Origin of the sequence: Hymenobacter qilianensis (assembly GCF_014489555.1) — a bacterium.
Classification (GTDB): Bacteria; Bacteroidota; Bacteroidia; order Cytophagales; family Hymenobacteraceae; genus Hymenobacter; species Hymenobacter qilianensis.
Map to the genome: position 1 here is coordinate 2294041 of NZ_CP060784.1, position 115343 is coordinate 2409383.

Consider the following 115343-nt stretch of genomic DNA (forward strand, 5'->3'; position numbering starts at 1 on the left):
GCAACGCCACCCAATACGCGCTCCAGCTTCTCACGCTCGCGCGACATCATCAGACGCTCGCGCTTTGCCATTGCAGCATAAGCGGTGTTCTCTTTTACCATCTTGTCGATGGTGGTCATCTTCTTCAGCGACTTGCGGACCGTAGCGAAGTTGGTGAGCATGCCCCCCAACCACCGATCAGTTACGAAAGGCATTTTGAGGCGCTTAGCCTCTTCCGTTACAATTTCCTGAGCCTGCTTTTTAGTAGCAACGAACATTACCTTCCGACCGCTCTTGGCGATGTTACGGATAGCGTTGGTAGCCTGATCCAGCGAAGCGAGGGTCTTGTTCAGGTCAATAATATGGATGCCGTTCTTCTCCATGAAGATGTACGGCGCCATTTTTGGATCCCACTTGCGCGTAAGGTGACCAAAGTGGGCACCCGCGTCGAGCAGGTCTTTATATGTGGTGGACTGAGCCATGATGAATTTCCTCTGGTTTTAGCGTTTCGAGAACTGGAACGAGCGGCGGGCCTTGCGCTTACCGAACTTCTTACGCTCCACCATGCGGGGGTCGCGTGTCATGAAGCCTTCTTTCTTAAGAGCCGGCCGTGATTCGGCGTCCTCGCCTACCAGCGCTTTCGAGATGGCTAAGCGAATGGCTTCAGCTTGAGCCGAAATGCCGCCACCGCGCACATTTACTTTCACGTCGTACTGCCCGAGTTTCTCGAGCGTAGCGAAGGGCTGGTTCACGATGTTTTCCAGGAGTTCGTTGCCAAAATAGGCCTTCATTTCCCGGTCATTGATAGTGATATTCCCTTGCCCGGCCTGCATGTAAATGCGGGCCACCGAGGTTTTTCTTCTACCAGAGGTGTTGGAGATTTCCATTAAAGAAAAGTTAGAAAAAAATACGAAAGCCGTCGTGGCTTACAGTTTGTTCAAAGTGGCCTCCACGGGCTGCTGGGCAGCATGGGGGTGCTCAGCGCCTTCATACACGAACAGGCTGCGGAATTGCTCGCGGCCCAAACGGTTGTGAGGCAACATGCCGCGTACGGCGTGCTCAATCACACGAGTCGATGACTTTTCCATCACCTCACGCATGGTTTTGCGCTTTTGACCACCTGGGTAACCCGAGTGCGAGATGTAGATTTTTTCAGTCATTTTCTTGCCCGTCACACGCAGCTTGTCAGCGTTGATGACGATAACCGAGTCGCCGCAATCAGAGTTGGGCGTAAACGAGGGCTTGTGCTTGCCGCGCAGGATGTTGGCAATCTGGCTGGCAACGCGACCCAGCGGGGCCACGCTGGCGTCAACGACAACCCAGCCCTTGTTGGCGTTGGCTTTGTTGACGGATTGCGTCTTGAAGCTCAGATGATCCATTGGGAAGAAGGTAAGCGGTTGGAAATGAGAATAGAACGGACCAGGGTCCGGGAAAAACGGACACAAAGTTACCGCCTTTCGACTTAAATGCAAGGGTGACTATGATATTTGTGCCTGAGCAGCACGTACTTTCAAAGAAAATAGTGACTTGTGGGGGCAATTTGACAAGCACTACTGACGAGTGATCATTGAGTGAACGGCTTACGCGATTTGCTAACCATATCAGCACCTCGCGCATTCTAAGCGGGTATTTAGTTTACTGAAGCTGACGCATATTTTCCACTAATACCCGGAAATCCTTTGGGTATGGTGCTTCCACGGTCACTTCTTCACCATTGAGACGAGCGAATGTGAGTTTAGCTGCGTGCAAGGCAAAACGCTTGATAAATGGCTGCTCTTCTTCGCCAGCCTTCATGTTAAATTTCTTTTTCAACGAAGACAAAAAGAACTCTTCACCCCCGTACAGCGTGTCGTTTACAATGGGTGCCTGCAGGTACATCAGGTGCAAGCGAATCTGGTGCATACGGCCAGTGATGGGCACGCACTGCACCAGCGTATGCTTAGCAAACGTTTCGAGCGTGGTGAAGTAAGTTTCAGCCGCTTTGCCTTTGTAAGCTAGTCGGGCCTTGCCTTTCGTAGTTGTCTCAATGCTGCGGTCCACCAGCTTATTATCAAAGTGATGGACGCCCCAGGCCACAGCGTGATAATTCTTTTTTACCTCTCGGTTTTCAAACTGCATGGAGAGGTGACGGTAGGCCTCCGGGTTCTTGGCCAAAGCCAAGGCACCAGACGTTTCCTTGTCAAGGCGGTGGCAGGCCTGCATATCGGAGTGATACTGGCGGGCCATGCGCAGAATGTTGGGCGCACCACCCACGCGCTCATCGAGTGTAGCTAGGAAAGGAGGTTTGTTTATGACGATGTAGTCGTCGTCTTCAAACAGGATAAGGTCTTGAAAATCGGGTTGCTTCATAACGGGCCGCAAAGGTACGAAGCAATACACGCTTTACCGCCTATGCGATAGATGACCTAATGGACTAAGTCTGGGGCGCTTCCGTGGTCTTTGTCGGCTTACGCGGCTTCGCAAGCTTAAACTCCAGCGAGGTGCCTTGCCCAGCCTCACTATGCACTCGGATAGTTGATTTGTGCGCTTCTACAATATGTTTGCTGATGGCCAGGCCCAAACCCGAGCCGCCAGAATCGCGGGAACGGCTTTTGTCGATGCGATAGAAGCGCTCAAAAATGCGATTTTGGTGCTGCTTTGGGATTCCCTCGCCATCGTCGCGAACGGAAATACGGACGGCTTTGGTGGTTTCTGCCAGCATAACGGTTACGTGGCCGGCCTCACGACCATATTTTATGGCATTATCAATCAGATTGACGAGCACTTGACGAATGCGGTTGCGGTCGGCTAGCACCAAAATGCCCCCCACCGATTCATTTGACAGTAGCAATTCGAGTTTAACCTGGCGCTGGGTGGCTCTAGACTCCAGCTGCTCGAATATCTCCCGGACAAGCTCGGCCAAATCGAATACCTGCCGCCGCATCCGAACGACTCCTTTTTCCAGTTGAGATATGGTTACCAGGTCCTGTACTAACGCATCGAGAGTATCAAGACTTGTAGCGGCTTTGCGGAGGAACTTCTGGCGCAGAAACTCATCGTCCATATCGCCATCCAGAACGGTGTGGAGGAAGCCCTGAGCGGCAAAAATGGGCGTTTTCAACTCGTGTGATACGTCGGCCAGAAACTCGCGGCGGAGTGTTTGCAGGCGTTTTAGCTCGTCTATTTCCCGCTGTTTGCGCTCCGCCATTTGCAGAATCTCTTCCCGCATACGCTTTAGTGGCTCGGGCCGAAACAGGAATTTATTCGATAGGCGCCGGAATTCCTTGCGCTTGACGTTTTCCAGGCCCGCGTAGATGTTGTTGATTTCGCGAAATATTAACGCCTCAAATGCCAGATAAACCAGTAGAAAACAAGCCGCCACCGTGATACCCGCCGCTAGAAAGGCCTGCTGAAACGGCAGCGTCGGCACCGTCCAGGCAAACGTGACGAGCACCGCTGCCACGAGCAAGGCAATCAGAATGGCAATGGAGCGGGAAGAGAAATCCATGAGCTGAAGCGAGGTGTAGTACGGGGCTAAGACTAGCTACCGCAAGCCCAAATATAAAGCCGGCCCTGTAGCAGGGCCGGCTTTTTACCGGTGCAGATAAATCAAGTTCTGACTCCGCAAATCATTCATCGATATTAAACTTATACCCCACACCCTTAATAGTTTGGATGTGATGGTCGCCGACTTTTTCGCGCACTTTGCGCACATGCACATCCACGGTGCGAGCGAGTACGAATACATCATTACCCCAGATATTCTGCAGCAATTCTTCGCGGCCAAATACCTTATGAGGCGAAGCAGCCAGGAAAGCCAATAGCTCGAACTCCTTCTTGGGTAAGGATATTTTGCGCCCCTCCTGATAGACAGCAAAGCCCGTCCGATCGATGCGCAAACCGTTGATTTCGATGGTGTCCAGCACCACTTGCGGGTCTTTGTCGCGACGTACGAAGGCGGCCAGGCGGCCCATTAGGGCACGCGGCTTGATGGGCTTGGCAATAAAGTCGTCGGCGCCGGCTTCGAAAGCAGCTACTTCTGAGAACTCTTCGGCGCGAGCCGTCAGGAAAATGATGTACGTATCCTTGAACTTGGGCAAAGCCCGTAGCTGCCGACAGGTATCAATGCCGTCGAGATGGGGCATCATCACGTCGAGCAAAACGATGTCGGGCTCGAACTGGGGGCAATTTCCAGGGCTTTGCGGCCGTCGGGGGCGGTAGCTACGTCGTAGCCTTCCTTGCGCAGGTTGTACTCCAGTAGTTCTACAATGTCCGGATCATCATCGACTACCAGAATCTTGTAGGCATTGGGGAGGCGGTTGGTTGCACAGGACTGAGGGTTGAATCAGAAGATACTATCGACTGCAAAATTACCGGTTGTCGAGGTTAACCTAATGTTACCTTATTATGAACTACGGTGGTGGGTGGTTTTCTCAAGGATTGGCGCCAGCGCGAGCCACCACATTCAAGCGGTGCTTTAGGCCTTGATATTTATACATATCCACCTTCACGGCGCCTACAAACATCTCAGCCTGAATGAGTACCGGAATCTTGTTGCGGTCATCGGAAAGGTAAACAGAAACCCCATCCTCTCCGCGAAAAAGCTTATTGGGGGCATTTTGGGTACTAATCGAATAGCGCGAATGATGCCTGCCTTGGTTTCCACGGTCTCGCGGCCTTTGTACACCACGTCCATGTTGTACACCTCATTGCTGAAAAAACCCTGCACCCGAATCACTTCGCCCACCCGCCGCTTGTCGTAGTCGAGGGTACGCAGGAAGTAGAAACCACTCACCAGATCCTGCACATTCTCAGGTATTTTGTAAGTGCCGCGCTTCACAGGGTCCTTTTCCTTCTTGCGCGACTCTACGCTGGCCATATTTTTATAATGGTCGAAGTCAACGGTTTCACGCTTGCGGTAGGTGTTCTCCTCAATGTTGCGGTAAAACCGTTGGGGCAAGATGCTGGTAGTATCGATGAAGGTGCGCCACGTGTCGCGAACGCGCAGGAAGAAGTCAAAAGAGCCTAGAGTTTTGCCTGTTACGGTAGCCTGGTAGCAAGGACGGTCGTTGATGCGCTGCAAAGAACTAGAAATCTCAATGGTCGCTTCAGCTGCGTTTATCAGGCCGTAATGCACTTTGTAGTGCATTTTCTCGCCCTTTATAAAGCTGGTGTTCCTAACTGTGCGCGACCCATCAGCCGGCTGCCAGGCGAACAGCGCCAGCAAAGGCAGCAAAAGCGGAATAAGCAGATACCAGCGGCGATTCATGAAGGGCAAACCAAAAAGTGATTCAGCTGACATTAAGTCAAATGAAATGCCAGCAAATATATCCCTAACCCTGCGAACGACCGGCAAGACAGGACTAAGCGAAACGTCAACGCTTAAAAACGAGTTGCACGCCGGCACGGATTGCAGGTAGCACTCAACGGCTCAAGAACGCAGCTTATTGCTGAATAAAAAAGCCCCCAGAAATCATCTGGGGGCTTTTCTGAATTACAAAAACTCAGAAAGACTAATCGTCGTCTTCGTCAATTGATTCATCGGTAGGAATGGCGGCCAGTGCAACAGCGGGCTCACCTTTCACCATTGCCCGAATCTTAGCTTCGATCTCATCCGCAAGCTCAGGGTTGTCGTGCAGAATGGTTTTTACACCCTCACGGCCTTGACCTAAACGGTCGCCGTTGTAGCTGAACCAAGAGCCCGACTTTGCGATGATGTTCATATCAACGCCCAAGTCGAGAATCTCGCCGACTTTGGAAATACCCTCGCCGTAAATAATATCGAACTCAACTACTTTGAACGGCGGCGCTACTTTGTTTTTCACCACCTTCACTTTTGTGCGGTTGCCGGTTACGTTGTCCTTGTCTTCCTTGATCTGGCCAATACGGCGAATATCAAGACGCACAGATGCGTAGAACTTCAGTGCGTTACCACCGGTGGTTGTTTCGGGCGAACCGAACATAACACCGATCTTTTCGCGAAGCTGGTTGATGAAAATGCAGCAGCAACCGGTTTTGTTGATAGTACCGGTGAGCTTCCGTAGGGCTTGGCTCATCAAGCGGGCGTGCAAGCCTACTTTCGAGTCACCCATGTCGCCTTCCAGTTCGCCTTTCGGCACCAGTGCAGCTACGGAGTCAATAACGATGATATCGATGGCACCGCTGGAAATCAACTGGTCAGCAATTTCAAGGGCTTGCTCACCGTTGTCGGGCTGCGAAATCAGTAGGTTTTCGGTGTCAATGCCGAGCTTCTCGGCGTAGCTACGGTCGAAGGCGTGCTCGGCGTCGATGAAGGCCGCCATGCCGCCGCGCTTCTGGGCTTCGGCAATGCAGTGCAGGGTAAGTGTGGTTTTACCGCTCGACTCAGGACCGTAAATCTCTACGACCCGGCCCCGGGGCAAGCCACCGATGCCGAGGGCAATATCAAGCCCGAGCGAGCCGGTGCTGATAGCAGGAATATCAACGACTTTGTTGTCGCTCAATTTCATGACAGTGCCTTTGCCGTAGTTCTTGTCGAGCTTGTCCAGCGTAAGCTGAAGAGCTTTCATTTTCTCGGCGTTGGCGTTGACAACTTTGTCAGTGGATGCAGCCATTAGAATGGGGTTGGGGTATAAATGCTTAGGTTTGGTGAAATTAGGCTTTTTAGGCCGTTTTTACAAGTCGAAATGCCGCTTCCTAGGTGTTAGTTGAGGCTGTTCTAGGTCGGCTGTGGGTAACATAGACAAGCTATATTTTGTGCCCACAATGCTAAAAATATTTGCTGATTCTGGGAAAAATAAATAATGCTAAAATTTTTGTCAAAGGTAGTCATTGATACCCAGATCAAACCGGTCTTTTGGCGGGCAGCCGGCCTGTTTTTTAGTTTGTTGCTAACCAGCTTTCCGGCCGCCGCCCAGCTCGATAATCACGCCTTTCAGTACTCATTGCCTATCAAGCCAGAGTATGAAGGCCAGCTTCGGGTGGCTGTGCAGGGGTTCTTGTTCACAAAGGATAACGAGTATTTCAACAAAATAGACGAGGGCCGCACCTATTACGGTACGCAGCTGGCGCCGCGGCTTGTGTATTTTCCCAGTGCCAACATTCGGCTGGAGGCTGGTATCTTTTTGTATAAAGACTATGGCACGTCGCGCCTGCGGCAGGTGCGGCCGGTGTTTACGGCCAAGTACCAAAAAGGCCCCCACAGCTTTCTGTTCGGCAATATTGAAGGGCACTTGCAGCACGACTACATCGAGCCGCTGTTTGATTTTGAGCGCGTGATGACTAACCGGTTGGAAGAAGGTATGCAGTACAAGCTGCAAACCGACCGGGTGAAGCTCGACGCTTGGGTTGACTGGCAGCGGCAGCAGTACCGATTCAGTAACTTTCAGGAGCAGGTAGCCGGCGGCCTTACCTCCGAAGTCACGGCGTATCAGGACTCAGCAGGGTGGCGGTTAGGCGTGGTGCCGCTGCAGTTTCTGGCAATGCACCGTGGGGGCAAATTGACACGATTGCGACGCCTTTACAAACCTTGTTCAACTTCGCTACCGGCCTGCGCGTGCGACGTAAGCTGTCCGCGACTGGCTTTGTGCATGCGGTACATTTCGATGGCTACGTTACGCGTTATACCGACTACTCTTTCACGGAAGTATTGCCCTATAATAAGGGCAACGGCTTGTATTTAAACGCCGGCGTAAATACACGTCTCTCCAACATTATGCTCAGCTATTGGTCGGGGAATGGCTTTGTCTCGCCTCAAGGCGGACGGCTGTACCAATCCATTTCCAGCACCGTCAACAACGCCGACTTTACCCAACGCCGCCGCGAATTGCTCATTCTGCGCATGTTCAGCGATTTTCACCTGCCCGGCAACGTCCTGCTGACAACTCGCTTCGAGCCTTTCTATGACTTCAATCGCCGGCAGATAGAGTTTTCCTTCGGAACGTATCTTAACTTCAATCAGGAGTTTTTTCTGACCATGCTACGGCGAGCAGACTAATTTAAGCGCAAGCTTTTCTTTGCCTGAAAGAAGCGTGTCAGGGCCGATTTAGCGCGAAATGGAGAATGTCGGACTCCTTCTCTAATTTCCGGGGAGACCACAAACGCGGTTGTGGTGGCACTAGCTGAAAGCCATTCGCGACCGCGACCGCACAGCTGCGCGGGTTATCGACTCGGCAACGGATAACCAGACGATCGGCGTTGATAATAGGGCTAAAGCCGAGCTGTACGGCCGCTGTTAGCGCCTCACGAGCGTAACCATACCCTTCGGCTTCTGAGGCGAGGTAGTAGCCGATTTCGGCCGTAACAGTTCGGGCCCAGGTAGGCTTCAGGCTAATGTCGCCCAAATATTGCCCCCCAGCCGTGCGCCAGATGCCTAGCACGAACATCCGCTTGGTGTGCCAATCCAAATCGAAAGACTCTAAGATGCGGCCAGCATCGGCAGAAGTTTGAACGGCGGCCAAGCGGGCCGGAAAGGCTTCCTGAAGCCTAGCACGGTCCTTTCCGAGAACCGCGAAAAATGCCGCCTCGTCGGAAGGCACGTAGGGCCGCAGCGTGAGTCGGGGGTGAGCAAAGGCAAGCGGGCCGGAAAAGGAGGAAGGTCGGCGGGGTGCATAATTTGGCGCAAGCAACAAGCTGTCCTACGCGCAAAGCCTACTCCGGGATGAAAGAAGCAGGGCAATAGTAACTCTGGGGGGCAAATGCCGTTTGTTTTAAACGGTTATCAATCAGTAAGAAGGAGTTTTCCTTTATCAAGTACCTATTCTCAACCTAACACTAACTGCTATGAAAAGAAGACTGGAAGGCAAAGTTGCCATTGTAACAGGCGGCGGCACCGGTATCGGCGAAGCTATCAGCAAACGATTTGCCCAGGAAGGCGCGGCCGTAGTGGTCGTGGGCCTCGACACGGACCCCGTGCGCGAAGTGGTAGACGAAATTCAAGCCCACGGCGGCCGCGCTATCGGCTTCCTAGGCGATATTTCCTGGCAGGAAGCCGCTGAAGAATGCGTGAAGCTGGCGATACATGACTTCGGCAAGCTGGATATTCTGATCAATAATGCCGGCGTATTTCCCGCCACCTCTACCATTGATAAGTACCCGATTGAGGCGTTTGAGTACATGATCAAGCATAATGTGTACTCCAACTTTATGATGACGCGGGCGGCCATTCCATATTTGCAGAAAACGCGCGGCAATATCGTATCGGCCGGCTCCGAAGCGGGGCATATGGGTATTCCGCAGAACTCGCCGTATGGCGGCACCAAAGGTTTTGTGCACGCTTTTCAGCGCGGCGTAGCCGTAGAGCAGGCTAAGTTTGGGGTGCGGTCCAATATCGTTGGTCCGGGCCCCATCGACACGGCCTGGACACACAAGGAAACCGGCCCGATGACTGCCAAAATGGAAAAGCAGACGGTGCAGGGCGTACCAATGGGCCGCCGCGGCACTCCGGAAGAAGTAGCCAACGTCTACTTGTTCCTAGCTTCCGATGAAGCCAGCTACGTGACCGGCGCAACGTATTTCGTGGATGGCGGCGTAACGCTTTCCAAAGGTCCGCACGGCGACGAAGTACCCAGCAAGCTCCGGCAAGAACCCACCAACGGCCTCGACCTTCAGCACGAACGCGACGGCCATACCAAGGTGAAATCGGAGTATAAAGCCACAATGAGCTAGTTCTCATTTGATACCCATGAAAAAGCCCCCAAAGACGATTCTGGGGGCTTTTTGTTCGTGCAAAATCAGCTTATGGGTGTTTATACTGCAAAGGGCTGCCGAGTGCCTGCTGAATGCGCATTACGTTTACCTGCCGGGCCGCCTCGTTGAAAAACTCCAAACGGCGAATCAGCATTTCCTTCACCAGCATACGTCCTTCCGGTGTGCGCATTACGGCTTTTTTGTCATCCAGAATACGCTGCATTATGGCTTCCGTTTCGGCTTCACGCTGTACGTACTGCTCGCGAAACTCAGCCAAGCGAGCCAGACCATCGGTGGTGAGGCGGAACTGAGCGCCGCCCTGATTCAGCACTTCACAGAGGACATACACTTCCAGCGGCAGGGAAGTAGCCAACGTGGTGGTGCGCAAATCGAGGCCCGCCTGCAAGGCATCCAGAATGATAGCAATGTTGCGCTCGAATTGCTGGTAATAACCGGAAGCTTCCATTTTTTCAATTAACAGTTAACACTTATCATTTAACAGCCTGTCGGCGCATCATTACACATTTTAGCCAGCCCTCGCTGATAGCCGACTGTCAAATGACTTAAAGGAGTTCTTTTACAATCTGCTCCACCGAAATTCCTTCGGCTTCAGCTTTGAAATTGCGCACCAGGCGATGACGCAAAATAGGCAGCGCCACAGCTTTCACGTCCTCAATGTCGGGCGAGTACTTGCCGTTGAGTAAGGCGTTGCATTTGGCCCCCACAATCAGGTGTTGCGAAGCCCGCGGCCCGGCACCCCATTCCAATAGCTGGGTAGCCCGCGCTGCCCCCGATCCGTGTTTGGACGGGTTTTATGCACCAGATTAACAGCATATTCTACTACATTGTCGGCCACGGGTACGCGGCGCACCAAATGCTGAAACGCCTGGATATCATCACCGTGCAGTATTTTGCTTACGGTGGGACGATGATCCGAAGTCGTGTTCTTCACGATTTGCAGCTCCGCATCATAGCTCGGATATCCGAGCTGAATATTGAACATGAAGCGGTCGAGCTGGGCTTCGGGTAGGGGATAGGTACCTTCCTGCTCAATCGGGTTTTGAGTAGCCAGCACGAAGAAAGGCCGCTCCAACGGATAGCGCTGCCCTGCCACGGTTACCGAGTATTCCTGCATGCTTTCCAGCAAGGCCGCCTGCGTCTTAGGTGGCGTCCGGTTAATCTCGTCAGCCAGCACGATGTTGGCAAACACGGGTCCTTTCACAAAGTGAAAATCGCGCTGCTGATTCATCGTTTCCGAGCCCACAATGTCGGACGGCATCAGGTCAGGAGTGAACTGAATGCGGTTGAACGACAAGTCGAGCGAGTCGGCAATCGTCTGGATAAGCAGCGTTTTGGCCAAGCCTGGCACTCCTACCAACAAACAATGACCCTGCGAAAATACGGCTGTAAGCACAAGGCGAACCACCTCATCTTGCCCAATGATAATTTTACCGATTTCCTGCCGCAAGGCCTGGTAAGACTGAGCTAACGCGTCGGCAGCTTCTTTATCGGAAGAGAAGTTTCGCATGTAAGGGGAGGAGCTAGAAGCCAAGAGCTAGGAGTGAGAAGCTGAAACACACTGTTAGGTGTTCCTCTCCTCTCACTCCTAGCTCCTAAAAGTTAATTAACCGCATTAAGCAGCTTACAGTCAGCGTACTGCGGATCTACTTCGATATAGACGTCGCCACGATTCTTCTTAAACCACTCATCCAGCGCCTTGTTTTTCTTCTCGTTGAGAGCAGCGGCGGCTATTTTCTGGTAGTCGTCCTGTAGGTTAGCTTGGTGGGGCGGGTTATTCGATTTCAGCCACAGAATACGCATCGCGTCCTTGCCGTCGTCGGTGCGGTAAGGCATAGGAGGCGTAATGCTACCCACTTTCATGGTATCGATCGTGAAGAAAATGGCCGGATCGATTTTATCCAGCGGCAAGTAATTGCTCCGGTCTTGGGGGTTCTGAATCAGGCCGCCGTTGCCGCTGGTGTTTTTGTCGTCGGAGAAATCCTTGGCCGCTTTAGCAAACGTGATGCTGTCGGCCAAGATGCGCTTGCGAACCTTATTGAGCTGCACAGCGGCTTCACTTACGTCGGAGGTGCCGGTAGCGGGCTTGAGCAGAATGTGGCGGGTGCTGAAGGTTTCACCTTTGCGCTCGATGAGCTGGATAAGGTGAAAGCCAAACTGCGACTCGACGATGGGCGAGAGTTGGCCCGGCTCCAAGCGTAAAGCGGCCGCCTCGTACTCGGGCACTAGCTCGCGGCGCTTAAAAAAGCCTAAGTAGCCGCCCTGAGCCGCCGAGCCCGGGTCTTGGGAAAACTCCTTCGCCAGCTTCTCAAAGTCTTCGCCCGCTATAACACGTGCCCGGATCTCGTTCAGCTTCGCTTGCGTTTCCTGCTTGGCCTTCTGATTTACTTGAGCAAACTTAATAATCTGGCCAACTTCCACTTCGGTGGAATAGTAAGGCAGGCTATCCTTCGGAATGCGGTTGAAAAACTGCTTTACCTCCCGAGGCGTCACGGTTACTTTGCCGGCAATCTCTTCCTGCATTTTCTGCTGAACGAGCTGCTCCTTCACCTGCGGCCGTAAATCATCCTTGAGCTGCTTGATGGGCTTCTTGTAGTACTCTTCCAGCTTCTGCTCCGAGCCAATCTGCTGCACGAAGTAGGCCATGCGCCGGTCAAGCTCACCTCTTACCTGGTCGTCTTCCACCACTACGGAGTCAACCTCGGCTTTTGCCAGCATGAGCTTATTCAGCACAATGCTCTCCAGAATCTGGCACTTCACATCGGGAGGCAAGGGTTTGCCCTCCGCCCGCGCCAGCTCCTGCTGATAGATGTTTTCTAGGTCGGAACGCAACACAATCTGGTTGTCCAACTTCACGATAATGGCGTCTACGGTTTGGCGCCCTACTGGCCGGGCCAAGCCCAGCTGGGCGAAACCAGTGCTTACCGCACCTACTAGCAGGCCACCGCTCAACAGCGTCACACGAGCCGCCGTACGAAATAATTGAGTCATGTAATTCAGAGAATAAGAAGCTGGACAGCAAAGAATATCCAGCCCACCGGCTACCGAAACGCGAAAAGCCGCCGGTAAATTTCAACATAAATCCCTTCTCCGGCAAAAAGCTGGGTTTGAGGCCGCAAAAGAGCGTTTCGGGGTAAAGAGACTGTGTTGCCGGCTAACGTTGCGTGACTCACTAACTTTTAGCAAGCGGTAGCCAGAGCCGTGCCTTGCCAATAGCACGAATAAAAAAGCCCCCAGAAAACAGCAGCCTTTGCTGGGCTCTCTGGGGGCTTTTTCGGGCAGCTTCGCCAGCTTATTTAGTTATTAGCTTGTCTACTTCCGCCTGATTGACCTGTACCGGATACTGCGTACGAAGCTGCCCCAGCCATTGCTTTTCCAGAAAGTTCTGGTAGTCGGAGGTAGCCTGGCCACGCGTTTCAGACAAGGTTTTAGGCCCGGCAGGCAGTGCTTTCTCGATGATAATGGCATAAAAGCGACCATCTTTCTGCACGGAGTAAGTACCCGGACCACGGTCCATTACTTCATCTACCACTTTGCTGTCGCCCTTCTGGAAGCTCTGCTCTACTATCTGCACAGCCAGCGGGTTACTGGCATTCAGGCTCTCTTCCAATACAGCAGTGCTCGTGCTGGTCAGAGCGAGCAGCGCCGTAGCGGCAGCGACAGGCTTTGTAGCCGTCTTTGTACTGATACGGCTGGCCGGTGCACCTTTACCCGTCAGGTAAGCCACCACAGCCGCAGCTCGGCGCTGAGCCAAAGCCACCGGTTCACCGCGTTTTACGCGGCCAGTTACGGTAAGGCTTAGGGTCGTGTCTGACGCCAGACTGGCTGCCAAGCGGTCAAGATTGGTTTGGCTGGGGGGCAAAATTGTGGATTGGCTTGCGCGGAAAGCTACTGGGGCCGGAGTATTACGGGTAACCTCGAAGCGGCCAGTTGCCAGTTGCTTTTGAGCCTGAGTCAGCAAAGCCGGTGAGGCTGCGTTGATCATCGTGGCCTGCACGCGCGGGCCCCACTGATAATTAGCTTGATTGGCCGTGAAAAACTGCTGCAGGCCCACCGTATCCGTTAGCGCCTTCGACCACACTTTCTCGTCCATCAGCTGGAAAAGCAGAATACCGTCGCGATACTCCTTTACCAGCATGCGGTAGTCCTCATACTTGGTATCGAGGTTGGCCTTTTCAAATTCCGTCAGACTCTGATCTACATATTGGTCATACAGCTGCTGCATCACAAAACGAGGATCAGCCCCGGCACGCGGCCGCTGACTCTGCTGCACGTAAGCTAAAAAGTCTTTGATCGGATACGCTTTGCCTTTTACGGTAAACAGCGGAGCGTCGGCGCTTACGGTGGTCTCGCCTTTTTTGCGCTTGCCGCTCGGGAATTTGCTTAAAAACGTTTCTGACTTAAAACGGCCGTTTACCAGCGCTGTATCGGCCTGCGCCAGTATGGCATCACGCACGGGGGGCATTTCTGCGAACTGATTTTCCTGCCGAATGCGCTTTAAAAAGGCCGCCCGGTTTAGCTCCGAGCGCGAGTCTTTGGCTACTTTGCTTTTGAGCGTAGGAGCCATGGCCTCAAACGTGGGCACCGGCTGCTTTTCAATAAGCTTGATAATGTGCCAGCCATACGGCGTCTGAACCGGAGCCGAAATGTCGCCGGGCTTTTGCAGCTTAAACGCTACTTCCTCGAAGCTCGGAATCATGCGTCCGGTACCGAAAGCGGGCAGCTCGCCACCATTGGCCGCCGAGCCAGCATCTTCCGAAAACTGCGTTACCAGCTTGTCCCAGTCTTCACGACGACGCAAGCGGGAGTACAGCTCATCCACCTTCTTCTTAGCCGTTACCGAGTCAGCCTTGGGCATGCCGGGCGTGGCCCGAATCATGAGGTGAGCCACTTTAATCTCGCCTTGTGCTGGCCGTACGTCATTCACTTTGATTACGTGGTAGCCAAAGCGCGTCCGGACCGGCGCCGATACTTCGCCCGCCTTCGTTTTATACGCCACGTTCTCAAATGGATACACCATCTGCATAGCTGTAAAGTAGCCAAGCTGTCCGCCATTATCGCGCGCCGAAGGGTCTTCCGATGCCTGACGAGCTACTTGGTTGAAGTCTTCACCGCTGGTAACGCGCTGGAGCAATGCCAGCGCCTTCTGGTAGGCGGCCAAGGTATCCTGAGGAGCCGCATCGGGAGCCACGCGCACCAGAATATGGGAAGCGCTGATTTCCTTGCTTAGCCGGTCGTAAGCCTCCTGCACGAGCTGGTCGGTTACGCTTTTCTCCGTCAGGTAAGGCTGGGCCAGCTGCTGCTTGTAGCCGTCCAGCTCCCGCTGAAAAGCCTGCGTGGTATCGAGGCCGCGCTGCTCAGCTTCCAGTACCTTGAGCTTGAAGTTGGTGTACAGATCCAGGTATTCCGTCACGTTGGCACGGGTGCCGTAATCAGGAGCCGTGGCGTTGTTTTTCCGGTATACGTAAGCAAATTCCGAGGCTGGTACTATCTGCTTTCCCAGCGTAACCACCGCCGGTTGCTTAGCGGCGGACGTCGTGGACTTGGTAGACTGGCATCCGATGGCCAGTAGTGCGCTAGCACCGAGGCTAGCGTACAAAATGCGTTTGGGCATAAAGAAAAAAAGATGCGACACGAACAATAACTCTATCATGACCCTGAGGGCCGAGTCGTTGCCAGATGCAATTTTACGGATTTTTTTTGGCCTAACTTCAGCTCGCTATCAAACTGAGCGTGTACAAAAAAGCCCCCAGCGGCTGGGGGGCTTTTTGAAAATCAGAACGTTGGGCTACACCACTTTCTTGTAGAGTCGGCAAACGTTATGGTTGCCTGAGGAAGAAAACTCCACGCGGTCCATAATGCGGTTGACAAGTGCCATGCCTACGCCGCCTTTCTTCCCAAGACGGATATGCTCCAGCAAATCGGGCTCCCGAAAGGTTGATGGCAAATATGATTCCTTGCTGTCATCCTCTATCTCAATGCCAAACATATGGTCTTCCATGGCCAGCTTGAGTTGCAGATACTGCGATTCGTTCTCCGCATTGGCATGAATGATCAGATTGGCCACAACTTCATCAACGGCCAACACAATCTGATTGATATGCAATTCGGATAAGTGGTACACAGACAGATAGGCGCTCACGAAGTCGCGTACTGTCTTCAGGTTAGCCCGGCTACAACTTATGCGAATTACGTTCTTCATCCCCTCCTTACGCTGTCAAGCTATATAGCAGTAGCCTCCGACTCGGAAGGCACGATGGTCATCAGCGTATCTAACCCCAGAATCTCAAATACGTTGTGCACTTTTTCCTGCATGTTGAAAAATACCAATTTCACATTGGCATCTTGGAAGCGCTGTAAGTGGGAAATGAACACGCCAAGGCCAGCAGATGAAATGTAGTTCAGGCGCTGGCAATCAATTAATACTTTCTGATAGTTCAGGATTTCGGGCTTGGTCAATTCTGTATCAAGAATCACAGAAGAGCTAGCATCTAGCTCGCCATCGAGGCTGAGCGTGAGCGTATGAGCGGTGGTTTGTTGCGTGATTTTCATAGGACCCATCTACGTCAGACGGTTGGTTCTGGTTGGGACGCCCGGAACTTGATAACAAGCAAGGTCTGGTCGTCGTGCATTGGTTGACCACGGCTGAATTCCGCCAAATCTTCCAGAATCATATTCTTAATTTCATCGGCCTCAAGGTAATACGTACGCTCCAGCATCTGTTGCAGTCGATCCTCGCCGTATTCCTCCTTATTTGCCCCCGCGCTTCCACAATGCCATCCGTGTAGATTACCATTACGTCGCCGGGGTTGTAATCGTAGAATTGGTTCTTAATATGTTTTTCGTAGGCGTCGTGGCGAATGATGCCCAAGCCTAAGCCCGTAGTACGGAAATACGATACTTCCTCCTTGATGGAATGGTAATACAGCGTGTGACAATGACCGGCCCGTGCAAAAACGAAGCCACGGTTCTCATAATCTATTATATATAGCGATGCTGTAATAAAAGACGACTTTTCGAGACAGTGAACCAGCGCTTTGTTGGCCATAGCCATGAACTTGCTGGGCACCGGAAACTTCTCGCGCTCATTGCGGGCCAATGGGTTTTCCTGCATCAGAGCATGGAAAATACCTTTCATTTGCGCCATATGAAAAGCCGCCGTAATGCCCTTCCCCGACACATCACCAATCAGAATGGCGAGGCGCTGACCCGGTAGGTGCAGGAAGTCGTAAAAATCGCCCCCCACTTCCTTGGCAGCCATCGCATGTGAACTGATTTCAAACCAGTTATCAATAGGGAGGTCTTTCGGAATCAAGCTTTCCTGTACGGTAGAAGCAATCTTGAGCTCCTCCTGAACACGCTCATTCTGAATAGAAGCTGCTACCAACTGAAGGTTCTCGATGCTAAGAATCGTCTGGCTGGTGAACGTTTGCAGAATGCCCAGATTCTCACGATCAAAGCCCTGAGGCTGGTTTTTCAGCATGTACAAAGCCCCATACTGACGCTTCGTGGAGCGCAAAGGCATAACGATAAGCGACCCAAAAGGCAGACCCAAGCTGCGAAAGCCGCTACTATTCGGCAGGTCATTATTGAGATACTCAATGTGCCCCAGGTTATAATCAGCCAGCAGCCCCCGAATGGCAGTACACTGCTCCTCCGTAATGTGGTAGCGCTGGCCTTTGTACGCTTCGTCGCTTACTTCTATATCCAGCCAGGCCGCGTCAGCTTCCACGGTTTGCACGGTAGCATCAAAGAGCATGCTGTATACGTCTTCCTCCGTTTGGCCACGCTGAATAAGCTGCGTGAGTCGCTGCAGACTTAAAATCTCTTCCCGCTTCTGCTCAAAGACACCCGCTGTGGGCAAATTAAAAAATGTAACAAACAGCCCCATCACGGCATAGAAAGCCGCGAAAAATACTGTAAGCAGTAAAAAAGCATGCTGAGGCTCTGGGGCTATCAGCTTAGGGTCGTACTGAATCCGTACGAAGTAGGCCACAAAAATGGTCATGCACAGTAGGATGGCCAGTTGCATGAACACCACCTCCCACTTCTGCCGTCGGTTCAGATAGGCCACCCATTTCTGGTTGCCGCTCAGATACACGCCAAAGATGGCTAACCCACCAATAACCAGTAGCATTAGGTAGGTAGGTAACTCCCAGCCTAAAAGGCGAAGTAGCAGCGTACCACCTAATAATATCTCAAAAAGCTCCCACTCGCGGCGCAGCCGGCCCGAAGATCTGAACAGTACCAATGACCGCCACGTGTAGGTGGTGCTGGCTAGGAAGAGAATAAACAGCCCTGAGTTGATGGTATAAATAACCGCGAAAAAGGTGCGGTCACTACTGGGCAGCTGATACTGTACGAAGCGCTCTAGTAGGTGTAAGGCTACGCAAATACTGGCCAGGATGCCTGGTCCGAGCACCAATCGGCGAAACAAGCCGACAAAATCGGTGCCTCGTAGTGGGTCGGGCTGGAAGCGGTAGTATATAAATACCCCGGCAGCAAAAACAGCTTGGGCAACCAGGGTCACCCAATCAGGTAAGGCAGATAGAGAAGCCGTTTCCGGCGGGCTAGCGCGAAGAAGCGTACTAACCAGCAGCACGACCCAGCTAAGCAGCGTAAGGGGTAATAGCGTGGCTGTTAGCCTCTGGCTAGAGGGCATAGAGAGCAATTAAATACAAATTACGCGTAATAAGAAACAACCGGAGCAAACTGAAAGATTGAGCAAGATAAAGCCTTATAAATTAAATAGACCTTGATGTATTTCGCTCATTCACGAGACACATTCAGGATAAGGCAGTTTCGAATTGGGGCCACCTAAAGTAATCTAAATCTGGATGAGTTGATTATAGTCTGTAGAGGGCACATTATGCAATCTTCATGTCTACGTACTTATGGCAGTTTTTCGAGTACAAATACAGGGCCTGAGTTAATTGCTGCACGCTTTCGACAAAACAAAAAAGTAAGCTGAGTAGCCATAAGAATGCCACCAGCTAATAGGCCAGTGGCATAGTATAATTCAATCCAAACGTATGTGTTAGCGGCTGCTGTAGTTAGGCGACTCACTAGTAATCTGTACGTCGTGGGGGTGGCTTTCACGTAAGCCCGCGCCTGTGATGCGCACCATACGGGCCTCTTGCAATACGGATATGGTAGCAGCCCCACAGTAGCCCATGCCGGCTCGCAAGCCACCTGCAAGTTGATACAGAACCTCGCTTACGCCGCCCTTAAATGGTACACGGCCTACGATGCCCTCCGGCACGAGTTTCTTTACATCATCCTCCGAAGACTGGAAATAACGATCCTTGGATCCATCTTCCATGGCCTCAACTGAGCCCATCCCCCGATAGGTTTTGAACTTACGACCCTCATAAATAGTGACCTCGCCAGGGGCTTCTTCAGTACCCGCCAGCATGGAGCCAATCATGACGGAGGAAGCGCCACCGGCAAGCGCTTTGACCGCGTCGCCCGAGAACTTGACGCCGCCATCTGCAATAATCGGAACCCCAGTGCCTTCAAGGCCGCGGGCCGCTTCCAATACGGCGGAAAGCTGAGGAACTCCAATACCCGCAATGATGCGGGTAGTGCAGATAGAGCCAGGCCCAACACCTACTTTCACAGCATCGGCGCCCGCGTCCGCTAGGGCTCGGGCACCTTCAGCGGTGGCTATGTTGCCGGCAATTACTTCCAGCTCGGGATACTGTTGCTTGATGCTGCGAACGGCATCCAGTACACCTTTTGAGTGACCATGTGCTGTGTCTACACTCACTACATCTACGCCGGCTTGCACCAGGGCCGCTACCCGGTCAAGCAAATCCGGGGTTACGCCCACGGCGGCACCTACGCGCAAGCGACCGTATACGTCCTTACACGCTCGTGGTGTGCGCCGACGCTTGCGAATGTCTTTGTACGTGATGAGGCCCGTGAGGCGGCCCTGCTCGTCCACAACCGGTAGTTTTTCAACTTTGAACTCCTGAAGTAGGTCCTCAGCCTGCGCCATGTCGGTGCCGGTGGCGGCGGTGATGAGGTTGTCGCGGGTCATTACCTCCGCCACCGAGCGCTCCATATCCTTTTCAAAGCGTAGGTCGCGGTTGGTCAGGATGCCCTTCAGGTGACGTTCTTCGTCTACGATGGGGATGCCGCCGATTTTGTGCTGGCGCATAAGCTGCTTGGCGTCGCCGAGGGTAGCGGTTTCAGACAGCGTAAACGGGTCCAGAATCATTCCGCTTTCCGAGCGCTTTACCCGGCGCACCTGCTCGGCCTGAGCCTTGATGCTCATGTTCTTATGAATGATTCCGATGCCGCCCTCCTGAGCCATCGTGATGGCCAGCTCGTATTCGGTTACAGTATCCATTGCTGCCGACACGAAGGGCAGGTTCAGCCGGATATTGCGGGTAAGCTGGGAACTGGTGTCGGCGTCGCGGGGCAATACCTCCGAATAGGCAGGTAGCAGCAGTACGTCGTCGTAGGTAAGGGCCTCGAAGGCAATTTTGGCAGATTGGTCAGCCATGGCAACAAGAAGATTAGGTGACTCTTATTGCCGGGTAAAGCTACGACTAAAAGTTGGGTTACGTCGCTGAGATTGAGAATCTTCTCATTATTAAATAGTAAACAGACCTGCCGGAATGGCTTCCTGCACGCAAGCTGCACGCGTATTTATCACCGCTATACAGGTGAAGAAATAAGAACGGGAAGGCTGAAATTTAATCTGTGCAAGCAGAGAAGAAGGTTTACTTCAAGCCATTTTGCCGGCGAGTGCCCCGCATAGGCTCCGCTTCCAATGGATCGTCCGGCCAGTAATGTTTCGGATAACGGCCCCGCATATCCTTACGCACCTCGAAGTAGCCTGCCGCCCAGAAAGAGCGCAGATCCCGGGTGACCTGCACGGGTCGGTGGCCGGGTGAAAGCAAGTGCATCGTAAGCGGAATTTGCCCCCAGCCACTCGCGGCGTATCCAAAAGCCCAAAAACCTCCTGTAAGCGCACCGCCAGCGCGGGCGCGGCGGAGTCAGCGTAGTTGATGCGAATGCGCGAGCCGGTAGGAACCACAACATGGGAAGGAGCCAAACGATCCAGCTCCTGACGCTGAGACCAGCCGCCGGGCAACCAGCTCAGCAGGGCTTCACTTAAATCCAGCCGGTTTACCTCAGCAATAGAGCGCACACCTGTAAGAAAAGGTCCGAGCCACTCTGATAAATGTAGTATGAGAGCCGCATCTGACATATCAGACCACTCAGCTGGATTTAAATGGTGCAGAAAAGCCAGCCGCTCACGCAGATGCTGCGCCTCATCAGTCCAGGGCAAGCGTGCAATTCCCTGGCGTCGCAGCCCATGCAGTAAAGCTTCTTCTACGGTGGCCGGATCAGGTTGGGAAAGCGGCTGATCAGAAAGCGTAAGCGCCCCCAAACGACGCAGGCGGCGGGCAGCCACTCGCTCGGCAGCCTCATCCCAGCGTACTTCTTCCGTGTTGGTTATGAGTTCCGGGAAATGCTGTTCGAGCTCGGCGCGGTCTAGAGGAGCGGCCAGGACAGCACGCGGCGCGTTAGCATTCCCATCTAGGTGAGCCACGGCAAAAAAAACGGCTTCCTGACTAAAATGCTCGGCAGGCAATAAGGCGCGCTGGCCCGTTACGAGCCGGACGCGCTCGGGCGTTTCGCGTTGGGCTAGACGGTCGGGGTAGGCAAGGGCTGCCAGCAGGCCGGCCGTATCAGGTTCAATAGTAGAATGGGGAACATCAGCCCGATTTTGGAGCACGGCCGCTGCCTCACGTACTCTGTGCAGGGCTCCGCTATCGGGCACCAGGCCGGGCAGGGGTGCCCGACCCGTCATCAGGGCTTCAAGACGCAGGCGCAAATCGGGTGGGGCGGGCGTGCTGTCGGCTGGTCGGAGCAGGTCGCGTTCCGTAAGTAAAGCGGCTAGTGCGCAGGCCGTGGAGCCATGTCCCGCTTCTTTGCCTCGGAGCACCAGATGACCCAAGCGAGGCACCAATCCCAAGCCAGCTAAAGCGCGGCCATGCGGCGTTGGAGGTCCGGGGGCAAAATAGCGCCCAGCCTGACCAGCAAGTCGCGGGCCTGCGCTAGCGCCGGAGCAGGCGGCGCATCAAGCCAGCGCAAAGCGGCCGGATCGTAGGTTCCCCACAGGGCCAGCTCGAGGGCAAGGCTGCTCAGGTCGGCGGTAAGTATTTCGGGGGCAAATGTGCCGGCCGGTCAGCATGCTCGGCTTCGGTCCAAAGACGCACACAGGTTCCTGGTCCTAAGCGGCCAGCCCGTCCGCGGCGTTGGTCGGCAGCGGCCTGACTCACGGGCACCGTTTGGAGGGTGCTTAAGCCCGTGCGCGGCTCGAAGTGCGGCACGCGTGCATACCCCCCATCAATTACCACTCGCACTCCTTCAATGGTCAGGCTGGTCTCGGCAATGCTGGTGGCCAGCACGATTTTGCGCCGCCCTGCCGGCGCAGGTCGAAGAGCCGCATCCTGCTGCTCAGCGGGCAACTCACCATGCAGCACATGCACATCAACCGTAGGCAACAGCGTGCCGGCCAGGCGCTCCGCCACGCGGCGCTGATCAGCCAGGCCAGGCAGAAACACCAGCACGTCGCCCAATTCATGTTGAGCCAGCGCCTCCCGAATAGCAGTCGGTACCAAGGCGGTCAGCCGCTCGGTGGGGCGGTTTCCGGCCGCCGCTACCCGACTGGGGGCAAATAATGCGTGCTGACCGGATGTTGCAGACCTGCGCTACGTACCACTGGCGCTTCCAACCAAGTGCCCAACCGCTCCGCTTCCAGCGTGGCACTCATGATAAGGATTCGCAGGTCGGGGCGCAAAACTGCTTGGGCATCTAGGGCCAGGGCCAAGCCCAAATCGGCTTGTACGCTCCGCTCATGAAACTCATCAAACAGCACGGCCGCTACGCCTTCCAGCGCCGGGTCATCTTGTAGCATGCGCGTCAGAATAACCTCCGTAGCTACTTCAATGCGGGTTTTGGCCGAAATCCGGCTTTCCAACCGCACCCGATAACCCACCGTTTGTCCTACTGGTTCACCCAGAAGCTGAGCCATGCGCGCGGCGGCCGCCCGCGCTGCTAGTCGCCGCGGTTCGAGCACAATGATGCGACCGGTAGGTGGCATCCAAGGCGCATTTAGCAAAGCCAGCGGAACCAATGTCGTTTTGCCCGCCCCAGGCGGCGCCTGCAATACGGCGCAGTTTGTTGAGCCAAGCGTAGCAAGTAGCTCGGGTAAGGCCGCGCGAATAGGCAGATCAGGCAGTTGCAAATGGATGGGCTGCTTAGTAAGAATGGGAAAGTGAATAACGGCAGGCGGTCCGCTCCCCTCCTTGGTAAGGCGGGAGTTGACCGGCTTTCACCGCATCTAATATATCGCCACTGTCGGGTCGACCTGTACGCTCCAAGCGTGAATGCCGCCGCGTAGGTTTAGCAGGTTATTCAGGCCATGACGATGCTGCAAATAACCCAGTGCCTGCGCCGAGCGCACCCCATGATGGCAGATCAGCACCACCGGCCGGTCGGTGGCCAGCTCTTCTACGTGCTGCGGAATATCGCCCAAAGGCAACAGCAAACTGCCTTCTATATGGCAGTATTCATACTCCTCCGGCTCGCGCACGTCCACGAGTTGCAGCAATTCGCCACGCTCCAGACGGCGTGCAGGTCTTGGGGAGTGAGGTCGGGGAGCATGACGTAGGGAAAGGGTTGGGCTGCCGGAAGACGGTTGGGGGGCAAAAATAAGGGAAGCCTTGCTACCTTCGGCCTTTCCCATGGTCTAAACAACAGTGCGTGGCCTTATCTGATTTGTGGTCTGGCTTGATGGCCAGCAGCCCCGTGGAGTTGGCTGGGGTGATAACGGGTATAGCTTGCGTATGGCTGGCCGCCCGCAATTCCATCTGGAACTTCCCCACCGCGCTGGTTAGCTGTGCCCTCTACGTTATCGTGTTTTGGGAAGCACGCCTGTACTCCGATATGGCCTTGCAGGGCGTATTCATTGCCCTGGCATTTTATGGCTGGTACCAATGGCTGTATGGGGGTCCGCAAGCCCAGGAGCTGCCCATAACGCGGGCCACCGCGCTCCAATGGACGTGGTTGAGTGCCGTAGCAGTGGCCTATGCCGTGGGAGTAGGCTACGCCTTGAGCGCGTACACCGATGCCGCCATTCCGTACTGGGATAGCTCTACCACGGCCATCAGCCTGGTAGCCCAAGTGCTGCTAACGCGCAAAAAGATCGAAAACTGGATACTCTGGCTGGTGGTCGATGTCGCTTATATTGGCCTGTACTGGCACCGGGAGCTTTATCTCACGGCGGGGCTGTATGCCGTGTACCTGGTGTTGGCTACCTATGGCTACCTGGAGTGGCGTCGGCTGCTGCGAGCCAACCTTCAGCCCCAAGCTGCCTGATGCTGCGCGTCGCTATTACCGGCCCCGAGTCAACGGGCAAATCCACGCTGAGCCGCCAGCTAGCCGAGCATTACGGCACCACCTGGGCCCCCGAATACGCCCGCCACTATCTGGAAGAGCATGGTTCGGGCTACACGCTGCACGATTTGGAGCAAATAGCCCGCGGCCAACTGGCGGCTGAAGCTACGGCCGCAGCCGCAGCGCACGAAGTCGTATTTTTTGATACTGATCTGTTGGTGATTAAAGTATGGGCCGAAGACGCGTTTGGACAGTGCCCAGCCTGGATTCAGCGCCACCTGGAGCAGCAGCGCTACGACTTGGTTTTGCTGCCCGGCATCGACTTGCCCTGGGAATTTGACCCCCTACGCGAGCACCCACACCGGCGTCATTATTTTTATGATTTATACCTGGCTGAGCTGCGGGCTTTGGGCGCTACCTATGTCGAAATAAGCGGGCCGGGTAGCCAACGGTTTGAGCAAGCGCGTAAGGCAGTAGATCTCCTGAAAAAACAAGCTCCCTCTACATGATTTTTTCTCTCGAAAACGACCAGTGCCGCGTAACCGTGAACTCTCACGGCGCCGAATTAAGCAGCTTTATTCGCAAAGATCTCAGCAACTTAGAGTACATATGGCAAGCCGACCCAGCCGTGTGGGTGCGCCATGCGCCCGTGCTCTTTCCCATCGTGGGCCGCTTGCCGCTGGATACGTACCTGCACGAAGGCAAGGAGTACAAGTTACCCCAGCACGGATTTGCCCGCGACCAGCAGTTTGCTTTGCTTAGCCAAACCGGCGAGGAGCTGATTTTCAGCCTAAAGGCAGATGAAAACACGCGCGCACTTTACCCCTTCGATTTTGAGCTGATCATTCGCTACCAGTTGCGGGGCAATAGGCTGATAGTAGGTTGGCAAGTGCATAACCGGGCTGCGGAGCAGGAATTGCTGTTTAGTATTGGGGCGCATCCGGCGTTCCGGTGCCCGTTGCTGCCCGACGAGCAGTTTGAGGACTATTATTTTGAGTTTGATCATGCCGTCAGCTTTGAGCGCCACCTGCTGGCCGGTGGTCTGCTCACGGGCCAGACCGAACCCGTGCTCAACGAACAAACCGAGCTGCCGCTGACCTACGAGCTGTTTGCCGACGATGCGCTGGTGTTGAAAAAGTTCGACTTCACTCACCTCACCTTACGGAGCCGTACATCCGAGCGTGCCGTGCGCCTGCGCTTCGATGGGTTTCCGTATTTAGGTCTCTGGACCAAAGGCCCCGGTGCGCCTTTCGTATGCGTAGAGCCCTGGCAGGGCGTGGCCAGCACGGCCGGCGGCCCGCAGGAGCTAGCCGATAAAGAAGGCATCCTGAATTTGCCCCCCAGCCAGACATTTACCACCGAATACAGCATTACAGTGGAATAACAGAACTGCTGGTCGGCTTACACGAAAAAGCCCCCATGGCCTGCTCCGGGTTGCTGCGTCAGCCACGATGACAGCAGGGGAGCGGGCCGCAGGGGCTTTTATTGCTTAGCTGCCGCTACGAGAGGAGCGGCGCAGTAGGACGACTCGGGGAAGTAGGCCGACGATTGTAGTCGGGTTCCCAGTCATTGATGGGGCGCGTGATGCCGGGGGCAAATCCAGGTCGGGTAGGCCGTCGTCGAGTGGCTCACCGCCCTCATCATCGTTATCGGTGGAGGGTGGCCGCTGGTAACGACGCCGGGGCACGACCATGAAATAGGCGAGAATGGCAAGAACCACGAGCGTATAAACAAGGCTGATCATGGTGGGTAATGACTGGGGTTCAACGCAGTAAGAAGACCATAGGCTCCGATGATAAACTAACGGGGCCAGGGGTGGAGTTGTTTTCGAACGCCACAATTTTCCTGGCCGGTTAGAGCCTTCCCTAAGTTACACAGTTTTTAACTGAAAGTAAAGGCCTTAGCTACATCGGTAGGAACTATAAATCACTGGTTGTAACTTTGCAACGAAGTTTAGGGTGCCCTACCAACTTAACCGGTCATTTTGCCGGCAGCGGGGCTGAGATCATACCCATTGAACCTGATCCGGGTAATGCCGGCGAAGGGAACAAACGGTCCGCGAACGTAAAAGCCGCTCCTCCGACCCCTGGAAGGCGGTTCGTTCCACTTTTCCATCTTTCACTTTTGAAAAAGTACGTATTGACCGGCGCGGCGCTTCTGGCGCTAGCCGGCGCGGCATGGGCACAAGGCCCCGTGTCTGGTAGGGTAGGGTCGTTTTTGCCGCTTAACGCAGAAGTCACGTCCTTACCAGGAGCCACTATCTATCTGGACGGCCAAGCAGTAGGGCAGACAGATGACACGGGAGGATTTATTCTGCCGGCCGTATCACCAGGTAGCCATAAGCTACGCATTACCTCCATTGGACATACGCCTTTGGAAACCAAAATCACTGGTCAAATCGCCCCGCAAACGCTGGACTTCACGTTGGAGGGAGAGTCAGTGGTTACCGGCGAAGCGCTGGTAACGGCTTCTCGGGCCAGCGACCGGACCGCCACCGCTTACTCCAACCTCAGCCGCGAAGACCTCGACAAGCGCAACTTCGCTCAGGATCTGCCTTACCTGCTCGACCAAACGCCTTCCGTCGTCGTGACCTCCGACGCCGGCGCGGGCGTGGGCTATACCGATATCCGGATTCGGGGCACGAGCAACACGGGCATTAACATGACCATTAACGGCGTGCCGCTGAACGATCCGGAGTCGCGGGGGCATTTTTGGTGAACCTGCCCGATCTGGCTTCGTCGGTGAGCAGCTTGCAGGTGCAACGCGGGGTGGGCACCAGCCAGAACGGGGGCGCAGCTTTTGGAGCCAGCATCAACATCTCGACGCTTGATGTACGCCGCGAAGCCTACGCCGAAACCCAGAACGCCTACGGTTCTTTTAACACTTGGAAAAACAACGTGCAGTTTGGCACCGGGCTGCTTGGGGGGCATTTTACCGTTGATGGCCGCCTTTCGCGCATTGCCACCGATGGCTACATGAACCGCGCCGAGTCAGATCTGAAGTCGTATTATCTGGCTGCTGGCTACCAAGCCAAGAATACGCTGGTGAAGTTTATCACCTTTTCGGGCCGCGAGAAAACCTATCAAGCCTGGAACGGCGTGCCCGAGCCCGCTCTGACCGGCAACCGCGACCTGCTGCAAACCTACGTGGACAACGGCGAGCTTTCGACCACTGATGCTGAGCGCGTGCTGCAAGAAGGTCGCCGCTACAGCTACTACACCTACGACAACCAGACCGACAATTACCAGCAAAACCACTACCAGCTCCACCTCTCGCAGGGCCTGGGTCAGGACTGGAACATTGGGGCGGCTTTGCACCTCACGCGCGGCTTTGGCTACTACGAAAGCTTCCGCGCCAACCGGCGGTTCTCGGCTTACGGCCTTCCCAACGTAGTGCTGGGCAACCAGACCATTTCCCGCACCGACCTCGTGGACCAAAAGTGGCTGGATAACTACTTCTACGGCGGCACTTTCGCCCTGAACTATCAGCCCAAAAATAACGACAAGTTTGAGGCAACGCTCGGCGGGGCCGTCAACCGCTTTGATAACGACCACTACGGCGAAATTATCTGGGCCCGCTACGCTTCTACCAGCAACATTCGTCAGCGCTACTATGCCAATGAGGCCGCCAAATCGGACTACAATACCTACGCTCGCGCCACCTGGCAGGTGCTGCCCCGGCTGGGTGTGTACGGCGACTTGCAGCTCCGCCACATTGATTATAGCATTGATGGAGTGGAGGACGACCAGAACGACGTCACTACCCGCGCCAACTACACATTTTTCAACCCCAAAGCTGGCGCTACTTTCTCCCTGGCCGAAGGGCAGCAACTCTACGCCAGCTTCGCTGTGGGCCAGCGCGAGCCCGTGCGTGCCGACTTCACCGACCGCCCCGCCGGCGACCAAAGCGCGAAACCCGAACGCCTCGAAGACTTTGAAGCCGGCTACCGCCTGAACCTATCGGACCTGAACCTGCTGACGCCGCGCACGGCGTTGCGCCTGGAGGCCAACTACTTCTACATGAACTACCGCAACCAGCTTGTTGCCACCGGCCAGCTGAATGATGTAGGCACCGCCCTGCGCACCAACGTAGCCCGCAGCTACCGCACCGGCCTGGAACTGACCGGCTTTGTGTCGGCCGACGATAAAATCAGTCTGAGTAGCACGCTCACGCTCAGCCGCAACCGCATTCTGGACTACCGCGACGTTTCTTACGACGAGGAGTTTAACCCCGTAGTTGCCGCCGAAGGCCGCACGACCACCATTTCCTATTCGCCGTCGGCCGTGTCGGCGCACACGCTGGAGGGGCAGCCGCTGAAAGGCATGCGCCTGGCGCTGCTCTACAAAACAGTGAGCCGCCAGTATCTCGACAACTCCGCCAGCGAAGCCCGCAGCATTCAGCCTTACCAAGTGCTCGATTTTCGGGTGCGCTACGCACTTGGCCCCACGTTTATGAAGGAAATAGAGCTGGCTTTGCTGGTCAACAACGTGTTCAATCGCGAGTACGCGGCCAACGGCTACACCTACGGCTACCTCGGCGCCAGCGGGCAGCAGGAAACTTTCAACTGGTATTACCCCCAAGCTACACGCAACTTCCTCGTTTCTGTGGGGCTGAAGCTGTAAGAGAAAATACGACCTGTTAATCGCAATGAAAAAGCCCCAGAGGTATTCTGGGGGCTTTTTATTCAATAAAAGTGGCGTGTTTAGAGCGTGTATGGAATTTTATAAAATCGCCGTTTCCATCATGCTGAGTTGGTCGAAGCAGGCGAGATGCTTCGACCAACTCAGCATGACAACTCCTAGATACGCTCTACGGTTTGCGCACGCGAACCAATTGATAACGTAGGCGGCCGCGGCTAAATAGGTCGGTTGTATCCGTTTCGCTTGGGGAAACACCTACCGTGTGATGTATGGTATACAACCGTAACGTGTCGCGGCCGAAGGAAGCACCAAACGAGCTTTGTCGTTTGGAATATGTGTCAAAAATTAATTCGTCTCCCGGATTTGGACCGGTGAAATCCATCTGAACAGTATACTGGCTGAAAGGCAAACCTTTCACTTTACCATCAGACAGAAAATATGCGTTAACGGGTTGGCCGAGAGAATCGGTGCCTTGATATTGACCTGTTATCAACAATTGATTGATTGCCCTCTCAACACCACCTTGTAGGTCGGTTTTGACACTGGATTTTAGCGCTCGGTAATAGGGTATCTTGTCAACTATTCGATTCGTTTTGGCATTACGCTGAATAAAAAACAAGGTAGTATCAGCAGCAGAAATCTCATAAGATAACTCAACAACTGTTTCCTTCTCATCTCCAAGTTGTGGTCTGAGTGATAAAGTTTTGTCGTTCTGACCGGGACGAAGAAGTAAAATCCTGCTTCCTCCTTCGTGCAAGCCGTAAGTAACACCAATCTCAACGCTGTCCACTCGAGATGAAAAGGACTCTATGTGGATAGATGAGGGCCCGGATGGAATATAATCAAAAGCTTCGGCTGGTGAGCGAGTTTGCTCCACCAACCTCCGATACTGGGAACTCAACCAATAGCCACTAATTATTGGGCTGATTGGTAGGGCAGCAGGCCTTACTGAATTTACTGTATAGTCTGTGGTTACGCTGGCAGTAGGAGGCTCCAGCGTAACAGTATCTGGTTGTTGCTGGCAAGCGAATACGCTAGTGACTAGCAGGAGTAGGAGGCTTTTCTTAAGTAGCATTGCCTAGGTGAATTGAATGCAGCTAACATTTAATTCACCTAGTAAGCAAATACCATAGCAATTGCTTACAATGTCTTTTATTCTACAGTACCGTTAGTTCTTGCTGCTTGACGTTGAAATTTGTCCAATTTGAAAATCTGCCACTCAAATAATCAGACGCACGCCGCCAAGCTCCGAGACGTGGTAAGGAAACTGGTCGCCGGGCGAGCCGATGAACATAAAGTTTTTAGGAATCTGCCACTCCTGCGAGAGCTTGTCAATCAGCTCCGGACCAAACTTGCCTTCCAAGGTTACAAAATCCACTTCAATCTGATCATAAGCCCGATCCAGCACATGAATATCGGTGAGCAAATCCTGCGGATACGTTTCGCCGGGCCTCAGCAGCGTCACGATTTTTAGCTTGGTGGTGAACTCATTTTCCACCACGTAAGCCATCACCTTGTTGAGGTTGGATACGTTGTCGCCCTTCGTGAAAAAGACGAATTCCTGCTGGTGCAGCTCCCGCAGCATCTGCCGCAGCTTGAGGCGCAGCAGGCGTGAAAAGCGCGGCGACTGTTCGGCAAACGAATTAGCGGCTGCCAATATCAGATTCAGGATGCCAATGCGGTTCAGCATCACATAAATCAGCACCATGGCCGGCAGGAAATATTGTAGGAACACAATCAGGTAGTCGGGGTGAATCTTGATGTTGCCGTACAAAGCCACCAGAATGCTGACGAGCGCCAGCGTGACGGTAAAAATACCCGCGTATACAGGCCGTGGCAGCTTGGGCCGCTTGCGCTTGAGCAGAAAGTTGCCCAGCGCGAAAAACGCCATCACCGACAAAAACGAAATGGTGTATACGCCCGACAGCGGCCCCAACTGTCCGTTGGTAATCAGCAGCACCGATACGCACAGCAGAAAGAAGGTGATGAGAATGATATAGTTGCTCTTGGCCTTGTTTTCCTTCAGGAAGAATTGGGGCAGAATACGGTCCAGGGTCATGCGCTTCATCAGGCCGCTTACCCCCACAAAAGATGTGAGCACGGCACCACTGAGTACGGCCACCGCATCCACCGAAATCAGTGTACCCAGCCAGGTGCCGCCAGTAGTATTGCCCAGGTGCGATAGAAGTGTTTCGGTATGCTCACCCACCTCGCCCATCGGTAGCGCAGCTACGGCCAGAAAGGCAATAGCCGGGTTGAAGAAGCTCACTACGAGCCACATATTGCGCAGGGTTTTGCCAAATACGCCCCGAGCCTGCTCTTCCACAAAGTTGGCGGAGCTTTCAAAGCCCGAAATGCCCAGCATAGCCGCGCTAAAGCCAAAAAACAACGCATTCGTGATACTGCCGCCTTTCAGCGGTAAGCTAAAATTGGCGGTGAGTATATCAGTGCCATGAGTTGTTAAGTACCAAATGGCACTACCTACCAGCAAGGTGAGCGAGATAAGATGCACCAGAAAAATGGCCACCGCCACTTTCGCCGACTCCGAGATGCCCAGAATGGTGAGCAACAGAAATAGCCCCAGCAGTCCCAGCGTAGCCCAAATAATAGGCAGGCTGTGCCACAGTGTATGTAAGTAGTGCATGGCTTCGCTGGCCGAAATAACCGCCGTAGCCATATAGGATAGAATAGTAAGACAGGCCGCCAAGGCCGCGTTGCGCTTACTGGTCGTGTTCAGGAGCACGTTATAGGCGCCGCCATTCAGCGGGAGGGCACCCACCACTTCGCCGTATATCTTCCGAAAAAGGAACAGCACGGCGCCCACCATGAGTAGCGCAATCCAGGCGTATTGCCCGGCGTAGGCAATGGCCAAAGCGGATACGTACAGGCACGAAGAGGAAATATCATTGCCGCAAATGGCAGTGGCTTCCAGTTCATTGAGCTTCTTCTCGTGACTCATAAAACAAGTAAAGGTAGGCTACTGAAACACCAAGGCTTGATTAAGCTACTTAACAAGGAATCACTGATGGAGGGCTTGTTGGCGTCGGTTGGGCTGAATGTAAAGATTGAAGCGGGAATCACTCTACGAGTAAAATGAATAAACGGACGGTGCGGTAAAAAAGCCCCCCACACGCCCATCTCAGAACTAGCGTGCGCCTATTGCAGTAGTTTCTTGATGTCTTCCATTCTGCCGAAAAGCACAAGCGTATCACCGGCTTCAAAAACGGTATCGGGGGTTACTACGCCAATAGCCACTGGCTTGCGCTGGGGCGGCCAAATAAGTTGGTGTCATCCTTCAATCGAATGATAGTCAGTACATTAATATTGTATTTCTGGCGAAAGTTGGTCTCCTGTATCGTTTTGCCCACGTAATGCGTGGGCACTGTCGCCTGAATGATATTGTAATCTTCGGTAAGCTCTAGGGAGTCCAGAATGCCCTTCACGTCGAGACTTTTAGCGAGGCGCTCGGCCGATTCCATTTCGGGCCGGATAATCTTGTCAACTCCAATGGCCTCCAGTACTGTTTGGTGCAGGGGTGAAATAGCCCGGCCAATAAGCCGTTTCACTCGGAGCTGCTTGAAGTTGGCCACGGCCATCACCGACGCCCCAAAATCTTCTCCTATGCCTACCAGCACTACATCGGTATCGTTGATGGGCAGTGTAGAAAGGGCTTGCTGATCTTTAGCGTCGAGGCAAACGGTATGCGTAATGCGGTCTTTGTATTGATTAACCTTGGCAATATCGTTATCAACGGAAATAACCTCGTGGCCCATTTCCGTAAGCCTAATTGATAGCGACGAGCCAAAGTAGCCCAATCCGACAATGATGAATTTCATGTGCGTTTGCTCAGCAGTATGTTAGGTAATAATAATGTTCTCGGAAGGGTAGCGGTAGTTCAGATTGTTGACCTTGCTCAATACACCAGCAATCAAAGTGAACGTACCTACGCGTCCTAAAAACATAGTAACAATGATGACTAGCTTGCTGCCAGTAGTCAGCTCAGGCGTCAGGTTTAGGCTCAGCCCAACGGTGCTATAGGCAGAGAAAGCTTCAAAAGCCACTTTTAAGAGGGGTATGGTGGGATTGAAATACGCAATAAGGAGCGTAGCCAGACCAATAACCAAAAACGACAGCATCATGACGGCAAAAGCCTGCTGCACAGATTTGCTCGGCACCTGACGACCAAACAGCTCCAACCGCTCCTTGCCACGTGCAATACTGGAAATGTTCAGGAAGGCTAGCGCGAAGGTAGTGGTCTTGATGCCGCCGCCCGTTGAACCCGGCGAGGCCCCCACCCACATGAGCAGCAGATAAATCAGCACCAGTGGCACGCTCAGCTGAGACATATCAACGGTATTGAAACCAGCGGTGCGGGGCGTAACACCCCCAAACAAGGCTGCTACGAATTTGCCAAAACCGCTGTGTTCGCTCAGGGTATTGTTGTACTCTATAACATAGAACAGAAAAGTGCCCCCCACAAGCAAGATGGCTGAAGTGAGCAGTACTAGCTTAGTATTCACGTTGATGATGCGCGGGATATACACGTAGCGCTCCCGATGATATACTTGCTGCCAGCGGTTTCTGATTCTTTTCTGGAGATAACTGTAGAGGTTAAAAATGATAGGAAAGCCGAGCCCGCCGATAACAATCAGCGCAATTACTACTAATTGCAGGCTATAGTTGAAGCGGAAATTGATGTCATATAAACCGGCTGACAGGGTCGAGAACCCGGCGTTGCAGAAGGCGGAGATGGAATGAAAGATGGCAAAGCCGATGCGGTCGTGTAGCTGCGGTATTTCTGCTGGCCCGATGGATGCATAAATGAAGCACGCACCCAGAAATTCCACCAGAAATGTAATCCAGACAATGTTGCCGATGGTGCGCATTGTGTTGCCAATGCTATCCTCATTGATAAGACCCTGCATAAAAAGCTGGTTCTGAAATGACGATGAGCTTTGGAAAAATAAAGTCAGAAAGCTGGTGAAAGTCATGATACCCAGCCCCCCGAGCTGAATCAGGACGATGATAACTACTTTGCCAAAGGTGGTAAAGTAAGTGGCCGTATCAACGGTAATCAGACCCGTGACGCACACGGCGCTGGCAGCAGTAAAAAGGGCATCGAGCGAGCTAATGCCATTTACAGTGGCTCGGGGCAGCAACAATAAACCAGTGCCCAGCAAAATCAACAGAATAAAGCTGGCTATAAACAAGAGGGCTGGGTTGTAGCGCAGCTGATAAAAAGTAAGAGAGCGGCGGGAGAGTTCGATCAGGAACACATACAACAGCACAATCAAAATCAGAAAATCCTCTTCTAGATATCGACCCAGCCGGGTGCCTGTCAGCACAAAGTGCTCGGGAAAGAAGGTCAAAAATGCCCCATACGCCGCAAGCGAAATTAAAATACACTCCACTATCACCCATCCCCTTGGTACGCCCGACCGGTTGAGTAGAATCAGGCGCAGACTTAGAACCAGTACAAGGCCGAGCGTATACACGCCATAGAAAGTGTTGAGCGTAGCATCGGCGGCGGCTGTATGAGCAAATCCTAGGTCATACAGAAATATGAGCAACCCACCCAGGCTCAGGTAAAATAGCACCGAATCAGCCTTGCCAATCAGCTTTGAGCGGTGCTTTTCTAGCTGGCCATCAAGGCGTTTGCTTATTTTAACACGGTACATCTTAGTTCAACTAAAGGCTTAAGCAAACTGCCGCCCTGCAAAGAGGCTAGTGTAGGTTATAGAGCGGTAAGCCCAGCTGCTCGGGCTTACAAGCTACTTCGCAATGGATATGCGCTACGTAGTTTGGTGACGGAAAGATGAGGAATGAATTCTAGATTAGCCTGAACTCGTTCAGCTATGGGCTGTTTGGAAAGTAGATGGTGTTCTGAATGGGAAGGCCGGCCCGTCTCGAAATTTTTATCTTTGAGCTTCCCACCCCATTTATACTTCTGTTATGTCATCTCAAGCCGACGTTCTCTCGCCCCAGTCCAAAGCACATACCGCCCAGAAAGGCAGCACCAACGCCGCTGGCTTCACCGATTATTTCGACCTCGACGGCCTACTCACTGAGGAGCACAAGCTTATTCGTCAGAGCATTCGCGACTTCGTGAAGCGTGAGATTTCGCCCAGCATCGAGAAGTGGGCACAGCAGGCGCATTTTCCATCCGAAATCGTGCGCAAGTTTGGCGAAGTAGGTGCTTTTGGCCCCACTATTCCGGCCGAGTACGGTGGCGGCGGCCTCGACTACATCAGCTATGGCCTGATTATGCAGGAAATTGAGCGCGGCGACTCCGGCATGCGCTCTACGGCCTCGGTGCAGGGCTCCTTGGTCATGTTCCCCATTTATCAGTACGGCTCGGAAGAGCAGCGCCGCAAGTTTCTGCCCAAGCTGGCCTCGGGCGAATGGCTGGGCTGCTTCGGCCTTACGGAGCCCGACCACGGCTCTAACCCCGGCGGCATGGTCACGAAGCTGGAGGACAAAGGCGACTACTATGTGTTGAATGGCGCCAAGCTCTGGATTTCGAACTCGCCTGAGTGCCAGGTAGCCGTAGTGTGGGCTAAAAACGAAGAAGGCCGCATCAAGGGCGTTATCGTAGAGCGCGGCATGGAAGGCTTCACCACCCCCGAAATTCACAACAAATGGAGCCTGCGTGCCAGCACCACCGGCGAGCTGGTGTTCGACAACGTGCGCATTCCTAAGGAAAACATTCTGCCCAACGTGGAAGGCCTAAAAGGCCCCCTGAGCTGCCTCGATTCAGCTCGCTTCGGTATTGCCTGGGGGCAATTGGCGCCGCCATCGACTGCTACGAATCGGCCCTGAAATACTCCCTGGAGCGCGAGCAGTTCGGTAAGCCGATTGCCGCTTTCCAGTTGCAGCAGCGCAAGCTGGCCGAAATGATTACCGAAATCACCAAAGCGCAGCTGATGGCTTGGCGCTTAGGTGTTTTGAAAAATGAAGGCAAAGCCACCAGCGCCCAAATCAGCATGGCCAAGCGCAACTCCGTGGATATGGCTCTGCACATTGCCCGCGAAGCCCGCCAGATTCACGGCGGCATGGGCATCACCGGCGAATACCCCATTATGCGCCACATGATGAACCTGGAATCGGTGATTACCTATGAGGGTACGCACGATATTCACCTGCTCATCACGGGCGCGGATATCACAGGTATTCAGGCGTTTAAATAATATCTAATTGTTTAAAAGAAGGGCCAGCTTATGTATATAAGCTGGCCTTTTTGCTTGGAGCGTTTTGCTAATATGGCTTGCCATTATTACTACGTTCTTCCGTAAACCTATATTCGCTCATCTTTTACTCCTTATTTTCCGTGTGTACCGCCATGGCCGCTGACTCCGCTTTGCCTTTAGTAATCCTCGAATGCCTGATTGCTGGCACCTCACATCGCGAGGGTCTGAAAGCCTACGAGCCGAACCTGCAACTGGGCCAAGAGCTAACGGTCACGCGTGAAGCCGACAGCGCCTATGATGACTGGGCCGTGCGTGTATATACCGCTGGCCCTGAGCCGATGTGGCTGGGCTACCTGCCGGAAGGGCGCAACGAAACCGTGGCGCGCCTGCTTGATGCTGGGTTTGAGTTAGGGGGCCGCCTTACGCACAAAGCCTGGGAAGACGACTGGCTATACCTGGAAATGGAAGTACTGCTTTTGAAAAAGTAAGTAGCTATAAACAAAAAAGCCCCCAGCGCGTGCTGGGGGCTTTTTTGTAGCCGTTGTTAGCGCAGTTCCTCAAAGGCATACTGGGCGTTGCTCCAAAACTCATCCAGGGCTATCAAACGAGGCTTGAAAAAGGAAATCAGCTGGGGCCAGTCGTCGCGACTGAACAGGTTGACGGGCTGCAGCTCCCGATAAATACGGCTTATGGACTGGCCGTTAGTGTCCTGCGCTGCAAGCTCCCAGGTCCAAGCTTCGCCCAGCGTTTCCTCCAGCATCGGTTTCAGTTGCTCAAACTGCTCGAAAAACAGCTGGCGGATTTCCGCGTCGGCGTGCGTAAGCTCTATGCCAATGCTGGCGCGGCGGTTGTCGGCGTGCAGGCGGAAATACAGGTTTTTGTAGCCGGATTTGTAGTTGATCCAGTTGGTCGGCGTGCCTTCGGCCGAGGGTACAGGGGCCATATATTGACCAAATGTGGTCCAGAAGGCTTGGCGTAATTGCGTAACTTCAGCTTTGCTATACATTGTTTACTTGTCACTGTGTGCGGGCTTATTCGCACGTGGTACGCAACAGGATTCGGCGCGGCCGCGCCCGCTGGTAGCAATTGAAAGGACAAAGTGCACCTTTGTTCTACATGAAGCTGGGCAGTAGGCAAGGCGCCAGGGCAAAATTTGGGGAACTTTACCGTAAAATTGCCCCCAGCTTCGTCATTTACCGCAAATCTATGCACGTTCCCATCTTCTCGGATGTAATCATCATTTTGCTGCTCTCGGTGGGCGTAATTTTGCTGGTGAGCAAGCTGCGGCTGCCTTCTATTGTGGGTTTTCTGGTTACGGGCATCGTGGCAGGGCCGTCGGCGCTGGGGCTGGTGAAGGCCCAGGGCGACGTGGACATGCTGGCCGAGCTGGGCGTGATTCTGCTCATGTTCACCATCGGCCTGGAGTTCTCGCTCTCCAGCCTCTCGCGGCTCAAGCGGGCCGTATTTCTGGGAGGCAGCTTGCAGGTCGGCCTTACCATTGGCGCTACTTACCTGCTGGCAGTGGCATTTGGGTATTCGACGCCCGAAGCCGTATTTCTAGGCTTTCTGCTGGCTTTGAGCAGCACCGCCATCGTGCTCAAACTTCTGCAAGACTGGCTCGAGATGGAGTCGCTGCACGGGCAGGTAATACTGGCCATCCTCATCTTTCAGGACTTGATTGTGGTGCCCATGATGCTGCTCACGCCCATGCTGGCGGGCAAGGGTGCCGGCAATCCTTGGGCCGATCTGGGCTTGCTGGCATTCAAAATCAGTGGGGTGCTGGCGCTAGTGTGGTTTGGGGCACGCTACCTTATGCCGCGCCTGCTGTTCGTGGTGGCCCAAACGCGCAGCCGCGAGCTGTTCCTGCTCACCACCATCGGCACCTGCCTGGGCGTGGCGTGGCTGACGTCTACGGTAGGGCTTTCGCTGGCGCTGGGGGCCTTTTTGGCGGGTCTGATCATCTCCGAATCGGAGTATAGCTACGAGGCCGTCAGCAATATTCTGCCCTTCCGCGAAATTTTCGCCAGCTTCTTTTTCGTGTCTATCGGCATGCTGCTCGACGTTCGGTTTTTCTTGGAAAATCCGCTTACCATCGTGCTCATTACCCTGGCCGTTATGGCCGTCAAGCTCCTGCTCACGGTAGGCGCGGCCCTGGCCCTGCGGCTGCCCATGCGCTCCGTGCTGCTGATCGGGTTAGCCTTGTGCCAGGTAGGCGAGTTTGCCTTTATCCTGTCCAAAGTGGGGCTGGAGGCGGGCCTGATGCAGCAGCGCGAGTACCAGTATTTCCTGGCCGTTTCTATTCTGACCATGAGTCTGACGCCGCTGGTGATGCTAGGCGCCGAGCCTTTTGCCACGTTTCTGCTGCGCCTGCGGATTTTCCAGTCGCTCGACCAAGGACTGCGCATGCAAACCGACCAATTGCCCCCCGACCAGGAGCAGAAGCTCAGCGACCATCTGGTGGTGATGGGCTACGGCTTCAACGGTCGCAACCTGGTGAAAGCCGCCAAATATGCCAAGGTGCCCTACGTAATTATCGAGACGAACCCCATCACGGTGCGCCAAGAGCGGGAAAAAGGTGAGCCTATTCTGTACGGCGACGCCTCGCAGGAACACGTGCTGGAGCAGGCCCACGTAGAGCATGCACGCGTGATGGTAGTCGCTATATCGGACCCGGCCAGCAGCCGCCGCATCGTGGTAGCCCTGCGCAAGATGAACCCCAACTCTTGCATTTTTGTGCGCACCCGTTACATCCACGAGATGGAGGAGCTGTATCGCCTCGGTGCCACCGAAGTGATACCGGAGGAGCTGGAAGCGTCCATCGAAATTTTCTCGCGGGTGCTGGCCAAGTACCTGGTGCCTATGCCTGAAATCGACAAGCTGATTGGCGAGCTGCGCGCCGGGCGCTACGACATGCTGCGCCGCCGCTCCCTCACCGACGGCGAATGGTCGTCGATGCACATTTCCCTGGCTGATGCCGAAATGTCGACTTTCCGCGTTTCCTCCGAAGGAGAGCTGGTAGGCAAAACCTTGTCGGAAACTGAAGTGCGGCAGCGGTTTGGGATTAGCTTGCTCGCCATTCGTCGTGGGGGGCAAATGCTGTATGAGATGACCGGTGATACGGTGATCAAGCCCGATGATACACTCTATATCTTCGGCCCGCCGGAGCGCGTGCAGGAGTTTGCCCGCAGTGCCGATTAGAACGGTGATAACTAAAAAGGCGATTATGCAGCCATCATGTGCCTTTGTCACAATCGAAACAGAACGTCATGCAGAGGCGGAGCCGAAGCATCTCGCATGTTTAGTGAGACTACTAACCTCACATCAGCACGCGAGATGCTTCGGCTCCGCCTCTGCATGACGTTCTTCGATATAGAGGTCAATCTTATTTGCTAAAGTATTTAGTCAACATACGGTATACTAAATATTTTTACTAAAACGGGAAGCATTTTGCCCCCCAAAGCGTTATCTTCACTCAACGCCAAACTTAGTATTACGCCATGCGCGAAGCTTTTCTCACTGGTGGCAACGACCACATGGACCCCTCCGAGAAGGAGATTGACAAGGCGCTGCGGCCGCTCAGCTTCTCTGACTTCACGGGTCAGGATAAAATCGTCGAGAACCTGAAAATATTCGTGGCGGCTGCTCGTCGGCGCGGCGAGGCCCTCGACCACGTTCTGCTGCACGGACCTCCTGGTCTGGGCAAAACCACTTTGTCGCACATCATTGCGGCCGAGCTGGAAGCGGGTATCAAGATGACCAGCGGCCCGGTGCTTGACAAGCCTTCCGACCTGGCCGGCCTGCTGACCAACCTGGAGCCCAACGACGTACTCTTCATCGATGAGATACACCGCCTGAATCCGGTAGTGGAAGAGTACCTGTACTCGGCCATGGAGGATTACCGCATCGACATCATGCTCGATTCAGGTCCGAATGCGCGCTCCGTGCAGATTTCGTTGTCGCCATTTACGCTCATCGGGGCTACTACGCGCTCCGGCTTGCTGACCTCACCGCTCCGGGCGCGTTTTGGTATCAATGCCCGCCTGGAGTATTACGATTCGGCTTTGCTAACCAGCATTGTGAAGCGCTCAGCCGAGATTCTGAATACGCCTATTCACGACGATGCAGCTTTCGAAATTGCCCGCCGCTCGCGTGGTACGCCGCGTATTGCCAACAACCTGCTGCGCCGTACCCGCGACTTTGCCCAGATAAAAGGCACCGGCACCATCACCGTGGACATCGCCCAGTTTGCCCTCAACGCTCTCGACGTAGACCAGAACGGCCTCGACGAAATGGACGTGCGCATCCTGACCACCATCATCGACAAGTTTAAAGGTGGCCCGGTGGGCTTGAGCACTATCGCTACGGCCTGCTCCGAGGAGTCGGAAACTATTGAGGAAGTGTACGAGCCCTTCCTGATTCAGGAAGGCTACATCAAGCGCACCTCCCGAGGCCGCGAAGCTACAGAAGCTGCTTACCGGCACTTGGGTAAGCTCATGCCGCAGCATCTGCGCGGCAACTCGCCCGGCGACTTGTTTGGAGAGCCTGTTTAATTGCGTTTTCGCTGTAAGCAGTAAAGAAAGAGCTGAGAAGCATCTTGAGATGCTTTTCGGCTCTTTTGCTTGCAAGATATTTGTCGCTGGTGCCTGCAAGCTTGGATAGTAGCGTAAAGCAGGCTTATTTGATATGCTACCCGCTATTCACGTAGCCTGCCAGTAGCGGGTATCTAAATGTTGGTGGCAATTATAACAGACATACTGCAATGATAATAAGACAAGTAATAATTTTAGTTATGACAATCTCTATTTTGACGAGTTGCAGACGCGGCTACAAGATTGAAGACGACAAAGTTTATTATGAATCTTGGAATGAAGGAAGTGGTCAAAACAAGCGAATAATTGAACAAGCAGACGCAAAGACTTTTAAAGAATTAACTTTTGACTGCGATTGCGGCTTTAAGTTTGGTAAAGACAAAAATCATCTGTTTATAGACGGAGAACTTATAAAAAATATTGACCCAAACACTTTTAAGTTTATTGGAAATTATATTTTCCGTGACAAAGACTCAGCATATTTTTTTGGTTTTTATAATAACTTAAATGATTGTGTAATTAAGGGTGTTAATCCAAGCAAAATAAAATTGATTAAATATCCTTGGGCAAAAGCGGATAATTTTTTAATCCATGGAGGAGATATTGTAAGTATTGACGATATAAATGAATTTGCTCCTATTGACGATGATTGGGGAAAGACAAAAAAATACATTATTAATAACAATCAAATTTTATACGGAGCAGATGTAGAAACTTTTAAAATCACAAGTGCTTTTCAAGGTAAAGACAAAAAAATTAATTACGAGTTCGGTATTATTAATGAAGACGATTTTAAAAAGATAAGTTTTAAAACCTTTGATTTTGTCAATAAAGATTTCTGTCGAACCGAACCGATTGTGTTTGTTGATGTTTACGACAGTTTAGTTTCATATATAGAAGATAAGAATGAACCTATCGAGATTGTTGAAAAGCTTAAACAAATGGGTTTTATATTGAATAATACGATGTATCTAGATTGGGGTGGAGAATCAAAAATGATCAGGGCTTCTATGATAAGTAGTAAATGTAATTGTATCGTTGAAAAACTTTACCGTTACGATTATGGAAAACCTTCTGAAACAAAAAACATATTTAAAGTGACAGAAAGAATTTACTGTGAACCGAGAGAGAAATAGAATAGGAATAACTGCCACCAACAAGGGTTTTGCAATAGTGGGGCGAAACTGCAAAGTTCAACGGTAGTTCTTTGAGTCAATTGTTGTACAAAATTGAAGATTTGTGTTTCGATTACCCCACCATCGCAAAGCCCCGAGACGTTAGAAGTGTATGTAATGATAGGTACACAATTTCCTTCGCTATAATCAGCCGCTACTGCCTAACTATTGGAACGCTCCGCTACCGGCGGGGCGTTTCGTTTTTTCAGCCAACCTTTGCCTGATGCTTGTCTCCGACCTTATCCGCTCCGAACGAACTGCCTTTATTAAGCGTCGGGCGGCGGAGCTGGGCTTTATGTATTGCGGCATCTCGAAGGCGGAGTTCTTGGAGGAAGAAGCGCCCCGCCTCGAAAACTGGCTCAACCGCCAGATGCACGGGCAGATGGGCTACATGGCCAACCATTTCGACAAGCGCCTCGACCCGCGCCTGCTCGTAGACGGTGCCAAGTCGGTGATTTCGCTGCTGCTGAATTACTACCCCGCCGAGGAAGACCAATTGCCCCCCGACACACTGCAAATCAGCAAGTACGCCTACGGCCGTGATTATCACTTCGTCATCAAGGACAAGCTCAAAACCTTGCTGGCCGATATTCAGCAGGAGATAGGCGAAGTAGGCGGCCGCGTGTTTGTCGATTCGGCGCCGGTGATGGATAAGGTGTGGGCCAAGAAAAGCGGCCTGGGTTGGGTAGGCAAAAACTCCAACCTCATCACGCCCGGCGTGGGCAGCTTCTACTTCATCGCCGAGCTGATCATCGACCTTGAATTGGAGCCAGACGGTCCCATCAAAGACTACTGCGGCACCTGCCGTAAGTGCATGGACGCCTGTCCCACCGATGCCATTTCCGACCCATACGTGGTGGATGGCAGCAAATGCATCAGCTACTTCACCATCGAGCTAAAGGACCAGATTCCGACGGAGGTGGGGGGCAAATTGGGCAACTGGGTATTCGGCTGCGACATCTGCCAGGACGTGTGCCCCTGGAACCGCTTCGCTAAGCCGCATCAGGAGCCGCAGTTTCGGGCTCACCCCCAGCTTAAGGAAATGAATACCAAGGACTGGCAGGAGATTACCCACGAGCTGTTCACGGAGTTGTTTCGGCAGTCGGCGGTGAAGCGCACGGGCTACGCCGGCCTGACGCGCACGATTCAGTTTGTCACGGAGCCCCAAGCCGATTTTCTATACACGGAAAAAGCCCCCCGCGAGGATGCCTGAGTGGCTGCTCGCGGGGGCTTTTTTGGGTACTCTTTACTCTGCTTTAGGCAGCTTGGGCAAAAACGCGGTTGAGTATGCGCTGATAGATGCTCGCGAACTGCTCGTAGCACCAAGTTTTTAATTGCATTAACTCCTCTGGCATAAGCATGCGCAAGGCCTTCCGCAGCTCTTTCTCAAATAGGATTTTGTCGAAGCTTACTTTAAGCAGAATGGTTTTCGCATATTCCAACATCGCAATGAATAGTAATAAAGGTGGGTGGTAAAGGGTAGGACAAGAGGGGTTAGAGGTATACGAAAGCCATATGAAAAGGCTTACTCCGGGGGGCAAAAGGGTTACTATATTTTTAAACAGTCCAACGCCAGTAAAGTATAGTACCAAAGATAAGATGTACCCTAATCGGGTTGCAAGCTCATGGACAAAAAAAGAGCGACGTAAGTCGCTCTTTTGAAGTAGATTAAGTATAAGAATGGGGTTTATCAGTAACTCTCTCGCTAGTACGTGAAAATACTTACCAGTGAGGTAGCCGTGCTGGCTGGGATGGGCTCGTCGAAGGCTTCGGCCACTTTTGCCACTGCTACCACTGTATTTAAAGGGGCCTGATCGAAGGGCACCTGCCGGAGACCCGCCACAAACTGGTTAACCAAACCCTCGCCCGCATATACGGCGTCGGTTTTGCCGGCTACCGCGATGCTGGTATCGGTGGGGCTCACCCAACTCTTCACATTTGCCCCCCGCGCCCGCCGCATACTACGAATATGAGCCGCGTGCCGAGCCTCCACGGAGTGAATACGCAGAGCTGCTTCCAGCAAGGAGTTATCCGTTTGCAGAAAACCAACCTGCCCTTTGTAGGCTCGTACGCCGGCATCTTCCAGGGTCTGGGCTACTTGCAGAAACGTATCGAAATTGGTAAACACATCTGCAAACAGGGCGGGCTGAGCGCCATTCTTGCTGCCTGTAAAGTCGAAGCGGGGCTTGGTGGGCAGTGTGCCACCCGAGGCCTGAATAACGCGCTCCAGGAACCGCACATGCTGCTGCTCGTGGCGATAGATGGTTTCGATAGCGGGGCGTGTGCCGGCCGGAAAAAAGCTGGCAGGTACGCTGGGCGCCCCAGCCACCAACCCCAGGGCGCGGGCGTAAAACTCGCTCTCCAGGTATTCCAGCACAAGCGCGAGGTTCAGGGAGTCGAGGATAGTGCGGATGTCGCGGGCCTGGGCTGGCATAATGGCCGTGCCTAAGGCCACCGGCAACGCCGCCAGCGCCGCCTTCCGGCCTAGCTTGCTCAGGGGGGCAAAAGCGGCCTGCCGCGAGCTCAGGCGGTCGTATAGGGTAGGATCAACTTCGGCCAGATCGGCGAGGAGTTTGAGAATATTCATAACGCGGGAGTAACCGAAGACGCTTAGCCGGGCAGGCTGGCCGCCGAGACAGTAATGTTGAGAAAAGTATTTACCACGGCTATTACCTGAGCAGGCGACTTAGCCGCATCGAGCCCATCAAGCGCGCTGCCATCATTGGCAACTACATCGGCCGCAGCGAAGGAGTTAGGCAGAGCCAAATCACGGACCAGGGCAGCGTGGCGCGCTTCTACTGACGCTATTTTGCCCGCGATGCCCAAGTATACCGGATCGGTGAAAAGCTTGCCGGCGCCGTTATAAGCAGCTACCCCCAGGTCCTCCAGGGTTTGGGCGGCGGCAAATACACCGGCGCGCGTGGTGAGCGTAAGCGAGCCGAAGTTAAATACAGCCGTACCGATGGCGCTCGTGCCCAGCGCAAACTTGAAGAACTCGCGGTGAATAACCTCGTGGTCGCGCATATCGGTGAAGTAGGCCAACTCAGCGGCCGGCATATCGGCGGGGGGCGTGGCTACTACTTTATCGTAGAAAGCGGCCTCCAATTGCTCCAGCAGATAAGCATAGTTGAGCAGGCCGGTGTCGCCGGTGCCGAGAGTAAATGCCTGTTCGGGCGAAACCTCCGGGTTTTCGTCATCCTTGTCGCAGCCCGCCAATACCAAAGCTGATGATGCAGCCGTAGCGCCGGCTACTCTGAAAAAAGTACGTCTGCGCACCGGTCGCGCCGAAAACAGGCGAGAGAAAGAAGTAGATTTCGTATCCATAAAAGCGAAAGAATCAATCTAAAAAAGCCCCCAGAAGCCAAAGCGGGCACAGCACAAGCAAAGATAGCCCGATAAGCCAACTCCGGTTAGGGGTAGGAGCCGGCAAAGCGATAAAGTGTTGCATGGTGGAGCTAAAAAACAAAAAAGGACGACCCGTAGGCCGTCCTTTTTCAGGAAATAACTGTGAGAGCAGCGACTAGATGAACGTGCTGCCAGTGATTACGAACGTACGAGCGATGTCCGATACAACTGGTACAGGTAGCGCCTCATCGAAGGCTTCGGAGAAAGCAGCCGCTGGGAAGTTTAAGGAGGCTAACGCCGTTTGTAGATTCACTCCACCTTGGGTCACATTTTCTTCACCGGGGAAGGTGATAACAGCAGGCGTATAAGCTGGCGCAGCGCCCATAGCGTATACTGGGGCCGTTTGTGCTGGGGCTGGTCCGCCGCCGTCGTTGCCGGAAACCCAGCTCTTTGGCGAAGCGCTACGGTCGGTGCCGGCAGCTGCGGTTTGCGAAGCGGCGTTGTTCATAGCACCGGCACGTCGCATCGTGCGGATACGCGAAGCATGACGAGCTTCTACCGAGTGAATATTCAGGGCAGCGGTTAGCACGTCTTTGTTGCTGGCCAAGTAAGGAGCACCACCTTTATAGGCACGTACGCCTGTATCCTCTAGCGCTTGAGCTACGGCTAGGAAGGTGGCAGGAGCAGTAAATACCGTGGCAAACGGACCACCGGCTGCACCTTTGCCACCCGTAAAGTCGAAGGTATTGGCGGCTGGGGCAGCAATGGCGTTGGTGCCGAGGGCCGTGCGCAGGAAGGCTACGTGCGCGGTTTCGTCGTTACGAATTTTCTCCAGGGCCGCCAGGTTGGTGGCGCTGAAGCCAGCACGCAGGGCAGTTTGTGCAGCGGTAGCCGTAGCGCCCATTGCGCCGAGGCCTTGGTTGTAAAAGGCGGCCTCCAGATATTCCAGCTTCAAAGCGAAGTTGAGAACATCATTTACGCCGGGCGCCATGCTGGTTTGAGCATATGCCTTGTTCAGAACAGCACCGAACGCCATTGGAACGGCGGCGGCAGCCAGAGTTTTGCCCATGCCGCTCATGTGCTTGAAAATGCTGCGGCGGGAGTCAAGACGATCGTACACCTCAGGGTCTACTTTCTCGATTTCAGAAATTATTTGGAAGATGTTCATAACTACAAGTCAATGATTGAGTGGGGATGAAGACTACAAGCAACCTGCTTTAAACAAGGCCGGAAACATTCAGCTTAGAGCCTTCAGCCAAGAAGGTATTGGCTGCCGCTACAACCTCTGTTGGGGTTTTAGATATCTCTAAACCGCTGGAGTTAATCACATCGGTTCCAACGAAATTGCCTTCCATCAGCAAGTCACGGATGATGGCAGCGTGACGGGCTTCTACCGAAACGATTTTGCCAGCTAGCAGCAAATAGAGAGGGCCGTTGCCAGTAGTAGAGATAAATCGGCCGGCACCATTGTAAGCCGATACGCCTAAGTCTTCGAATGCCTTGGCGGCACCCAATACACTAGCCCGATCATTAAAGTTGATAGCGCTGAAGTTTGGAGTGAGGTCCTTAATAATAGCCGTTGGCGCTGCGCCGGTAATAGCGGCCTTAAAGAACTCGCGGTGAATAACTTCGTGATAATAGAGGTCGTCCAGAATTTGACGCTCTGCGCTGCTAGCATTCAGGCCAGTATAGTAAGAGCCCGTCCGCAGCTGCGTATAGAATGCCGCTTCTAGTTGCTCTAAGGCATAGGCATAGTTCAACACGCCAACATCACCTGAACCTACATTGACGGTGGTAGCACCGGGAGTAGGAGCTGGAGGCGTTGGATCGGCGAATACATCATCGTCGTCGCAACCCGATAGAAGTAAAGCCGTGGCGCCAGCCGTAGCACCGGCATACATGAAGAATGAGCGACGCTTGATGGGCACGTATAGCGGCTTATCAAAGCCAGTGTCGTCTCCGCCTGCTTTGGTGATTTTGGACATGAGAAAAAAATTAGGGTGAAAAGTGAGGAAAAGTTTGGGCAATGGCTTTCCAGCACGCCTGTGCAGGCGTTTTTTTGTAATAATCTTAGAAAAGGAGATTATTTAAACACCACTTACGGCTCAGTTCACAGATCGGATTGCGTTAGGTGGTTTTATTTTGTGTAAGTTTTTGTCATAAATGTTAAACAAAACAGCGGTTCAGTTGCAAAACATGGGGCTGCTGGCACTAAACCCACTTTCTGCGTAGCTTTGATAGGTTGTCTTGTGATGCTATGCTCAGTCGTTGGTTTGCTCTTTGGGGGGCTTTTTTTCTGGTTTTGCTGGTCGGAGAGGGCGTTCAGGCGCAAGCTCCTGACCCGAAGGCGCGCATCATTCTGGGCAAAGCAGAATTCCCAATCAATGAATACTACACCATCAGCTTTAGCCTGAGCGGCGCGCCGTTGGAGCGCTATTCAGCCTTCCCCGATCTGGAAGGATTTAAAAAGAGTGGCAAATCGAGCACCACTACCACCCGTATTGTGAATGGGCAAAGCTCGTCGGAGCTGACCATCACGCAACGCTACGCCGCTTATGATGAGGGCGAGTTTGTGGTGAAGCCTTTTACCATGACCGTCAATGGCCTGACGGTGCGCTCAGTGGGCGCCACCCTGACCGTAAAACCCCAGCCAGCCACCGCCTCGGCCCCCGGCACATCCGCTACGCCGGTCCCAGCGCCCGCCCAGGAGGCACCGGGCATCGGCCTGCTGGATCAGTTGTTTGGCAAGCCTAAGCCCCAGGAATATGTGGAGCCCAAGGACAACGCTTTTCTGGCTTTGGTACCCGACAAAACGACCATTTTTACGGGGGAAGGCGTGCATGTTGGCCTGTACTTCTACCTGACGCCCGCCGACCAGGGGCTGCTGGCCTTTCACAACTTTGCCGGTCAGCTCCCCGATATTCTGCGCCAGCTGCGGCAGCCTACAGCTTGGGAAGAGTCGTTCAACGAGCAGGAGATTTATCCCGAAACAGTAGTAGCGGGGGGCAAAACCTACTTGCGCTACCGCTTGTATGAGGCAGAATTTTATCCGCTCAATGCTCAGCCTTTAGTGTTTCCGGAGGTGGCTTTGCAAATGATAAAGTACCGCATAGCCAAAAAGCCCGAAGCGGGCCTCGACAACCGGCTGGCAGGCTACAAAACCTACCGCACCACGGCCCGCACTATTCCGGTGCGGGTGCTGCCGCCTCATCCGCTCCGCGACCAGGTGCCGGTGGGCAATTATCAGCTGCGGGAAGCTATCGACCGCACTGCTTTCCGCACGGGGCAGCCATTTACTTACTCCTTTATCGTGGAAGGGAGGGCAACCTAACCACACTAAATGCCCCCCAGGCGTCGCAACCCGGGCCCGGGCTGGAAATTTACGGGCCCGATGTGCAGCAGGAGCTAAAGCGCCAAAGTGGGAGGGTAGGCGGCAGCAAGCTGTTTCGCTACCGCCTCGTGCCAACCAAGCCGGGTCCAGTGCCGCTTGATAGCTTGTTTTCGCTTATTGTTTTCAATCCGACTACAGCCCGCTACGATACGCTGCGGCCCGAAATTGCCCCCCAGGTGCAGGGACAGAAGCAAGCCGGAGCCGCCTTCCACGCCCGCCCCGACGATCCTTTCTATGAGCAGGTGCTGACTTCCGCCGATAATACCTTGCAGCCGGTGGATGCGTATGCCGCCGTGCGCCGCTACGCCAATATCATTCTGGGGCACTGATTATTCTGGCGGGAATAGGCTGGTGGCGCGGTCGCCGAGTGGAGCCTTAATGCCTTATGAAAGTGAATCGGCGGCGCAGGCTTAAGCAGGTAAGCTGGACTAAACTTGCCTCGCGTCTGACCAGCCCGGGCGCTGCTTTGTTAGTAGCTTTGAGGCCACTTTCGGTTCAGCTTTTGAGGTCAGGCTTCTAACTCCTAGCGTATTTCACATGAGTAACTCTTTCGGTAAGCTATTTCGAATCACCACATTCGGGGAGTCGCACGGGTTGGTATTGGCGTAATAATAGATGGCTGCCCGGCTGGTTTGGCCGTTACCGCCGATACAATTCAGACGGCGCTGGACCGGCGGCGGCCTGGCCAATCAGACCTGACTACACCCCGCAGCGAGGCCGATAAGGTCGAAATTCTATCCGGGTTGTTTGAAGGCAAAACGACGGGCACGCCCATTAGCTTGCTTATCCGCAACCAGGACCAGGCCAGCCACGACTACGCCCACGTAGAGCACGCCTACCGCCCTTCGCACGCCGATTATACCTACGATATGAAGTATGGTCGCCGCGACTATCGGGGTGGAGGCCGCAGCTCGGCCCGCGAAACGGCGGCCCGCGTGGCAGCCGGTGCCGTGGCCGCTCAGCTTTTAGCTCACTATGGCATTGTGGCGCAAAGCTACGTGTCGCAGGTGGGGGCCGTAGCCGTGCCTGTAGGGTATGAGCAGCTCAATCTGAATCTGATAGAAAGCAACGCCGTGCGCTGCCCCGACCCGGAGACGGCCGAGCGAATGATGAGCCTCATCCGCCAGACCCGCGATCGGCAGGATACCGTGGGCGGACTGGTAACGGGCGTGGTACGCGGGGTGCCTGCTGGCTTGGGTGAGCCCGTATTTGATAAGCTACACGCTGAGTTGGGCAAGGCCATGCTCAGCATCAATGCCGTGAAGGGCTTCGAATACGGCTCCGGATTTGAGGGTACGCTGCTATTCGGCTCAGAGCATAACGACGCCTTTTATACCGATGAAGCTGGCGCCGTGCGCACCCGTACTAACCACTCGGGAGGCATTCAGGGGGGATTTCGAATGGGCAGGATATTTATTTTCGGGTGGCCTTCAAGCCCGTAGCGACCATTTTGCAGCCCCAAACGACCATCAATGACCAAGGCGAGGAAATTACGCTGGCCGGTAAAGGCCGCCACGACCCGTGCGTGCTGCCCCGCGCCGTGCCCATCGTGGATGCCATGACCAACTTGGTGCTGGCGGATATGCTGCTGCGCAGCCGGGCTAACAAGGTATAGCGTAGGAACAGTGACGCGCGACGTAAAACGCGGTGGCCCCGGCATTCCCTGCCGTTTTGGTATCTTTGCAACATCCAGCGGGCGTCGGTGGTTTTAGCTCTAACAGGCTAGCAATTCACCGTTAACCTGCGTAATTTCTCTTCGTATTCTCGCTTTTAAGCCCTTCAACCTTATGGCTGAACTAACTGCCCCGGCCGCTCCGGTTTCTATATACGCCGAAGCCAGCCCCAATCCCGAATCCATGAAATTCGTGCTCAACACCCAGTTCCTCAGCGAAGGGTGAGCGTGGATTATCCTAACCTGGAAGCTGCGGCGAACTCCCCGTTGGCGCAGGAGCTGTTCAACTTCGACTACGTGGGTCGTGTGTTCATTGCGGCCAACTTTGTTACGATCACCAAGACCACTGATCATCAGTGGGCACACCTCATTCCGGAGCTTCGCAGCTTCTTGAAGTCGTATGTAGAGGCGGGTGGTCCTATCTTCCTCGTTGATCCGGCGGCCGAGCAGAAGGCCGCGCAGGAAGAGGCCGCCAACGGCAGCCACTCCGAGCAGGATCAGCAAACGAGCCAGAAGATTATTGACTTGCTCGAAAATTACGTGCGCCCAGCTGTGGAGCAGGATGGAGGCAATATCACCTTCAAAAGCTACCAAGATGGCATCGTGACCGTGAACCTACAGGGTTCGTGCTCCGGTTGCCCATCGGCTACTGTGACGCTCAAGTCGGGTATCGAAAACCTGCTGAAGCGTATGGTACCCGAGGTAAAAGAAGTAGTAGCCGAAGGCATTACGATCTAACAAACCGTTCAAGTTTACCAACATAAAAAAGCCCCCAGAATATTTCTGGGGGCTTTTTTATGTTGGTAAACTAAGCCTAGCGCGTAGCTGTCGAGGTTGAGAGCTTCGACGCGTCAGTGTCAGGGGTATCGGTAGCCAGCGGATCATGATGACGGCGCTCCTTGCTGCCATAGGTATCCAACACAAGTGGAGTAGCAATAAACAGCGTCGAATAGGCACCCACAATTACACCTACAATCATGGAGTAAGAGAAGGAGCGCAGGGTTTCACCACCAAAAATGAACAACACGATTACTACCATCAATACGGTAGCGGCAGTGATAATGGTGCGGGAGAAGGTGCTGTTCAAAGCCGGATTCGCTACCTGAGCAAACGTCAGCTTGGGGTTCTCCGCCAAGTATTCTCGAATACGGTCGTAAATAACTACAGTATCGTTGATTGAGAAACCTAGAATAGTAAGCACCGAGGCCACGAACACTTGGTCCATTTCGTAGGTGACACCGAACAAACGAGCAATCGGGAAAGCCACGATTACGATCAGTACGTCGTGCAACAGAGCAACAACGGCCGCCATAGAGTACTGCCACTTCTCGAAGCGGAACAGCACGTACACGAATATGCCAATAACAGATAGCAACAGGCTAACGACCGATGACTGCTTAATGTCGTCGGCTACCGTAGCGCCTACTTTCGAACTGCTCTTGATAACTGGGTTAGCTGATGCGTACTGGCGCAGACCTGTTTTTACAGCTTGTTCTACTTTCTGGTCAGCTTCCGTGCTCTCGTCGTTGGCCAAATAGCTGGTAGTGATGCGCAGGCGATTGGGAGCACCAAAGGTTTTCACTTCGGTGCCTGCGCCCTCTAGCTCATCAGCAAGCCCAGCCCGTACATCGGAGGCAACCATGTCTTTGTTGAAATCGACGGTGTAGCTGCGGCCGCCACGGAAATCAACTCCTAAGTTTGGTCCACCCTGAATAGCCATCAGCACAAAGCCAAATACGATAACAGCCGTGGAGGCCACGTAGGCAATCTTACGCTTGCCCACAATGTCAAAGTTGAAGGCCTTATTCAGGTTGAGCGAAAGAGGTCCCCTAAAAGATAAGTTGGATGTTTCCTTCCCTTTGATCATCCAATCGATGATGAGATGAGAAAGGAAAACAGCTGTCAGGAATGAGGTAAGTACACCAATACCGAGCGTAATAGCGAAGCTTTGTACCGGACCCGTGCCGAAGAAACCCAGAATAAGGGCAATAAGCAGCGTGGTAATGTTGGAGTCGAAGATAGCTGAGAAAGCAAGGCTATAACCTTTATTAACCGCATCCTGAATACTCAGGCCTGCCTGTAACTCCTCTCGTATCCGCTCGAATATCAGTACGTTGGCGTCAACGGCCATACCAAACGTCAGTACCAAACCGGCAATACCAGGCAGGGTAAGTGCAGTGCCAAACTGAGCCAGTACACCCAATACCAGGAAGATGTTGAAGATGAGGGCCAAGTTAGCTACCATACCAGCTCTACCATAATAAAGGCCCATGAAGACGATGATGATGACCAAGCCAGCCAATGACGAGTACAAGCCTTGAGCAATAGCTTCTTTACCTAGCGATGGACCAACAACGGCCTCTTCTACAATGCGCGTAGGAGCAGGCAGTTTACCAGCCTTCAGTACATTGGATAAGTCTTGGGCTTCTTCAATCGTGAAATTGCCGGAGATGCTAGAATTGCCCCCCGAGATTTCAGCCTGAACCACCGGAGCCGAATACACATTGTCATCGAGCACGATGGCCACCTGACGGCCTACATTGGCGGCCGTTAGTTTCTGCCACCGGCGGGCGCCAGTGGGGTTCATTTGCATCGATACCTCAGGGCGACCACCCTGGTCGTAATCCTGGCGGGCGTCGCTTACTACTTCGCCACCCAGGGGCGCTACGGCATCAGTCGTTTTGCGAATAGCGTAGAGCTGCAAATATTCCTGCTTGTCTACTACGGTGGGCTTCACATCCCACAAAAACTTCAGGTTGGGGGGCAAAACTGCTTTGGCTTCCGCGCTGGCCAACAGGTCATTTACACGGGCTGTGTCACGTACATTGGAGCCTAGTGCGCCTGGCATCGTGAACAAGCGGGCCAACAGGCTGCTTTGCTGTAGGTTGGTGGTGTCGGTAGTGGCAGCGGCTTTTTTCTTGGCAAGCTGGCTGGCCAGCGAGGTAGAGTCGCCAGTGGCGGCGGTAGCAGCAGTGTCGGTAGTGGCGGCAGCAGTGGCAGCAGGCTTGTTAGTAGCATCTTTCGCTACCAGCACTTCATTCAGCTGATTGAGGTAGGGGGCAAATTCATCGTTGCGCCACACTTCCCAGAACTCCAGCTTGGCCTGGCCTTGCAGCAGTTTACGCACACGCTCAGGGTTATCAACGCCGGGCAATTCAATCTGAATGCGGCCCGTGCCTTTCACCCGCTGAATGTTGGGCTGATTTACACCAAACTTGTCAACGCGGGTGCGCAGGATGTTGAAAGAGCGGTCGATAGCTTCTTCTACTTCCCGGTCGATAGCACCAATAATCTGGGGATTCGTGGAGTTGATGTCAATGCCACGGCTCTTGTTGGTGGTGTTTGCGAAAATGCGAGCCAGTTTGCCATCAGGCGCAATCGAACGATATGCCTGAGCAAACAACGACGTGAATGGCGTGCCCGAGTTAGTCTTTTGCAACTCCTGAGCCTGAGCCAACGCTTTGGTGAAGGCTGGATCTTTAGAGTTGCCGGACATGGCCCGTACAATCTCAACCGGCGATACTTCCAGCGTTACGTGCATGCCGCCTTTCAAGTCAAGGCCAAGGCCCAACTCGCTCTGGCGCACATCCTTATAAGTGTAGTCTACACCCAGTACATTAATGACTGGCGCGCGCCATACCGAGTCGAGGTAGCGCTGACGCTTCAGCTGGTTTACCTGCCCGTTGCGAGTGGCATAGGTTTCGGCCTGCTGCTGCACCCGGCGAGACACCATGGTGAACGACAGGAAGTAAATGCACAACACCGATACAATAAGGGTGAGGGCGATAATAAGTCCTTTATTACGCATACTAATAAGTTGATTTGTTACTGTGCTATTGTGCTGAGTACTCTAACTGCTGTTTCTCTACTGAAGCGGATTGGCGAAAGCGATAAGCACCCGGCACTAGCGGCGCATCAGCTTTTTATTCAGTAGAAAGCAGCGACACAGCTAGGGCGCCTGTGGCGAGAGCGCGGCCAGAAGCAGGCGGGCGCGGAAAAAATCCGGCAAAGCACCGGGCTGGGGGGCAAATTTCAAGGTCTTCGCCAGCAGGCGAGGCCAGGTAAGCGGCACGGACGCCGGAAACCAGGCGTCGGCGGCGGGAGCCAGCCAAACGGCCACGCTGCTCGTCGCTTCCAGAGTTACTTTCTGCTTTACTACGGCTGCCTTCGGGCCGCACCAATACGCGCCATTTGCCCCCCAGGTACCTGCAGCGTAGTCACCGTCCGATGGTTTAGCCCCAACACAAACAGCAGCGTAGCCGCGAGCAGCACGAAACGGAAATGAGCTAAAAAAGTGAGACGAGCAGAGACCATTAGCAAACTAAACGCTACAAATATAGCCATTTGGGCTGCGCTGCCCAAAGTCACTACATTCAGAAGGACTATTTTAATCGCTAAATGCAACTGCTGCTACCTCTAAGTGAGTCAAAGCACGCCTTCATAAACACTGCTTTATGGCCGCTACAAACAGAAAGAGCGCAGCTAGCTAGCCGCGCTCTTTCTGTGTATTGACCTATGAAAAAGACTACTCCTGATGGGCTGCCGCTACTTTGGTGCGCAAAAACGACACGAGTACTTCAAGGCCTTTGTCGAAATGCCGATTGTTGGGAATCACGATGTCGGCGTCCTGCTTGAAGGGCTTGATATATTTCTCGTACGTAGGCGCTACGTGGTTGGTGTAGCGGTACAGCACATCTTCTAGATCGTAACCTCGCTCATCCCGGTCGCGCACAATGCGGCGCTGCAATTTCACGTGCTCACGGGCATCGATGTACACCTTCAGGTCGAGCAGGCGAGCGACTTCCTCGAAGTAAAAAACAAAAATGCCCTCCACCACGACAATCGGGGAAGGGCGAAACACCAGCTCTTTGGGCTGAACATTCGGGTTGTTGAACGTGTACTCCGGGCGCCGAACCTCCAGTCCCTGACTGATACGCAATACATCGGCTGCGTAAGCCGCCGAGTCAATGGAGGAAGGCAAGTCGAAGTTAGTGACGCCGTTGGGGTCAACCAGCTGGCTTTCACGCGGGTGGTAATAGTTGTCCTGAGATATCAGGCAGATATCATCTTCAGGAAAAGAAGCGAGCAAACGGCGCAGAAACGTGGTTTTGCCAGAGGCGCTGCCACCCGTAATACCGACGATGAAAGGATGTTGCATGGGGTGGGAAAGCGGCCCGTACCAGCAGGGCCAACCGTGCAAAATTAAGCAAAATGACGCCAGCGTTACGTCTTTTTGAAAAAACGTGGTTGAGTCGGGCTAGCGGTGTCTCTGTAATAAAATTGTTGAAAGGCCCCGTAAGTATCAGCTAGCGAGCAGAGAAACTCACGCTGGGGGCATTTTTCGCTGAAAATAGCAAGCCTGATTTAGCTCTCTCTTTCGGCCAGAAACGTTATCAACTGCCCCACTGCCCGACCCCGATGGCTCAGACTATTCTTCTGCTCGGGTGTCATTTCAGCAAACGTCTGGTGGTGACCAGTAGGCTCAAAGATGGGGTCGTAGCCGAAGCCAGCTTGTCCGCGTGCTTCTTCCACAATGCGGCCCTCCACTACGCCGTTGAACTCCTGCCACTCTCCATTGGGCAGCACCAGCGCAATGACGGTGCGGAACTGGGCACTACGGTCTGCCGTGGGGGGCAAATCTTGAAGCAGTTTGGCCATGTTGTCGGCAGCGTTGCGCTGGGGGCCAGCATAGCGGGCTGAGTATACACCGGGCGCGCCACCCAACGCATTTACCTCCAGGCCGGTGTCGTCGGCGAAGCAAGAGGTTTGGTAGTGCTGCCACACGTACTCAGCTTTTTGCCGGGCATTGCCCGAGAGCGTATCCTGGGTTTCGGGCAGCTCTTCGTGGCAGCCAATATCCTGCAAACTCACCAGCTCAATCGTCGAAGGCAGTAAGGCCCTGACTTCGGTAAGCTTGTGCTCGTTATTGGTGGCAAAACAGATACGCATATAATTGAATGAAAGTGTGTGTCAAGAACCTGAACAGAGCCGGTAGTGGAAACAAGAATGATTATCGAAACATCATCCTGATACTGCGCCAGGCCTGCTCCAGCTCTTCAGAAACAGAATTCCAGAACTGAAGCAAGCCGGTCTGAGTGTTTTTTTGATTCTGATCACCGGATAACTTGTTGGCTTCCGCACGCAAAGCGCTGGAGTCGGTTGCGCTGGGCAAATAGAGCTTGCGCCCATGATTAGGTGCTGCTTTTTCGGCGGGAAACTGATACGCCAGTGCCCCTGGGGCAAAGGGCAAGGGCTGAGTCATAGCCGCTGCATATTGAGCATTAGAATAAACCGGACTAGCTGGTGGCAAAGTGGAAAAGCGCAGCTGCAAAGCAAGCGTAACCAAGAGCAAACCAGATGAATACACCATAAATGTATACTGAAAACGCAATAAGGATAGTGCTCAAAACTAATCAAAAACCGCTAGTATGCTCACGGTAAGGCGTAAGGCGTAGGAAAAGCCCCCCACAAGTTTTTAATTTCAAACGGAACGCGTACTTTTGCAATCCCTTCCGCAAAATCGGCAGGCATAGAAGGTTTTAACGGTATTTCCGACCATGAAAAAAGACATCCATCCCGAGTACCGCGAAGTCGTGTTTCAGGACACTTCCAGCGACTTCAAATTTATCACTCGCTCCACGATGAACTCTACCGAGACCATCACAATGGAGGATGGTAAGACTTATCCAGTTGTAAAAGTGGAAGTTAGCAGCGCTTCGCACCCTTTCTACACTGGCAAAAACGTATTTATTGACACTGCTGGCCGCGTGGAGAAGTTCCGCACCCGCTACCAGAAGAAGTAGTCATTCGGTTATCAGTTCTGCGTTGCCAATGGTGGCGACTTCAAGAACCAAGTAGTAAAACTCCCACTGGCATGTCTGGTGGGAGTTTTTATTTGTGCCAACTTGCCGACGAATACATCTGGGATCCAAATTGCCCCCAGTCCTGACAACCGATCAGTGACACCTGTCATCAAAAAGCTATGCACGTCCTACTCTTCGACGATCCTGCTATTCGGCCGCGCCTGTTGCCCTTCACATTCACCCGGCCCGTAGCTGCCCTGCGTTGCGGCATCCTGACTATCGCCGAAAAGTGGCAGCATCGGCTAAGCCAGGAGGTTTTTTACCTGACCGAAGCCTACCTGCAAGCCAAGTTTCCGGTTGGGGCGGTAAGCGGCCCAGCCTTGGTAATTAATGGTGCCGTGCTGCCCGATGACTTATTGGCGCGACAGGTGCAAAATTTGCCCCCCGGACAAGCTCTCGTCGATGGCGATTTGCTGGTGGCTGCTCATCTGCCCGACGCCAGCAAAGTAGCTGAGCTGATTCAGGATGGCTTAGCCAGCACCACCGAAGTAGCCGAGCCCGTCACGTTAATTAGTGAGTTGTGGCACCTGTTTCTGCGCAATGGCGCCGAGATTCGGCAGGATTTCGACTTGCTTACTCGTGGCCGAAAGTCAGAGCCCATTGGTGATGCGCATACCATCGTGTACGGGGCCGAAAACATCTTTATTGAGCCCGGAGTGAAGATTCGGGCGGCCATTCTGAACGCGGAAGATGGTCCGATTTATCTGGGCAAAAACTCCCAAGTCCACGAAGGTGCTATCATAAAAGGCCCCCTGGCTTTGTGCGAAGGCTCCCACATCAACCCAGGCGCCAAAATGCGCGGCGACAACACCGTGGGGCCATACTGCAAAGTGGGCGGCGAAGTGGGCAATTCTATCTTTTTCGGCTACGCCAACAAAGGCCACGACGGCTACCTGGGCAACTCCGTGATAGGAGAGTGGTGCAACCTTGGCGCCGACACCAATACTTCCAACCTCAAGAACAACTACGCGCCGGTTAAAATCTGGAGCCACGCAGCGGGCCGTTTCGTGAATACGGGCCAGCAGTTCTGCGGCCTCATGATGGGCGACCACAGCAAGTGCGGCATCAACACGATGTTTAATACCGGTACGGTGGTAGGCGTGGGGGCCAATATTTTCGGGGCAGGGTTTCCGCGCACGTTTATCCCGAGCTTCAGTTGGGGTGGCTCAGCCGGCTTCGAAACGTTTAAGCTGCCCAAAGTAGCCGAAGTGGCCGAGCGCGTGATGGCTCGGCGCCAACTGGAATATGACACCACGGAGCAGGCAATAATGCAGCATGTATTTGAGGCAACGGCCAAGGATAGAGTGTGGGAGAAGGCTGGTGGAATACAGCCATCAGTTATAGAATAACTAAACCAAGCGACTACGTTCATGCGCTTCGCTGAAATTCCGGATCAAACCAAAGTCAAGCAGGTGCTGGTGCAGTCGGTGCAGCGGCAGCATGTGGCGCACGCGCAGCTTTTTCGGGGCGCTGAGGGCTCAGCCGCTTTGGGACTGGCGCTGGCCTATGCTACATTTCTGAACTGTGAGGGCCGTACCCCCGCCGATGCGGATTCTTGCGGGAAGTGCCCGGCTTGTCAGAAGATGGATAAGCTGATTCATCCCGATTTGAATTTCATAGTGCCCGTCACGAGCACCAAGCAAGTGCCGAAGGATGCGGTCAGCAGTAAGTTTGCCGCCGACTGGCGCACCTTCGTGCTGGATAATCCTTACCAGGGACTCAATGACTGGATGCAGCACATTGGGGCTGAGAACAAGCAGGGCAGTATTTCCAAGGAGGAAAGCCTGCAGCTACTAAAGCTGGTATCACTGAAATCGTTTGAGGGGCGCTTCAAAATCGTGATAATCTGGCTGCCTGAGCTGATGCATCCGGCTGCCTCCAACGCCGTGCTGAAACTGCTGGAAGAGCCGCCGGCCGCCACTATTTTTCTGCTGGTAAGCCACGCGCCCGAACAGCTCCTGCCCACCATTATCAGCCGCGTGCAGCCCGTAGTGGTGCGCCCATTCACCGAAGATGAGCTGACGGCTTATCTGCACGATGAACAGCACATACTTGAGGCCAAAGCCCGCCAGCTCGCCCAGATAGCCGATGGCAACCTCGGGGCCGCCCTTGCCGCTCGCACCGCCCCCGACAACGACTACTTCGCCTTTTTCACCGAGTGGATGCGCCTGTGTTTCCAGGACAACTTTGCCAAAGTGCTGGAAAAAAGCGACGAGTTTCAAAAAATGGGCCGCGAAAATCAGAAGGAGTTTTTACATTACGCCCTCGGATTACTGCGCAAAGTGTTGCTTTACGGCCTCGACGCACAGCTAATCCCGCATCTGCCCGCCGCTGAGCAGCAGTTCGTAACGCGCTTCAGCCGCTTTGTGCATCCCGGCAATGCTGAGTCCATTACCACTGAGCTGAACGATGCTCACTACCACGTGGAGCGCAACGCCAATCCGCGCATGGTGTTCGTGGACACCTCTTTGCGGATAGCTGAATTGCTAAAAATGCCTGTTTAAGCCCTGTAAACGCGCAAAATACAGTTTGCTAATTAGCTATAGCTGCTGCTAAACCAGCTATAGTCATGGCGTTGGTGAAGGCATTTGTAGCTTTGCATATCCTCACGGATGGGGGTTGGTAAAAGCAATCCGAGGATAGCTATGCTGATCTTACCAATGTCTGACGGATTCAAAAATGCCCCCAGAAAGCTTTAATGAGTTGTATTTAATATAAATAGTTAGTTGAAAACTACGCTCTTCGATCGTCCCATCCGCATTGGTACCCGTGGTAGCCGATTGGCGCTGTGGCAGGCTAACCACGTAGCGGCCTGCCTGGAGCGGGAGTTATTTCAAACCGAAATCGTCATTATCACCACCAAAGGCGACGTGGTGCTCGATCGCTCCCTCGATAAAATCGGGGCGAAAGGCGTGTTCACGGAAGAGCTGGAGGAAAGTCTGCGCAATGGCACTATTGATATCGCGGTACATAGCGCCAAGGACGTGCAAAGCACCATTCCGGATGATCTGGAACTGCTGGCCTTCATGGAGCGGGAAAAGGTGAACGACGTAATCGTCAGCTTTGACCCCGGCTTCTCTCTACAGCAGCCAAACATTGTACTGGGTACCAGCAGCACACGGCGCCGATCCATGCTTAAGCGCTATTACCCTGACATCATCACCGCGGAGGCGCGCGGTAACCTGCAAACCCGTTTGCGCAAGCTGGAAGAAGGCCAATATGATGCGCTGGTGCTGGCGTTTGCCGGCGTGCACCGCATGGAGTACGACCACCTGATTACGCACGTGCTGCCCGAAACCCAGTTTGTGCCGGCGGCCGGCCAGGGAAGCGTTGCAATTGAGTGCGCCAAGAACCTGGATTTAGGACGTAAAGTGGCTATCCAAGGTATTCTGGACCACGCGGACACGCACGCTTGCCTACGCGCCGAGCGAGCGTTTCTGCGCACCATGGAGGGCGGCTGCAGCATTCCATCCTTTGCCCTGGCTACCTACACCGATGAAGGCCTGCTTCAGCTCCACGGTGGCCTCATTAGCCTCGATGGGCAGCAGTACGTAGAGGAAATCAGCGCCATCACCGACGTAGATCAAGCGGAGACTATGGGCGTCAGCTTGGCCGAAACGGTGCTTAGCCGTGGTGGCAAGCAAATTCTGGCTGAGATTCGCAGTCATCGGGAGTCGGAGTCAAGTACGTTTTAAGCTGATTCAGCCTGAAATGCGAATTCGGCATTTGATAAACCATTCTAATTTCAACCAATTACGACTACAGTTTTTAGTGTCATGAATAGTAATTTCCGCGTTTGGACGTTGATTTCGGCTTTTTTATTTCTTCTTTCCCCTGTTATTCAGGCTGAAAAAGTCCCCCGCAAAAGCAAAAAAGACCAGGTAGTCACGATCAATACCAATCTGGGTGAAATAAAGCTGATTCTCTTCGATCAGACTCCTCAGCATAAAGCCAACTTTTTAAAGTTGGCTGAAAGCGGCTTCTATGACGGCACAACCTTTCACCGTGTTATCCGGGACTTTATGATTCAGGGGGCGACCCCAATACCAAAGACACCGATCCTAACAATGACGGTGCTGGTCAGCCTGATGCTGCTCCTATTCCGGCCGAAATTCGGCCTGAGCTACCGCATAAGTTCGGGGCGGTAGCTGCCGCTCGTCAGGGCGACTACATAAACCCTACCCGCGCCAGCAGCGCCTCGCAGTTTTATATTGTTCAGAATCATCAGGGTACCAAGCATTTGGATGGTGCTTATACAGTATTCGGGCAGGTAATTAGTGGGTTGGATATAATCGACAAAATTGCCGCCCAGCCGACCGGCCCCCGCGACCGGCCCACCACCGATGTGAAGATGACAGTGAAGGTGGATAAGCTGAAAAAGAAGAAAATCACGCAGCTCTACGGGTACCAATACTAAGATTTCCCCCGCTATAAAATCCATTCGTGTATGCGTATTCTACTCACCGGTTCTAATGGGTTATTAGGCCAGAAACTGGTTGAATTGCTTCGGCAGCAACAGGGCGTCGAAATCATTGCCACTTCGCGTGGTGCCAACAAGCTGGCAGATCATTATCCCGACCTCCGCTTCGTGCCACTGGATGTAACCAACCGTGCTCAGGTACAGCAGGTGCTAAGCACCGAAAAACCTACGCACGTTATTCACACGGCTGCGATGACCAATGTGGACGAGTGTGAGTTGAACCGGGAGTCGTGCTGGCTTCAGAATGTGACGGCCGTAGAGCACCTCGTGGAGGCCTGTGAGCAGCATCAGGTTCACCTTACCCATGTGAGCACTGACTTTATATTCAGCGGCGAAAAAGGTCCCCTGACAGAGGAAGAAGCACCCGGCCCCATCAATTTTTATGGAGAAAGCAAGCTGGCCGCCGAACGGGCGGTGCAAGCCAGTCATGGCTCTTGGGCCATTGTGCGTACGGTGCTTGTCTATGGCATCGTGCATGACTATGGCCGCACCAACATCGTGCTCTGGGTGCGCGATTCGCTACGCGCCGGGAAAGAGATTAAAGTTGTCGACGACCAGTTCCGCACGCCTACTTTAGCCGAAGACTTGGCGCAGGGTTGTTGGCTGGTGGCACAGCATAATGCGACGGGCATCTACAATATCAGTAGCAGCGAACTGCTGACGCCCTACCAGATGGCCTTGCAGGTGGCCGATTATTTTGCACTCGATAAGTCGCTGATTGTAAAAGCCGATGGCCGTACGTTTACGCAGCCGGCCAAGCGTCCTCCGCGCACGGGCTTCATCATTACCAAAGCCCAACGCGACCTAGGCTACAAGCCACACACCTTTCAGGAAGGAATAGCCTTGCTGGCCCGCCAAACGGGAGAGGCATAAACGCAAAAAACCCGCGGGCAGAACCTGCGGGTTTTTTAACACACCTATTGCAACAACCTTTATTGTTTCGGCAGCGCCGCGAGCAAATGCCGCGTGCCGAAACCATTTATTTTAATTTACCAATTGCCATCCGTTGCTGAGGCGACCATGCCTACAAGCAAATTGCCAACTATAACTGCCCGTCCACTGCGTAAAGCAGATTGTGCCACAGCATAGGGAACCAAGTCTCCATCAATAGTTTCAAAATCAGACATCTGCGGGGCCGATTGCCGCGCCATTTCTATCAATAAGTAACGCAAAGCGTACCCCTGACGACGTTTCAAAAGTAAAGAGGGCATAAAATCTTAGATCAGGCAAGCGGAGTAAAAACCGGTAGCGCTTCCAGGCGCTATCCGATCTTCGTTACAATAGTACGACCGCAACAGGCCTCGATGAAAGGAACACAAACCTGCTTTTGTGACTTGAACTATTTGAATATTTTTTACTTATTCTTCTTTATGCTATCGCTGATAATTGCTTGGTTGTAGCGATATCTGGCCTTTTATGAGGTTTTAATGAATTTGAGACTTTACAATTGGAGAATGATGCTACCAAGCCCCTTTTTGCTATATATCTTCCAGAAAGGAATAATTAGTCGCTTTTTGTGACATATGAAAAAATATATATTATGCAGAAATTCTGTTAGTAGTGAGTTGGCGAAGCGCTAATGTGGTTCCGGCTAGTACAAAGGCAGGAAAAATAACCAGCCACCAAGCGGTCGGGTCAAGACGTGCGGCGGCTAAGGTGCGGCCCCAACTAGGCATTTCGGATGGCAGACCCACCCCGAGAAAGGAAAGTGTGGTTTCTAAACCAATGAGGGCGCTAAGGCTGAGAGGAAAGGCTGTGCGCACCGTTCGCCAAGCGTTTGGCAATGCATGGCGCCACAAAATTTGCCCCCCAGACAAGCCAATAGCCCTAGCTGATTCGATGTAGGGCAGAGCACGCACCCTCAAAAGCTCTGCCCGAACCAAGTGAGCTGGTTCGGGCCAATAGGTAAAGGTCAAGAGCAAAAACAGGCCTGTCAAGGAAGAATCCAGCACGGCAGCTAACGCCAGAATAAGCACCAAACGAGGCACGGAAGCCAGCAACGATGCTGCCCCTAGTACCAGACGATCAGTCGGTAAAGGCCAAGAGCGCTGTAGCATAGGTATGCGCATCAGCGGCTTGCTCATGACGGTTGCTGCCGTTAAGACCAAAAGAAAGGGCCACCAAAGCTGAGTGAAACCAGAGGCTAATCCTACTGATCCCAGAAGCAGCAAACCCGTTATCAGCCAGTATATAATGGGAATACGAAGCCCGGAATTACCCCAGAAACCGGCTGCGCTGCCCAGAAAAGTGCCTAAAACAGTTGCAGCAAAGGCTGCCGGCAAGCTCACCAATAACGCGGTGCGAGCTCCGTACACCAAAGCTGTTAACACATCGCGACCGAATCCATCAGTACCCAGCCAATGACGAGAAGGATTAACGCCATTGGGGGCCAAAATGGAGGCTGGCTTATATTGTTTAAGTCAACAGAATCGGGAGAAAAAGCCAGGGGAGCCACGGCGCCAGTAGGCCAACACTGGCTATCAGCAGCAGCCAGCCAATTGCAATTATCTGCACAGCAGAGCCCTTTCTGTGCAGTCTCATGCCTGCAAGCGAATCCTCGGATCCGTCAGAAAGTACAGCATATCAGCTACAACAAGCCCAAGCAAGCGCATAACCGCTACCAGTAAAACGCCCCCCACAAGCACCGGAAAGTCATGCGCGGCGGCCGCGTCAGCCAGCAGCCGGCCCATACCAGGCAACGCAAAAATCACCTCTACTACCACGGCGCCTGCCACAAGTGCGGGCAGCAAATCGGTGAGTAAGGCAATGATTGGCAGCATCGCATTGCGCAAGGCATGCCGCGTAGCTACCTGATACCCCGAAAGTCCTTTGGCGCGAGCAGTCGTTGCATAATTAGCCCCCAATTCATGACGGAGAGCGTCGTAGAGCTGCACAACCAAGGAGGGCAGCTTCACTAAAACCAGACTAGCTAGCGGGAGCGCGCTATAGTACAGATAAGAGCCGATTTGAACGTTCCAGGGGCATTTTTGGTGGCTTGCTGGCCCATGCCATACGCCGGGAAAAGCGATATAAAATCAGGATTGGCAAGCAATAACAATAACCCTAAGGCCACTACAAACAGCGGCAAGGCATCAATTCCATACAAAATACTGAGCAGCAAGGCCGGTCCACCGCACACGAGCCACAAGGCCAGAGCAACCGATAGCAGGGTGGCTAGCAACGCAGCGCTGGTGGTCAGCGGCAACGTAAACCGCAGTGCCTCAGCTAAGACGGCTGTAACCGGTTGGCCGCTACGATATGATTGGCCCAAATCGCCTTGTACAGCGTTGCTAAGCCAACGATGGTATTGATTGTCAGTGCCATTCCATTGCCACACGGTACCGGTATTCGAATGGGTGCGGGAAAAGTAGAAAACAGGGCCCGCAAGCCCAAATCGTTGCTGTACCCGCAGAAGCGTAGCTTCCCGCTCGGCTGCGGTGATGCTCCGACTTCCCAAACCTTTATCGGTTAAGGCTTGGCCTAATAAAACATCGGTAGGGAGCGTCCGGCTAAGCAGAAAAACAAGCGAAACAATGGCCCAAGTGGCTGGAATAGTGCGAAGAAGTCGGTACACAAGAAAACGCCCCATGCTGATTTAGCTTTCCGGCAGCGGTTCGATCGTTGTAATGTCGTAGCCCGGTCGTAGGCCCGATACGCGCAGATTGGTAAGACGTCGGTCTGCAGCCAGGCGGTAGCGATAAACAAACAGAACGACAATAGGACTCTCTGTTCGCATCATCACCTGAAACTTACGCAGCAGCTGTGCTTTCCGGGCGGGGTCTTCCTCGCGCACAATAGCTTTAATAAGCTTGTCACTGGCTGGCGTACCAAAGCGAGTAAAGTTGCTGATATCAATACTCGAAGAGTGTAAGATAGGGCTGAAATCGTAGGCAAAGGGATTGCCCGACAGTGTACGCAGGTAGATGTCAAAGTCGCCGGCCCGTAGCTTACTTAGCAGCAGAGTTGATTCAGTTGGCCTCAACTGAATGGGAATGCCAATCTGGGCTGCGGCGTTGCGGAGCTGTAATGCGATGGTTTCGAAGGTCGCATCACCTGCCCGATAGGTAATAGTCAATTCCAGAGCTTGAATTTGCCCCCCAGCCGTAGGTCGTGTCCAGTTGCCTGCACCCTGCCGTGCCCAGTTTGCTTGCCTCAATAGTACTTCTGCCTGTTGGGGGGCAAAAGTGAGCAGAGGGAGGCTATCATTATACAACGCCTTTTCCTGTGGATTAATGAGCCCAACACTCGGATATGCCATGCCATTTTGGGTGGCTTTTATGAGTGCTTGTATGTCAAATAAATAGTTTAGGGCCTGGCGGGTCAGTCGGTCGTTGAGCGGCGCCCGACTGGTGTTAAATCCTGCCAGAACCATTTCGTAGGAATCGGCTGTGTAGAAGCGCAACGCTTGCTTGCCGTTCTCTGATGTACGAAGCCGGTCAAACTCGTTTGCGGGCACCATTGGATACAGGTCTATGTCACCCCGCCGCAACGCCAGCAACGCTGTAGCATTATCAGGAATTATTTGAAAGTCAATCTGTTTTGGGACTGCTAATAATGGAGGCTGCCGTACGGACAGCTGGTCGGCCCACCAGTTTGTTTTACGGCGAAAGGTTAGCGCTTGCCCACTGCGCCAGGCTGTCAATTGATAAGGTCCTGAGCCAGGAAGATTCATCGGGTTCTTATCCAGATTAGCAGCGTTGTAGCGCCGCACAAAATCTGCTAGCACGGGGTATTGACTTAAAGAAACCGGAGCGGGCTGGGTCAGAACGGCTAAAGGAATGGTACGTAGCTCCCGTTTTGGATCTAATGCATACTCCGGGAGAATAGGATAATCACCGGAGTCATGTACATACTCAGGTGCACGCCCACGACATACAAGCGTAAATTGGCGTGCGTCGGTTGAGTCCAGCCGCACGTCCTGAATAAAGCTGAAACGGGTCCGGGCTGCTTCATTCGGCAAACCCGGAGAGTTCATTACTTTAAGGGTAAAGGCCACATCCTGAGCCACTATGGGCTGTCCATTATCCCATCTGGCAGCACTACGGAGCCGATACGTAAGCAGGGTGAGCGAGTCTTGGTGCTGCACTGCCGGCAGCTTTTCGGCCAGCCACGGTACCCACACCTGCTTTTGGTTGTCTACGGTCAGTAGGTTTTGGTATAATAACCCAATGGCTTGATTAGCAAGATCATTAGGAATTATAAGTGGATTCAGGGACTCAGGGTCGCGCACCCACCGCACCCGAACCGCATCAGAAGATGAGGCTTGCGGATTGCAAGCGGGCAACAAACCAATAAGAATATAGAGACCCAGCCCCCAGATTAGTCGCCGCATAAGCTAACAACCGCGTAGAAACGGCGCCGGGCAAGTTAGCTAAGATTCCCCAACTGGTGGAGATGTATCTTAGCTAACTTGCCCGAAGCGTGTATGAAATGGTAGGTACAGTAGGTGCCTACCGAGCGTTTCTAGTATGTATAAACTAGCGAGCGTTGCCGTCGCTCCAGCCGCTGCTGCCACCGTCAGCCGTCAGGTTGCCGTCGCTCCAGCCGCTGCTGCCGCCCTGAGTTGATGCGGAGATATTACCATCGCTCCAGCCGCTGCTGCCACCTTTTGTAGTTGCAGTTGTAGTAGTAGGAGAGGAAACTAGCGTAGCAAATTGAAGAAGGGCGAGAGCAAGTAATTCTAGCATGGTGTCAGTTAGTTGTGAAGAGTTCAAGCATTGAACTACACAAATGTGAGGCGTTCGGGACAGATAAGAAAGGAAGATTAGGGCTAAAATATGACTAGGATATTATAAATATTAATTTGGGTGTAATTAATAATAAAAAACAAATCTACGCTTATTTATATTAATTTTTTTATGCAATTGGCACTATGGACAGGGGGTTTATGGCAATTTTAGCATAAAATTAAGATATAGTTTAATTATGAACTAACTGTGCTCGGAGGCCAATTGCTATGGGTAGGTTGCTTAATTTGGGAGCATAAATCACGGATCTTTGCCTCATTACTCACCAAGCCCATCTGACTTTCTAAAATTGTACTCTATCTATGGAAGACATCAGTAATCTGGCTAAAATAATTATAGATAGAAGAGTTGGCATGCCTCCTCTAATTGATTTTAGCGCAAAATCGTCCTCCAATAAAGAAATTGATTTGGTGCAGATGCTGGGTGGTGAGCAACAGGCTACCCAGCTTCAGGTTGTTAAGGCGCTTTATACCAAGGTTAATTCCACCAATCAGGCTGCTTTCCGTAAGCTGAAGTCGAGAGTACAGAAGAAGCTGCTCAACCACTTATACTTCCTTGATCATACAGATCCCCGTCATCTGATCTCAAGGCGGTACGAGCTCCAATGCTTAGAGCTGTTTCATCAGGCAAATATATTGTTCAGAGAAAGTGAGTTTGAGCTGGCTGAACGGTTGGCGCGAAAGTGTCTGCGGCTGGCGCTGGATGGCGAGTTTACGCAGTATACAGTAATGAGTTTAGGCTTCCTGCGCGATTTGTATGCACAGTTAAGAAGGCCTACGCAATATCGTACGATTTCGGCTCAACTGGTTCACTATCAGAATGTAGCAGTGGTAGAAGAGCAGGCCAAAAATGTGTACCTGGGCGTTCGGATGGAGCAGGCGCAAACGGTGCGTTCGCGGCGCGTATTGCTAAATGAGCTCTCTGAACACATCACCAAAATGGAGGCATTGCACCGCAAAATAAACACCTACAATACCTTCGAGTATGTGTATCGTTTGCAGTTGATGCGCGAGGAACTGTCAGGAAACTTTGAAGAAATCATTAAGATCACTGGCACCACGGAAGCTTTATTTGAAGAAGGTAAAGTCAACAAAAAGCGGTTTGACACCCGATTTAATAAGTTTATCAGTGTGTGGGCGCATTTGCGGGGTCGTCAGGTAGAGCACGGACTACGGCTCGCGGAGGAATATATCAAAGACTTTCATCCTTCCTCAGCCAACTGGTTCTACTTCTTGGAGCATTATATGCTGCTGGCATTGCATGCCAAGGAGTACAGTAAAGCATACGAAATACTGCGTTTAGCGCGCAAAAACCCCTACTACGGGAAGCAGCGCGCGGCGGCTATTCAGCGGTGGGACCTGTTTGAAGTGTATCTGCACTTCATTCAGCCCGAGGGAACTGCTCTGCGGCTACAGTTCAGCCAGTTTATTCAAACCGTACCTGACTATAGCCGGGATAAGCAAGGCTATAACGTGGCCATTCTGGTGCTGCAGTTTCTGTATTATCTGCGGCAGCGTAATCTGGATGCGCTGCTTACCCGTCTGGAAGGGCTGCGTAAGTATGAGCAGAATCACTTGCGCGACCCGGCCACCTTGCGTAGTCAGCTCTTCTTTCGGCTGCTGCTGCTGACTGTGCGGGAAGATTTTGCCCCCCAGGCCTGCGAAAAGAAAGGCCAAAGTCTGCTCAACCGTTTGCGGGAAGCTCCGCAGCCTGGTGATGCGTACGCGGAAAGCGAAATCATTCCATACGAAGACCTCTGGGCCTTGACTCTCAATATCTTACGAGTTAATGCCGAGGCGCAGGCTGCCGAAGAGGCAGAACATGAGCGCTAAACCCGCGTTAGGTCATAAAAAAGCCCCCCAGCAGTGCACTGGGGGCTTTTTTTAAGAGATTCCTGTCAGGCTACTTACCTGTCACTTTAAACTCCGTGCGCCGGTTGAGCTGGCGGCCCGCTTTTGTGGCGTTTGGTGCCACTGGCTGCGCATCGCCATAGCCGGCGAAAGTCAGACGCGCTTTATCGATGCCTTTGCCCACCAAATAATCAACGACCGCCTTCGCCCGCCGCTGCGACAAGTCCTTGTTGTAAGCGCCTTGGCCTACGTTGTCGGTGTGGCCGCTGATTTCCAGGCGCAGGGCTGGTGCTTCGGTCAGTAGTTTCTGCAAACGCTCCAATTCACTGGTGCTTTCGCGCCGTAAGGTGGCCTTATCGAAGTCGAAGAAAATATTGTTGAGCACAACTTTAACGCCTACATCCAGCTTTTTGAGGCCAATATCTTTTACCACTTCGGCGTAAGCCGCGCCGGCTGGCAGATCAAAGTTTTCGGAGTGAAACAGGTAGCCCTCCTGACGCACCACAATGCCGTAGTTAACGCCCGAAGGAAGCGAAACCAGATAACGGCCCGACTGCGCATTGGCCAGAAAGGAAGCAATAACTTCGTTGCGCTGGTTATCGATTACCTCGATTGTGGCTTCCAGCGGTTGCTTTGTGACATCATCTGTCACCACACCTTTCAAAATAGTTACCTGAGCCGTGGCGATGGGCACCGGCGGCGCCAGCAGCGTCTCCTTTACTGGCTGTACCCGACTAGCCAGCAATTGGTCTTCCTGAGATAGCATGGGGGCTTTTCAGGGCCCAGAAAAGTGATTTGGTAAATGTCTTTGCCCCCAGGCCTTCTTCACGAAAGCTGGAATAGTAGCCGTGGCGACCGGAAGCAGAGATTACAAAAAACACATCGTCGTCGGGGGTGTTGATGGGCCAGCCGAGGTTTTCGGGCGCGCTCCATTTGCCGTTTTCAAACACCGATTTAAAGATATCGTAGCCGCCCATCGAGTTATGACCCTCCGAGCTGAAGTACATTGTTTTGCCGTCGGGGTGCAGGAATACGCCTTCTTCGCCGTAGGGAGTATTGATAACGGAGCCCAGGTTCAGGGCCGGGCCGCGGCCTTCCAGCTCCACTTTGTAGATGTCGCGGCTGCCTAGTCCGCCTTCCTTGTCGCTCACGAAGTACAGGCTGCGTCCATCGGGCGTATAAGCCGCCGATGACTCGTGGCCTTTGCTGTTGATGCGGGCGCCCAAGCGCTGGGGCTTACGCCACTCCGCGCCGCGCAGGTTTGCTTCGTGCAGGTCGCCCCCGTTGTCTTCCACGTACACCAGCATACGCTGCCCGTCGGGCGCAAGCCCGACGGTGGCATCGTGGCCATCGGTGTTTATTGGCTCTTTTAGATTGCGGGCCACCGTCCACTTCTGGCCTGTGCGGGTGCTTTGGTAAATATCTTCGAAGAAGCCGCCGGTTTCAGGATCGGTCTGCTCTCCGGTCGAGTTGTCGCGGCGCGAGGTAAACATCAGCACCGATTCATCGGCCGAGATTACCGGACTGTAGTCAGCGTAGGGCGAGTTTATGGATGGGCCTGCGTTATCAATAAAAGCGCGGACGGGCTTTTTGCTCATTTTTTGCCCGTTCTCACACTCAGATATCTTCTTGCGAATATCTGCCAGGATGGGGCGGTGTTTTTGCCCCCGTAGCCGGCTGAGCGGCTTTGTATTCCGCAATGGCTTCCTGCCACTTTCCATTCAAGTGCAGGCCCCGACCCAGCAAATAATGAATGCGCGGATCAGCATCAGGGCTCAGCTTATACGACTTTTGCAGAAAGCTAAGCGCCCGCGGCTTGAAACCGGAGTGCAGGTAGCAATCGCCGATTTTAAGGTTCAGCTCCGCATTATCCGGGTTAAACTTCTGAGCAGCCAAGTAGTGAGGCAGGGCTTGCTCGTAGCGGGGCGGGTCCATCTCGTAGCTGCTGTCGCCTTCTTTTAGCTCGCGCAATGCCGCTTTCAGCCCTTCTTTATCGTCACCGAAACGGTCTTTGCTAAACTCAACGCTCTGCGCGTGCGCTGCTTGTCCGAAAAGCAGAAGGGTGAATAAAAATAGCTTATACATTATGGTACTGTATTATTCTGATGGGGTTTCCTCTGCGCTGGTCAGCGCTGGGGGGCTTTTATCGGCGTGTAGCTTGCGCTACCTGTCCTGCTTTATTCGCTGCCGCAGCCGGAGTTTGCTGCATAGCTGCTGGCGGCTTCTAAGCCAAGCTCGGCGGCTTTACGCCAGTCTTGGCAAGCGCCGGCCGCGTCGCGGATCATTTCGCGTGCGTGGCCGCGGTTGAGGTAGGCTTCCGCATATTGCGGGTTGAGACTAATAGCTTTTCCTGCATCTGCCGCCGCTTTTTTGTAGTCTTCCAGCTTGAGGTAGGCGGCGGCGCGATTATTCCAGGCAAAAGCATAGGAAGCGTCGAGGCTGATGGCTTTGCTGAAATCTTCGGCAGCTCCGCGGTAGTCGGCCGCCTCGTAGCGGGCGCTGCCGCGGTTGCTGTACGCAATGGCGTTATCTGTCTTTTTAGTCAGGTAGTCATTGTAATCAGCTAAGGCGCCTTTTAAGTCGCCGGCCCGTCGGCGCGTTGCTGCCCTATTCAGCAGTGCTGGAAGCAGGTCGGGCTGGAGGGTCAGGGCCTTTGTGTAGTCCTGAATGGCGGCCGTGAAGTTGCTGAGCTGCCGCTGTGCGCTAGCCCGATCGTGGTAGGCGTAAGCGTAGTTTGGATCAGCTTTCAACGCCTGATCAAAGTCGGTCTTGGCTGCTTGGTATTCGCCTTTTTCAAATCGCAATGCTCCCCGATAATACCAGGCCGGCGCAAAATTGGCTTTGGTGTCGGTGGCTTTTGTATAGTCTTGCTCGGCTTCAGCACGCTGGCCCATTGCTTCGCGGGCCTGGCCTCGCCCAAAGTAGGAGGTATGGCCCGTCGGCTCCAATCGGATGGCCGCGTCATAATCCTGCACAGCCTGCGAGTATTCTTTTAGTTCGTAGCGAGTAGTAGCACGATTATAATACGCCTTAGCGAAGTCGGGGCGGGCAGCCAGCGCTTTATCAAAATCCTGGATAGCAGCCTGGTAGCTCTTGCTGTTGTATTTCGTAACGCCACTGTTGTAAAGCTTCTCGGCAAGTTGGGCCGGCGGTAGCGTGCTGGCACGCACAGTGTCGACCTGAGCATGGGTAGTGCCAGCAATACCAGCCAGAATAAACAGTATATAGATGCGTAGCATGTTATTCAGTATAGATGATTTTCAGGTGTTAAATATAATTTTATTTGTTCAATAAGCCCTGTATATGGTTATTAACTTTATTTAATTGTATTAAATCAACAATAATTTGATTCGCGCTTAAACAAAAACGCTTTGTAAAGAGCACTGATAAGGTGCCACATGGTAAGCCACCGCTTTATTTAAATTTGATGGGGCGCAACCACTGTCATCCAATAATGGTTGTGCAGGCGGCGCCGAAGTTTGCGTATTTTTGCGCGGCCTTCGGGCCAATCAATTGATTTTCCATTTCAGCCTATATCTCATGGCATCATATCCCGAATACATGGTAGCTCCTATCCGCCAAGACCTTACGTCGGCCGGCTTCGAGCAGCTTATGACCCCCGAAGAAGTTGATTCAGTGCTCAACGAGCAGAGCGGCACCGTGCTGGTAGCCGTCAACTCGGTGTGTGGCTGCGCCGCTGCCAAAGCTCGCCCCGCCCTGAAAATGGCCTTAGCCAGCACCGACAAGAAGCCTGCGAAGCTGGTGACGGTATTTGCCGGCATGGAAACCGAAGCGGTGGAGAAAGCTCGTCAGCACATGCTGCCTTATCCGCCTTCTTCCCCTTGCATTGCCTTGTTTAAAGACGGCGAGCTGGTGCATATGATCGAGCGCTACCACATTGAAGGCAGCGACACGATGCGCATCGTAAATAACCTGCAAGGCGCGTTCGAAGAATATTGCTAGGTCTTTGATTCGGACCATACCGTTAGAAGAGCACAAAAAAGCCCCCAGATAAGTCTGGGGGCTTTTTTGTGGCTCAAGATGATAGTTAGTTGGCGTACTCGCTCAGGAATTTGATGCGCATGAGGCGCAGGTCTTCTTCCGTGTACTCGTCAGGCCCAAGCTCTTTCAGGGCTACGGCAATATTATCGGTATTCGACTGCAGGAAATAATCCGTGATTTCGGCCTGACGGTCGTGGTCCAGGATGCCGTCGATGTAGTAGTTGAGGTTAAGCTTGGTGCCGGCGTAGCAGATGTGCTCAATTTCCTCCATCAGCTCACGCATATCGATGCCTTTAGAAGAAGCAATTTCCTCCAAATCCATCTTCTTGTCGATTTGCTGAATGATGTAAATCTTGATTTTCGACTTGTTGACGGCCGATTTTACCACTACATCAGCCGCCGTCATGATGTCGTTATCCTCGACGTACTTCTGAATCAGCTGCAAAAAAGGCCCCCAAACTTCATGGCCTTGCCCTGACCAACGCCGCCCACGTGGGCGAGGTCGTCCATCTTGACGGGAAAGGTGGTGGCCATTTCCTTCAGCGATGGATCTTGGAACAAGACGTAAGGAGGCAGGTTTTTATCCTTCGCAATTTTCTTGCGCAGAGACTTCAGCATTTCAAACAATGCTTCGTCGTGGCCGGCGGCCTGTTGCACCTCCTCCTGTTGCTGCTCCTGCTGAACCTCCTCGTCGTAGTTGTGGTCCTTGGTGAGCTTGATTGGATGAGGGTTTTCGATGAATTCTTGACCTTTAGGACTCATTTTTACGACCCCAAAATTTTCAATATCCTTTTCTAAAAAGCCATTGAGCAGCACCTGACGGAGCACCGAGTGCCAGAAGGCAGCATCATGTTCTTTGCCTTGTCCATATACGTCCAATTTGTTGTGGCCGTAGCTTTCTACGTGTGCATTGTTCATGCCCATCAGCACCGTACCGATGTGCTCAAGGCCGAAACGCTCCTCCGTAAGCACCACCGCCTTGAGGGCCATCAACACTTCATCTTTGGCCTCAAAACGCTCCTTTGGGTGCTTGCAGTTGTCGCAGAAGCCGCAGTCTTTCTCAAACGACTCGCCGAAGTAGTGCAGCAGTTGCTTGCGCCGACATACCGCCGAATCAGCGTAGTTGGCCATTTCCTGAAGGAGCAGCTTGGAGTTGTCGCGCTCCGTAACGGGCTTGTCCTTGTTGAATTTCTCCAGCTTCACGATATCGTCGTAGCTGTAGAACATCAGGCAATTGCCTTCTAGGCCGTCGCGGCCGCCCCGGCCCGTTTCCTGGTAGTAGCCTTCTATGCTTTTGGGCGTGTCGTAGTGAATGACAAAACGCACATCGGGCTTATCGATGCCCATGCCGAAAGCGATAGTGGCCACAATCACATCGGCTTCCTCATTCAGAAACGCATCCTGATTGGCCATCCGTACCTGCGGATCGAGGCCAGCGTGGTAGGGCAGGGCCTTCACGTCGTTCACTCGGAGCAGCTCCGCAATTTCCTCCACCTTCTTACGCGAGAGGCAATACACAATGCCTGCTTTGCCTTTGTGCTGCTTCACGTACTGAATCAGCTGCTTCTTGGTGTTGTGCTTCGGCCGGACTTCGTAGTAGAGATTGGTACGATTGAACGAGGTTTTGAACACCGAAGCGTCGTCCATTTGCAGGTTTTTCTGGATATCCAACTGCACTTTGGGCGTGGCCGTGGCCGTGAGCGCAATGATGGGCACATTTGCCCCCAGGTTGTCGATGATGCCGCGAATCTTGCGGTACTCGGGCCGGAAATCGTGGCCCCACTCCGAAATGCAGTGCGCTTCGTCGATGGCTACGAATGAAATGGTAGCCTTTTGCAGGAAGTCAATGGTTTCGTCCTTGGTAAGCGACTCAGGAGCAACGTACAGCAGGCGCACCTCACCACTGATTACATCTTTTTTGACCCGATTAATTTCTGATTTTGATAGCGTTGAGTTCAGAAACTGCGCATTCACGCCAAAAGCATTCAGCTGATCGACCTGATTTTTCATCAAGGCAATCAAGGGCGAAATCACGATGGCGGTGCCCGGCAACACCAGCGCCGGCAACTGGTAACAGAGCGACTTCCCCGCCCCAGTTGGCATGATAACGAAGGTGTTATGTCCGTCGATGACGTTCTGGATGACGGCTTCCTGGGTGCCGCGGAACTGGCCGTACCCGAAAACTTCCTTTAACTTGCCTTTCAGATCAGCCGTGGGCGCTGTTACTTGTTTTAGGGCTGGCATGGTCTCTCTCACTTACTCGGTTGTGGATTGCGAACAGGAGTACAACACCGCTTGTTGAACTCTCAATCTAATGGTTTTTTGGTATTTATCTAAACAGTAGTTGGTTGCTATCCAATTAAATACAGCGCTGAAGCAACGATATACGCCATGAAATAAGCAACACGACCAACCTAGGGCTTGAAACCAACAACGGGATGAACAACCAACTACTCGGTACCGATTACCCGGTACCGACTATCAAATTTAGATTGAAACCACAGAACGAACTCAACTCAATTGCAAAAAAAGTACTCCATGAAGAGGCAAGCGCTATTCAGGGCGTAGCAGATGCCTTGGATAGGACGCCTGATTTTGCACTATGCATAGAATCAATTCTATCTTTGCGTGGTAGAGTAGTGGTAACTGGCATCGGGAAAAGCGCCCACATCGCGGCCAAAATTGTCGCTACGCTGAACTCTACGGGTACTCCGGCCCTGTTTATGCACGCCGCCGACGCTATTCATGGCGACCTGGGCATGATTCAAGCAGAAGATTTTGTCATTGCCATCAGTAAAAGCGGCGACACGCCGGAAATAAAAGTATTGGTGCCCTTACTGAAGCGCAAAGGTGTACCCCTGGCCGCCTTAGTTGCCAATGCCGATTCTTACTTAGCTGTGCAGGCCAACTATGTGCTGCACGCGCCTGTTACCCGCGAGGCCTGCCCCCACAATTTGGCCCCCACAACTAGTACAACCGCCGCGCTGGCTCTGGGCGATGCCTTGGCAGTATGTCTGCTGGAGTCACGGGAGTTCACCTCGGCCGACTTTGCCAGGCTGCATCCGGGTGGCACTCTCGGAAAGAAGCTCTACCTGAAGGTAGGCGACTTAAGCAGGCAGAATCAGGCGCCACAAGTGCTGGAAAATGCCCCCCTGCGCGAAATCATCCTGGAAATATCGGGCAAGCGACTGGGTGCAACGGCTGTGCTCAGCGAGGGTGACCAGCGCCTGTTGGGTATCATTACCGATGGCGACCTGCGGCGGATGCTCACCAACTTCACTAATCTGGAAGATGTTCGAGCGCACAACATCCTCACGCCGTCGCCTATTACTATTGATATTGAAGACTTTGCTGCCGAAGCGCTGGCTCGCATGCAGAAGCGCAATATCACGCAGCTCATTGTGACAGATGCTGGACGGTTTAGCGGCTTTATCCACCTCCACGATTTACTGCGCGAAGGCTTGGTATAGAAAGAAGAAAGCCACGTTTGCAACTGCGTTTTAGCCCGCAGGTTTTGGCCAGATTCATGCAGAAGGGGCGCAACCCTGAAATATTTCGGACCTTCGCTTCTGATCTTACTTTAACCCGGCTTCGGTGAGGCCTGCTCTATGACTCAAAATACGTATCTCGTCGTGATGGCGGGCGGCATCGGTAGCCGCTTTTGGCCCTTTAGCCGCACGAATCATCCCAAACAGTTTCACGATGTAATGGGAGTCGGTCGGTCGATGCTGCAGCTTACTGTAGATCGGTTTACCGGAATTTGCCCCCTAGAGAATGTTTTTGTAGTAACCAACCGCGATTATAGCGAGTTGGTGCAGCAGCACTTGCCTGATTTGCCCCCCGACCAGATTTTGGGCGAGCCAATTGGCCGAAACACGGCGCCCTGCATTGCCTACGCCAGCTACCGCATCGCGCAGCGCGACCCAAAAGCAGTCATCATCGTAACGCCCGCGGACCATGCCGTGCAGCGTGAGGAGGAGTTTCGGGGCATCATCAGCCAGGCTGTGGCAAGCGCCCGCGCCCAGGATATTCTCATCACGCTCGGCATTCAGCCTTCCCGCCCCGATACTGGCTACGGCTACATTCAGTTTATTGATGGCGACCAGAGCGAGCTGTATGGCAGCCTGCGGAAGGTGAAAACCTTCACCGAAAAGCCAAATCTGGAGCTGGCGAAGATGTTTGTGAATAGCGGTGACTTCCTGTGGAACTCCGGCTTATTTATCTGGCGGGCCGAAGTGATTTTGCAGGCTTTCCATCAATACCTCGGCGACATTGCGGAGGTGTTTGATGAAGGGCTCGATCAGCTGGGAACCAGTAAGGAAGCAGATTTTATTACTAATGCATATTCCCGCTGCCGCAACATCAGCATCGACTACGGCATCATGGAAAAGGCCGACAACGTGTACGTGCTGCCCGCCGACTTCGGCTGGAGCGACCTAGGTACCTGGGATTCACTGCACCGCATCGGCCGGGGCGATGAGAATGGCAACGTGATAGATGGCGATGTCATTCTGTATGATACCCGCGAGTGCGTCATCAAAACGCCGTCTGAACGCCTGGTTGTAGTGCAGGGTTTGGAAGGCTATATCGTCGCTGAATACGATAACGTGTTGCTCATTTGCAAGCGCACGGAAGAGCAGCGAGTGAAAGAATTCGTGGCCGATGTCCGGGCCAAAAAAGGCAGCGGCTACAACTAAGTCATTTAACAATTAACAGGTTAGCGTTTGACTTGTCGATAACCAAAAAGCCCCCAGGATTTATCTGGGGGCTTTTTGGTTGATTACTACGTGGTTTAATAAATGATAATTGTTATTTATCAACTGACATAAGCCGTTGACGCAGCACTTCAAACAGCATAATGCCGCTGGCTACCGACACATTCAGGGAGCCAATTTGGCCAGCCATTGGAATGCGCACTTTATAGTCAGCCAGTCGCAAATATTCGGGCGAAATACCGTCCTCCTCGCTACCCATGAGCACTGCCACGGGGCCAGTAAAGTCTACACTGGCGGTTTCGAGGCTGGTATCGGCCTTTTCCGTACAGGCCACCACCTGCACGCCCGAATGTTGCAGAAAGCTGATGGTTTCCTTCAAATTAGGCTCCCGGCACACCGGAATTAGGTTTAAGGCGCCAGCAGAAGTTTTCAGCGCATCGCCATTGATTTGGGCAGCGCCCCGGCTGGGCACTACGATGGCGTGTACGCCCAAACACTCAGCATTACGGGCAATAGCTCCAAAGTTTCGCACATCGGTTACCCGATCAAGTAATAGGAGCAAGGGCGTTTTGCCTGCCTCAAATAAGCCCGCCAGAATACTGTCTAGGGGGGCGTAATCGATAGGGGAAACGAAGGCAACCGCGCCCTGGTGATTTTTGCGCGTCAGGTCGTTGAGCTTCTCCAGCGGCACCAGCGACACCGGAATCGTAGCGGCTTTGGCCAACTCCGTTATTTCCTGGGTAATGCTGTTTTTGGTGCCACGCAGCAGATAAATCTTCTCCAGCGTGCGCCCGGCACTCAGGGCTTCCTGGATAGGACGCAAGCCAAACAACATATCGATGCTGCGGTCGGCGGCGGGGCGGTGCGGATAGCGTGGCTTATAGTCAGGCTTGGATCCTGAGTTTCCGGAGCGGGCAGCCTCTGGCCGGTCACGGTCGCGGCGGGGCTCGTGGCGCGTACCGTTTTCATCGTAAAAGGTGCGGCGCTGCTCGTTCAGCGGGCGGGACGGGCGTTCGTCAGGGCTTTTCTCCATTGCTCCACGGCGGCATACCAAAGCATTTCGTGCTCGGGTCGGCGCACCAATTCATAGTGTTCGGGTGCAAAGGTACTGGGTTTGGCGCGGAACACATAAGTGCTGTTGCCCACGTCAGGCTGGCGGTAGATCCAGCGCTCTTCACTAGCTGTGCGGTACACCGCGTCGGGCGGCCCCATCACCACGTAAAGCATGCCCCGATCCGTCATCCAACCGGCTTTATAAGCGGAGAAAAGCTGGTTAGCGGCTGCCACCCGACCATAATACGTGCGAATGAGCTGACGGGCTCCGGCCTGCTGCCTGTTGGCTGCATTAAGCCAAAATTGGTCTACCGCTTTTTTGGGTGAAGGAGCATCATACAGTTTTTTGCGTTCAACGGACGATGTCAGGTAAATAAGCGGCTGAATCAAATCAGCAGCAGTAGTCAGCTCTGGGAAGTTATTCTCCTCGACTAATAAGCTGCTGGCCGGACCGCTTGAGCCACTATTGAGCAAATACAAACCGGCCCGCTGCAATGCCACCAGCTGCCCAGCCTGAAAGATGATAGAATCCTGAACCCCCAGAGTGCGCGGAGCCGGTGGCTGGGCTGCCGGATTGGTCATAGGGGGCAAAGCTGCGGTGAAATTGCTGGCATAGCGCCGCAGCAGCAAGGGTTGATCGAGGCCGAAGGTGCTAACTTCAAATGGCTCGCTGGCGTGAACATAGCGGCGCATGAGAGGAGCACCCATCGAATCGACGAGAATGAAGGGCCGTGCTAATCGCTCGACGGTGAGTAGGAGCCAGGCCTCGTCGCCCGTGTCGGCGGCGTTGGGGCCCGGTTGCAGACTTAGCACTTGCCCGGCCCGCAGTCGAGCCATCGGAACACAAAACTCAACCAGAGCCGCCGTGCCCACGCGTTTAGTATGCTTAGTAAGCTGACTTACTGAGTCTTGCCACACGGGCTGTTGAGCATCGTAGCTCGGCCACACCGCCATTCGCAGCGGCTGCCCCGACCCGACTACGCTCCCGTTAGGAAAACGCACATACAAACGCAAGCTATCGGCCTCACGCCGGGTATCGACTACTACCCGACGCGCCAGGCTATACTGGCCAGCAAAGTCGCGGCGGCTGGCGGCGGGCCTGCTGGCTATCAGGCAAACCCAAAAGCAGAGGAGTAGCAAGAAGGGGCGTTTGGTCATAGAGTATGGCGTATGCAGCCTTAAACGAATTTTACGGCTAGCCAGTAATTATAATTAATCGCTACTAAAAAAGCCCCCCAGTATACTGCTGGGGGGCTTTTTTACGGAAACGCGACTAGTCGAATCCCGAAAGCGAATTACCCTTTGCTTTATTGACGAGGATAATACTGATTCAGCAGTTCCACTGCCTTGGCTGCGCGTGCCTGATCCTTGATCTGCTCGGCGGCCTGATACACGCTTTGCAGGGTAAGCAGATTACTCTGAATTTCCATCTCAAACAGGCTGCCATTCGTGGTTGAGTAATAGGCCAGCGCCTGCTGCGCGCGATTGGTCATCGTGTCCAGAATATCGGTGGCTTTTTTCCGCTCACCTACGGCTACGAGCGGCCCTACAAATTGGGGCGTGTAGTAATCATACGGAATCGACGCATCAGGCATTACCGTGAAGGCCTTGTTCAGTATCTGCTTGGCTTTCACTTTGTCGCCGGCCTCTAAGTAAGCCTCAGTCAGGCGGGCAAACTTCTCCCGATAGTTAGCCGGGAAGCGCAGGCTGTTCTCGTCGTAGTAAACGTTGGGGTCGTTGAGGTTGCGGAAGGCAAACTTCTTCATCATGTTCTCAAACATGAGGTCTTTGGCCACATAGCCCTCGTTGCCGCGCGGGTCATAATTAGGGTCGCGGGCCGGCAAAATGCGATAAGCCATGCCTTCCAGCTGGAAGTAAGGTTGCAAGTTCATCATGTCGGAGGGCACGACGGTGCTGGAGAAGTAGATGGGCCGCTGCCAGTTGCTGGTGGCCAGCATATCCAGAATCACTAGGTTTTTCTTCTCGATGGCGCCGCCGCCCATGTCCCACTCCATGCGGGGCACAAGCTGCTTGCGGCGCTCCGCCGGAATAATGCCGGAGCGCATCACCGCGGCCGTATCGACGGGCAGGAAAAACTTCTTGGTAGGAAATGACAGCAGCGAACGGCCGCTCTGGGTTTGAACTTGCAGTAGGGGGCTATTTTCATCAACCAGCTGAATAAACTCCTTCAGATTGACCTGCTGCACAGCCGGATTTTCTACAAAAGGCAGATAATCGTTGGTGCCCTGCACGTAGTTCTGCGGCTTCATCGAAATAGGCAGCGGCTGCGACTTATAGGCGCGCCGACGCATCTGCTCGATGTACCAATCGGTGTTCAGATAGCTGAGTACCGCCACGCGCACATCCGTCCGGACGCCTTCCACCTCTTGCGCGTACCATAGCGGGAAGGTGTCATTGTCGCCGTTTGTGAACAGGATAGCATTCGGGGCCAGTGAGTTGAGCAGGTTCTTGGCCGAATCGACGGAGCTGTAACGGTCGGAGCGGTCGTGGTCGTCCCAACCTTGGGCGGCCATGATGCCGGGGGCCAAAAGGCCAAGTGCCAACGCTACGCCAGCCCGCACTGTATCGGCTTTGAGCACACTGCGCAGTAGCTCCGCCAAGCCAATCACACCCAGCCCAATCCAGATAGCAAAGGCATAAGTTGAGCCTGTGAAAGTGTAGTCACGCTCGCGCGGCTCAATAGGCGGCTGGTTCAGGTAAAGCACAATGGCTAAGCCCGTAAACAAGAACAAAAGGCCCACAATGAAGGCATTGCGGCCGTCACGCTGAGCGTGGAAGAACAAGCCTACTAGACCCAGAATCAGGGGAATAGCCAGGAAGTTGTTGTGCGCTTTGCTGCCACCAATACGCACGGGCAACTCACTTGCGCTAGCGCTGGTAGGCCACACTACGCCCGCCTGCTGCACGTCGCTTTCGCGGCCCACGAAATTCCAGAGGAAATAGCGCCAGTACATATGGCCCATCTGGTAGCGGAACAGGAAGCTCAGGTTCTGGCCCATCGTGGGCTTCACTTCCGGCTGCACATCAACCCACTTCTGATAGTAGCGGATATGGTCGGGCTGCGGGCTGTAGAGGCGCGGCAGCAGCATCTTGTCTTCAGGCCGATAGATCGTTTCAAGGCGACGTTCCGCAATTACATATTTGTCGCCCTCGCGCACGTAGCGCGGCGCACCTTCAATCTGATCAACGGGCTGAGCACTGAACTGCGGACCATAAAGCAAAGGCCGGTCGCCGTACTGCTCGCGCTTGAGGTAGCTCACAAAGGAGAGCACATCGTCGGGCTTGTTCTCGTCGATGGTGGGGTTGAAGCCCGAGCGAATCGGTACAATCAGATATGAGGAGTAGCCGATCAGAATAAACACGAACACCAGCATACCGGTGTTCACGAGCTGGCTGCCCTTGCGGAAGGAGTACCGGAAGCCAAAATAAATGATAGCCAGCAGCAGCAGGACGAAAATGATAACGCCCCAGTTGAAAGGAAGACCCACGCTGTTCACGAAGAACACCTCGAACGCACCAGCAATAGTTGGCAAGCCAGGAATGATACCCGCCAGAATGGACCCCACGATAACCATACTCACGACCAGCGTCAAAATGCCCCCCAGCAGGGTAGGATTGGCCGTGCGACGGTAGTAATAAATGAAACCCAGTGCCGGCAGCGCCAACAGGTTGAGCAAGTGGACGCCAATGGATAAGCCAATGATATAGGCAATCAGAATCAGCCACTTATCGGAATCAGCCTCGTGGGCGCGGTTTTCCCACTTCAGCATAATCCAGACAACCACCGCCGTACACAGCGACGACATAGCGTAAACCTCACCTTCCACGGCGTTAAACCAGAACGAATCGGAGAAGGCAAAAGCCAGCGCGCCCACAGCACCGGCCCCCAGAATCAGCAGGGTTTGGCCGAACGTTGGCTCCAGATTAGGCTCCAGGTTTGGTACGGCGCGGTGCATTACCAGCTTTTTGGCCAGCATGGTAATGGTCCAGAACAGGAAGAGCACCGTAAACGAGCTGCTCAGCGCCGATAGCGCATTGACCAGAACCGCCACCTTGGTGACATCGCCAAAAGAAAACAGGGAGAAAATGCGGCCCAGCAAAAGGAAGGTAGGGGCGCCCGGCGGGTGCGGTACGAGCAGCTTGTAGGAGCAGGCAATGAACTCGCCGCAGTCCCAGTAGCTGGCGGTGGGCTCCAGGGTAATCAGGTAAGTAAGTGTGGCAATGGCAAATACGAGCCAGCCAACGAGGTTATTCAGACTTTTATAACGGTGCATACTTGCTTGGTCAGAGAAGGGCCAAAAGTAGATAATAAATCCGGCGGTACCGCAGATTTGCCCCCCAGTTCGTTTCTGATCCGTTTTTGACGCATAAAAAAAGCAGCCGATGGGTTCGGCTGCTTTTTAGGATGTGTGAAGTGATATAAAAGAACGTCATACAGCGTACGGCATGACGACCAATTGTAAGATTGCCTAGCTTAATTCTGCAATACCAAACGCTTCGTGCTTACCACTTTGTCGTTTACGAGCAGACTGTAGAAGTACATGCCGGCTGGCAGGTCAGAGAGGTTCATGGCAATACCGGTGCTTGCCAAGTCGGGGCGGAGCGTCAGCGTACGCACTTCGCGGCCGATGATATTGCTGAGGCGGAACTTGTAGTCGGGGCCTGGGGCCTGCGAAAGGCTGACCACTACCATCCCACGTGCTGGATTAGGATATACGCTTAGCGTTGGAACGTTAACTCGTGCTTCCTGCACAGGCGCTGGCGCATTGCCGGAATTTGCGGCCGCCTGACCTTTAAGACTCGAGAATGGGCTGCGGAACGCAAAAATGGTTGGCGCAGGTACGTTGCTGAAAGGCGTATTCCGAAAAGTATTAGTAGAAAATTCTGTGCGCAGCGGAGTGGTCAGGCGGCTTGAGCGGCTGCCCAGCCCCATCTGATATTGTTGCGGGGCGTCATCACTTATCGGTGGCGGGTATTGGGGCGGATGCACCGTAGTGGCAACCGCCGAAAGCTGCGCCAGAAACAGCGTCAGCACTAATAATAAACGAGTAGAGATGATCATGGTGGTTGGCTCAAGTAAACTTGGTGCCGGGAGGCAACCAAGTAGATGTCGTAGTGTATTTAAGAAGCTTCTGGGCTTTATGCCGCCTAGTAAAACAAGCACCGTGCCTGCTTAAAAGGCGCCTATTAGCTCAGCAAATAGATACTTCCTTAGATGCAAAGGTTGCAAGAAGGTTTATTGTCCCATTAATTTATTTGAATGTACTTAAAAAATAAGATGTCACTATGTATTATAGATTAACAGCCAGTTTATCTAGACGAAAACCGTGCTTTTATCGACTTTGAATTTATTTCGATTGAAGATTAGGCAAGTATTTTATCTGTTGTAAACCGAAGGCCCGCTGTTGTCCAGCTATTTCCACAAGCAGCTGTCCGGCTTCATCTACACCTTGAATTCGGCCTGTTAGTGGTTGTCCGTCAACTTCATAAAGGCGAGGCTCCTGGTAGCGGTACAGCACCTGCAGATAAGCTCTGTGCAAAGCTGCAACCTGCCCGGCCCGTAGCTGCAAATAGCGTTTCTCCAGGCACTCCAGCAGCCGATTAGCCAGCGCGGGCAGTGCATATTGCCTGCCCGTAAGACCAGCCAAAGACGTAGCTGTAGGCACTGCAAATTCGCGCTGGTTTATATTTAAGCCAATACCTGCTATACTAGATTGAATTTTAGGGCCGCTTAGGGTGTTTTCAATTAAAATGCCCCCCAGCTTTTGCTCGCCGAAGAAAATATCGTTTGGCCACTTCACCCGAAGCGCGGGGTCGGGGCCGAGCAGACCACTAGCCCAGTCGTACACGGCTAGGGCTACGGCCTGACTAAGCTGAAACTGATCGGGGACGGCTAAGAACGTGGGGCGCCAGACGACCGACATCGTCAGGTTTTCGCCGGGCTGGGCTTCCCAGCGGTTGCCACGTTGGCCGCGGCCGGCGGTCTGTTTGTCGGTAATGACCACGCAGCCGTCGGTGGCGCGGTTTTGGCCAATTAAGCGCTGTGCCTCCGTGTTTGTAGAGGCACATTCGGGCAACCAGATTAGCTGTTGGCCCGTGAAGAGGGTTTGGGGGAAATAACCACCGCCTGATTTTCTTACTTTGTGATTTCAAACCTAACAATACCCTATGAAAAGTACCCTGGTTCGGCAAGATTCGGACAGTTTGGCAGATGTAGTCGTGCGCGGCATGCAGGAGAAAAAGGCAGTTGACATTGTAGTGCTAAACCTTAAGGAACTTAAGAACGCCGTTGCCGATTACTTCGTTATCTGCTCCGCTTCCTCCGACACCCAGCTTGATGCCATTGCCCGCTCAGTAGAAGAAGAAGTAGAAAAGATAACTGGTCAGAATCCTTGGCAAACCGAAGGACGGACCAACCGTGAGTGGGTTCTGCTGGACTACGTAGATGTAGTAGTGCACGTTTTTCTGCGCGACCGTCGTCAGTTCTACGCTCTGGAAGAGCTGTGGGGCGATGCGGATATAAAGTATTTAGAGGAGGAAAACGTCTCTGTTCCTAACACAGTGGGACCGAACAAATAGCGCAGGCGGCGTGTTCCGCCTTTGTCTTTCCCTGACATATCTCATTCATGCCTAATACAACACCCAAAAAGAAAAAGCCCATGCTACCGACGCCCACGCCGCGGCCGAGCATGCAGCTTTTGGTGCTGGGCGGGTTGGTATTGTTCATCTTCGCGATGTTCTATTTCAACCGCAGCAACTCTACCGTTGACATCAACCAGCAGAAGTTTGAACAAATGCTGCTTGCCGGTGACGTGCGCGACGTAACACTCGTGAACGACCGGGCCGTAGAGGTGACGCTGAAGCCGGAAGCCGCCAAAAGCGCTAAATACAACGATGAGTTGTCCCGCCGCGGACCGCTCACCCTCGAGCAAGGCCCACAGTTTGCCTTCCGGGTTGTGGATGGTAAAACCTTTAAAGAAGACCTTGATAAGATTCAGGCTAATCTGCCGCGCGAGCAGCAAGTAGGTCTGAATATCGACCAGCGCCAGGATGGCTACGGCTTACTGTCGAGCTGGGGTTTAATTATCCTTCTGATGGTTGGTTTCTGGTTCCTGATGCGTCGCATGAGCGGGGCAGGCGGACCTGGGGGGCAAATTTTCAACATCGGCAAGTCACGTGCAGCTCTCTTTGAGGGTGGCGACAAGGTGAAGATCACCTTTAAGGACGTGGCCGGTTTGGAAGAAGCCAAAGAGGAAGTAGAGGAAATCGTAGAGTTCTTGAGGAACCCGTCGAAATTCACTGTTCTGGGGGGCAAAATTCCGAAAGGCGCATTGCTTGTAGGCCCTCCCGGTACGGGTAAAACTCTCATGGCAAAAGCCGTAGCCGGTGAAGCCGACGTGCCTTTCTTCTCGCTGTCGGGTTCCGACTTCGTAGAGATGTTCGTGGGTGTAGGTGCTGCTCGCGTACGTGACTTGTTTAAGCAAGCCAAAGCTAAAGCTCCTTGTATCATCTTCATCGACGAGATTGACGCCATTGGTCGTAGCCGCAGCAGCGGAAAGATGCCCGGTGGCAACGATGAGCGTGAGAACACACTGAACTCGCTGCTGGTAGAAATGGATGGCTTCGGAACTGATTCCGGCGTTATCATCCTCGCAGCCACTAACCGCCCCGACACGCTTGACTCCGCTTTGCTGCGTCCCGGTCGTTTCGACCGTCAGATCAGCATTGACAAGCCCGATATTAATGGCCGCACCCAGATTTTCCAGGTGCATTTGAAGCCCTTGACCTTGGGTCCGGATGTGGATGCTCGTAAGCTTGCTGCGCAAACGCCTGGTTTTGCCGGCGCTGAAATAGCTAACGTCTGCAACGAAGCCGCCCTTATTGCCGCTCGCCGCGACAAGAAGATGGTAACGATGCAGGACTTCACTGATGCCGTTGACCGCGTGATTGGCGGTTTGGAGAAGAAGAACAAGATCATTTCGCCCAACGAAAAGCGCATTGTTGCTTACCACGAAGCTGGCCACGCCATTGCTGGCTGGTTCCTGGAGCACGCCGATCCGTTAGTGAAAGTGAGTATTGTACCGCGTGGCGTGGCTGCATTGGGTTACGCTCAATACCTTCCGCGCGAGCAGTTCTTATATAACACGGAGCAGCTCACCGACGAGATGTGCATGGCCCTTGGTGGTCGTGCCGCTGAGGATTTAGTGTTCGGCAAAATATCGACTGGTGCCCTCAGTGACTTGGAGCGTATTACCAAGATGGCCTACAGCATCGTGACCATGTATGGTATGAACGAGAAGCTGGGCAACATTTCCTTCTATGATTCGAAGGGCAGAATGAGTATGGTTTCAGCAAGCCGTATTCTGAGGCTACTTCCCAGATGATTGACGAGGAAGTACGCACCATCATCTCCGATGCTTATGAGCGCACGAAAGCGCTGCTCACCGACCGTCGCCATGAGTTGGAAATTGTAGCTAAAGAGTTGCTGGAAAAGGAAGTACTGCTGCAAGACGACTTAGAGCGTCTGGTAGGCAAACGTCCTTACGACACCCAGACCAGCTACCAGGCACATATGGCTGGCACCGACCGTAGCGAAACCCTGAGCGAGCGTAAAAATGAGCACCCTATTCCGCTCAGCGACGACCTGCCCGAAAGCAACCTGCCCGGCCTGGATTATGGCCCGGATGGGAGCAACGAAGGCCGTCAGGATACGCCTGTAGGAACCACATTATAAGAATGAGCAAATACAAAAAAGCCCCCCAGATGTGTATCTGGGGGCTTTTTGCGTCTAATTTCGAAAGGGATTACTCTAATCCTTTGACATTCGTGTACCGTTGGCCATTCCTGATTCCAGCACGCACAATGCTACGCTCAAAGTCTTTGGCGTTATTCAGCGTCTTATAAAAATCATCCAGATACCTGGTAGCGAACAGCTTCTCCTCCTGGTCTAGATAAGGACACGACAGATAAACATTATAAATAGCCGGTCTTCGGCTGTTAAACAGCTTAATAGCCTCTGCATACGTCTCCGGCGGAAAGTCGTAGCCCCGAAAAAGGCGCTGCCGCACCGACGTGATGCCAAGCTGCTCAGGAGGCACGGCGTATGGCGCCATCACGATACCACTGTAATCAAAATCATAAGCCACCGCGACGGGCTTTACCTGCTGATTTATGCTCAGCATGCGGATGTTGTGCCGGTAAGGCACCGACCAGTCCGTATTGCCTATCATATATTGAAAGAGCGCGAGCGTGGCCATGTCTTTCTGATTCATGTGTTCCATGCCGATGAAAAACTGCTTTGGAACCAGAGTCGCATCGTTGCGCGCGGCCATGGCTTTCGCCTCTTCCAGGAAGAAAGCGTAATGCACGTCGGCTCTGCCTTTACGTGCGTTATCCTTATAGGTGATACGGCAAAGTCTTACCCGAAAGCTCTTGTCGGTCAGTAGATTGTAGACCTTGTACACCAAATACTCCCGCAGCGTATAGGTGTCGCTCAGGCAATGCGTGATGAGTTTCAGCTCTTTTACCTGACCGAAAGGCGAACCCAATATGTCTGGCGGAAAGCTCACCAGCAATGGCGGAAAGCCACACACCGTAGGGTCTTTGCGCCGGTTTCCACGCACCTTCACCTGTACTGCCGTCGTTTTCAGGGCAGCCGCCGTGTCCCGATACGTAAGCAAAGCCGGATGAAAGCCAGGAGTAGGTCCGCGGTCCTTCAAAATATTCTGTAAGGGCAGCGCGAGCGTGAGTTCTACTATATCGTCTCGGGCAAAGAAGGGGTTTTCGCTGGCAGCAGCAGATACCTTTTCCTGATTACCGGCCGGTGCAGTTTGTGGCTGGTAATGCAGCAGGCTAAGGCTTGCTATAACCGATAAAATCCAGGCTATCACAGCGAAATGCCATCTTATAGCGAAGAAGAAGAAGCTGAATGGTGTGCCGAATGAAGTCGCAACTAGCTGTGCAGCAATTGCTTTTTTGTGTCGGAATACTCTGAATATAGCTGATTATCAGCGTTTAAACAAGCCTTGAATTACTTTTCCCTGGCTTTGTTCCAGAGGAAATCCTAGTAGATAAGCCACCGTAGACGGCACATCCGTTAGAGTGTATGTCTCGGTTAGCGTGCGGCCTCGCTTAAAGTCTGGCCCTAGGGCAAGCAAACTAATATGTCGGCACCCTTCGCAGTCATCTCCGTGGTCCACGAATCCTCCGTCGATACCATCGAGATGGCGGCCGTGGTCGTTGGTGATGAGTAGAGTCGTGGTGTTTCGGTATGCTCTGTTTTTTTGCAAAAAATCGTACAACTCGCCTACGTATTTATCATCGCGTGTAATACCTCGGAGGTAATTCTCCCAGTTAGCAGCGTGCGCGAAGCCATCGGGCTCCATAAAGTTGATAAGCACCAAGTTAGGCTTGTGCTGGGTCAGAATTCGCTTTGCGGCTACCAATGTCAGCGAATCGGCGCGGTAGCCGCTACCGGGGCCACTTATGCCGCAGTCGACGGAGGGCTGAAACTGGTCTTTCCATTCTGGGTTCAGGGTATTAGCTAATATGTGCAGCTTGTCTTTGCTGGTAATGAGCCAGGCCGCGGTGGCCGGTTTGCCGGTAGCTTTGCGCCAAACCTGAAATATGGAGGGCTGCTGCGGCAACTCCGCCTCAAAGTTGTCGATGGGCTGATTGATGCCCGTAGTGAGAGCCGTGTGGCCGGAGTTGGTGTAAGTGAAGCCGTTGTTGTAGAAGTTGGAAAAGAATACGCCGCGCGGCTTCAGTCGCGTCGCCATCTGAGGAATTATGCCGGGCGTGGCGCCCCAGGTTTCGGAATACCGGGGGCCGTCGATGACGACGATGATGACGTTTTTGGTGCGCAGGCCTTTCTTGGCGGGCGGGGGGCAAATGAGAAGAGGAGCAGCGCCCAAAAGAAAATAATATACCGCCGCCAGGTGCTGCCGGCTACAAAAGGGCTTCGTGGTGCACGCTTGATAAGGAGAGCCATGGCGTTTGCCTGAATAAGGAGCGTTTTTGCTTTCGATAATTCGGGGTAGGAAATTGAGTGTAGAGGCTATATAACTGGTAATCAATATATAAAATAATCGTCATTTGTCCAATATAGAATGCGGCGTTGCTTGGTTTGACTCTGCTACCTTTGCCTGTCATGTCTGAAACCTCCCGCGACCGTATGCTGCGCCGCATCCGTGAGGCGCTGCTGCAACCGGCGCCCCAGCCGGCTGCCCCCGATTTTTCCGCTCCGCTGCACCCTCCCCTGACCGATGATCTGGCTATTCACTTTGCTCAGAGCTTTGCCAGGGTCGGGGGGCTTTTTATTACTGTGAGTCCGAAGAACACTTTTTCGATCAGCTTTTCGTCTACAAAAAAGACAAGCAGCTGAACAACCTCTTCGTTTGGGAGCCGGAGTTGAAAAAGATGCTGCACGAAGGTGGCGTGGCGTTTAGCGGCGACGAAGCCGACTTTATCAAAAAAGCAGACGCGGGCCTTACCACCTGCGAAGCACTGGTGGCCCGCACGGGCAGCATCCTGGTAAGTGCCGCTTCGGCCGCCGGCCGCCGCCTGAGCATTTACCCTGATCAGCACCTGGTGCTGGCTCGCACGTCTCAGATTGTGCCCGACATCGGCGACGCGCTGGGGGTGGTGACCAAGCGCTACGGCGACCGGCTGCCTTCCATGATTTCGCTGACTACAGGCCCCAGCCGCACGGCTGATATTGAAAAAACGTTGGTGCTCGGGGCGCATGGTCCGCGCAGCCTCGTGTTGTTTTTGTTGGATGACGCCCCCCTTGCAACTACCTGACCTCGCGCTGCCGGCCGGCCGCAAGGTGTACTTCGCCTCCGACTTTCATCTCGGCGCCCCCGACGCCGCCAGCTCCGCCGCGCGCGAGCGCCGTATCGTGCGCTGGCTCGACACGGTGGCTCAGGACGCGGGGGCCATTTATCTGCTGGGCGACATCTTTGACTTCTGGTTTGAGTATCGCCATGCCGTGCCGCGTGGTTTTATCCGTTTGCAGGGCAAGCTGGCCGAGCTCACCGACGCGGGTCTGCCCGTCACCTTCTTCACCGGCAACCACGATATGTGGATGTTCGATTATTTTACCAAGGAGCTGAACATCCCCATTCTGCGCCACCCGGTAAGCCAGCGCATTGGCAATCAGCTGTTTCATATCGGACACGGCGACGGGCTTGGGCCCAAGGATCACACGTATAAAGTGCTCAAGCGCGTATTCGCTAGTCCCGTATCACAGTGGTTGTTTGCGCGTCTGCATCCGAATTTCGGAATCGGGTTGGCCAATAAATGGAGCCGCCGCAGCCGAATCCAGAACGCAGCCGCCGATGAAAAGTATTTTGGCGAAGACGAGTGGCTGCTGGTGTACTGCCGCGAAATAGAGCAGCGCCACCACCACGACTACTATGTTTTTGGCCACCGCCACCTGCCGCTCGATGTGCCCGTAGCGCCCGGCAGCCGCTATCTTAACCTAGGCGAGTGGGTCAATTATTGCTCTTATGCCGTGTATGACGGACACAATCTGGCCTTGCAACATTTTGAGCAGTAAGCGCTTGCTGGGGGGCAAATTTCTGGCTTTGCTCGCCGTATTACTGCTGACCACCTCTTTGCAGGCCCAGACCACAGCGCCTCGCGCGGGCTCCATTGTGCCGCCTTCCCGCACCGCCCCCGACTCGGTGAACAAAGGCAACATTGCCCCCCAGAGCACAGCCGCTTCTGCTGCCAACGGCTGGACGCTGGTTCGCACGATTAATCTGCGCCAGCCCGGCGCGGCTTCTTTGGATCGGCGCGGCAACCTGTATGTAGCTGATGGTCAGAATAATATTCATCAGTACGGTCCCGACGGTCAGCCGCTGAACGTGTACTCGCCGCCTCTGCCGGGTCACACCGCTCAGCTAGAAGCCTGGAACGTGTCCAAAATCATGGCTTTTTACGACGACCGTCAGGAAATACGCCTGCTCGATCGATTTTTGGCCCCTATCACCCAAATTCGCCTCGGCGACTATTTCGATGGCCTCGTTCGGGTGGCAACGCTAGCTCCCGATGATAAGCTCTGGTTGCTCGACGAAAGCGACCTGACGCTACGTCAGTTCGACCCCACGATCCAGCGTTTCGGCCAGACCACGCCCCTAGATCTGATTATCGGCCGCAGCAAGCCCGACTTCCGCTTCCTGCGGCAGTATCAGAACAACCTCTATTTGGTAGACCGCACCAGCGGCATCTTCGTGTTCGATAACCTGGGTAACTACCGCAAGAAGCTGCCCTTCAGCGGCTTAAGCGCGTTAGGCTTTCGTGGTGATGAGCTGTATTATCTGGCGGATGGGGTACTGCACTTCTTTCAACTCTATACGCTGGCCGAACGTAGGCAGACGCTACCAAAAGTAGAAGGTGGTACGAGCCAAGTGTTAGTAGGAGAAGGGTTTGCGTACCTTCTGACACCAACCGCTGTGTTGGTGTATAAGCTTTAAATCAAAGTTTTAGGGGGCAAATTCACAGGTCGTAGAGACGCAATATTTTGCGTCTGATGGTTGAACGACCGGCACCGCGCGCTTCTGCCCAAACAATGACCGCGACGATTAAGACGCGAACCGAGGGCAAAGCCAATACGCGTCTCAATGACCTTTCAGCCCTTGTGCTGAAAGGTTTTTTTGTGTCGTTTCCCGACGTTCACATATTCCTGTTGGAGCAACCTCAACGGCAGCCTGCCCGTTAAGCCTTCTAATACTCAGGCGCTTGCTGGCGCTTTCTGCTCTACTTATTTTTCCAACCAAACCCTATCACTATGAAAGCACTCGTGTATCACGGAATGAAAGATGTTCGCGTTGACAACGTGGAGGATCCCGAAATCGAAGACGCCCGCGACGCTATTATCCGCGTGACCAGTACCGCCATTTGTGGCTCTGACCTTCATATTTATAATGGCGGCATTCCCCAGCCCCGACCCATGGTTCTCGGCCACGAGTTTATGGGTATTGTAGAGGAAGTGGGCAAAGGCGTCGGCAACCTCAAGCGCGGCGACCGGGTAGTAGTGCCCTTCCCGATAGCGTGCGGTACCTGCTTCTTCTGTAATCACGAGCTGCCCGGCCACTGCGAGAATTCTAACCCCGATCATTATGGCCCCGAAGGCGGCGTAGCTACCGAAAAAGGCGGCGCTTTATTTGGCTACACCGATCTGTACGGTGGCTACAATGGTGGACAAGCCGAGTACGTGCGCGTGCCCTACGCCGATTTTGGCCCCCGGGTCATTCCCGATAGCCTGACTGATGAGCAGGCGCTATTTCTGACGGACATTTTCCCCACTGGCTATTCCGGTATTGACTGGGGCGAAGTGAAAGGCGGCGAGTTCGTGGTGATTTTTGGAGCTGGTCCGGTAGGTATTATGGCCGCCAAGTCGGCGTGGCTGCGTGGCGCGGCCCGCGTGCTGATTGTCGATCCGCTGGAATACCGCTTGGATAAAGCTCAGCAAACTGCCCACTGCGAAGCCCTCGTATGGCACGATCACAAGCAGGTGGTAGAAGTTATTCGCGAGCTGACGCAGGGCCGTGGGGCCGACGTGTGTGTGGAGGCCGTAGGCTTTGAGCCCGTACGTAACCTTGCCGACCGCGCGAAGGCTGTTATCAACTTTGAAAAAGGATCAATGAAAGTGCTGGAAGCGTGCATGAGCGGCGTACGCCGGGGTGGCATCGTGACCGTGCTGGGCGTCTATGGCTCGCCCTACGATAACTTTCCCCTGCATCAGTTCTTCGATAAGGGCATTACCCTTCGTGGAGGCCAAGCCCCGGCCCACAAGCACATCGATAAGCTACTCAAATACGTGGTCGACGGCAAAGTGCAACTCGATGATATCATCACCCATACGCTGCCGCTAAGCCAAGCAGCACACGGCTACGACATCTTCCGCAACAAGAAAGACAATTGTGTGAAGGTGGTGCTCAAACCATAACTGAGTACACTGTTTTCTCTCATAAAAGAAGCGCCCATCACTTGTGATGGGCGCTTCTTTTATGAAGGTAGGATCCTGCAAAAATCGGGTTTAGCAGGCAAGTAGAACGCTACAGTGTCGGCAGGATTCTACTTATATTTGGTCAAGGACATTAACCTTAAATCGGGCTGGGCCCGCAGCCAATCTATACGTTCAGTGCATGGGTAAAAACTACGAATCTAGCACGAACAGATTGGCAAGAAAAAGTGGGCTGTGGCTGTTGTGGCTATTGTATCTGCCTGGCATAAGCTGGGCGCAGGACCGCTTAGAGACTAGGTCTGCTCAGCAGTCAAAGTTAGCACCGCCGCTCAGGGATGCTGCGGCGCGGTCGGCTACTAAATCTTACCGCGTAAGCGTGCAGTCGGCCGCTGAGTTTCGCGCCTGGATGCACCAGGAAATGCCGTCTGTACGTGTGAGTCTGCATGCTGCGTCTGGCGGCGCTTATACGCTGAGTGGCGTAAATGCCACCTACTTAACCAGGTTACTTGCTTGCCCCTGGGTGACTTTCGTGGATGTGCCCAGCCGCCAAGCCCGCGAAGAACGCCCCCTGGACAACTCCGACTTAACCACCAATACCATCGCCCCGCTGCATGCTCGCTTTCCTGGCCTGACCGGGCTGGGCATGTTGGTATCGGTGAAGGAAAGGCCCTTTGATCCGGCTGACATTGATTTTCGGGGTAGAGTTGTGGCAGCAGAAGCAAGCGCGCAGGCAACATCGGCGCACGCTACAGCTATGGCTACGCTTATTGCGGGCGGTGGCAACTCAGCTCCATCCGGGAAAGGGGCCGCTTGGCAGGCCCGGCTAATCACCGCCGACTTTAGTGAGCTGATGCCGGATGATGGGGCACGATTAACCCAAACGGGGGTATCGGTTCAAAACCATTCGTACGGCGTCGCTATCGAGAACTACTATGGTCTGGAAACGCGTGCTTACGATGCGCATGCCACGCAGTTTTCGCAGTTGGTACACATCTTTTCCTCCGGCAATGATGGCGACAAAACCAGCCCCAGCGGGCGCTATGCCGGCTTAGCGGGAGTAGCCAACCTAACCGGGCAGTTCAAGATGTCGAAGAACACCCTGAGCGTGGGGGCCACTGATGGTCGCGGAAACGTGGTGCCGCTTAGCTCGCGTGGCCCGGCATACGATGGGCGCGTGAAGCCAGAGTTGGTAGCCTACGGCGCCGATGGCTCTTCCGATGCGGCCGCTTTAGTTTCGGGCATAAGTTTGCTGGTGCAGCAAGCCGGCAAAGAGCAGCTGGGGGGCATTTTGCCCCCCGCGTCGCTCGTAAAGGCGGTGCTGCTTAATAGCGCCAACGACACGGGTCGTCCGGCCATAGATTTTGAAAGCGGGTATGGGCAGGCCGACGCGCTGGGAGCAGTACAAACAATCCGCGAACGGCGCTTTTACACAAGCTCAGCCACGCAGAACACGGAGCGCGTATTCACGGTCATGGTGCCGGCTGGCAGCCCTGAACTGAAAATTACGCTGGCCTGGCACGATCCCGCCGCTGCCCCCAACGCAACGCAGGCTCTCATCAATGACCTCGATTTAGAGCTGCTTCGGCCCGCTACCAAGCAGCGGTGGAAACCGTGGGTATTGAGCCATTATCCTCGTCAGGATTCATTGGCTCTGCCCGCCCGCCGCCGCGCTGACCGCCTCAACAACGTAGAACAAATTACGGTAGCGGCACCAGCTGTGGGCGTGTATGAACTGCACGTACGGGGCTATTCGGTCCCCCAGGGACCGCAGGCCTTCAGCATTGCGTATGAGTTTGGTGAAACCGGTTTCGCTTGGCTTAATCCGCTTGTAGGCTCAATATTTACTCCAAGCGCCGCTCAGGAATTGCGCTGGCATTGGGCGGGCGCCGCCACCACAGCCCGCCTCGAATACCAGCCAGAAGGCAGTTCCAGTTGGCAGGTGATTCATCCGGGCTTCGAACTGAAAAGCGGATTTAGTACCTGGACTGTACCCAACATCGCCACGGCCGCTCAGCTGCGAATGGTAACACCAACCAGAACTTACCTTTCCGAAACGTTTGCCATTCATTCGCCTTTGAGCTTGCAGGTAGGGTATGCGTGTCCGGATGAAGCGCTGCTGCATTGGCCGGCTGTGCCCGGCGCTACCGAATACCAGCTTTACGGACTAAGTGCCACCAGACTGGAGCCCCTGCGCCGGATCCGGGATACGGTAGCGGTTCTGTCGGCAGCCGAGCTGCCGTTGCGGTATTTCGCCGTGGCGCCAGTGCTGGGGGCAAAATGGGGAGCGGAGCCCTAGTATAGAATACAGCCAGCAGGGTACGGGCTGCTATGTGCGCTCTTTCATTCCGCGCCAGGCCGTTACGGATACCGTGTTGCTGGACCTTGAAATTGGTACCGCTTATGGCTTAACGAGCCTGGAGCTGGAGCGCCAAGCCCCCGATGGCAGCTACGAAACTATACAGACCCTCGCGCCTGTGCAGGACTTACAGTTTGCCCTTACCGATCCGACGCCATATTCCGGCCTAAACCACTACCGCATCCGGCTGAACACGGCTGGGGGGCAAATTTTCTATAGCTCAATCGAAGCTGTACAGTATGCACGTACCGGGCAACTGCTGGCTTACCCCAATCCGGTGCAGGCGGGCGAACCGCTCCAACTCATTACGGGTACTACTGGCTCAATTCAAATTCAGCTCTATGACCTGCTGGGGCGCTTGGTGCGCGAAGCCACCGCTACCGGCACCATCAACCCACTTGATACCAGCGGTCTGCGCAGCGGTACCTACCTCGTGCGGGTAACACCCGAAAGCGGTCCTCAGATTACGCAGCGCATCCTGGTGCTCTAAAAGCCCGGTAACGGCAATGACCATGAAGGCAAAAAGCCCCGACTCCACTGGAGTCGGGGCTTTTTGTTGGCATCCGTTCAAGATACGTTTACTGATTGATGCGTACGGGCATCGATGCTAAGCCAGGGGGTGGGACCGGCTAGTACAGGTAGCGAAGCGCCGTACGGTCGTTGGTGTTGAAGTAGCGGTTAGCACCGGTGCCAATGCAAGCCAGCATCCACGAGTTTGGGTCAGCGCCGCTTGGAGTGCCGGGAATAAGAATAGCGCCTACCGTGCTGGCTCCTTCGTTGGTGTACTGACCACCGCAGCTATAGCTCCGATCCATGTAGTCGGTGTGGCGGAAACCGATGCAGTGACCAACTTCGTGGGCCAGAATAGTAGCCAGGTAGTTTGTATTAGGGCTAGAGCCAATAGCGCCCACGTTTACCTGTACGCGGTTGTAAGCGTTGCCACCCGATGGGAAGCCAGCGGAAGCCAGGTAAGTAGAGCCGCTAGGCGCAGCAGTCATCAGGATGCCATAGTTAGACGATACGCGCTGGAAGCGAATCAGCAAGCCCTCTGCATTATAACGACGAATGGCTTCATCGACGGCTGCTACATACGTGGAAGGCAAGCTGGTAGAAACGGCGATGCCAATCGTGCGGCCCGAGCCAACGCTCACCAGGTTGCTGGTGCGATACTGCTCTTCTTCGCCCACACGCAGCATTTTGTAATCGGGCTTGCTGTTCAGATCAGCTTCTGAGAGCAGAATATCGCCCTCTACCAGGTAGCCGTCTTCTACGCGCTTGGCATTCTGGGTGCTGAGGCCCAGATCCTGGATTTTGGATTTAACTTCTGCTGAAATTTCATCTTTAGCAACTACTTGGTTACCATCTTCTTTTTGGCAAGAAGAAAGGGCGAGTACCGAGCAGGCAAGCAGGGTAAGCGAAGAGAGGTAATTTTGGATTTTCATACAGAACTGATTTGATTTTGGGTGAAAATGGGTGGGAAAATGAACGGAGGCGGTATGCGGGAAATGTTCTAAAAATTCAAAAAAGACAGATTGTGACTTTGCACAGAAACTCCCGGCTGCTTTCCGCAAGCGAAAAAACACGTTTTAAAGCCAGAAAATAGATAGCCAGGTAGCCTAGTGAAGGCTATAGCCAGGAAAGCAGTATGACCAAACAGTGCTTAAGCAACTGCTATTAGCGTCATACAAGCAGGAAAAGCGGGAATGGGAGGCACTGGGGGCGAAGTTGGCCTTCGCGCCAAAGGGCGAGGTTCACTTGTAGCCTAAGTGGCAAGCAAGATGAACATACAATGTGCGGGCGGCTCGGCCGAACTGAGGCAAAGCGTTGAGCAGGAGTGATAAGTAAAAGTGGGCCCATAGTACACCGTGTATCGGACGAGGAGTTTCGTGCGATGGTACTGTTGCCGGAAAGGTGTGGGGTAGAGGGGGCGGGGAGAATCAGAATAATCTAATTCTGGGTGTTTGTACGAATATATATAAATAAGGTGATGCTTTTAATAAAGAAAATTTGAAAATAATCACTGTAATATCATATGTGTCTGATAATCTGTAAGATTATTTTATAAAAAAAGTGTTAAAAGTATAAAAGCCCTTGTCTTCAATCAGGGTTTAGCAGAGTAAATAGTAAACTTTGATTTTTAGAGGTATAAGCTGAGCAGTAGTCCGACGACTTTTACCTGTCTTAGCCTATCATTTATTGGCTGCCGTCTGGAGCAAAGTGGACATTTCTTCTGATTGATAGGAATGATATGGAACTCTAGTTGTTAGGGGCATTGATAGCAGATAGGTTATTTTCTTCTGGATTGAGCCTGCTCATAGGTCCGGAAGCACGCCTTCTAAATGACTATCTTTGTTCATAATGGTTTTCGTGCGGATTTTATTGCCGCCTCACTATATATACTTCAAGCCGTGGCTTGCACTTCATGTTCCTCCGGTGGGGGCTGTTCTACAACTGCTAAGGGCTGCGGCTCAAAAGGCAGCTGTAGCTCTGGCTGTACCCGCCTCAACGTATTCGACTGGCTTCAGGACGTAGCCCTGCCCAGCGACTTTAAAGAGTTCGACATTGTGGAAATCCGCTTTAAAGGCGGCCGCAAAGAATTCTACCGCAATAAAACCCGCTTGCCTTTGGTAACCGGCGACGCCGTTGTAGTAGAAGCTGCCGGCAACGGCTGGCATCTGGGCCATGTGTCGCTGAAAGGCGAGTTGGTGCGCCTGCAAATGCGCAAGAAAAAGGCTGAGGCAGAAGCCAAAGACATGCGCAACATTCTGCGGGTAGCTACCGAGCAGGACGAGGAGCGCTGGCAAGCCGTGCGCGACCTCGAAACGGGCACCATGTTCCGAGCGCGCTCGGTAGTGGAAGAGCTGCGCCTCAAAATGAAGCTGTCGGATGTGGAGTACCAGGCCGACCGCACCCGCGCGACTTTCTTCTACTCCGCCGAAGACCGCGTCGATTTCCGCGACCTGATTCGTCGCCTAGCTGACGAGTTTCGTGTGCGCGTTGATATGCGCCAGATTTCGCTGCGCCACGAGGCTGGCCGTCTGGGGGGCATTGGCTCCTGCGGCCGCGAGCTGTGCTGCTCTACCTGGCTCACCGATTTTAAGAGTGTGAGTACGACGGCGGCCCGCTACCAGAACCTGAGCTTAAACCCCGCCAAGCTTTCGGGCCAATGCGGACGCCTCAAGTGCTGCCTGAACTACGAACTCGATACCTACCTCGACGCTCTCAAAGATATTCCGCAGGTGCAGCGCCCCTTGCTGACGGAAAAAGGGGAGGCGTTTTTGCAAAAGACGGACATATTCAAAAAAAGAATGTGGTTTGCTCTGCGCGGGGACAATAACTGGGTGATGCTAGACGCAGAGCGCGTGCGCGAAATTCAGGATATGAATAAGCGCGGCGAAAAGCCCGAAAACTTACTGCCACCCGTTCGGGAGGAGGAGCGCGCGCCTGAGGTTTCGGCCCACGTGGAAGGTAACCTCGACCGCCTCGACGACAAGATAAAAGGCGGTAAGCGCCCCAAGCGTCGGAAAAAGAAAGAAGGTGCGGAAGCAAGTGCCCCTGTTGCTGCGCCCGCCCGCACCGCCGTTTCCAAATCGGATCCTGACGCTTCCAGCGGCATTGAAGTGCCCGCAGCTGCTCCCTCCGACGAGGCTCGTCGGCCTAGAGGAGCCGCCGCCCGGCCTCTCAATCGGCGCAATAATCGCTCTCGTTCCGAAGGCGGCCGCTCAAGCGAACCACGCGCCGACAACAAGCGCCCAGAGGCTACTCCCCGGCCCGAAGGCAGCGTTGCCGCGCCGCGCCCCCCGCGTGGCGAAAATCGCCCCCCACGCGAAGGAAACGGACGCCCTGCCGGTGATGCTCCCAATCGCGACGCTCAGGCTAATCGGGAGGCTAGTACCAACCGTACCGGCCGCGAAAATCGCCCCCCACGACGCGGCCCGCGTCCGCCACGCCCAGGCGGTGGCGAAGGCAATACCGGTACATCTGCTACGCCCTCAGCTTCTTAAGTATGTGTTTGTTACTCCGACTGTGGCCGGTGCTCTCTTTATTACTGCTGGCTGCCTGCGACCAGAATCAAGTATTTGAGAAGAATGCCGACTTCGACAGCTATACCTGGACTGTACAGGAAAAGCCTGCGTTCGAGTTTGAAATTCAAGACACTACCCAGCGTTACAACATTAGCTTTAATGTCCGCAACGCTTCCATGTACGGCTATTATAATCTGTATGTGAAGCACCAGCTATTCGGGCCCGATGGCAAACCGATATCAGCGCTGCTACACCAGATGATTCTTATGGACCCCCAAACGGGCGAACCTCGCGGCAAAGGAACCGGTGATATTTATGATCATCAGTTTGTGGCGCTGCGCAACCAGCAGTTTCGGCAACCCGGCACGTATAAAATCGTGCTCGAGCAGTACATGCGCCAAGACCAGCTGCCCGGCATCATGGCTGTAGGAGTGCGTGTAGCCAAGGCGGAAAATAAGTAAGCCTACAATTGCTAATAAAAAAGCCCCCAGAATATTCTGGGGGGCTTTTTTATTAGCAATTCAGAAAGCTATGACACAATAGTTATGATTAGCAAGGATTCAACTAGTAGAAGCAAGCCACAAAAAAATCCCGTCTCAGCAAGAGCTAAGACGGGATTCAGAGTGCAGCGTTAGCTGTCCGAAAGGACTATTGTACGATGCGCACGTTTACGGCATTCAGGCCTTTTTTGCCTTGCTGAACCTCAAACTCTACGCGGTCAGTATCGCGGACGGGCTGCATAAGGCCGGTAGCGTGAACGAAGATATCTTCGCCGCCGCCGTCGGGGGTGATGAAGCCAAATCCTTTGGTTTCATTGAAAAATTTTACGATACCGGTGCTCATAATAAAAAAATGTGGTGAAGAATGGGGTAAAGATAGCGTTAATTCCGGTTTGTAGAAGTTAAGCTCCCTCATATCATCATTAGGGAGCTTAAAAAGCGTTTCAAAACAGGAGCTAACCTATTTGCAGGGCGTTTTTAAACGATGAAAAGCGAGAAAAAAATAATTGCTTCGGCCTCAATAAGAAAGAACTATGTGGTTGAAAGCAACTGAGGTGACACTAGATGCGCTCAACCTTCACCGCGTTCAAGCCTTTCTTACCTTCAATTATATCAAATGATACCCGATCATTTTCGCGAATTTCGTGAATCAGGCCCGTCTGGTGCACGAATATTTCCTGATTGTCCTCGTCCTGAACAATAAAGCCGAAGCCTTTCGACTCATTAAAAAATTTTACTTTGCCCGTTTTCATTGACTGATACTAACTAGGGTTGTAGGTTAAATAGTTACCAAAATTAAAGCTATTTTCTGATCACTGTCACTAGTTGAGTTGAGAAATAGCCGGGAAAGCGGAGCTTTAAAAGCCTGTTTGGGGAGTATAGGGCTACTAATACAGGGGAGCGATGACTGCTTTTATCACGCCATATGGTAGCGGTAGCGGGTTTTACTGCCTGTTCGCTCGAATCAACTCTGTGCTAGCGGGCGCGTATAGTTATTAGTAGCATCGCCCTTGTTTTTTCATCTTAAATAGTCTGCCCCATGAAAAACGAACCTAGAAATCAGAACGAGAATACGACTCCTGAAGGCCTTTATACTGATTCGCACGCCGCTGCATCGAGCGAATCGTTGGCTGCCTCGGAAATGAGTGTAGGGAAAGGCGCCGTAACGGGCGAAGAAGGGAAGGAAGAAAACAAAGAAGCCAACCCCTTAGTAATGGGGCAAAACCCCGATAGAGAACGGCTTTCGGGAAACCGGTCCAACTAAACTGCCAAGAAAGCGGGGCGCTGACCTCAACAACTCAACGCCTCTTGCTACCAGAGAATTATGGAAAACGAACAGCCCGAACAAAACGCTAAACTTGATCCTGAAGCAGGTAATCCGCTGGCGAATAGCCGCACGCAGCCCGAAACGCCGGGTATGACGGGGCATTCGTCGGCCGGGGCACCGCTCCCCAAAACGGCCCCTGCTGCGGCAGCTAACCCGGAGGATATAAATGATCAGCCTGCCATAGCATTACCCAACCCATACATTGACCTCGCCAACGACCCGACCATTGAGGTACCGTATGGCGGTAATTTTGGCAATAGCACCCAGCCCATTTTTCACGATGAGGATAGACTGGAGAATCAATTGAGCGGTCCGGGCCGTGGCGAATTTGGCCCCCAGGATGCTGGCTCAACGCAAGGCGGCTACGGCGACCAGTACCGCGCCGACGAAGTGTACGGAGGAAAATTAGGTGTTCAGCAAGCCACCAGAGGAGGCTACGAAGGTGGAAAGCCAGAAAATAATACGGCCCCAACGGCCGGGCAGTATTCAAGCGCCCCCCAGCCGGATCGTCCGGAGGGCAGCACTTTTGGCACTGAACCTGGCACGCCCCTGAGTGGCACGACGGTGGATAGTCATTACGAGAACGATAATGACTCGCCCCGAAGTGGAACTGGGTATAGCGAGGATTATGGGCGCACCTCATTAGGAGGTAAGTCAACAGCCGGTGCCAATTTGCCCCCCAACCAACGAAATCAAACCGAAGATTACCTGCCTTCGCAGGAAGGCCACGATAGTGATGGCTTAGCTTACCAGCCAGTAGCTACCGAGCCGCGCACTACCGAACTAGGTGGCCGCGATGAGCCCGGCCCGACAGGTGAGCCTGATTCGTCCACGACCAGCGGGGGCTCTGCTTCCCGCACAGGGTACGTAGAGTCGGATGGGGAGCGTAGTGAGAGCGGAGATGCGGCGGAAGGTATTGGGTCGCGTGGGGGATCTTATAATGACGTCAACGCTAACAAGAACACCGGCGGCGCATCGGCAGAAGAAACTATTCGTGCCGAGGATAACGAAGCTCCAGTGCCGCCGCGCGCCAATGAAACCAGCGACTACGGAACTACGCCCCGTCGCAATGCCGGCCGCGACAACGACACAGACCGACAGTAAAGCCCTCTGGCATTGCTTAATAGTTCTGTCAACAAAAAAGCCCCCCAGACAATTCTGGGGGCTTTTTTGCGACTGTTTAAGGGTTGACAGTAAATGGCGTTTAAGACGCCGGATGAAAACAGTGTTGGTTGTCGTGGGCAAACTGCTCTATTGTGTGGGGTGCGTGGCCCGTGAGCTCTTGCATGGTGGACGTGGTATCGGCGGCATAGCCGGCCCGGCTGATGGCGTGCAGCTCCAGCAACGCATCTGTCAACCAGGCGGGTAGCTGCTGAGCCATTGCCTGTCGGGCGGCGGCTTCGGGCACATCCACATACTCCACTGCCCGGCCACAAGCCTTACTGATAGCCTGCGCTATTTCCTGCCCGCTGACAGCCGCCGGTCCGGTCAGGGTATAAGCTTTGCCCTGATGCTGCTTGATGTCAGCCGTCAGGATGGTGGCAGCTACGGCGGCAATGTCGCGCACATCGATATAAGCGACTTTTGCTTCTCCCAGCGGCAAATAGAACTTGCCCTCGCGCCGAATGGAAGGGCCGTATTGCTCCACGAAGTTCTGCATAAAGCCACCCGGGCGTAAGATGCAGTAGGCCAGACCACTTTGCTCCAGGTACTTTTCTACTTCGCGATGCCAGCGCCCAAATTGGGTGCCCGGCTCGGCCTCGGCCCCAATTACCGACAACCGCACAATCTGGCGTACGCCTGCCTGCTTGGCAATATCAATGAATTGCTTGCTGATAGCCACCTGATCCTCGGTGACGGGCGTAATCATAAATACCCGACCCACGCCAGTTAGCGCAACGTGCAGCGATTCAGGCTTATGAAAATCCATCTCGACCAGCTGCACGCCGGAGGTAATATGGCTAAATCGGTCGCCCTTAATAATAGAGTGCACACCGGCGCGCACCGTCACGCCACGATTGGCCAGGGCCAAAACCAGCTCCGAGCCCACGGTGCCCGTTGCGCCAGTAACCAGAATTGTATGCGACATTTGGTAGGTGTTGAGGAGTGAAGATGAAAGAGCAGATAGGAATACATGAATAACTTAAGCGTACTGATTCCGGCGCTCAGCGGTTATTATTTCTTCTGAAAGGCAGCCCGGAAGAGTTTTCCCTTCTCATTGCTGATTAGAAAGTCGTGGTCATTGATAAAAACAATGGCTTCGGCCTGCCCGGTTTGCGGAAGCGGCAAGCAGCTTTTGTCCCCGTCAAAAAGCCTGGCGCCTGCTTTCCGCTCAATCAGGTAAGCGTAGCCGTAACCCAGCAAGGCCACGGTGCGACCGTCGGGGCTGATGTCGGCGGCGGTAATCCAGGTATTGGTTTGCATGCTGTCTGCCAGGCGGGCGGTGTAGGTGCCGGGGCGCGCCGGCAGGACATAATACTTGACCCAGTTGCCCTCACCGCGGTTTTTGGTGAATAAGTGCAGGCTGTCCTGATAAAAGAAAACAGCTTCACAGTCGAAGTTGCGGGCAACTTTTTTGGGTGGAAACTGGCGCTGGTCGGGATACTCAAACCGAATCGTATCAACCTCCCGCAGCTCAGGGCCGCCCAGACGATAAATGGCCAGGTTGCGGCGCTTATTCTGGTTGTTGCCAAAGTCGCCGATGTAGAGGTTGCCTTCTTCATCCCGCGTCAAATCCTCCCAATCGATGTTGGTGAGCGGCGTCAGATCCACCTCCTGCAACCGGTCGCCCTGCATGGTCACTTTGTAGAGTTTGGCGGTGTTGCCGCCGTCGCCGTGGGTCCAGAGGTCGCCTTCGTCGTTGGCGATTTCCAGGCCGGAGCTTTCCACTACTTTGTCTTTTTGCAAGCGGCCCACCTGCTTCACCTGGTACGTCTGGCTCACCCGGTCGAAGTCGCCGCGCCCTTTGTCGTTGGCGCAGCCGCAAAGCACCGTGTGAAAAAAAATAAGAAGGGGGAAAAGCTTGTCGCGTAGCAATAAGGCCATGAGATAGGGAGTTAGCAAAGTGCTGAGCGTGGTGCGGCCGAACTATTACTATCCGGCGTTGGCCATCCATACGAAAGGCAAACCCGAATGGGCGAACCAGGGCGCAAAAGGTCGCAAACTTGACCTAGCCTATACGCTCCGAGCGGCAGGGACCTTCAACTCTTACAGAAATAGTTAATGTACAAAGCCCCCAGCCACTTTCTGATGGCCCGGCGCGGCGAAGCACGACCTGTAAAAGCTAGAACCGCAGGTAAGGCTGAAGCTTTTCAAACGTCGCGTCGTCGAGGATGCGGATTTTGCGCAGATCGGTGGCTTGCTGATAGGGGCCGTGCTGCTGCCGGTAGGCTACCAGCACCCGGCCCAGGCGCAAACCCACGTACGGATGGTCTTTTAGCTCGGCCAGCGTGGCATTGTTTACATCAATGGGCATAGGAGCAAAGCTGGCCGCGACGAACGTGTACTTGCGCAGGCTGTCCACGAGGTCGGGGGGCAAATTATAGATTTCACCCAACTGTTCTTCCCGCGAAAAGCCCCCCAGCCGCGCCCGATAAGCCACCACCCGGCTCGACAGTCCCCGCCCGATACCCCGAATCTGCATGAGCTGGGTGGTATCGGCCGCGTTCAGATCGAAGGGCGCGAGGTGGGTGGGCTTGCGCGGAAATTTGCTGGCTGGAAACGCGGAAGTGCGCTCTGGGTAGCGGCTTTTAGTACCGGCATAAGTGGCGCGGGCGGGCAGCTCATCTGGCAGCTGCATGAAAGGCGCAAAGCGAGCGTACACCGAATCGGGGAGGCCATACGTACGCCGGATCTGCGCTTTAGCTTTGAAGCCCTGAATAACATCGCGATACTTCACCATGCGCTGGGCTACGTAGCGCGGCACTCCGCGCGCCTCCCAATCCGTTGCCGATAAGGCGTTGGGGTCGAATGGGGAGAGGGCTACCTGCGCTACGGGCGGCTGGGGGGCTTTTCGGCGCGGGTAGCGGCTGGCGTAGGTGCGCGGCTGACGGGCAGCGGCCAGGTCTGCGGCTAGCGCATCAAGCTGCTGCTGATCGGTGGTGGGGTCGTAATGGGGAAGGGCCGGCTGAAGCAGCGGCGGTAATACCAGCCAAAACACGAGCAGTAGCAATAGCACTACAAACCCGGACGTCTCGCGGCGCGAGAATCCAAAATACCGCCGTACCGCGTCGCGCAGGGCTAGATGCGGGGCTTTGCGGGGACGCTGATGCTTAAGCACGAAGAAGGTAGAATATAACTAAAAATTGATGCTAGCTACGCACGTAATTACTTTTTGCATTTGCATAAATCAAGCCTCAAAGCAGCTGTAGCCCAATTAATTTCCGATCAGCTAAGCTAAAACAGTTGAATTGTATAGTAAATGAGACTGTGCAGCACGGTCTAAAAATTGGCGAAAACCGCTGTAGCCCGTATCATTACATATTCGTTTTTCGTTCTGCTGCTCACACCTCCACCTATGCCTTCCGCCGTCGTTCGTACTCCTGAGTTTTTTGATCAGCTCGCCGCCGCCGTACGCTCGGCCCGGGAGGTGGTGACGCAGCGGCTACGGCATCTGAGCGAAGATCAGCTCAATCGGCGCCCTTCGCCGGATACCTGGAGCGTAGGGCAGTGTCTGGAGCATCTTACCATCGTGGGCGGCCATCATCTGCCGGCAGTAGTTCGCAAGGTTAAGGCTGCGAGCGAGCGTGGAACTAAGCCAGCCGACACCGTAAAGTCAGGTTTTGTGGGCCGGCGGCTTGTGCAAGCCATGCGTACGCCAGTTAGCCAAAAAGCCCTCAAAACGCCCCAGCGCTACGCACCCAGCGGCAGCCGCCTGCCCCGTACGGTAGTGGAAGTATTTGGCCGCCAGCTCGACGAGCTATTAAATCTTATTGATCAGGCGCGCACTATAAACGCCAACCGTGTGCGCATTCCCAACCCGCTGATTCCGCTGCTCCAATTGCGCCTCACCGATGAGTTTGCTTTTCTGGTGGCGCACATAGAGCGACACATGGCGCAAGTAGAGCGCGTATTGCAAGCCACCAAGCGTCCACAGGACGAAGCATAAGCCAAGCCCGCCGAGTAGCAATTAGTGATGATGGTCGTGCTCCGGTGGCGCGGGTAACTCCGCAGCCGCCCGGGGCAACAGCGCCGTCGGTACGCGCGGATAATGGTGGTGCACATGGTGAAACGCGAACGAAGCGACCACCGGCGTCCATATCTGCGCTAAAGCGGCTGCGGCCCGCGCCGCCGGGTTCTGAGCAGCCAAATGATGCGGAATATACGAGGCCCAGATCGGCATAGTGGCGCTCATAAAGAAGGCCACGCCCCAGTACACCAGCCCAACGAATGAGCCTGTAAAACCATAGAGCCCTACAAATGCTACCAATAAAGCCACCGTATAGCCCGTCTCGAGTAGCTGCTTGCGGCGGGTGTGGGGGGCAATTTTCCACGACTCGCGGCGCAATGTCAGAATATGGTAGGGGCCCTGCCACAGCACCCGCGAAAATCGCCAGTTGGCGGGCGCGCCTTCAGGGTCATCCTCGCTCAGGCAGCGTCCGTGGTGTCGTAAGTGCGTCACCTGCATCGCGTGGCCGCTTTTCAGAATAAGCAAGGCACTAAGCACCAAGATCCGCTCATTCGCCGCTTTGGACAACCCCAAGGCATTGTGCATGGCATCATGCATCTGCACGAAAGCCGCCAGGCACACTGCTACGGCCAGCGGCACCGCCACCCACCACCAGCCAGCCAAAGCGGCAACTACATACAACCCGACGAGTACCCAGGGCCGGGCCAGCTCAATGCGGCGCTGCGAGTCGGTGAGTTGGAGGTGAGCGGCTATTTTGCTCATGTTAATTGATAGTTAAATTAGAAGTGATAGTAAGCAGCAGACTCCACTGGATATGTTGCTGAAACGGTCACTTCATTCCCGTTTTTCCTCCCGCCGGGGCAAGGCGTATGCCGGAATCTGTTCGGGGGCAATTCTTGCCAGCGGGGCTGAAAAGAGCCGTGGTAGCCAAATAGCTTTCCAAATGTGGGGTTGCGCACCTCCACCTTAATGCGGTAGCACGCGGCGGCATCATCATACCATTCCTCTACATCGGCCAGCCCGGAGAATAACATGGGAAAGCGAAACCTGAACGGGCCTTCATAAAAGCGCTGCTCGCCGGAGCGCAGCCGCAGCCCGCCCCGCTCCGATACCGATAAGTCAATGTCCACGGCCAAGTGCTGGTGGGTGCCCAGATAGTCGACAATGCAGTTGCGCCCCGTGCTGCGAACCATAGTTGCGTCGAAGCAGCGGGTGTGCTTTGGAAAAGCAAAGCGCCTAATCCAGGACACGGTTTCGCGGCCGAATGAGTCGCGGTAGGCGTAGTTTTCAATACGAAAAGGCACATTCACGCCCGCATCCGGAAACATGATATGCCGCAACAGCCCAATGCGCAGAAAAGGCTGGGTGTACACCGGGCCGTGCCAAACGCGCTCCATCGTGCCCTCCCCAATAAACGCGCGGTGGTCGGTGCTGGCAAACGCCAGCCGTTCCTGCATACGCGGATGTAGCTTGGTAAACTCGCTACCTAATTGTTGCTGATAAATAGAAGCCATACGGCGAGGAATAAGGAGTAACAGGAGGAGCGATTAGCGTTCAGATCTATAGCTTAAGAAGGCAGTGGTGGCTGGCGCAGGCAATTGCGGGCGCTCGGCAAGTCATCGAGGCTAAGCAGCCCGATAGCAGCCAGCACCAGCATTGAAGCGTTGAGCGTAACGGGGTTAAAAGGCGCCACGAAAATGGCCGGCTGGCTAAAAATGGCCCCCATGCCTAGCACCAGCAGTCCTACCATATTCAGCCAATACACAGGCCGCAGCAAGTGAGTAGGCAGCAGCCAAAACAATAAGCCAAACAGAATTTCGCCTACACCTACCGCACTTGCCGTGTAGCGGGCGGCCTCGGGCGTGAAGCCCGCGCCTTGCAGAATGCTCAACTCGCCGGTGTCGGGGTAAAGCAGCTTGGGCACCACTCCCTGGTAAATCCAGCAGAAGCCCAGCACCAGCCGCACCAGTAGCTGCGTGAGCGCCAGCCGGATAGAAGCGCTCGGCTTGATTCCTTTTTCCAGCCAAAGCCGCAGGCAATCAAAGCTCCAGGCCGTAGCCCAGCCCATGAGCGGCCGAAACACGAAGCGGTCGAGCAGGCGGCCGGGAGCACCAAAGCGGGTTTGGTAATCGTAGCCAGTGAGAAAGCGCAATCCGTCAGTCGTCGGAATGTATTTCCAGTAGCCCGCCCCGGTGTGAATCAGCGAAAGCCACTCATCAGACCAAAACTTAAGCACCGACGTACGCTCCCCATTTTTCTCCTTGGTGCCCACGCTTTCGCCCCGACCTGCAACGCCTAGTCCGAAGCCAATGCGCGTCGCATACAGGAATTGTTGGGGCTCGGAAGCAACCGGCCGGGGCAGGTAGCGAATCTCGGTAAAGCGCAAATCCCATTGCTGGTGCAAATCGGGTTGCTGAGTGTGATCCCAGAGCGCCTCCATGGGGCAGCGAATCAGGGATTCAACGTAAATAGGCGGATTTTTCAAGAGCGCAAGCCGGGTAGCGAACGGCCCAAGAAAGGTAGGCGAAGAGCAGCGAGAAGGCAAGGAAAATAACAGATAAGTACTGCCCGTCGAGGAAAGAAAATTATAGCTATAGCTTCCGCGTAGACCTACTTGTTGCTGATTATTAAGGGGGGCTTTTTTAGCGGGTCGAACGATGTAGAGACGCAATATTTTGCGTCTTGTCGTTGAACAGGCAAAGTCGTGCTGCCTAAACAACATCAGCAACGACGAGACGCAAAATGTTGCGTCTCTACATCGCACAACCGGGCCGAGCTATTTTCGTGATGAAGCAGCTCACAGACGCATTTTTAATAAAATTCTGGGCTTGCTTTATGGAATTGAGGCGGCTTGTGCATCTGGTTTTTGTCAACTTGCCTCGCCGCTTTCTTTTACTTCGCTCTATATGCGTTTCCTTGGTCTGTTTTGCCTGCTGTTATTGGTCATGATTAGCCCTACTTCTCCCTCGGCGCCCGACCCGAAAAAGTGGCGGCAGATTGACGCGTTGTTAGCCAAAGACCAGACGGCCTCGGCGGCTAAGCTCGTGGATGAGATTTACCGCCAGGCCCGCCAGCGCCAGGATACGCCGGAGTATCTGCGGGCCGTGCTGTATAAGCTGCGCCTGCTGGAAGAAAAGGAGGAAGACGCTCAGGAAAAGGCCATTGCGCTGGTGGAAGCCGACCTGAAAACGGCCAAATTTCCGGCCCGGCCCATTCTGCATAGTCTGCTGGCTCAGCTGTACGCCCGGTACTACGACGAGCACCGCTACCAACTCTACGACCGCACCACCCAGGCCACCCCCGACTCAGCCGATATTCGTACCTGGGATGCCGCTCGCCTGGGCAGCGCCGTGGTGCGCCACTACCGCGCTTCCGTAGCCGAAGAGCCGCAGCGCCTGCAACAGCTCACGCTGAAAGAACTGGGCTACGCCGTGCGCGTGGGCGATGCCGAAGGCCAGGCGCTGCGCCCCACGCTCTACGATTTGCTGACTCACCGAGCCGTTTCGGATCTGGAAAACGATGAGTTCTATGTTACAACGCCGGCCCAGCAGTTCGAGCTGCAGGATAAAGCGCTGTTTGGCCCCGCCGCCGAGTTTGCTCGCCTAAAGCTAACTGCCCCGGCCGCCGATACACTGAACGGGCAGTTTCATGCCCTCCAGCTCCTGCAGCAGCTCACCGCTTTTCGTCTGCAAGCCAATAACCCAGCCGCCCTGGCCGATGTGGAGCTGGAACGGCTGCGCTTCGTGCATGAGCACGCGGAACTAGCCGATAAAGACGAGCTATACCAAGCCGCCTTGGCCCGCGGCGCGGAGCTGTTCAAGGCCCTGCCTATATCCACCAGGTTTTTGGCCGTGCAGGCCGAGAGCTTGGAAGAAGATCAGCCAGCGAAAGCCCGGGAAATAGCTCTGGAAGCTGAGAAGCGGTTTCCAAAGTCTCTTGGGGGGCAAAAAGCCTTAGCGCTCCGGCGAAAGATTGAGGCTGTAGAAGTAGCCTTCACCGCGGAAGAGGTGATTCTGCCGAATCAGCCGTGGCTGCTGAAGCTGAACGCGCGCAACGCGCTTACGCTTTATGCAAAAGCGTATCGGGTGAGCATTGCTTTCGCTAGCCGTCGGCAGGAGCGGCCGGAAATGGATCAGAATCAGGAATGGCAGAAAATCTATGCTCATGCCTTAAGCGCCGCGCCGGTAGCGGCCTGGACGCTCACCCCGTCTGGTCCCACTGACTACGAAAGTCACTCTATACAATATGCCGGGCCAGCGCTGCCGCTGGGGCGCTATCTTATCGTACTAAGCACGGCGGCCGACAATCCTACCCAAAAGCGCGCCGGAGTCACGACAGTATTCGCGGAGCTGAGTGTGAGTGAGTTAAGCCAACTTCGGCGGAACGCTAGCACGCAGGAAGGACCAGATGTGCTGGTAATGCACCGCCAAAATGGGCAAGCATTGGCTGGCGTGCAGGTAGTGCCGTTCTTTCAATACTACGACCAACCGAGCCGCGAGTACAAGCGTCGCCGGGGAGCTGCGCTTACTACCTCGGCCGAAGGTCTGACGCGAATAGAGCTTGGAAGCAAAACGGGCGAAAACAGCCAGCTGGGGGGCATTTTACTTACCAAAGGCCGCGACTCACTGCTGGTAGCGGAAAGTGGCTACTACTTCCCCCGACGCAGTCGCAACGCCGAGCCGGAGCAGCCTCAGCGGCAGACGTTTCTGTACACCGACCGCGCCATCTATCGGCCCGGCCAAACGCTGTATTTCAAAGGTATTCTGACCGAAAGCCTGGCTGGCAAAGCCCGTTTGCTAACCAAGCAGGCGGTGTCGGTGCGGCTCCAGGATGTGAATGGGCAAACCGTACAAACGCTCCCCTTCACCACGTCCGCGTTCGGCTCGTTTCACGGCTCCATCGTGCTGCCTACGGGCTTGCTAAATGGCGAGATGAGTCTGCGAACCGACTATGGCAGCGTCAGCTTTGCCGTGGAAGATTACAAGCGGCCCACGTTTCAGGTCACGTTTGAGCCGGTGAAGGGCACGTCGGTGCTGGGGCAGGAAGTAACCATGCGCGGCAAAGCCACAGCCTATGCCGGCCAGCCCATAGACGGCGCCGCCGTGAGCTACCGCGTTACGCGCCGCACTCTATGGCCTATGTTTGGGCGGGGCATTGGCGGCAGTCGGCCCGAAATGGAAATCCTGAGCGGCACCGCCCAAACCGACTCCGTGGGGGCTTTTTGGTGAAGTTCATCGCGAAAGGGGAGGACGCCAGCCAGCAGAAGCGCGGCCCCTGGGAGCCCGGCTACGTGTTCGAGGTAACCGCCGACGTGACCGATGCGGCCGGCGAAACCCGCACCGGCCAGCAGCAAGTGAGCATCGGGAAGGAAGCCCTCACCTTGCGCCTGGAACTGCCCGAGCTGCTGAACCGCGAAAAAATGCCGCCCGTGCGGCTATTCAGCACCAACGCCACGGGCGAAGCCCAGCCTGCCCGCGGCACGCTGCGCCTCTACCGCCTCACGCCGCCCGCTCGCGCCTTGCGCCCCCGCACGTGGGAGCGACCCGAGCGCGAAGCTTTAAGCCCGGAAGAATTCAAGCGCCTGTTCCCGCTCGATGCTTACGCCCGGGAAGACAACGACAGCACGTGGGCCCGCACGCTGGTGCTCACCCAGGATTTTGACACCGAAAAATCGACGCTCTTGCCGCTGCTAGCTACTCCTTTAGCCCAGCAGGCGCCCGGCCGCTACCTGCTGGAAGCTACCGCTTCGACGGATGCTACCGCTCAGCCAGCCAAAACGGAGCGGCGGTTTACCCTGTATGCGCCCTCAGCCAAAACGCTGCCCGTGCCGGCGCCCGATTGGTTTGTCGCGCTTCAGGATAGTGTGGCGCCCGGCCAACCAGCTCGTTTTTTGGTAGGTAGCTCAGAGGCGGGTGCGCGCGTGCTGCTGGAAGCGGAAGCCAAGGGTGAGAGCCTGCGCCGCGAATGGCTCACGCTGGCGGCCGGCGAACAGCGCCTCATTGAGATTCCGGTGCCCGCCAGCCTCGGCGAAACCCAGCTGTACGTGCACACCACCCAAGTGCGCGACAACCGCCTCTATACCCACACGGCGCCGGTGCAGGTAGCCACGCCACCCGCGCCACTGGTGCTCAGCATCGCCACCTTCCGCGACAAGCTCCAACCCGGCCAGCGCGAAACCTGGCGCGTCACCATTCGGCAAACCGACGGAAAGCCAGCCGACGCGGAGCTGCTCGCCACGCTGTACGACCAGTCGCTGGACGCGTTTCGCCCACATTCGTTTCGGGAGCTGGAGTTTCCGAAGCCCTATCATCCGGCCGCATTGGCTTGGCAGGGCCGGTTTGACACGCAGGAGTCAAATGAGTTGATGAATCAGACCGTGGCTGGTCCAAATGTGCGTGACATTGCTTATCCACATATCAATATGTGGGGCTTCGATGGAGAAGATGGGGACAAAGTTTATATGATGGTTGAAAGTGTAAAGGGAAACACCGATTTAGCCGGTATGGCTGCTGATGAAGTTGTGGTCGCCCAGCGCAGCAGTTCTAACATGGCAAAGATGCGCGTACCGCCACCGCCACCTCCACCAAGTGCTCCACCTGCGCCTGGAATGTCAGACGACCTTCCAGATATGGATGAGCTAAGGGATAAACCAGCCAATCTATCTGGAGTTCAAGCCCGCAAAGACTTCCGCGAAACGGCCTTCTGGATGCCCGAACTCCGCACCAATGCCCAAGGCGAAACCGTGCTGGAATTCCAGATGCCCGAGGCCGTAACGCGCTGGCAACTCCTGGCTCTGGCCCACGACCAGCAGCTGCACAGCGACCTGCTGCGCCGGGAACTGGTGACGCAAAAGCAGCTTCAAGTAACGCCCAACGCCCCGCGCTTCTTCCGCGAAGGCGACCAGCTGCGCCTCACCGCCAAGCTCAGCAACCTCACCGATCAGCCCATGCAGGGCACGGCCCAGCTGTTTTTGCTTGATGCCCGCACCCAGCAGCCTTTGGAAGGCACCATTCTCAAAAGCGCCGCAAACCTCCCGTTTGACTTGAAAGCCAACCAAAGCAGCGCCCTCGCCTGGAACCTCGCCATCCCGGAAACCGCTGAAGGTCAAGTGCCCTTGGAGGCCATCACCTACCGCGTGGTGGCCCAAACCACTGCCCGAAACAGGCTAAGCGCAAAGCCAAAAAAGCGCCCCAGGCCGCTGTGTACTCCGATGGGGAGGAAAATACGCTGCCCGTGCTACCCAACCGACTGCTCGTGACGGAAAGCCTGCCGCTGCCAATTGTGGGGCCGGCTACGCGGGAGTTTGAGCTGAAAAAGCTGACCAGCACCACCTCACCCACGCGCCGCAACTACTCGCTGACGCTGGAAATGACCCAGAATCCGGCCTGGTACGCCGTGCAGGCCTTGCCGTATCTGATGGAGTACCCGTACGAGTGCTCGGAGCAAATCTTTAGTCGGCTGTATGCTAACCTGCTGGCGGCCAAAATCCTGCAAAGCAATCCGCGCCTCAAAACGACCCTGAACGAATGGAAGCGCGCCGCCCAGGCCGGCGACAAAACGGCACTGACCAGCAAGCTGGAGCAAAACCAAGAGCTGAAGAACCTGCTGCTCCAGGAAACGCCCTGGGTGCGCGATGCCAAGTCGGAAACGGAGCGTATGCGCCGCCTCACGGAGCTGTTCGACGAGCCCCGTCTGCAAGCGGAAACCACCCGCGCCCTCGCCAAGCTAGCCCAGATGCAAAAGCCCAACGGCGCCTTCCCGTGGTTTGAGAAGATGCCGACGACCGCTACATCACCCAGCTCATCGTGGCCGGATTTGGCAAATTAGCCAAGCTGGGCGCTTTCGATGCCAGCAAAAACGAGGATGGGGGGCAAATTCTGCGCAATGCCCTGCGCTACCTCGATGAGCAACTACAGCGCGACTACGATGCCCTGCGCAAGCAGCCCAAAGTTGACCTGAAGCAAAACCACCTCGCCGACCTGCACATTCAGGCCCTGTACGCCCGCAGCTTCTGGCCCACTCAGGCCGTAGCGAAGTCGGCGCAATCTGCCTATGTGTATTATCAGCAGCAAGCGGCCACGTATTGGCCTGCCCAAACCCGCTACCTGCAAGCCCAAACGGCGCTGGCCCTGCACCGCGGCAAAACGGCCCCCACCGCCGTGCGCAGCATTCTGCAAGCCCTTACCGAAAATGCCCTGCACTCCCCGGAGCTAGGCATGTACTGGAAAGACGTGCGCGGCGGCTAT

At 54.1% G+C, this 115343-nt stretch carries 98 protein-coding genes, 11 pseudogenes and 1 riboswitch (2 of these 110 only partly in view); of the genes and pseudogenes, 46 read left to right on the forward strand and 63 right to left on the reverse strand.

Going from position 1 to position 115343, the window contains the following annotated elements:
- The 8 genes and pseudogenes from rpsB to recA all read right to left on the reverse strand — a co-directional run.
- On the reverse strand, positions 1-461 hold the 5' portion of the coding sequence (gene rpsB, locus H9L05_RS10695) for a 30S ribosomal protein S2 (protein WP_187734121.1). It extends 307 nt beyond the left edge of the window; 461 of the gene's 768 nt are visible here — the first part of the coding sequence; the start codon lies at positions 459-461; its stop codon lies off the left edge, out of view.
- An 18-nt stretch (positions 462-479) separates the two neighbouring features.
- Positions 480-866 carry a 30S ribosomal protein S9 gene (gene rpsI / locus H9L05_RS10700; RefSeq protein WP_084446168.1) on the reverse strand — a complete coding sequence of 129 codons (387 nt, stop codon included), beginning with the start codon at positions 864-866 and terminating at the stop codon, positions 480-482.
- A 39-nt stretch (positions 867-905) separates the two neighbouring features.
- Positions 906-1358 (reverse strand): 50S ribosomal protein L13, encoded by a 453-nt coding sequence (rplM, locus tag H9L05_RS10705; RefSeq protein ID WP_084446170.1) that lies wholly within the window; start codon positions 1356-1358, stop codon positions 906-908.
- A 256-nt stretch (positions 1359-1614) separates the two neighbouring features.
- Positions 1615-2328 (reverse strand): RluA family pseudouridine synthase, encoded by a 714-nt coding sequence (locus tag H9L05_RS10710; RefSeq protein ID WP_187734122.1) that lies wholly within the window; start codon positions 2326-2328, stop codon positions 1615-1617.
- Between the two features lie 64 nt (positions 2329-2392).
- Positions 2393-3466 (reverse strand): sensor histidine kinase, encoded by a 1074-nt coding sequence (locus tag H9L05_RS10715; protein ID WP_187734123.1) that lies wholly within the window; start codon positions 3464-3466, stop codon positions 2393-2395.
- 121 nt (positions 3467-3587) lie between these two features.
- Positions 3588-4255, reverse strand: a pseudogene (locus tag H9L05_RS10720) (response regulator transcription factor).
- A 136-nt stretch (positions 4256-4391) separates the two neighbouring features.
- Positions 4392-5260 (reverse strand): annotated as a pseudogene (locus tag H9L05_RS10725) (DUF3108 domain-containing protein).
- A 211-nt stretch (positions 5261-5471) separates the two neighbouring features.
- Positions 5472-6551 (reverse strand): recombinase RecA, encoded by a 1080-nt coding sequence (gene recA, locus H9L05_RS10730; protein ID WP_187734124.1) that lies wholly within the window; start codon positions 6549-6551, stop codon positions 5472-5474.
- 201 nt (positions 6552-6752) lie between these two features.
- Between recA and H9L05_RS10735 the strand changes: the two genes are divergently transcribed.
- A complete protein-coding gene (locus tag H9L05_RS10735; protein WP_187734125.1) occupies positions 6753-7619 on the forward strand; it encodes a hypothetical protein in 867 nt (288 codons plus the stop codon).
- Entirely contained in the window at positions 7610-7933 is a 324-nt protein-coding gene (locus tag H9L05_RS10740) for a hypothetical protein (protein ID WP_187734126.1), read from the forward strand. Before H9L05_RS10735 ends, H9L05_RS10740 begins: the two co-directional genes overlap by 10 nt.
- Before the next feature lie 37 nt (positions 7934-7970).
- Here the strand turns inward: H9L05_RS10740 and H9L05_RS10745 are convergent, their stop codons facing one another.
- Positions 7971-8567: a GNAT family N-acetyltransferase gene (locus H9L05_RS10745; protein WP_317175170.1), complete on the reverse strand. Its 597-nt coding sequence runs from the start codon at positions 8565-8567 to the stop codon at positions 7971-7973.
- 151 nt (positions 8568-8718) lie between these two features.
- On the opposite strand from H9L05_RS10745, the gene H9L05_RS10750 reads away from it, so the two are divergent.
- On the forward strand, positions 8719-9603 hold the full coding sequence (locus tag H9L05_RS10750) for an SDR family NAD(P)-dependent oxidoreductase (RefSeq protein WP_187734128.1): 885 nt from the start codon (positions 8719-8721) through the stop codon (positions 9601-9603).
- Positions 9604-9673: 70 nt separating this feature from the next.
- On the opposite strand, the gene H9L05_RS10755 is transcribed toward H9L05_RS10750, so the two are convergent.
- The 12 genes and pseudogenes from H9L05_RS10755 to H9L05_RS10805 form a co-directional block, all read right to left on the reverse strand.
- Entirely contained in the window at positions 9674-10090 is a 417-nt protein-coding gene (locus tag H9L05_RS10755; protein WP_187734129.1) for a hypothetical protein, read from the reverse strand.
- A 97-nt stretch (positions 10091-10187) separates the two neighbouring features.
- Positions 10188-11152 (reverse strand): annotated as a pseudogene (locus H9L05_RS10760) (AAA family ATPase).
- Between the two features lie 92 nt (positions 11153-11244).
- Complete coding sequence (locus tag H9L05_RS10765; protein WP_187734130.1) at positions 11245-12633, reverse strand: peptidylprolyl isomerase; 1389 nt, start codon at positions 12631-12633, stop codon at positions 11245-11247.
- 301 nt (positions 12634-12934) lie between these two features.
- Positions 12935-15256 carry a peptidylprolyl isomerase gene (locus H9L05_RS10770; RefSeq protein ID WP_187734131.1) on the reverse strand — a complete coding sequence of 774 codons (2322 nt, stop codon included), beginning with the start codon at positions 15254-15256 and terminating at the stop codon, positions 12935-12937.
- A gap of 174 nt (positions 15257-15430) precedes the next feature.
- Positions 15431-15844 carry an ATP-binding protein gene (locus H9L05_RS10775; protein ID WP_187309934.1) on the reverse strand — a complete coding sequence of 138 codons (414 nt, stop codon included), beginning with the start codon at positions 15842-15844 and terminating at the stop codon, positions 15431-15433.
- Positions 15845-15864: 20 nt separating this feature from the next.
- Positions 15865-16194, reverse strand: coding sequence for an STAS domain-containing protein (locus tag H9L05_RS10780; RefSeq protein ID WP_133271725.1), 330 nt, complete (start codon positions 16192-16194; stop codon positions 15865-15867).
- A gap of 14 nt (positions 16195-16208) precedes the next feature.
- A pseudogene (locus tag H9L05_RS24975) lies at positions 16209-18304 on the reverse strand (PP2C family protein-serine/threonine phosphatase).
- 375 nt (positions 18305-18679) lie between these two features.
- The gene (guaB, locus tag H9L05_RS10795; protein ID WP_187734134.1) at positions 18680-20152 is read right to left on the reverse strand and encodes an IMP dehydrogenase; all 1473 of its coding nucleotides are present in this window, start codon (positions 20150-20152) and stop codon (positions 18680-18682) included.
- 220 nt (positions 20153-20372) lie between these two features.
- Positions 20373-21469, reverse strand: a pseudogene (locus H9L05_RS26085) (ATP-dependent helicase C-terminal domain-containing protein).
- A gap of 334 nt (positions 21470-21803) precedes the next feature.
- On the reverse strand, positions 21804-22283 hold the full coding sequence (locus H9L05_RS23555) for a helicase-related protein (protein WP_223284358.1): 480 nt from the start codon (positions 22281-22283) through the stop codon (positions 21804-21806).
- Between the two features lie 38 nt (positions 22284-22321).
- Entirely contained in the window at positions 22322-22909 is a 588-nt protein-coding gene (locus tag H9L05_RS23560) for a DEAD/DEAH box helicase (protein ID WP_223284359.1), read from the reverse strand.
- A 96-nt stretch (positions 22910-23005) separates the two neighbouring features.
- On the reverse strand, positions 23006-23410 hold the full coding sequence (locus H9L05_RS10805) for a rhodanese-like domain-containing protein (protein WP_223284360.1): 405 nt from the start codon (positions 23408-23410) through the stop codon (positions 23006-23008).
- Positions 23411-23427: 17 nt separating this feature from the next.
- Here H9L05_RS10805 and pnuC point away from each other — a divergent pair, with 17 nt between their 5' ends.
- Genes pnuC through H9L05_RS10820 form a run of 3 tightly spaced genes read left to right on the forward strand, consistent with a single transcriptional unit; the run spans position 23428 to position 25444 of the window.
- Positions 23428-24042, forward strand: a complete 615-nt coding sequence (pnuC, locus tag H9L05_RS10810; protein WP_223284361.1) for a nicotinamide riboside transporter PnuC — start codon at positions 23428-23430, stop codon at positions 24040-24042.
- A complete protein-coding gene (locus H9L05_RS10815; protein ID WP_187731019.1) occupies positions 24042-24569 on the forward strand; it encodes an AAA family ATPase in 528 nt (175 codons plus the stop codon). Before pnuC ends, H9L05_RS10815 begins: the two co-directional genes overlap by 1 nt.
- Positions 24566-25444: an aldose 1-epimerase family protein gene (locus tag H9L05_RS10820; protein ID WP_187731020.1), complete on the forward strand. Its 879-nt coding sequence runs from the start codon at positions 24566-24568 to the stop codon at positions 25442-25444. Before H9L05_RS10815 ends, H9L05_RS10820 begins: the two co-directional genes overlap by 4 nt.
- A gap of 105 nt (positions 25445-25549) precedes the next feature.
- Here H9L05_RS10820 and H9L05_RS10825 read toward each other — a convergent pair whose 3' ends face one another.
- Positions 25550-25780 (reverse strand): hypothetical protein, encoded by a 231-nt coding sequence (locus H9L05_RS10825; protein ID WP_223284362.1) that lies wholly within the window; start codon positions 25778-25780, stop codon positions 25550-25552.
- 226 nt (positions 25781-26006) lie between these two features.
- A riboswitch (TPP riboswitch) is annotated at positions 26007-26125 on the forward strand.
- Between the two features lie 59 nt (positions 26126-26184).
- Between H9L05_RS10825 and H9L05_RS10830 the strand changes: the two genes are divergently transcribed.
- Both H9L05_RS10830 and H9L05_RS10835 read left to right on the forward strand, forming a co-directional pair.
- Positions 26185-26778 carry a TonB-dependent receptor plug domain-containing protein gene (locus H9L05_RS10830; RefSeq protein ID WP_187731021.1) on the forward strand — a complete coding sequence of 198 codons (594 nt, stop codon included), beginning with the start codon at positions 26185-26187 and terminating at the stop codon, positions 26776-26778.
- Complete coding sequence (locus H9L05_RS10835) at positions 26775-28682, forward strand: TonB-dependent receptor (protein WP_223284939.1); 1908 nt, start codon at positions 26775-26777, stop codon at positions 28680-28682. Before H9L05_RS10830 ends, H9L05_RS10835 begins: the two co-directional genes overlap by 4 nt.
- A 187-nt stretch (positions 28683-28869) precedes the next feature.
- On the opposite strand, the gene H9L05_RS10840 is transcribed toward H9L05_RS10835, so the two are convergent.
- From H9L05_RS10840 to H9L05_RS10855, 4 genes are all read right to left on the reverse strand, one after another.
- Complete coding sequence (locus tag H9L05_RS10840) at positions 28870-29577, reverse strand: hypothetical protein (protein ID WP_187731023.1); 708 nt, start codon at positions 29575-29577, stop codon at positions 28870-28872.
- A 342-nt stretch (positions 29578-29919) separates the two neighbouring features.
- Positions 29920-31659, reverse strand: a complete 1740-nt coding sequence (locus tag H9L05_RS10845; RefSeq protein WP_187731024.1) for an APC family permease — start codon at positions 31657-31659, stop codon at positions 29920-29922.
- A 280-nt stretch (positions 31660-31939) separates the two neighbouring features.
- Entirely contained in the window at positions 31940-32536 is a 597-nt protein-coding gene (locus tag H9L05_RS10850) for a potassium channel family protein (protein WP_223284363.1), read from the reverse strand.
- Between the two features lie 21 nt (positions 32537-32557).
- Positions 32558-34378 (reverse strand): TrkH family potassium uptake protein, encoded by a 1821-nt coding sequence (locus tag H9L05_RS10855; RefSeq protein ID WP_187731025.1) that lies wholly within the window; start codon positions 34376-34378, stop codon positions 32558-32560.
- A gap of 274 nt (positions 34379-34652) precedes the next feature.
- On the opposite strand from H9L05_RS10855, the pseudogene H9L05_RS10860 reads away from it, so the two are divergent.
- Positions 34653-35887, forward strand: a pseudogene (locus tag H9L05_RS10860) (acyl-CoA dehydrogenase family protein).
- Between the two features lie 152 nt (positions 35888-36039).
- Positions 36040-36375, forward strand: coding sequence for an HIRAN domain-containing protein (locus H9L05_RS10865; RefSeq protein WP_187731026.1), 336 nt, complete (start codon positions 36040-36042; stop codon positions 36373-36375).
- Between the two features lie 56 nt (positions 36376-36431).
- Here the strand turns inward: H9L05_RS10865 and H9L05_RS10870 are convergent, their stop codons facing one another.
- The gene (locus H9L05_RS10870) at positions 36432-36893 is read right to left on the reverse strand and encodes a DUF4268 domain-containing protein (RefSeq protein WP_187731027.1); all 462 of its coding nucleotides are present in this window, start codon (positions 36891-36893) and stop codon (positions 36432-36434) included.
- 200 nt (positions 36894-37093) lie between these two features.
- Between H9L05_RS10870 and H9L05_RS10875 the strand changes: the two genes are divergently transcribed.
- The 4 genes from H9L05_RS10875 to queG all read left to right on the forward strand — a co-directional run bounded on the left by H9L05_RS10875 (position 37094) and on the right by queG (position 42864).
- A complete protein-coding gene (locus tag H9L05_RS10875) occupies positions 37094-39085 on the forward strand; it encodes a cation:proton antiporter (protein ID WP_187731028.1) in 1992 nt (663 codons plus the stop codon).
- A 299-nt stretch (positions 39086-39384) separates the two neighbouring features.
- Positions 39385-40437, forward strand: a complete 1053-nt coding sequence (gene ruvB / locus H9L05_RS10880) for a Holliday junction branch migration DNA helicase RuvB (RefSeq protein ID WP_133271738.1) — start codon at positions 39385-39387, stop codon at positions 40435-40437.
- Positions 40438-40676: 239 nt separating this feature from the next.
- Entirely contained in the window at positions 40677-41612 is a 936-nt protein-coding gene (locus H9L05_RS10885; RefSeq protein WP_187731029.1) for a DKNYY domain-containing protein, read from the forward strand.
- Between the two features lie 262 nt (positions 41613-41874).
- Positions 41875-42864, forward strand: a complete 990-nt coding sequence (gene queG / locus H9L05_RS10890) for a tRNA epoxyqueuosine(34) reductase QueG (RefSeq protein ID WP_187731030.1) — start codon at positions 41875-41877, stop codon at positions 42862-42864.
- A 43-nt stretch (positions 42865-42907) separates the two neighbouring features.
- Here queG and H9L05_RS10895 read toward each other — a convergent pair whose 3' ends face one another.
- The 5 genes from H9L05_RS10895 to H9L05_RS10915 all read right to left on the reverse strand — a co-directional run bounded on the left by H9L05_RS10895 (position 42908) and on the right by H9L05_RS10915 (position 46981).
- A complete protein-coding gene (locus H9L05_RS10895) occupies positions 42908-43096 on the reverse strand; it encodes a hypothetical protein (protein WP_187731031.1) in 189 nt (62 codons plus the stop codon).
- A 260-nt stretch (positions 43097-43356) separates the two neighbouring features.
- A complete protein-coding gene (locus H9L05_RS10900; protein ID WP_187731032.1) occupies positions 43357-44238 on the reverse strand; it encodes a ferritin-like domain-containing protein in 882 nt (293 codons plus the stop codon).
- A 23-nt stretch (positions 44239-44261) separates the two neighbouring features.
- On the reverse strand, positions 44262-44975 hold the full coding sequence (locus H9L05_RS10905; protein WP_187731033.1) for a ferritin-like domain-containing protein: 714 nt from the start codon (positions 44973-44975) through the stop codon (positions 44262-44264).
- Positions 44976-45171: 196 nt separating this feature from the next.
- Positions 45172-46164, reverse strand: a complete 993-nt coding sequence (locus tag H9L05_RS10910; protein WP_187731034.1) for a ferritin-like domain-containing protein — start codon at positions 46162-46164, stop codon at positions 45172-45174.
- Between the two features lie 49 nt (positions 46165-46213).
- Entirely contained in the window at positions 46214-46981 is a 768-nt protein-coding gene (locus tag H9L05_RS10915; protein WP_187731035.1) for a ferritin-like domain-containing protein, read from the reverse strand.
- A 272-nt stretch (positions 46982-47253) separates the two neighbouring features.
- Here H9L05_RS10915 and H9L05_RS10920 point away from each other — a divergent pair, with 272 nt between their 5' ends.
- From H9L05_RS10920 to H9L05_RS10935, 4 genes and pseudogenes are all read left to right on the forward strand, one after another.
- Positions 47254-48327 (forward strand): BatD family protein, encoded by a 1074-nt coding sequence (locus H9L05_RS10920; RefSeq protein ID WP_187731036.1) that lies wholly within the window; start codon positions 47254-47256, stop codon positions 48325-48327.
- 62 nt (positions 48328-48389) lie between these two features.
- A complete protein-coding gene (locus H9L05_RS10925; protein ID WP_223284364.1) occupies positions 48390-48716 on the forward strand; it encodes a hypothetical protein in 327 nt (108 codons plus the stop codon).
- A 208-nt stretch (positions 48717-48924) separates the two neighbouring features.
- Positions 48925-50002 (forward strand): annotated as a pseudogene (gene aroC, locus H9L05_RS10930) (chorismate synthase).
- Between the two features lie 172 nt (positions 50003-50174).
- Positions 50175-50797, forward strand: a pseudogene (locus tag H9L05_RS10935) (NifU family protein).
- Between the two features lie 76 nt (positions 50798-50873).
- On the opposite strand, the gene secDF reads toward H9L05_RS10935, so the two are convergent.
- The 5 genes from secDF to H9L05_RS10960 all read right to left on the reverse strand — a co-directional run bounded on the left by secDF (position 50874) and on the right by H9L05_RS10960 (position 56321).
- A complete protein-coding gene (secDF, locus tag H9L05_RS10940; protein WP_187731037.1) occupies positions 50874-53867 on the reverse strand; it encodes a protein translocase subunit SecDF in 2994 nt (997 codons plus the stop codon).
- 141 nt (positions 53868-54008) lie between these two features.
- Positions 54009-54179, reverse strand: coding sequence for a hypothetical protein (locus tag H9L05_RS10945; protein ID WP_187731038.1), 171 nt, complete (start codon positions 54177-54179; stop codon positions 54009-54011).
- A 405-nt stretch (positions 54180-54584) separates the two neighbouring features.
- Complete coding sequence (locus tag H9L05_RS10950; protein WP_187731039.1) at positions 54585-55217, reverse strand: uridine kinase family protein; 633 nt, start codon at positions 55215-55217, stop codon at positions 54585-54587.
- 206 nt (positions 55218-55423) lie between these two features.
- On the reverse strand, positions 55424-56008 hold the full coding sequence (locus H9L05_RS10955) for a non-canonical purine NTP diphosphatase (RefSeq protein ID WP_187731040.1): 585 nt from the start codon (positions 56006-56008) through the stop codon (positions 55424-55426).
- Between the two features lie 61 nt (positions 56009-56069).
- Complete coding sequence (locus H9L05_RS10960; protein ID WP_187731041.1) at positions 56070-56321, reverse strand: hypothetical protein; 252 nt, start codon at positions 56319-56321, stop codon at positions 56070-56072.
- A gap of 295 nt (positions 56322-56616) precedes the next feature.
- Here H9L05_RS10960 and H9L05_RS10965 point away from each other — a divergent pair, with 295 nt between their 5' ends.
- The 6 genes and pseudogenes from H9L05_RS10965 to H9L05_RS10990 all read left to right on the forward strand — a co-directional run bounded on the left by H9L05_RS10965 (position 56617) and on the right by H9L05_RS10990 (position 62275).
- Positions 56617-56862 (forward strand): type B 50S ribosomal protein L31, encoded by a 246-nt coding sequence (locus H9L05_RS10965; protein ID WP_187731042.1) that lies wholly within the window; start codon positions 56617-56619, stop codon positions 56860-56862.
- A gap of 179 nt (positions 56863-57041) precedes the next feature.
- Positions 57042-58271, forward strand: coding sequence for a GlmU family protein (locus H9L05_RS10970; protein WP_187731043.1), 1230 nt, complete (start codon positions 57042-57044; stop codon positions 58269-58271).
- A 21-nt stretch (positions 58272-58292) separates the two neighbouring features.
- Complete coding sequence (locus H9L05_RS10975) at positions 58293-59426, forward strand: DNA polymerase III subunit (protein WP_187731044.1); 1134 nt, start codon at positions 58293-58295, stop codon at positions 59424-59426.
- 222 nt (positions 59427-59648) lie between these two features.
- Complete coding sequence (hemC, locus tag H9L05_RS10980; protein WP_187731045.1) at positions 59649-60617, forward strand: hydroxymethylbilane synthase; 969 nt, start codon at positions 59649-59651, stop codon at positions 60615-60617.
- Between the two features lie 81 nt (positions 60618-60698).
- Positions 60699-61339: pseudogene (locus tag H9L05_RS10985) on the forward strand (peptidylprolyl isomerase).
- Positions 61340-61369: 30 nt separating this feature from the next.
- On the forward strand, positions 61370-62275 hold the full coding sequence (locus H9L05_RS10990; RefSeq protein ID WP_187731046.1) for an SDR family oxidoreductase: 906 nt from the start codon (positions 61370-61372) through the stop codon (positions 62273-62275).
- A gap of 665 nt (positions 62276-62940) precedes the next feature.
- Here the strand turns inward: H9L05_RS10990 and H9L05_RS10995 are convergent.
- The 5 genes from H9L05_RS10995 to H9L05_RS11015 form a co-directional block, all read right to left on the reverse strand.
- Entirely contained in the window at positions 62941-63459 is a 519-nt protein-coding gene (locus H9L05_RS10995) for an ABC transporter permease (RefSeq protein ID WP_187731047.1), read from the reverse strand.
- Positions 63460-63939: 480 nt separating this feature from the next.
- Complete coding sequence (locus H9L05_RS11000; RefSeq protein ID WP_262892500.1) at positions 63940-64317, reverse strand: ABC transporter permease subunit; 378 nt, start codon at positions 64315-64317, stop codon at positions 63940-63942.
- 14 nt (positions 64318-64331) lie between these two features.
- Positions 64332-64991 (reverse strand): ABC transporter permease family protein, encoded by a 660-nt coding sequence (locus H9L05_RS11005; RefSeq protein WP_187731048.1) that lies wholly within the window; start codon positions 64989-64991, stop codon positions 64332-64334.
- Positions 64992-64997: 6 nt separating this feature from the next.
- Positions 64998-66734 carry an ABC transporter substrate-binding protein gene (locus H9L05_RS11010; protein WP_187731049.1) on the reverse strand — a complete coding sequence of 579 codons (1737 nt, stop codon included), beginning with the start codon at positions 66732-66734 and terminating at the stop codon, positions 64998-65000.
- Between the two features lie 145 nt (positions 66735-66879).
- Positions 66880-67089 (reverse strand): hypothetical protein, encoded by a 210-nt coding sequence (locus H9L05_RS11015; protein WP_187731050.1) that lies wholly within the window; start codon positions 67087-67089, stop codon positions 66880-66882.
- Positions 67090-67502: 413 nt separating this feature from the next.
- On the opposite strand from H9L05_RS11015, the gene H9L05_RS11020 reads away from it, so the two are divergent.
- On the forward strand, positions 67503-68981 hold the full coding sequence (locus H9L05_RS11020; RefSeq protein WP_187731051.1) for a hypothetical protein: 1479 nt from the start codon (positions 67503-67505) through the stop codon (positions 68979-68981).
- Between the two features lie 70 nt (positions 68982-69051).
- Here H9L05_RS11020 and H9L05_RS11025 read toward each other — a convergent pair whose 3' ends face one another.
- From H9L05_RS11025 to H9L05_RS11040, 4 genes are all read right to left on the reverse strand, one after another.
- Positions 69052-69765: an OmpA family protein gene (locus H9L05_RS11025; RefSeq protein WP_187731052.1), complete on the reverse strand. Its 714-nt coding sequence runs from the start codon at positions 69763-69765 to the stop codon at positions 69052-69054.
- On the reverse strand, positions 69734-70597 hold the full coding sequence (locus tag H9L05_RS11030; protein WP_187731053.1) for a TolB family protein: 864 nt from the start codon (positions 70595-70597) through the stop codon (positions 69734-69736). Before H9L05_RS11030 ends, H9L05_RS11025 begins: the two co-directional genes overlap by 32 nt.
- A 19-nt stretch (positions 70598-70616) precedes the next feature.
- Positions 70617-71084, reverse strand: coding sequence for a tetratricopeptide repeat protein (locus tag H9L05_RS11035; protein WP_187731054.1), 468 nt, complete (start codon positions 71082-71084; stop codon positions 70617-70619).
- A 92-nt stretch (positions 71085-71176) separates the two neighbouring features.
- Positions 71177-72238 (reverse strand): tetratricopeptide repeat protein, encoded by a 1062-nt coding sequence (locus tag H9L05_RS11040; RefSeq protein ID WP_187731055.1) that lies wholly within the window; start codon positions 72236-72238, stop codon positions 71177-71179.
- Positions 72239-72539: 301 nt separating this feature from the next.
- On the opposite strand from H9L05_RS11040, the gene H9L05_RS11045 reads away from it, so the two are divergent.
- The gene (locus H9L05_RS11045; RefSeq protein WP_133271769.1) at positions 72540-72962 is read left to right on the forward strand and encodes a BrxA/BrxB family bacilliredoxin; all 423 of its coding nucleotides are present in this window, start codon (positions 72540-72542) and stop codon (positions 72960-72962) included.
- 85 nt (positions 72963-73047) lie between these two features.
- Here the strand turns inward: H9L05_RS11045 and recQ are convergent.
- A pseudogene (recQ, locus tag H9L05_RS11050) lies at positions 73048-75245 on the reverse strand (DNA helicase RecQ).
- 248 nt (positions 75246-75493) lie between these two features.
- On the opposite strand from recQ, the gene H9L05_RS11055 reads away from it, so the two are divergent.
- Positions 75494-76471: a KpsF/GutQ family sugar-phosphate isomerase gene (locus tag H9L05_RS11055; protein ID WP_373285319.1), complete on the forward strand. Its 978-nt coding sequence runs from the start codon at positions 75494-75496 to the stop codon at positions 76469-76471.
- Positions 76472-76609: 138 nt separating this feature from the next.
- Positions 76610-77698: a mannose-1-phosphate guanylyltransferase gene (locus H9L05_RS11060; RefSeq protein WP_187731057.1), complete on the forward strand. Its 1089-nt coding sequence runs from the start codon at positions 76610-76612 to the stop codon at positions 77696-77698.
- A gap of 112 nt (positions 77699-77810) precedes the next feature.
- On the opposite strand, the gene rlmB is transcribed toward H9L05_RS11060, so the two are convergent.
- The 5 genes from rlmB to H9L05_RS11085 all read right to left on the reverse strand — a co-directional run bounded on the left by rlmB (position 77811) and on the right by H9L05_RS11085 (position 84867).
- Positions 77811-78749, reverse strand: a complete 939-nt coding sequence (gene rlmB / locus H9L05_RS11065; protein ID WP_223284366.1) for a 23S rRNA (guanosine(2251)-2'-O)-methyltransferase RlmB — start codon at positions 78747-78749, stop codon at positions 77811-77813.
- On the reverse strand, positions 78710-79927 hold the full coding sequence (locus H9L05_RS11070; protein WP_187731058.1) for a GWxTD domain-containing protein: 1218 nt from the start codon (positions 79925-79927) through the stop codon (positions 78710-78712). Before H9L05_RS11070 ends, rlmB begins: the two co-directional genes overlap by 40 nt.
- 149 nt (positions 79928-80076) lie before the next feature.
- On the reverse strand, positions 80077-83064 hold the full coding sequence (locus H9L05_RS11075; RefSeq protein ID WP_187731059.1) for a glycosyltransferase family 117 protein: 2988 nt from the start codon (positions 83062-83064) through the stop codon (positions 80077-80079).
- 200 nt (positions 83065-83264) lie between these two features.
- Complete coding sequence (locus H9L05_RS11080) at positions 83265-83852, reverse strand: T9SS type A sorting domain-containing protein (RefSeq protein ID WP_187731060.1); 588 nt, start codon at positions 83850-83852, stop codon at positions 83265-83267.
- Between the two features lie 286 nt (positions 83853-84138).
- Positions 84139-84867, reverse strand: a complete 729-nt coding sequence (locus H9L05_RS11085; RefSeq protein WP_223284367.1) for a biotin--[acetyl-CoA-carboxylase] ligase — start codon at positions 84865-84867, stop codon at positions 84139-84141.
- Positions 84868-84958: 91 nt separating this feature from the next.
- Between H9L05_RS11085 and rsfS the strand changes: the two genes are divergently transcribed.
- Both rsfS and ftsH read left to right on the forward strand, forming a co-directional pair.
- Positions 84959-85369 (forward strand): ribosome silencing factor, encoded by a 411-nt coding sequence (gene rsfS, locus H9L05_RS11090; RefSeq protein ID WP_187309983.1) that lies wholly within the window; start codon positions 84959-84961, stop codon positions 85367-85369.
- Positions 85370-85416: 47 nt separating this feature from the next.
- Positions 85417-87524: pseudogene (ftsH, locus tag H9L05_RS11095) on the forward strand (ATP-dependent zinc metalloprotease FtsH).
- 70 nt (positions 87525-87594) lie between these two features.
- Here ftsH and H9L05_RS11100 read toward each other — a convergent pair.
- Together H9L05_RS11100 and H9L05_RS11105 are read right to left on the reverse strand one after the other, a co-directional pair.
- Positions 87595-88680, reverse strand: coding sequence for a hypothetical protein (locus H9L05_RS11100; protein WP_187731061.1), 1086 nt, complete (start codon positions 88678-88680; stop codon positions 87595-87597).
- 117 nt (positions 88681-88797) lie between these two features.
- Entirely contained in the window at positions 88798-89703 is a 906-nt protein-coding gene (locus H9L05_RS11105; protein ID WP_223284368.1) for a sulfatase-like hydrolase/transferase, read from the reverse strand.
- 236 nt (positions 89704-89939) lie between these two features.
- On the opposite strand from H9L05_RS11105, the gene H9L05_RS23565 reads away from it, so the two are divergent.
- The 7 genes from H9L05_RS23565 to H9L05_RS11135 all read left to right on the forward strand — a co-directional run bounded on the left by H9L05_RS23565 (position 89940) and on the right by H9L05_RS11135 (position 96607).
- Positions 89940-90173 carry a hypothetical protein gene (locus H9L05_RS23565; RefSeq protein WP_223284369.1) on the forward strand — a complete coding sequence of 78 codons (234 nt, stop codon included), beginning with the start codon at positions 89940-89942 and terminating at the stop codon, positions 90171-90173.
- Positions 90174-90208: 35 nt separating this feature from the next.
- On the forward strand, positions 90209-90592 hold the full coding sequence (locus tag H9L05_RS23570) for a LutC/YkgG family protein (protein ID WP_223284941.1): 384 nt from the start codon (positions 90209-90211) through the stop codon (positions 90590-90592).
- On the forward strand, positions 90567-91349 hold the full coding sequence (locus H9L05_RS11115; RefSeq protein ID WP_187731062.1) for a UDP-2,3-diacylglucosamine diphosphatase: 783 nt from the start codon (positions 90567-90569) through the stop codon (positions 91347-91349). Before H9L05_RS23570 ends, H9L05_RS11115 begins: the two co-directional genes overlap by 26 nt.
- Positions 91309-92268 carry an NHL repeat-containing protein gene (locus H9L05_RS11120; protein ID WP_187731063.1) on the forward strand — a complete coding sequence of 320 codons (960 nt, stop codon included), beginning with the start codon at positions 91309-91311 and terminating at the stop codon, positions 92266-92268. The genes H9L05_RS11115 and H9L05_RS11120 overlap by 41 nt, the downstream gene beginning before the upstream one ends.
- A gap of 314 nt (positions 92269-92582) precedes the next feature.
- Complete coding sequence (locus H9L05_RS11125) at positions 92583-93743, forward strand: zinc-dependent alcohol dehydrogenase (protein WP_187731064.1); 1161 nt, start codon at positions 92583-92585, stop codon at positions 93741-93743.
- Positions 93744-94137: 394 nt separating this feature from the next.
- A complete protein-coding gene (locus H9L05_RS11130; protein WP_187731065.1) occupies positions 94138-96057 on the forward strand; it encodes a S8 family serine peptidase in 1920 nt (639 codons plus the stop codon).
- A 34-nt stretch (positions 96058-96091) separates the two neighbouring features.
- The gene (locus H9L05_RS11135; protein ID WP_187731066.1) at positions 96092-96607 is read left to right on the forward strand and encodes a T9SS type A sorting domain-containing protein; all 516 of its coding nucleotides are present in this window, start codon (positions 96092-96094) and stop codon (positions 96605-96607) included.
- Positions 96608-96746: 139 nt separating this feature from the next.
- Here H9L05_RS11135 and H9L05_RS11140 read toward each other — a convergent pair whose 3' ends face one another.
- A complete protein-coding gene (locus H9L05_RS11140; protein WP_187731067.1) occupies positions 96747-97559 on the reverse strand; it encodes a M57 family metalloprotease in 813 nt (270 codons plus the stop codon).
- Between the two features lie 966 nt (positions 97560-98525).
- On the opposite strand from H9L05_RS11140, the gene ricT reads away from it, so the two are divergent.
- Entirely contained in the window at positions 98526-100121 is a 1596-nt protein-coding gene (gene ricT, locus H9L05_RS11145; RefSeq protein ID WP_223284370.1) for a PSP1 domain-containing protein, read from the forward strand.
- 29 nt (positions 100122-100150) lie between these two features.
- A complete protein-coding gene (locus tag H9L05_RS11150; RefSeq protein ID WP_262892502.1) occupies positions 100151-100603 on the forward strand; it encodes a gliding motility lipoprotein GldH in 453 nt (150 codons plus the stop codon).
- Between the two features lie 187 nt (positions 100604-100790).
- On the opposite strand, the gene H9L05_RS11155 is transcribed toward H9L05_RS11150, so the two are convergent.
- Together H9L05_RS11155 and H9L05_RS11160 are read right to left on the reverse strand one after the other, a co-directional pair.
- The gene (locus tag H9L05_RS11155; RefSeq protein WP_084446316.1) at positions 100791-100985 is read right to left on the reverse strand and encodes a cold-shock protein; all 195 of its coding nucleotides are present in this window, start codon (positions 100983-100985) and stop codon (positions 100791-100793) included.
- 217 nt (positions 100986-101202) lie between these two features.
- Positions 101203-101394, reverse strand: a complete 192-nt coding sequence (locus H9L05_RS11160) for a cold-shock protein (RefSeq protein ID WP_133271788.1) — start codon at positions 101392-101394, stop codon at positions 101203-101205.
- Between the two features lie 287 nt (positions 101395-101681).
- Between H9L05_RS11160 and H9L05_RS11165 the strand changes: the two genes are divergently transcribed.
- Together H9L05_RS11165 and H9L05_RS11170 are read left to right on the forward strand one after the other, a co-directional pair.
- Positions 101682-101906 (forward strand): hypothetical protein, encoded by a 225-nt coding sequence (locus tag H9L05_RS11165; protein ID WP_187731070.1) that lies wholly within the window; start codon positions 101682-101684, stop codon positions 101904-101906.
- Positions 101907-101966: 60 nt separating this feature from the next.
- Entirely contained in the window at positions 101967-103073 is a 1107-nt protein-coding gene (locus H9L05_RS11170; RefSeq protein WP_187731071.1) for a hypothetical protein, read from the forward strand.
- Between the two features lie 100 nt (positions 103074-103173).
- Here the strand turns inward: H9L05_RS11170 and H9L05_RS11175 are convergent, their stop codons facing one another.
- The 3 genes from H9L05_RS11175 to H9L05_RS11185 form a co-directional block, all read right to left on the reverse strand.
- The gene (locus H9L05_RS11175; protein WP_187731072.1) at positions 103174-104058 is read right to left on the reverse strand and encodes an SDR family oxidoreductase; all 885 of its coding nucleotides are present in this window, start codon (positions 104056-104058) and stop codon (positions 103174-103176) included.
- Positions 104059-104144: 86 nt separating this feature from the next.
- The gene (locus tag H9L05_RS11180) at positions 104145-105014 is read right to left on the reverse strand and encodes a hypothetical protein (protein WP_187731073.1); all 870 of its coding nucleotides are present in this window, start codon (positions 105012-105014) and stop codon (positions 104145-104147) included.
- A gap of 238 nt (positions 105015-105252) precedes the next feature.
- Positions 105253-106248 carry a ComEA family DNA-binding protein gene (locus H9L05_RS11185; protein ID WP_187731074.1) on the reverse strand — a complete coding sequence of 332 codons (996 nt, stop codon included), beginning with the start codon at positions 106246-106248 and terminating at the stop codon, positions 105253-105255.
- Between the two features lie 237 nt (positions 106249-106485).
- Between H9L05_RS11185 and H9L05_RS11190 the strand changes: the two genes are divergently transcribed.
- Positions 106486-107076 carry a DinB family protein gene (locus H9L05_RS11190; protein WP_187731075.1) on the forward strand — a complete coding sequence of 197 codons (591 nt, stop codon included), beginning with the start codon at positions 106486-106488 and terminating at the stop codon, positions 107074-107076.
- A gap of 21 nt (positions 107077-107097) precedes the next feature.
- Here H9L05_RS11190 and H9L05_RS11195 read toward each other — a convergent pair whose 3' ends face one another.
- The 3 genes from H9L05_RS11195 to H9L05_RS11205 are packed head-to-tail and all read right to left on the reverse strand — an operon-like array spanning position 107098 to position 109537.
- Positions 107098-107859, reverse strand: a complete 762-nt coding sequence (locus tag H9L05_RS11195; protein WP_187731076.1) for a fatty acid desaturase family protein — start codon at positions 107857-107859, stop codon at positions 107098-107100.
- 17 nt (positions 107860-107876) lie between these two features.
- Entirely contained in the window at positions 107877-108611 is a 735-nt protein-coding gene (locus H9L05_RS11200) for a DUF4166 domain-containing protein (RefSeq protein WP_223284371.1), read from the reverse strand.
- A 53-nt stretch (positions 108612-108664) separates the two neighbouring features.
- Positions 108665-109537: a DoxX-like family protein gene (locus H9L05_RS11205; protein ID WP_223284372.1), complete on the reverse strand. Its 873-nt coding sequence runs from the start codon at positions 109535-109537 to the stop codon at positions 108665-108667.
- A gap of 466 nt (positions 109538-110003) precedes the next feature.
- Here H9L05_RS11205 and H9L05_RS11210 point away from each other — a divergent pair, with 466 nt between their 5' ends.
- The 4 genes in view from H9L05_RS11210 to H9L05_RS11225 are tightly spaced (each overlapping or abutting the next) and all read left to right on the forward strand, a layout consistent with a single transcriptional unit that may run on beyond the window.
- Positions 110004-112325 carry an MG2 domain-containing protein gene (locus H9L05_RS11210; protein WP_187731078.1) on the forward strand — a complete coding sequence of 774 codons (2322 nt, stop codon included), beginning with the start codon at positions 110004-110006 and terminating at the stop codon, positions 112323-112325.
- Positions 112322-114355, forward strand: a complete 2034-nt coding sequence (locus tag H9L05_RS11215) for an alpha-2-macroglobulin family protein (protein WP_223284942.1) — start codon at positions 112322-112324, stop codon at positions 114353-114355. Before H9L05_RS11210 ends, H9L05_RS11215 begins: the two co-directional genes overlap by 4 nt.
- On the forward strand, positions 114331-114924 hold the full coding sequence (locus tag H9L05_RS11220) for a hypothetical protein (RefSeq protein WP_187731080.1): 594 nt from the start codon (positions 114331-114333) through the stop codon (positions 114922-114924). Before H9L05_RS11215 ends, H9L05_RS11220 begins: the two co-directional genes overlap by 25 nt.
- On the forward strand, positions 114903-115343 hold the 5' portion of the coding sequence (locus H9L05_RS11225) for a hypothetical protein (RefSeq protein ID WP_187731081.1). The gene runs 396 nt beyond the window's last position; only the first 441 of its 837 coding nucleotides appear in the window; it begins with the start codon at positions 114903-114905; its stop codon lies off the right edge, out of view. The genes H9L05_RS11220 and H9L05_RS11225 overlap by 22 nt, the downstream gene beginning before the upstream one ends.

Bases quoted from the DNA above. Each gene is read 5' to 3' on its own strand.
- rpsI (WP_084446168.1), bottom strand. From the start codon at position 866: ATGGAAATCTCCAACACCTCTGGTAGAAGAAAAACCTCGGTGGCCCGC.
- rplM (WP_084446170.1), bottom strand. From the start codon at position 1,358: ATGGATCATCTGAGCTTCAAGACGCAATCCGTCAACAAAGCCAACGCC.
- H9L05_RS10710 (WP_187734122.1), bottom strand. From the start codon at position 2,328: ATGAAGCAACCCGATTTTCAAGACCTTATCCTGTTTGAAGACGACGAC.
- H9L05_RS10715 (WP_187734123.1), bottom strand. From the start codon at position 3,466: ATGGATTTCTCTTCCCGCTCCATTGCCATTCTGATTGCCTTGCTCGTG.
- recA (WP_187734124.1), bottom strand. From the start codon at position 6,551: ATGGCTGCATCCACTGACAAAGTTGTCAACGCCAACGCCGAGAAAATG.
- H9L05_RS10750 (WP_187734128.1), top strand. From the start codon at position 8,719: ATGAAAAGAAGACTGGAAGGCAAAGTTGCCATTGTAACAGGCGGCGGC.
- H9L05_RS10755 (WP_187734129.1), bottom strand. From the start codon at position 10,090: ATGGAAGCTTCCGGTTATTACCAGCAATTCGAGCGCAACATTGCTATC.
- H9L05_RS10765 (WP_187734130.1), bottom strand. From the start codon at position 12,633: ATGACTCAATTATTTCGTACGGCGGCTCGTGTGACGCTGTTGAGCGGT.
- H9L05_RS10770 (WP_187734131.1), bottom strand. From the start codon at position 15,256: ATGCCCAAACGCATTTTGTACGCTAGCCTCGGTGCTAGCGCACTACTG.
- H9L05_RS10775 (WP_187309934.1), bottom strand. From the start codon at position 15,844: ATGAAGAACGTAATTCGCATAAGTTGTAGCCGGGCTAACCTGAAGACA.
- H9L05_RS10780 (WP_133271725.1), bottom strand. From the start codon at position 16,194: ATGAAAATCACGCAACAAACCACCGCTCATACGCTCACGCTCAGCCTC.
- guaB (WP_187734134.1), bottom strand. From the start codon at position 20,152: ATGGCTGACCAATCTGCCAAAATTGCCTTCGAGGCCCTTACCTACGAC.
- H9L05_RS10805 (WP_223284360.1), bottom strand. From the start codon at position 23,410: ATGGGAAAGGCCGAAGGTAGCAAGGCTTCCCTTATTTTTGCCCCCCAA.
- H9L05_RS10815 (WP_187731019.1), top strand. From the start codon at position 24,042: ATGCTGCGCGTCGCTATTACCGGCCCCGAGTCAACGGGCAAATCCACG.
- H9L05_RS10820 (WP_187731020.1), top strand. From the start codon at position 24,566: ATGATTTTTTCTCTCGAAAACGACCAGTGCCGCGTAACCGTGAACTCT.
- H9L05_RS10845 (WP_187731024.1), bottom strand. From the start codon at position 31,659: ATGAGTCACGAGAAGAAGCTCAATGAACTGGAAGCCACTGCCATTTGC.
- H9L05_RS10850 (WP_223284363.1), bottom strand. From the start codon at position 32,536: ATGAAATTCATCATTGTCGGATTGGGCTACTTTGGCTCGTCGCTATCA.
- H9L05_RS10855 (WP_187731025.1), bottom strand. From the start codon at position 34,378: ATGTACCGTGTTAAAATAAGCAAACGCCTTGATGGCCAGCTAGAAAAG.
- H9L05_RS10865 (WP_187731026.1), top strand. From the start codon at position 36,040: ATGGCCGCTGACTCCGCTTTGCCTTTAGTAATCCTCGAATGCCTGATT.
- H9L05_RS10870 (WP_187731027.1), bottom strand. From the start codon at position 36,893: ATGTATAGCAAAGCTGAAGTTACGCAATTACGCCAAGCCTTCTGGACC.
- H9L05_RS10875 (WP_187731028.1), top strand. From the start codon at position 37,094: ATGCACGTTCCCATCTTCTCGGATGTAATCATCATTTTGCTGCTCTCG.
- ruvB (WP_133271738.1), top strand. From the start codon at position 39,385: ATGCGCGAAGCTTTTCTCACTGGTGGCAACGACCACATGGACCCCTCC.
- H9L05_RS10885 (WP_187731029.1), top strand. From the start codon at position 40,677: ATGACAATCTCTATTTTGACGAGTTGCAGACGCGGCTACAAGATTGAA.
- queG (WP_187731030.1), top strand. From the start codon at position 41,875: ATGCTTGTCTCCGACCTTATCCGCTCCGAACGAACTGCCTTTATTAAG.
- H9L05_RS10895 (WP_187731031.1), bottom strand. From the start codon at position 43,096: ATGTTGGAATATGCGAAAACCATTCTGCTTAAAGTAAGCTTCGACAAA.
- H9L05_RS10900 (WP_187731032.1), bottom strand. From the start codon at position 44,238: ATGAATATTCTCAAACTCCTCGCCGATCTGGCCGAAGTTGATCCTACC.
- H9L05_RS10905 (WP_187731033.1), bottom strand. From the start codon at position 44,975: ATGGATACGAAATCTACTTCTTTCTCTCGCCTGTTTTCGGCGCGACCG.
- H9L05_RS10910 (WP_187731034.1), bottom strand. From the start codon at position 46,164: ATGAACATCTTCCAAATAATTTCTGAAATCGAGAAAGTAGACCCTGAG.
- H9L05_RS10915 (WP_187731035.1), bottom strand. From the start codon at position 46,981: ATGTCCAAAATCACCAAAGCAGGCGGAGACGACACTGGCTTTGATAAG.
- H9L05_RS10920 (WP_187731036.1), top strand. From the start codon at position 47,254: ATGCTCAGTCGTTGGTTTGCTCTTTGGGGGGCTTTTTTTCTGGTTTTG.
- secDF (WP_187731037.1), bottom strand. From the start codon at position 53,867: ATGCGTAATAAAGGACTTATTATCGCCCTCACCCTTATTGTATCGGTG.
- H9L05_RS10950 (WP_187731039.1), bottom strand. From the start codon at position 55,217: ATGCAACATCCTTTCATCGTCGGTATTACGGGTGGCAGCGCCTCTGGC.
- H9L05_RS10955 (WP_187731040.1), bottom strand. From the start codon at position 56,008: ATGCGTATCTGTTTTGCCACCAATAACGAGCACAAGCTTACCGAAGTC.
- H9L05_RS10960 (WP_187731041.1), bottom strand. From the start codon at position 56,321: ATGACTCAGCCCTTGCCCTTTGCCCCAGGGGCACTGGCGTATCAGTTT.
- H9L05_RS10965 (WP_187731042.1), top strand. From the start codon at position 56,617: ATGAAAAAAGACATCCATCCCGAGTACCGCGAAGTCGTGTTTCAGGAC.
- H9L05_RS10970 (WP_187731043.1), top strand. From the start codon at position 57,042: ATGCACGTCCTACTCTTCGACGATCCTGCTATTCGGCCGCGCCTGTTG.
- H9L05_RS10975 (WP_187731044.1), top strand. From the start codon at position 58,293: ATGCGCTTCGCTGAAATTCCGGATCAAACCAAAGTCAAGCAGGTGCTG.
- H9L05_RS10990 (WP_187731046.1), top strand. From the start codon at position 61,370: ATGCGTATTCTACTCACCGGTTCTAATGGGTTATTAGGCCAGAAACTG.
- H9L05_RS10995 (WP_187731047.1), bottom strand. From the start codon at position 63,459: ATGCTACAGCGCTCTTGGCCTTTACCGACTGATCGTCTGGTACTAGGG.
- H9L05_RS11005 (WP_187731048.1), bottom strand. From the start codon at position 64,991: ATGGGGCGTTTTCTTGTGTACCGACTTCTTCGCACTATTCCAGCCACT.
- H9L05_RS11010 (WP_187731049.1), bottom strand. From the start codon at position 66,734: ATGCGGCGACTAATCTGGGGGCTGGGTCTCTATATTCTTATTGGTTTG.
- H9L05_RS11015 (WP_187731050.1), bottom strand. From the start codon at position 67,089: ATGCTAGAATTACTTGCTCTCGCCCTTCTTCAATTTGCTACGCTAGTT.
- H9L05_RS11020 (WP_187731051.1), top strand. From the start codon at position 67,503: ATGCCTCCTCTAATTGATTTTAGCGCAAAATCGTCCTCCAATAAAGAA.
- H9L05_RS11025 (WP_187731052.1), bottom strand. From the start codon at position 69,765: ATGCTATCTCAGGAAGACCAATTGCTGGCTAGTCGGGTACAGCCAGTA.
- H9L05_RS11030 (WP_187731053.1), bottom strand. From the start codon at position 70,597: ATGAGCAAAAAGCCCGTCCGCGCTTTTATTGATAACGCAGGCCCATCC.
- H9L05_RS11035 (WP_187731054.1), bottom strand. From the start codon at position 71,084: ATGTATAAGCTATTTTTATTCACCCTTCTGCTTTTCGGACAAGCAGCG.
- H9L05_RS11040 (WP_187731055.1), bottom strand. From the start codon at position 72,238: ATGCTACGCATCTATATACTGTTTATTCTGGCTGGTATTGCTGGCACT.
- H9L05_RS11045 (WP_133271769.1), top strand. From the start codon at position 72,540: ATGGCATCATATCCCGAATACATGGTAGCTCCTATCCGCCAAGACCTT.
- H9L05_RS11060 (WP_187731057.1), top strand. From the start codon at position 76,610: ATGACTCAAAATACGTATCTCGTCGTGATGGCGGGCGGCATCGGTAGC.
- rlmB (WP_223284366.1), bottom strand. From the start codon at position 78,749: ATGGAGAAAAGCCCTGACGAACGCCCGTCCCGCCCGCTGAACGAGCAG.
- H9L05_RS11070 (WP_187731058.1), bottom strand. From the start codon at position 79,927: ATGACCAAACGCCCCTTCTTGCTACTCCTCTGCTTTTGGGTTTGCCTG.
- H9L05_RS11075 (WP_187731059.1), bottom strand. From the start codon at position 83,064: ATGCACCGTTATAAAAGTCTGAATAACCTCGTTGGCTGGCTCGTATTT.
- H9L05_RS11080 (WP_187731060.1), bottom strand. From the start codon at position 83,852: ATGATCATCTCTACTCGTTTATTATTAGTGCTGACGCTGTTTCTGGCG.
- rsfS (WP_187309983.1), top strand. From the start codon at position 84,959: ATGAAAAGTACCCTGGTTCGGCAAGATTCGGACAGTTTGGCAGATGTA.
- H9L05_RS23565 (WP_223284369.1), top strand. From the start codon at position 89,940: ATGTCTGAAACCTCCCGCGACCGTATGCTGCGCCGCATCCGTGAGGCG.
- H9L05_RS23570 (WP_223284941.1), top strand. From the start codon at position 90,209: ATGCTGCACGAAGGTGGCGTGGCGTTTAGCGGCGACGAAGCCGACTTT.
- H9L05_RS11115 (WP_187731062.1), top strand. From the start codon at position 90,567: ATGACGCCCCCCTTGCAACTACCTGACCTCGCGCTGCCGGCCGGCCGC.
- H9L05_RS11120 (WP_187731063.1), top strand. From the start codon at position 91,309: ATGACGGACACAATCTGGCCTTGCAACATTTTGAGCAGTAAGCGCTTG.
- H9L05_RS11125 (WP_187731064.1), top strand. From the start codon at position 92,583: ATGAAAGCACTCGTGTATCACGGAATGAAAGATGTTCGCGTTGACAAC.
- H9L05_RS11140 (WP_187731067.1), bottom strand. From the start codon at position 97,559: ATGAAAATCCAAAATTACCTCTCTTCGCTTACCCTGCTTGCCTGCTCG.
- H9L05_RS11155 (WP_084446316.1), bottom strand. From the start codon at position 100,985: ATGAGCACCGGTATCGTAAAATTTTTCAATGAAACCAAAGGATTTGGC.
- H9L05_RS11160 (WP_133271788.1), bottom strand. From the start codon at position 101,394: ATGAAAACGGGCAAAGTAAAATTTTTTAATGAGTCGAAAGGCTTCGGC.
- H9L05_RS11165 (WP_187731070.1), top strand. From the start codon at position 101,682: ATGAAAAACGAACCTAGAAATCAGAACGAGAATACGACTCCTGAAGGC.
- H9L05_RS11170 (WP_187731071.1), top strand. From the start codon at position 101,967: ATGGAAAACGAACAGCCCGAACAAAACGCTAAACTTGATCCTGAAGCA.
- H9L05_RS11175 (WP_187731072.1), bottom strand. From the start codon at position 104,058: ATGTCGCATACAATTCTGGTTACTGGCGCAACGGGCACCGTGGGCTCG.
- H9L05_RS11180 (WP_187731073.1), bottom strand. From the start codon at position 105,014: ATGGCCTTATTGCTACGCGACAAGCTTTTCCCCCTTCTTATTTTTTTT.
- H9L05_RS11190 (WP_187731075.1), top strand. From the start codon at position 106,486: ATGCCTTCCGCCGTCGTTCGTACTCCTGAGTTTTTTGATCAGCTCGCC.
- H9L05_RS11195 (WP_187731076.1), bottom strand. From the start codon at position 107,859: ATGAGCAAAATAGCCGCTCACCTCCAACTCACCGACTCGCAGCGCCGC.
- H9L05_RS11200 (WP_223284371.1), bottom strand. From the start codon at position 108,611: ATGGCTTCTATTTATCAGCAACAATTAGGTAGCGAGTTTACCAAGCTA.
- H9L05_RS11205 (WP_223284372.1), bottom strand. From the start codon at position 109,537: ATGGAGGCGCTCTGGGATCACACTCAGCAACCCGATTTGCACCAGCAA.
- H9L05_RS11210 (WP_187731078.1), top strand. From the start codon at position 110,004: ATGCGTTTCCTTGGTCTGTTTTGCCTGCTGTTATTGGTCATGATTAGC.